A 112085-nucleotide genomic window follows, 5' to 3' on the forward strand; every position below is an offset into this window, starting at 1 on the left:
TCGCAGTCGGACGAACGCGGCGGACGCGGTGTTGGTCTTCACGTACGGTGCTCGCAAGGCGGACCGATTGCTCGCCCAGGGCCTTGCCATGACGCCTAACGTTTGAGGTAACGCGCGGCCGCCGGCGGAGCGCCAGGGCCGCGAGGCACATGATGTGCCTGGGTGCCTCGCGGCCCTGGCGCGTAGCTGGTGGACGTCGCGTTGACCGAAGGGTTAGGCCTCATTTTTCTGAAGAGAACTGGTGGAGGAAGTGAATTGCCATGCCAACAAAGCCGACGAGAACGGCGAGGCCGGCGATGACGATGCCGCTCCGTTGATGAAGGAATACAGCAATGAGCCAGCCAAGAGATGCAAGAATGAACGCCCCGAGCATGATTTTCAACCCGATGAGCTTCTGCGCTTGTACAGGAGGAAGCAAATTCGCAATACGGCTATACGTCAGTGACGCGATCCACAACGCAAGGATTCCGATCGTGACTCCGACAACTGGAGGAACGATCGGCCTTTCAAAGAGCTCAGGGCGGGCGACGGGCAGCGATAGACCAATGAGCCCCGTCCACACAACGAAGAGAACACGCAGCGCTACGCGGACGGAAGATTTCATCTTTGGTCTTTAACGGTGTACGCCCGAATCGTAACGCCGGAGGCGGGGGCGTGAGGCCTAACGTTTGAGGTAACGCGCGGCCGCCAGCGGAGCGCCAGGGCCGCGAGGCAGATGATATGCCTGAGAGCCTCGCGGCCCTGGCGCGTAGCTGGTGGACGTCGCGTTGACCGAAGGGTTAGGCCTCGGACGCGTGGTGACCGTGAACACCGCGAGCACCTGAAGGACGGCGTGGCGGGGACGCTGAAGATGCCAGGGGCGACCGATGCGCTTTGTTTGATGCTCGGTGAGCATTGACGCGCCTGATGCCAGAGCCATGCAGTGTGTTCTGGTCTTGTTGACCTTGGAGCGTAGGATCCTGAACGGCCACCGCTCCTCATTGGGTTCTTCGACGTGCTCAGGCCTTGCGCCGACCGTACAGCCCGATGCAGGCCCTGACTCGGCTTTCGTTGCCAGAGCCGATGCGCAACCGGTGTTCGGCCGTTCCTCTGGTGGCTGATGCGATGGCGGCCGAGTGCGTGTGGTGCTTCTGGCAGCGCTACGAGCCGTGGAGGACGTGTTGACCCGAGGCCTAACGTTTGAGGTAACGCGCGGCCGCCAGCGGAGCGCCAGGGCCGCGAGGCAGATGATATGCCTGGGTGCCTCGCGGCCCTGGCGCGTAGCTGGTGGACGTCGCGTTGACCGAAGGGTTAGGCCTCGCTGCCCTCGCAGGCCGACGACACGAGAACACAGGGCTTGACGCGGGTGATGCAGCCTGGTGCTCTGCCGCCAACCGGTGAGGAACTCGCCAAGGCGCCGACGCGAGAATTGACGCCCAGTTCATGCAGGCTCAACTTCGTCTGGATGCATGGCCTCCAACCAGATAGTGAATCCGGTGTTCGGGTCGCTGCATTCGACCTCGTATCCAACGGTCGGGTGTGAATAGACTCCGACGATAGTGCCGACATCACCAATTCTTGGATGTCTCTGATGAACTGGTGGATCGAATGCGAAACGGTCTTCGTGAAGTGCCTTGACTCGAACCGTGTCGTACTGACGAAAAGCTCCAAGCATGACGCGAGGCCTAACGTGATATCGACATCAACAAGACGTTGATGCCAATGGCCGGAACCGGCGACGTACGGCTGGATCCTGCAATAAGCGTCATTGCGGGTTTACCCTTGAATTGGGACACGATGACGCAGGATTCGAAGGTTTCTGGCCACCAGGTGAGGCACCAACCAGTATTTCTCCTTGGGCCGCCATGTTGCTTTGCAGGCCAGCAGCAACGCGCGAGTGCGCTTGTCCATGGGTGGAATGCGCACCGCGATAACTGTACGCTGACGCGACGCAACTGGAGTGCTCTCGACCAGAAGCTCAACGGTCGTATGTCGGACCGCCCCGTCTGTACTGAGTCGATGACGAACGCACACAAGATCCTTCCCGTAGCGTCGCGCAAGGCGCTTGGCCCCGTCCTGATCTGGCGCGTAGGTTTTGGCTACGCGCAGGCGGGAGAGTTGGATTTCTGTCTTTTCCACGTCGGCAATTCTCCGGTGGCTAGAGAGGCGATTCGTCGTACCGCCGTACCGTCTTCAATCAGAGTTCTGCGTCCTTGTCCCATTTTGCACCGAGCGCCCTGGCCGTCGCTTGCAGTTCGTTCTCCAGGCGGCCGATGCGTACGGCGAAGATCCGGCGGTCGACGCCGGGGCCGGTGACCGGCGCTTCGTCGACGATCAACTCGACGGTGGTGTAACGGCGCAAGCCCGTCGCGTCGTGACGATAACGGACGCACAGCAGCGCAGCGCCATAGCGCCTGCTGAGCTTGATCGTGCCCGCCTGCGGCGGCCACAGTGTCTTGACGACCCGGGTACCGCGGCTCTTGCGGCGGCGCTGCGTCGATGCATGGTTTGACGGCGGCATGCCTTGTCCTCCCTTTCGTGGGGCCTCCGCTTGCGGGCGGGGCGCTCTCTTGATACTGTATATATGTACAGCAATCGATGTGGAAAGGCAAGTCAGGCATGTCATCGTCGTCGCCTTCGGCCGAGGCTTCCGGCCCGCGTTTGCTCGACACCTTGCGCGAGCAGGTTCGTTATATGCACTACAGCCTGCGCACCGAGGAGGCCTATGTCCACTGGGTGCGCGCCTTCATCCATTTCCATGGAAGGCGCCATCCGTCCGAGCTGTCGGCCGCCGAGGTCGAGTCCTTCCTGACGTGGCTCGCGGCCGAGCGTCAGGTGGCGCCGTCGACGCATCATCAGGCGCTGTCGGCGCTGCTGTTCCTGTACCAGAAGGTATTGCGCCTGGACCTGCCGTGGCTGAGCGACATCGGCCGCCCGAAGTACGTCCGCCGGTTGCCGGTCGTGCTGTCGCGCGACGAGGTCGCTCGCCTGCTGGCGGCGATGGATCGCCAGCCCGAGCCGCATGGCCTGCTGGCGCGCCTGCTTTACGGCACCGGCCTGCGCCTGATGGAAGGCCTGCGCCTGCGCGTCAAGGACATCGAGTTCGAGCGCCAGGCGCTGATCGTTCGCGAAGGCAAAGGCGCCAAGGATCGGGTCGTCATGCTGCCGTCTTCGCTGGAGGATGCGCTGCGCGGGCAACTGGCCCACGTGCATCGTGTCTGGTCCGCCGACCGGGCCGCAGGGCTCGGCGGGGTGCAATTGCCGCATGCCCTCGCGCGCAAGTACCCCCGCGCGCCTGAGGGCTGGGCCTGGTTCTGGCTCTTTCCCCAGGCCGAGCCTTCGCTCGATCCCCGCGGCGCCGGCCTGCGCCGCCATCACGTGCTGGACCAGACTTTCCAGCGTGCCTTCCGGCGCGGCCTGGCCGCCGCACGCATTGCCAAGCCGGCCACGCCGCACACCCTGCGCCATTCCTTCGCCACCCATCTGCTGCAGGCCGGCTACGACATCCGTACCGTGCAGGAACTGCTCGGCCATGCCGATGTCAGCACGACGATGATCTACACCCATGTGCTGAAGCTGGGCGGTGGCGCGGTGCGCAGCCCGCTCGACCGGCTCGGTGATCCGCCCGTGGATGGAATGACGACAACACCCCGTCCGCAGTCGCCCTTGCCGGACACGCTGCCGCCCTCCACCGCCCGTTTCGCCCGCGAGCCCGAACCGTGCTACCGCATCTCCCCCGCTACGCCGAACTGCACTGCCGCAGCAATTTCAGCTTTCTGAGCGGCGCGTCGCATCCGGAAGAGCTGATCGCGGCCGCTCGTGACCGGCGTTATTCAGCGCTGGCCATCACCGACGAGTGCTCCTTCGCCGGCGTCGTGCGCGCGCATGTCGAAGCGCTTCAACAGCAAGAACAACAGCAACAACAACAACAACAATCCGATCAGCCACCGCAGCCGAGCCTGAAGCTGATCATCGGCGCCGAGATGCGTCTCGATGCCTCGCCGGCGCCGTCATCATCCCCCGCGGAACTGCGCCCGCTGGAGCTCGACCCGCTCGATCCGCTCGAGCTGCCCCCCGCTGCGCCGCCCGCTGCCGGCATGCGCCTGGTGCTGCTGGTGCAGTCGCACCGCGGCTACGTGAACCTGTCGCGCTGGATCAGCATTGCGCGCTGCCGCGCCGCCAAAGGCACCTACCAGGCCCATGCCAGCGACCTGGAGGGCCGGATCCCCTCGGCGCCGTTCCTCGCCGGCCTGCCGGGCTGCCTCGCGCTGCTGGTGCTCGACGGTACGCTGGATTTCGCGACGCAGTACGCGCAGGCCTGCTGGCTGCGCAACTGGTTCGGCGGCGATCGCGCATGGCTGGCGGTGTCGCAGCTGCGCCGCGTGCACGATCGGCGCCTGGTGCGCCTGGCGCGCCGGCTGGCGGCAGCCACCGGTCTGGGCATCGTCGCCACCGGCGACGTGACGATGCACTCACGCTCGCGCAAGCCGCTGCTCGATGTGCTGACCGCGACGCGTCTGAAGCAGACGGTCGCCGATTGCGGCGACGCGCTGGCGCCGAATGCCGAGCGTTATCTGCGTTCGCGCCAGCGCCTGGCCGCGCTCTATCCCGCCGAATGGATGGAGGCCGCGGCGGCGCTCGCCGAGCGCTGCAATTTTTCGCTCGCGGAATTGCGCTACCAATACCCGCGCGAAATCGTGCCCGATGGCGAGACGCCGGCGACCTGGCTGCGCGAGCTGACCGAGCGCGGTCTGCGCGAGCGCTTCCCCGACGGCCCGTCGACCGACGTGCGCGCGACGATCGAGAAAGAGCTCGAATTGATCGGCCGGCTGCAATACGAGGCCTATTTCCTGACGATCGCCGACATCGTTCATTGGGCGCGTTCGCAAGGCATCCTGTGCCAGGGCCGCGGCAGTGCGGCCAATTCACTGGTCTGCTATTGCCTGAGGGTGACGGAGGTCGACCCGCGCCGCGCCACGCTGCTGTTCGAACGTTTCGTCAGCGCCGAGCGCAACGAGCCGCCGGACATCGATGTCGATTTCGAGCACCAGCGCCGGGAGGAGGTGATCCAGTACATCTACAGGAAATACGGCCGCCACCGTGCGGCATTGACCGCGGTGGTCATCAGTTACCGGCCACGTTCGGCGCTGCGCGATGTCGGCCGTGCGCTGGGTTTCGATCTCGACCGCATCGCCGCGGTGTCGAAGGGCCAGCATTGGTTCGACGGCCGCCACATCGCGCCCGAGCGCCTGCGCGAGAACGGCATCGATCCGGATTCCGCGCTGTGCCGCCATTGGATGGCCATCACGCGCGAATTGATCGGCTTTCCGCGCCACCTGAGCCAGCATCCCGGCGGTTTCCTGATCGCGCGCGACGAGATCGCGCAGGTCGTGCCGATCGAGAACGCGACGATGGAAAACCGCACGGTGATCCAGTGGGACAAGGACGACCTCGACAGCCTGCGCCTGCTGAAGGTCGACATTCTCGCGCTCGGCATGCTCAGCGCGATCCGCCGCGCGATGGCCTTCGTCGAGCACAAGACCGGCCGGCCGCACGAGATCGCCACGCTGATGAACGAGGCCGACGATCCGGTGGTCTACGACATGCTGTGTCGCGGCGACAGCGTCGGCGTCTTCCAGGTCGAGAGCCGCGCGCAGATGAGCATGCTGCCGCGCCTGAAGCCGCGCTGTTATTACGACCTGGTGATCGAGGTGGCGATCGTGCGCCCCGGGCCGATCCAGGGCGGCATGGTCCATCCCTTCCTGCGCCGGCGCAACGGCGAGGAGCCCGCCGACATTCCGCGCCCTGAATTGCTGCCGGCGCTCGGGCGCACGAAAGGCGTGCCGATCTTTCAGGAGCAGGTGATGCAGATCGCGATGATCGCCGCCGAATTCACCGCCGGCGAAGCCGATCAATTGCGCCGCGCGATGGCGGCCTGGAAGCGCAAGGGTGGGCTCGGGCCGTTCTACGAGCGTCTGGTCGAGCGCATGGTCCACCGCGGCTACGAGCTCGAGTTTGCCGAGCGCATCTTCAAGCAGATCGAGGGCTTCGGCGAATACGGATTCCCGGAAAGCCATGCGGCCAGTTTTGCATTGCTGGTCTATGTCAGCGCGTGGCTCAAGTGCCACCATCCCGATGCGTTCCTCGCCGCGTTGCTCAATAGTCAGCCGATGGGCTTTTATGCGCCGGCGCAATTGGTGCGCGATGCGCGCGAGCATGGTGTCGAAGTGCGGCCGGTCGACGTGCTGCGCAGCGAATGGGACAGCGTGCTGGAGATCGCGGCCCCGTCCCCTGGCGAATCGCGGCCGCTGCTGCAGCCGGTGCGGCTGGGCTTGAGCCGGCTGACGGGTTTTCGCGAGCAGGATGCGCTGCGCCTCGTCGCTGCGCGGGCCGAAGGACCGTTCGCCGGCGTCGAGGACCTGGCACGCCGCGCGGCGCTCGACGAGCATGCGCTGCGGCTGCTGGCGCAGGGTGATGCGCTGGGCGGGCTGCTCGCGGCAGCGGCCGCCGGCCATCGCCACCAGGCCGCCTGGGCCGTGCGCGGCATCGACACCCACGCCACCGCGCTGCTGCAATCGACGCGTACGCTGGAAGAGGCGGCGCGGCTGGCCGCGCCTTCGCTGGGCGAAGACGTCGTGGCCGACTACCAGGCCACCCGACTGTCGCTGAAAGCCCATCCGGTGGCGCTGCTGCGCGAGCAGCTGGCCGCCTTCAAGGTGCAGCCGGCGGCGGTGCTGAAGTTTTACCGCCACGGCCAGCTGGCGCGCGCGTCGGGCCTGGTGACGCACCGCCAGCGGCCCGAGACCGCGAAGGGCGTGATCTTCGTGACGCTGGAGGACGACACCGGCGCCGTCAACGTGATCGTCTGGCCGGCGGTGGCCGAAGCGCAGCGCCAGGCCTTGCTCGCGTCGCGGCTGTTGACGGTGTATGGCGTCTGGCAGCGTGAGGGCGAGGTGCGCCACCTGGTCGCGCAGCGCCTGGTCGATCATTCCGCGCTGCTCAATGGCCTGGAGATCCGCAGCCGCGATTTCCATTGATCCGCCTGCGGCCGAGCGGCTCGGCACCCCGGCTCGGCGCGCACAATCCGCGCATGGCCCGTCCCGCCATGCCGGCCGACCCCGACCCCGCCGATGACCGCTTCGACAGCGACGGCGGCCTGCGTTGGCGCCCGGCCGCCGGCCGCGCCGAGCAACTGATGATCCTGCTGTCCGGCAGCGACATGCCGGCTGCGGCATGGCTGCCGCTGGCGCAGGTGCTGCGCCAGGCCTTCCCGCAGGCGGTCTTGATGGCGGCGGCTGTCGAATCCGGCGCGGATGTCGCCGCCGCCGTGCCGATCATCGAGGACGCCGCGCTGGCTCGCCTGCAGGACTGGGTGCATGCCGCGCAGCGCGACAGCGGCGTCGGTCCGGCCGCCACCGCATTGGTCGGCGTCTCGGTCGGTGCGATGCTGGCACTCGAGCTTGTCGGCCGCGAAGACGGCATCGCCGGCCGCGTGCTCGCCTTCGGTGGCCGCTACGCGCGTCTGCCCGAAGCCGCGCCGCGTTTCACGACGATCCACCTGTTCCACGGTGCCGACGATGCGGTCGTGCCGGTCGCGTTTGCCCGAGCCGCCATCGAGCGCCTCGGCGCGCTGCACGGCGACGCGACGATCGACATCGCCGGCGCCACCGGCCATGGCCTCGCGCCGGTGCTGGTCGACTGCGCGCTGAATCGCCTGCGCAGCCACATCCCGCACCGCACCTGGGCCGCCGCGCTCGGCGGCGCACCGCCCGGGCGCATCGACGACGATCGTTGAACCCGCTCCGCTCTAGCGGATGGCGGCCTTCGCCAGGCCCGCGCGGCACTCGATGCTGCCGACCAGCCGCTGGTACTGGCCCGAGCTGCGCAATTGCGCCAGTCCGCGGTTGAAGCGCTGCATCCGCGCCGCGCTGTCGGGCAGGCGCTTCGACAGCATCAGGTGCGTGGTGAAGACCTCGGTGATCAGCTTCGGGTTGGCGGCGATGCGCGGCCAGTCCTCGGGCTTGAAGTGCTGCTCGAGCAGGTAGCAGGCGACGTTGCGGTCCAGCGGCACGACGTCGACGCGGCCGGCCACCAGCATGCGCAGCAGCGACAGGTCGTCGGGCACCCAGTCGACGCGCAGCGCGCCGCTGGCGGCCAGCGCATGGAATTCCGGCGTGTAGGTGTAGGTGCGCACGCCGCCGATGCGCAAGGGTGCCAGCGCATCGAGCCGCTGCCAGTCCAGCGCCACCCCGGCGCGGTGCAGCAGCACCCATTGTTCGGTCAATACGTTGTCCGACAGCAGGAAGTCCTGTTCGCGGTCCGGGCGCCGGCCCCAGTGCGCCGTGCCGTGGTAGCGGCCGGTGCGCGCTTCTTCCTGTGCACGGCCCCAGGGCAGGAAGGTGTACGCGACCTCGACGCCCACGCGCTCGAAGGCCGCCCGGATGACCGCCAGCGCGATGCCCTGGTCGGGCCGGCTGGCGGTGGCATAGGGCGGCAACTCGCCGGTGGCGATGCGCAGGCGCTCGGCCGCGGCGGGCAGCGCCACGACCTGCCATACCGCGGCCGCTGCCACGAGGACTTGTCGCAGAAGCCGGTGGGGGCCACGCATGGTCTGCCGATCATAGGTCGCTGCGTACACTTCAGAAATGATCAGCCCCCAACTCACTTCGTTCGCGGCCCCCAAGGGGCGCTCAGTGCCCTACGGGCGGCCGGGCGAGCACTGATGCTGTTTCTGATCTCGCCGGCGAAGACGCTGGACTATCACACGCCCGTCGCGCCGCGCCTGGCGAAGGCGGCCACCGAGCCGCTCTACACCGGCCGCGCGGCCGAGCTGATCCGCCGCCTGAAGCCGCTGAAGACGGCCCAGGTCGCCGCGCTGATGGACTTGTCCGACGAGCTCGCCGCGCTGAATGTCGGACGCTATGCCGTCTGGTCGCCGACGGCCGACGAGCACAACAGCCGCCCGGCCGCCTGGGCCTTCGATGGCGATGTCTACGACGGGCTGCAGGCGAAGACGCTGCGACCGTCGGACTGGACCTGGGCGCAGGACCACCTGGTGATCCTGTCGGGCCTGTACGGCGTGCTGCGGCCGCTCGACCGCCTGCAGCCCTACCGCCTCGAGATGGGCACGCGGCTGCCGACGTCGCGCGGCAAGGACCTGTACGAGTACTGGGGCGACGCCATCGCCGAGCATCTGAACCAGCGCCTGGCGACGGCCGGGGCCCAGGGCGGCAGCGCGGCGGCGCGCGCGCCGGTGGTCGTCAACCTCGCGTCGCAGGAATACTTCCGTGCCGCCGGCCGGCCGGCGCTGAAGGCGCGGGTCGTCGAGTGCGTGTTCGAGGACTGGAAGGACGGCCGCTACAAGATCATCAGCTTCTTCGCCAAGCGCGCCCGCGGGCTGATGGCGCGCTGGTGCATCCAGGAGCGGGTGGCCAGCGTGGCGAAGCTGCGGCGCTTCGAAGACCAGGGTTATGCGCTCGCCGACGACGCATCGAGCGCCGACCGGCTGGTGTTTCGACGGCGACTGGATTGATCACGATTCATTGCGCGAGAATTCCGCAATCAGGAGCCCGCCGGGCCGCCCCAAGGGCGAATACCGGAGGGTGCAGCCCGAAGGTTGACAAGTGAGTACTTCGCAGGCCATCACGCCCGAATTGCGGCAATGGATCATCGAGCAGGCCAAGGCCGGCTGCCAGCCGGAAGCGGTGCTGCAATCGATGCGCGCGAGCGGCTGGGACGAGGCGGTGGCGGTCGAGGCGCTCGAGCAGACGCTGAGCCAGTTCCTTGCCGATCGGGCCCAGGCCGCCGTGCTGCCGCCACCGGTCAAGGTGCCCGATGCCGACCTGCAAGGGTCACCGAGCCGCGTCTGGGCGGGGGATCGCGAGGTCGAGATCCTGGTCGCGATGCAGAACCCGCGCGTCGTGCTGTTCGGTGGGCTGCTGTCGGACGAGGATTGCGACGAGCTGATCGCAGCCGCCGGCCCGCGCATGTCGCGCTCGGAGACCGTCGTCAATGCGACCGGCGGCAGCGAGGTGCATGACTCGCGCACCAGCCGCGGCATGTTCTTCGGCCGCGGCGAGAACGCCGTCTGCACGCGCGTCGAGCAGCGCATCGCCACGCTGCTGCGCTGGCCGGTGATCAATGGCGAGGGCCTGCAGGTGCTGCATTACGCGCCGGGGGCCGAGTACAAGCCGCACTACGACTATTTCGACCCGGCGCAGCCCGGCATGGCCACCGTGCTCAAGCGCGGCGGCCAGCGCGTAGGCACCCTGGTGATGTACCTGAACTCGCCGACCAAGGGCGGCGCGACGGTCTTTCCCGATGTCGGCCTGGAGGTCGCGCCGATCAAGGGCAACGGCGTCTTCTTCAGTTACGACCGCGCCCACCCGGTGACCAAGACGCTGCATGGCGGCGCCCCGGTCGTCGAGGGCGAGAAGTGGGTCGCGACGAAGTGGCTCAGGGAAGGCGAGTTCATCTAGAACTCGCCTTGGCGCAGATCAGCGCTTCGGCTGCGTCAGGCGGGGGCCCGGGCGCGGACCGGCCGGACGCGCGCCTTCGCGGCGGTCGTCGGTGCGGCGGCCGCTCGGCTGGCCGTGCGGCGCGGGTTGCGTCGCATGGCCGGCGCCGACGCGGTCATGGCGCGGCGCCTGCGCGCGTTGCGCATTGGCCGGCGGGTTGCCATCACGGCGCGGTTCGCCACGCGGATCGCGCGGCTTGGCCGCCGGCGCGTGGCCGCCGCCGCGCGCGCCATCACGGCCGCCATCACGGCCGCCATCACGCCGCGGCTCGGCCGGGCGGCCACCGCCATGGCGCTGGTGCGAGCCACCGCCGCCGCCACCGGCATTGCGCCGCGTGCCGCCGACGCCGATCGTCATGCGCCCGAGCACGATCGGCTCGGCCTTCTCGCCGGCCGGCGGCTCGAAGCCGGGCACCGTCTCGCGCGGGATGCTGCGCTTGATCAGCTTCTCGATGTCGCGCAGGAAGATGTCCTCGTCGACGCAGACCAGCGAGATCGCCTCGCCCTGCGCGCCGGCGCGGCCGGTGCGGCCGATGCGGTGCACGTAGTCCTCGGGGATGTTCGGCAGCTCGAAGTTGACGACGTGCGGCAGCTGGTCGATGTCGATGCCGCGCGCGGCGATGTCGGTGGCCACCAGCACCTGCAGGTCGCCGGTCTTGAACTCGGCCAGCGCCTTGGTGCGCGCACCCTGGCTCTTGTTGCCGTGGATCGCCATCGCGCTGATCTCTTCCTTGTTCAGGAATTCGGCCAGCCGGTTCGCGCCATGCTTCATGCGGGTGAAGACCAGCACCTGGTGCCAGTCGCCCTCGCGGATCAGGTGCGCCAGCAGCTCCTTCTTGCGCTCGCGGCCGACCGGGTGCACCTTCTGCGCGATGGTGTCGGCGGTGGCATTGCGGCGCGCCACCTCGATCAGCGCCGGGGCGTTCAGCAGGCGGTCGGCCAGCGCCTTGATCTCGTCGCTGAAGGTGGCCGAGAACAGCAGGCTCTGCTTCTTCTGCGGCAGGATCGCCAGCACCTTCTTGATGTCGTGGATGAAGCCCATGTCGAGCATGCGATCGGCTTCGTCGAGCACGAAGATCTGCACGTTCGACAGGTCCAGCGTGCCTTGCTGGTGGTGGTCGAGCAGGCGGCCCGGCGTGGCGACGAGGATGTCGATGCCGCGCCGCAGCTTGTCCACCTGCGGCTGCATGCCGACGCCGCCGAACATGACCATCGAGGTCAGCGGCAGGTGCTTGCCGTAGGTGCGCACGCTTTCTTCGACCTGCGCGGCGAGCTCGCGCGTGGGGGTCAGGATCAGCGCGCGGATCGCGACGCGGCCCTTGGCATCACGCAGCGGCTTGGCGGCCGCCAGGCGGTGCAGCAGCGGCAGCGTGAAGCCGGCGGTCTTGCCGGTGCCGGTCTGCGCGCCGGCCATCAGGTCGCCGCCTTGCAGCACGGCGGGAATCGCCTGGACCTGGATCGGGGTGGGGGTGTCGTAGCCCTGCTCGCGCACGGCGCGCAGGATCGGCTCGGCGAGGCCGAGTTCGTTGAAGTTCATTCGGAGTGTGGCCCCGGGGTGGTGGGGCAAACTGCATCGGCCTGCTGCTGCCGGTCTTGCACGGCGGCACCAGTCGGGTAGGCCCAAGGGGGTGAGCGGGGTCGGAAACGACTGCGGCAGCGTGACTGGTGGCGCTGCCGCAAGTGGGCATTGTACCGGTCGCTCCCATCAAGTCGCCCCTGCAGCGGGCCGATAACCGTGCGAACCATGCCCGCAACTTCGCTGTTCGGTGCGCTGGCCCTGGCCTGGCGGCGCGAATTCAATGTCTACACGGCCTGTGACCGTGACTCGGCGGAGCTGCGCGCGCGCCATCTGAACAGCGTCACCCGGCTGACGCCGCTGATGGTGCTGGCCAACGTCGGCAACGCGGCGATCGTCGCGCTGGCCTTCGACGGCGTGCCGCTGCTGCATCGCATGGTGTGGCTGTCCGTCCTGCTGGCGCTGTGCGGCATCGGCCTGCGCGCCTGGTGGCGCCGCCGCGACAAGGCGGCGACCAGCGTCTCGCCGCGGGCGGCCCGGCACGCGACGATCGGCGCCGCGTTGCTCGGCATCGTCTGGGGCGGCATCGCGGTGGCCTGGTTCCCGGGCGCCTCGCCGCCGCAGCAGCTGCTGCTGACCGGCCTGATCCTGGGCACGATGTGCGGCGGCGCGTTCGCGCTGGCGCCGCTGCCGATGGCCGCGCTGGCGCAACTCGGCACGCTGAGCCTCGGCTCGTCGATCGCGCTGCTGCGCGACCACGGCCCGGCCACGCTGTACCTGATGCTGCTGCTGCTGCTGTACGTCGCGGTGCTGGCGATCAGCGTGCTGGCCACCGCCCGCGTCTTCACCGCCCGGCTGCGCTCGGAACGCGAGGCGTCGCGCCAGGGTCACCTGATCGGCCTGCTGCTGCGCGACTTCGAGGAACATTCGGCCGACGTGCTGTGGGAATGCGGCGCCGGCGGGCTGCTGACGCACGTCTCGCCGCGCCTGTCCGCGGCGCTCGGCAGCAGTGCCGCCGAGCTGCAGGGCGGCACCTTGCTCGATGCGCTGGCCAGCCGCCGCGCGACCAACGAAGCCGACAGCCACCTCGCTGCGCTGCGCACCTCGCTGAACCTCGGCCAGGCCTTTCGCGATCTGGTCGTGCCGGTGCAGACGGCGAGCAACGGGCTGCGCTGGTGGTCGTTCTCGGCCAAGCCGCTGGTCGACGAGCTTGGACACCACGCCGGCTGGCGCGGCGTGATCTCCGATGTCACGCAGGCACGCGAAACGCATCGGCGCCTGGCCTACCTGGCGCATTTCGACTCACTGACCGGCCTGGCCAATCGCCTCGAGCTGCGCGAGCAGCTGGCGCGCGCCATGGAGGTCTCGGCGGCGCCCGATGCGCCGCCGCTGCGCACCGCGCTGATGTGCCTGGACGTCGACCACTTCAAGTCGATCAACGACACGCTCGGCCATGCCGCGGGCGACGCGGTGCTGGCCGAGGTCGGGCGCCGGCTGCAGTCCTGCCTGCGCCAGGCCGACCTGGCCGCGCGCCTGGGCGGCGATGAATTCGCGCTGGTGATCACCGACGTGCGCTCCGACGACGAGGTGGCCGCGCTCGCGCGCCGCCTGGTGCAGGTGCTGTGCCAGCCCTGCGAGGTGGCCGGGCGCCAGGTGGCGCTGGGCACCAGCATCGGCGTGGCGATCGCGCCCGACCATGGCCGCACGCTCGACGAGCTGATGGGCAACGCCGACCTGGCCTTGTACGCGGCGAAAGAGGCCGGCCGCGCCCGTTTCGAAATCTTCGTGCCGCGGCTGGGCGACCGCCGGCGCCGCCGCGTGGCGATCGAGCAGGCGCTGCGCGGTGCGCTCTCGCGCAGCGAGATGCACCTGCACTGGCAGCCGCGCGTCGACGTGTCGCGCTGGGAAGTGGTTGGCGCCGAGGTGCTGCTGCGCTGGCAGCATCCGGAGCTCGGCCGCATCAACCCGGACGAATTCATCGGCATCGCCGAGGACGCGGGGCTGATTGCCGAGATCGGGCTGTGGGTGCTGCAGCGCGCCTGCGCGCACGCGGTGCAGATGCCGCCGCACCTGCTGGTCTCGGTCAATGTCTCGCCGGCGCAGCTGCAGCGCGAGGACTTCGCGGCGCTGGCGCTGCGGGCGATCGAGCGCTCCGGGCTGCCGCCGCAGCGCCTGGAGCTCGAGGTCACCGAATCGCTGTTCATGGACGAGACCTCGGCGCAGGCGCTGGCCAACCTGCACGCGCTGCGCAACGTCGGCGTGCGCATCGCGCTGGACGACTTCGGCACCGGCTATTCGTCGCTGGCCTACCTGCGCCGCTTCCCGTTCGACACGCTGAAGATCGACCGCGCCTTCGTGCGCGAGCTGATGACGCGGCACGACGCGCGGGCGATCGTGCGCACGATCCTCGAGCTGGCCAAGACGCTGGGCATGGAGACGATCGCCGAGGGCGTCGAGGAGCCGGCGCAGCTGGATGTCCTGCGCGAGGCCGGCTGCGGCTCGATCCAGGGCTTCATGGTCGCGCGGCCGATGCCGCGCGGCGATTTCCTGCGCCTGATGAAGAACTGGACGACGCCCGGGACGGCCTACATGGGCCTGGATCTCGACATCGACAGCGAACGCAGCCGCGACGCGGCCTGAGCCGTCATCGGCGCGGCCGTTGAACGCGGCGACAATACGCGTTTCGCCTTTCGCTTCCTCGCGACCTCACACACGCCATGGCCCAGTACGTCTTCACCATGAACCGCGTCGGCAAGATCGTGCCGCCGAAGCGCCAGATCCTGAAGGACATCTCGCTGTCCTTCTTCCCGGGGGCCAAGATCGGCGTGCTCGGCCTCAACGGCTCGGGCAAGTCGACGCTGCTGAAGATCATGGCCGGCCTCGACAAGGACATCGAGGGCGAAGCGCAGGCGATGCCGGACCTGAAGATCGGCTACCTGCCGCAGGAGCCGCAGCTGAACCCGGCGCAGACCGTGCGCCAGGCGGTCGAGGAAGGCATCGGCGGCGCGCTGGCCGCGCAGAAGCGCCTCGAAGAGGTGTACGCCGCCTACGGCGAGCCCGATGCCGACTTCGACAAGCTGGCCGCCGAGCAGGCCGATCTCGAGGCGATCATCGCGGCCTCCGGCGGCGAGAACACCGACCACGTGATGGAGATCGCCGCCGACGCGCTGCAGCTGCCGCCGTGGGACGCGACGATCGGCCCGCTGTCGGGCGGCGAGAAGCGCCGCGTCGCGCTGTGCCGGCTGCTGCTCTCGAAGCCGGACATGCTGCTGCTCGACGAGCCGACCAACCACCTGGACGCCGAGTCGGTCGACTGGCTCGAGCAGTTCCTCAAGCGCTTTCCCGGCACCGTGGTCGCGATCACCCACGATCGCTACTTCCTCGACAACGCGGCCGAGTGGATCCTCGAGCTCGACCGCGGCCGCGGCATTCCGTACAAGGGCAACTACTCGCTCTGGCTGGACCAGAAAGAGCAGCGCCTGGAGCAGGAACAGCGCACCGAGGACGCCCGCACCAAGGCGATGAAGGCCGAGCTGGAGTGGGTGCGCAAGAACGCCAAGGGCCGCCAGGCCAAGAGCAAGGCGCGCCTGGCGCGCTTCGAGGAGCTGAGCGACGTCGACTACCAGAAGCGCAACGAGACCAACGAGATCTTCATCCCGGTCGGCGAGCGCCTGGGCAACGAGGTGATCGAGTTCAAGGGCGTCTCGAAGAGCTTCGGCGACCGGCTGCTGATCGACAACCTGAGCTTCAAGGTGCCGGCCGGCGCGATCGTCGGCATCATCGGCCCGAACGGTGCCGGCAAGTCGACCATCTTCCGCATGATCCAGGGCGTCGAGCAGCCCGATTCGGGCGAGGTGGCGATCGGCAAGACCGCGCGCCTGGCCTTCGTCGACCAGAGCCGCGAGAGCCTGGCGGCCAACAAGACGGTGTGGGAAGACGTCTCCGGCGGCCTCGACAACATCATCGTCGGCAAGTTCGTGATGCCCTCGCGCGCCTACATCGGCCGCTTCAACTTCAAGGGCAACGACCAGCAGAAGCTGGTCGGCTCGCTGTCGGGCGGTGAACGCGGCCGCCTGCACCTGGCCAAGACGCTGGCGCAGGGCGGCAACGTGCTGCTGCTCGACGAACCGTCGAACGACCTCGACGTCGAGACGCTGCGCGCGCTCGAAGACGCGCTGCTCGAGTTCGCCGGGTCGGTGATGGTGATCAGCCACGACCGCTGGTTCCTCGACCGCATCGCCACGCACATCCTGGCCTGCGAGGGCGACTCGCAGTGGTTCTTCTTCGACGGCAACTACCAGGAGTACGAAGCCGAGAAGAAGAAGCGCCTCGGCGAAGAAGGCGCCAAGCCGCATCGCCTGCGTTTCAAGGCGCTGAAGTAAGCGGCATTGAAAGAGACGTGACCGGCGGTTGCGCAGGTCACGCCGAGTCACAAACAGCGCTGTCGCACCGGCAACCGCCCCGCGACACTGCCGCGGCGGAGAAGCCGCGAGCGAGGCGTTGATGGGACACAACAAGGGACGGCGCGTGCCGAGGCACGCGCTGGTGGCGGTGTTGACCGCCGCATTGCTGGCCGCTTGCGGCGGCGGAACGTCGGACGAGGGCGCGCCGGCCGCAGCCGCAGCCGCTGACGACGGCGATCAACGGCGCAGCGCGCTGGCGGTCGCCGACCCTAAGGCCACCGAGCTCGATGCGGTGCGGCTGGCCAACCAGGCCAGCTTCGGCCCGACGCAGACGATGCTCGCCGACATCCGCACCAAAGGCACCGCGGTCTGGGTGCGCGACCAGCTGCTGCAGAACAGCTCGCGCTACGCGCTCGGCGGCGGCGACGCGGTGCACAAGAATGTCGGCGGCACCTTCTTTTGCGACACCGCGGCGCAGTCCGGCAACCCGAACTGCTGGCGCGACTGGTTCTCCGCGCAACCGCTCGTGTGGGACTTCTACCGCAACGCGACGACCAAGCCCGACCAGCTGCGCCAGCGCGTCGCCTTCGCGCTGCAGCAGATCGCGGTGGTCAGCGAGCTCGAGGTCAGCGGCACCTACGGCCTGCGCAACTACCACAACGCGCTGCTGGCCAACGCCTTCGGCAATTACCGCGACGTGCTGAAGAAGGTGATCCTGTCGCCGGTGATGGGCGACTACCTCGACCAGGTCAACAACGACAAGACGGCACCCAACGAGAACTTCGCGCGCGAGCTGCTGCAGCTGTTCTCGCTCGGCCCCTGCCTGCTGCAGCGCAACGGGCAGCTCAGCGGCGGCAGCTGCATGCCGACCTACGACAACCAGAAGGTGCGCGAGTACGCCTTCGCGCTGACCGGCTGGACCTATCCCGCCGGCGGCAGCACCGCCTGGGGCTGCTGGCCGCAGGGCGCCAACTGCACCTACTACGGCGGCGACATGGTCGCCGCGCCGCTGCTGCGCAACACCGCTGCGCGGCAGCTGCTGTCGGGCGGCACGGTGCCCGCGGGCGCCACCGCGCCGCAGGCGCTCGAGGCGGTGCTCGACAGCCTGATCAACCATCCGAACATCGCGCCCTTCGTCGGCCAGCGGCTGATCCAGCATCTGGTGATGAGCAACCCGTCGCCGGGCTATGTCGACCGCGTCGCGCAGGCCTTCATCGCCGGGCGCTTCGTCTCGACCGGGATCACCTTCGGCACCGGGCGCCGCGGCGACCTGGCGGCCACGGTCGCCGCGGTGCTGCTCGATGCCGAGGCGCGCGACGAAGCCGTCGCCGCGCGCCGCGGCGGGGCGCTGCGGCCGCCGGCGCTGCTGTTCACCGGCGTGCTGCGTGCGCTCGGCGGCAAGACCGACGGCGAGCCCTTCGGCTGGTGGTGGGGCGAGGTGCTGCGCCAGCACCTGTTCCGCCCGCCGTCGGTGTTCAACTTCTATCCGCCGAACTATCCGGTCGCCGGCACCGCGCTGGTCGGCCCCGAATACGGCATCCACAATGCCAACGCCGCATTGGAGCGGCTGAATTACCTGACCTACCTGCTCGAGTGGGGCGGCTCGGCGCCGGTTGCCAGCGTCCCCGGCGCCACCGGCACCTCGGTGAGCCTGAACAGCTGGACCGCGCAGGCCGACAATCCGGCGACGCTGGTCGACAGCCTGTCGCTGCGCGCGCTCGGCCGCCCGCTGGCCGCGGGGCCGCGCACGCAGGTGATCAACGCCGTCTCGTGGTGGACCGCGCAGACCGGCGGCGCGACCTGGCGCACGCAGCGCGTGCGCGCCGCGGCCTGGCTCGTCTTCGCCTCCCCCGACTACCAGGTGCAACGCTGATGAAACCCACTCCTTTCACGCGCCGTGACTGGTTGAAGTCCGGCGCCGCCCTGCTCGCCGGCGGCACGCTGTTCGGCTCCGGCCTGCGCAACGCGCAGGCGGCCGACTACAAGGCCCTCGTCTGCATCTTCCTGTACGGCGGCAATGACGGCATGAACATGGTCGTGCCGACCGACGGCGCGCGCTACGGCCAGTACGCCGCGGTGCGCGGCGGGCTGGCGATTCCGGCCGGGCAGCTGGTGGCCCTGGGCAGCAGCGGCTACGGCCTGCACCCGTCACTCGCTGCGCTGGCGCCGCATTTCAGCCAGGGCACGCTGGCGCCGGTGTTCAACGTCGGCCCGCTCTATGCACCGCTGAACAAGGCGCAGTACCGCGCCGAGCCGGAAGGCTCGCCGCTGATCCCCGACAACCTGTTCTCGCACTCGGACCAGCAGATCCTGTGGGAATGCGGCAGCACCGATGCGCAGAGCCGCACCGGTTGGGGTGGCCGCGCGTCGGCCGCGCTGGCCACCGCGAACCCGGTGATCTCGGTCGGCGGCAACGGCCATTTCGGCGTCGAGGACCTGCGCGTGCCGCTGGTGCTGCCCGAACCGGGCGCCACCTTCGGCGCCTACGGCCTGCGGCCCCAGGACACCTGGACGCCCTATGCGCTGCGCAAGCAGGCGGTCGCCGCGCTCTATGCCCAGGCCCAGCCGGTCGACCTGGCCACGTCCTTTGCCAGTCAGCAGCTCGGCGCCTTCGCAATGTCCGAGCGTCTGGCCGCGCTGATCGCCTCGGTGCCGGGCGACGCGCAGGCCAACCCGGTGATCGACGCCGCGTTCGCGCCGCTGATCCAGGGCCAGAGCCTGAAGACGCCGATCGCCGAGCAGCTGTACCAGGTCGCCAAGCTGGTGCTCGGCCGCGCGACGGTGCAGGGCGACCGGCAGATCTTCTTCGCGCAGATGGGCGGCTTCGACACGCACCGCGACCAGATCGACGGCGGCAACCCGACCGGCGGCGTGCACGCGATCCTGCTGCGCCAGCTCGGCGATGCGCTGGCGGCCTTCCAGACCGCGATGATGAATCTCGGCCTCGGGCAACAGGTCACCAGCTTCACGCAGGCCGACTTCGGCCGCACCTTCGCGCCGAACGCCAGCGCCGGCACCGACCATGCCTGGGGCAACCACCAGCTGGTGATCGGCGGCGCCGTGCGCGGCGGCCGCACGCACGGCGTGTATCCGACGCTGGCGCTCGGCGGGCCCGACGATGTCGGCGTCGACAGCTGGGAGCGGCAGGGCCGCTGGATCCCGACCGCCGGCGTCGACCAGTACGCGGCGACGCTGCTGCGCTGGTTCGGCGCCACCGAGGCGCAGCTCGACGGCGTGTTGCCGAACCTCGTCAATTTCGGCAGTCAGCGCTCGCTCGGCTTCCTGTAGCGCCAGGCGGCCCGGCCCGCTGCGTGCGGGCGGCGGGCCTTGAAGGGGAACCTGGACACCGGTTCGGCGGTCCACGGAAGTGTCTGCCCTCGTGCGGCGGGCCGGCGGCCGGCCGTGCGGGCCCACGCTTGCCCTTCGAACACCCATGACCGCAGCCTCTCGCTCGTCCCGTCATCCCCTGACGCCCCTGACACCGTTCACGGGCCCCGCCGTGCTCGCCCTGCTGGCGGCGTGTGCCACCCCGCCACCCGCCGCGGCACCGGCCGCACCGGCCACGGTCGCCGTGGCGGCGACGCCGCCGGCCGCGGCATCGGGTCCGGCAGCCGCGGCATCGGGCCCGGCGGCGGCCGCCTCCGGCCCGGCCGCCCGGCCGCCGGGCGCCGCGGCTGCACCGTCGCCCGGCCAACCGCCGGCCTTCGCGACGGTGATCCGTGACGCCAAGCGCAGCGAGGGCCTGTTCGTGGTCTGGCGCAAGGACGAGAAGGTCTGGTTCGAGCTGAAGCCGGCGGACTTCGACAAGCCCTTCTTCCTGTCGCCCAAGCTCGCCTCGGGCATCGGCGAGGCGTCGATCTTCGGCGGCACGATGGCGCGGCCGCAGGTGGTCGAATTCCGCCGGCTGCACAACCTGGTGCAGCTGCTGGCGCTGAACACCGCCTACATCGCCAAGCCGGCGACGCCCGAGGCGCGGGCGCTGGCCGCGTCGTATTCGCCGAGCCTCTTGGCCAGCACGGCGGTGGCCAGCCTGCCGCATCCGCAGCGCGGCACCGTGCTCGTCGATGCCAGCGCGCTGTTCGTGGCCGACCTGCTGCAGATCGCGCCGCAGCTGCAGCGCAGCTACCGCCAGGGTTATGGCTTCGATGCGCGCAACTCGGGCGTCACGACGGTGCGCGGCAAGCCCGACATGCTGGTGCTCGAGGTGACCAGCCATTTCGCGACCGCCGTGATCGCCGTGCCGACGCCGGGCACCCCGCCGGGGCCGTCGCCAACCGCTCCGCGCACGCTGCCCGACGCGCGCAGCATGTTCGTCAATGTGCACTATTCGCTCGCCAAGCTGCCCGAGCAGGTGATGCCCGCGCGTGCCGCCGACCCGCGCATCGGCCACTTCGTGCACCTGCAGCACGATTTCGGCGACGACCTGGCGCGCACGCCGAAGCTGCGCCACGTCGCGCGCTGGCGGCTCGAGAAGAAGGACCCGGCGGCGGCGCTGTCCGAGCCCGTGAAGCCGATCACCTACTGGATCGATCGCACCGTGCCGGTCAAGTACCGCGGCGCGATCAGCGAAGGCATCCTCGAGTGGAACAAGGCCTTCGAGCGCATCGGTTTCAAGGACGCCGTGGTCGTCAAGGTGCAGCCCGACGACGCCGACTTCGACACGCTGGACTTCGGTGTCGCCTCGGTGCGCTGGATGGTCAACGCGAGCCCGTCCTTCGGCGCGATCGGACCGCGCCACGTCGATCCGCGCTCCGGCGAGATCCTGGATGCCGACATCGCGTTCGAGAGCCTGTCGTCGCGCAACGTGCGCAGCTACCGCTCGCGCATCTTGGGCGGCAGCGATGCCGGGGCCACCCAGGCGGCCTGGGCCGAACTGCTGCAGGTCGGCCGGCCGGCGGGGGCCGCGGCGGCGGCGCAGGGTCACGCCGCTGCGCTTGCGCAGGGGCTTGGACATCCGCATGATGCGCTGTGCCAGCACGCGACTTTCGGCGCCGAGCAGCTGGCCTACGGCCTCGACGTGCTCGCCGCGCAGGGCGAGCTCGAGCCCGACAGCCCCGAGGCCGAGGCCTTCGTGCTGGCCTTCCTGAAGGACACCGCGATGCACGAGGTCGGCCACACGCTCGGCCTGCGCCACAACTTCCGCGCCTCGCGCATCTACACCGAGGCGCAGCTGGCCGATCCCGAGTTCACGCGCGCGAACGGCTTGACCGGCTCGGTGATGGAGTACCCGGCGATCAACCTGCCGCGCCCGGGCGAGCGCCGCGCGGCGCCGTTCCAGACCACGCTCGGCCCCTACGACTACTGGGCGATCGAATACGCCTACAAGCCGCTCGGCGCCACCGACGAGGCCGCCGAGCTCAAGCGCATCGCCGCGCGCAATGCCGAGCCCGAGCTGGCCTTCGGCACCGACGAAGACCATTTCTTCGGCATCGACCCCGATTCGCTGCAGTCGGACCTCGGCCGCGAGCCGCTGGCCTTCGCGCGCAAGCGCTTCGAGATCGCGCAGGACCTGTTCCGCCGCCAGGAGCGCCGCACGCTGTCGCCGGACGAGGACTACGGTGCGCTGCGGCGCGCGCTGCGCTTCGCGGTGATCGACGCCGGCCGCGCCGCGGGCACGGTGCTGCGCCAGGTCGGCGGCGTGCGCACGCTGCGCGACTTTCCGAACAGCGGCCGCGACCCGCTGCAGCCGGTGCCGCCGGCCGAGCAGCGGGCGGCGATGGCGCTGCTGTCGCGCCATGTTCTGGCGGCCGACAGCCTGGTCATCTCGCCGGCCCTGCAGCGCCGCCTGGCACCGGACTACCTGGAGCGCGGCGACTCGGTGCTGTTCGGCGACGACGAGGTGCCGACCGACTACCCGCTGGCGCAGGCGCTGCACGAGATGCGGCGCGCCGTGCTGACGCAGCTGATGAGCGACGCTCTGGCGGTGCGCGTGCTCGACAGCGAAGCCAAGGCCGCGCGGCCGGCCGAGGCCTTCCCGCTGACCGAGCTGTACAAGCGGCTCGAGAACGACGTCTGGAGCGAGCTCGGCGGCAAGGGCGACATCCCGGCGCCGCGCCGCGAGCTGCAGCGCGAGCACCTGAACCGGCTGGCCGCGGCGCTGCTGCGGCCCGGCGGCGGCCTGCGCGCCGACGCGCGCAGCCTGTGGCGCTCGCAGGCGCAGGGGCTGCTGCCGCGGCTGGAGGCGGCGACCCGACGACCCGAGCTGAGCGAAGCCGCGCGCGTGCATCTGAAGGACAGCGCGGACACACTGCGCGCCGCCCTGGCCGCACCGCTGCAGCGCGCGGGGGTCTGAGCTGGAGGGTCAGTTCGGCAGGCCGAACGCGTAGAGCTTGTTATTCGGCGTGCCGAAGCCGAGGTTGCTGTAGCCCGAGCCCCAGAACAGCATGCCGCCTGAAATCGCGGCACCGGACAGGCACGAGCCGCCGCTCGCGAAGCTCCACAGCACGGCGCCGGTGGCGGCATTCAGCGCGTACATGTGCCCCGCGGCATCGAGCGAACAGCCGTACACGACCCCGTTGGCCGACGACACCGGGCCGGACGGGCCGCCGCCGGCACCGGCGCCCGGCAAGGGGTCGGCCGTCTGCCACAGGATCTGGCCGGTCGTTGCGTCGAGCGCACTCCAGCCGCCGCGCGTCGTCGATGGGCCACCGAGCGGCGTCCACGAAATCGCGTTGCTGTTCGGATTCGCCGTGTAGACCCGCGTGCCGTCGACCGCCGAGCCCCACTGCAGGCCGCCGGCCGTGCCACCGGGGCCGGTCTGCGTCACCCACACGACGGCGCCGGTGTCCGGGTTCAGCGCCCAGTATTGGCCGCTCTTCTGGCCCGCTCCGACCAGCTCGAGCGGCTTGCCCTTGCCGGCCTTGGCCTTGAACAGCGCCGGCGCCTGGCCGAAGTCGTAGTCCGGGCCGGCCGGCTCGGGGCAGTTGCTGCCGTCGCCGACGAACGGGATGCAGTCGACCGTCCAGGCATCGTAGGGGATCGCTCGCGTGGCCCAGCGGATCGCGCCGGTCCTCATGTCCAGCGCGAGGATGCTGTCGAAATGGTCATCGGCGGGCAGGCAGGCCGCCTTGGCGACCGGGTCGGTGCCGGCGGCCGAGACGCAATCGAGCACCGCTTGCGGCACCGTGTAGTTGTTGCCCGTCGCGACGTAGATCTGGCCTCGTTTCGGATCGATCGCCGGCGAGCTGCCCCAGATCGCATTGCCGGTGTAGCCGGCCGGCACGGCCGGCACCGTGTGCGTCTTCCACAGCACCTGGCCGTTGGCGAGGTTCAGCGCCAGCATGCTGCCGCGGAACGACAGCTGGTAGCCGGGCACGAAGGCCGCGAGCGCCTCCTCGAGCGAGGCGACGCCGACGTACACCCGGCCGTCGTGCACCGTGGCCGACTGCGTGATGATCGCCGCGGGATGCGGGTCGGCCGTCGTGTTCCACAGCAGCGCACCGGTGCGCTTGTCGAAGGCCAGCACCCGGCCGCCAGGCCCGCCGCCGAACAGGATCGAGCCCTGCGTGCCGACGATGACCTTGCCTTCGGCCACGGCCGGCGTGGCGCGGGCCTTGTCGTTCGGCACGCCGGTGAGCGACGGGATGTGCGCGGTCCACCGGAGCTGGCCGTTGCGCTTGTCGACGGCGTACAGGAACCCGGCCCAGTCCGGCACGTACACGGTGTCGCCGTCGACCGCCGGGGTGGCCGACACGTCGCCCGCGGTGGTCAACGACCATTTGACGACCAGGCTGCCGACGTTCGACGGCCCCAGCTTGTGCTCATGGGCCTGGTGGCGGGTGTTCTCGCGGTCACCGCCGGAGAAGTTCCACTGCTGGCCTTCGGCCGCGAACGTGGCGTGCGGCATCAGCGCCGCGCCGACCGACAGCATCGCCGCGCAGGCGGCCACCGGCAGCCGGGCTGCCCTCGAACGGATGATCATCGTCCTCGCTCCCGCGGACGTTGGGCGTCCGCCTTGGCGCGGGGCGGCAAGCGCACAGCCCGCATGTGCTCGCCATCGTTGGCCGCCGGCCGATCGGGCCAGCGCGAGGGCGACAAAGGCCGGCGGATGTGACCTGGATGCTCCAGCGCGCGATACAGGGGTAAACCCGTGCCGATCATCGTTGCGCCTGTCGCTCGCGACCCGCCGAGCGTCGTTCGTCGCAATCACTCGGCCCGCGGCTTGGACACCGCCGGGCGGGCGGTTATCGTGCCGCCCAAGATGGCTTCGATTCCCCCTTCCTCCTCGACAGCGCCGCCGGGCTGGTCCGCGTCGCTGCGCACGCTCAGCGCGACCAAGGTCGCCTGGGCGCTCGGCTTCGCGGTCACCGTCGCGGCGCTGCTCAATCCGATCTTTGCGCCGCCGTTTCCGGTGCTGCTCGGGCGCACGATCTTCGTCGCGCTGGTGCTGCTGCTGGCCTTCACGCTGGCCGGCAACTGGCAGCGCCGCTGGCTGCCGCGCTGGTTCGCGCAGACGCTGGCGGTGGTGCTGGCGGCGCCGCTGGCGACGCTGGGCGTCTACCTGGTGTCGACCGGCGGCGACTTCGCGGCGATCCTGAGCCACCCGGGCCGCGTCGCCGGCTTCCTGTGGATCGCCGGCTGCGCGTTGTTCATTGGCCTGGTGCTGGCCACCGGCGCGATGGTGCGCGAGCGCGAGGCGCAATCGCACTCGCTGCAGCTGAAGTTCGAGCTCGAGCGGGCCCAGCTCGAGAAGCAGGCGCTCGACGCCCGGCTCGCGCTGCTGACGGCGCAGATCGAGCCGCATTTCCTGTTCAACACGCTGGCCAATGTGCAGGCGCTGGTCGAAACCGGCTCGCCGCGCGCCGCCGAGGTGTTGAAGAGCCTGATCGCCTACCTGCGCGCGGCGCTGCCGAAGCTGCACGAGGCCGGCCTGCCGACGCTGGCCAACGAGCTGCAGCTGGTGCGTGCGTACCTCGAGCTGATGCACCTGCGCATGCCGGATCGGCTGCAGTTTTCGGTCGACGTGCCGGCCGGCCTGCACGCCGAGCGGTTCCCGGCGATGGCCTTGCTGACGTTGGTCGAGAACGCCGTGCGCCACGGCGTCGATCCCAGCGAGGAGGGCGGCCGCATCGACGTCGGCGGCGCGCGCGCGGCCGACGGCGGCTGGCGGCTCTGGGTGGCTGACAGCGGCGTCGGGCTGACCGAGAATGCCGCGCCGGGCACCGGCTTGGCCAACCTGCGCGCGCGGCTGCAAGGCGTGTTCGGCGCCGGCGCGGTGCTCGAATTGAGCGAGCAGCCGCCCCACGGCGTGCGGGCCGAGATCGTCATTCCGCCGGCCGCCGTCCCGCCGAAGGCTTGAGCCATGACCGCCATGACCGCCATCACCGCACTGATCGCCGACGACGAACCGCTGCTGCGCGACCACCTGCAGGCGCACCTGGCGCGGCTGTGGCCCGAGCTGCAGATCGTCGGCCAGGCGCGCAATGGCCGCGAGGCGGTCGAGCTGTTCGAGCGCGAGCAGCCGCAGATCGTCTTCCTCGACGTGCACATGCCCGGCATGAACGGCATCGAGGCAGCGCGGGCGATCGCCCGGCGTGCGATGACCGTCTTCGTCACCGCCTACGAGCAGTACGCGGTGCAGGCCTTCGAACAAGGCGCGATCGACTACCTGATCAAGCCCTTCGACGAGGCGCGGCTGACCGACACGATCGGCCGCCTGCAGCAGCGGCTGCAGCAGCCCGCTGCCGCGGCGGCGCCGGGGGGCGACGACGGCGACCCCGGCGACCGCCTCGAAGCGGTGCTCGACCGGCTCGCCGCGCAGTTGCGTCACCAGGCCAGCGGCAAGCCCTGGCTGCAGTGGATCAAGGCCTCGGTCGGCAGCGCGGTGCGGCTGATCCCGGTCGAGCAGATCGCCTACCTGCGCTCGGACGAGAAGTACACGCTGGTGGTCTGGGAAGGCGGCGAGGCGCTGATCCGCAAGCCGATCCGCGAGCTGGTCGACGAGCTCGACCCCGAGCAGTTCGTGCAGGTGCACCGCTCGGTGATCGTCAACCTGCGCCAGGTCGCGCAGATCACCCGTGGCGCCAACGAAACCGCCGACGTGCACCTGAAGGGCCGCACCGAGACGCTGCCGGTCAGCCGCAGCTACCTGCACCTGTTCCGGCAGATGTGAGGGCAGGCGGTCTCAGCGACCGTCGCGCCACCCCACGTCACAACCCGCGCCGCCCACAGGCGCTGGCTGCCGCTTCAGCGGCAGGAGTTGGCGGGCATCAGGGTTCACCAGGGACTGGCCAGGGTCGGGAAAGCTTAACTGGCTGTAAAGCCGGCCGATATTCCATCGATCGGGCTGGCCTACCGCTGCCCAGAATCCTCGCCAAAGCTGTCTGACCCTGTCTGGAGACAAACGCATGCTGTCAAAAATCTCCGCCTCCATCGGCCGACGCCTGGCGTTCGGGTTCGGCGCCTTGATCGTCCTGCTCGTCCTGGTGGCGAGCTTTGCGGCCGTCACGACGCAGCGCCTGGGCGAACAAGTGCGCCAGATCGTCGAGGTGAACAACGAACGCTCGGCCACCGCGTACCGCATGCTGGACAACATGAACGCCATGGCGATCCAGGCGCGTTCGATCACGTTGCTGACGGATGCGAAGGAGATCGAGGCGGAATTGAAGCTGTTCGACAAATCGAAGGCCGAATACCTGAAGCAGGAGAAGGCGCTGATCACGCTGATGGCCGATGCCGACGCGACGTCGCGCAAGTTGAGTGACGAGATCACCGCCGCCGCCGCGAAGACCATCCCGCTGATCGCCCACGCCGCCAAGCAGGGCCAGGAAGGCGCCAACATCGACGCCACGATGACGCTGACGCTGCAGGTGCGGCCGGCCGAGATCGTCTGGCGCAAGAAGGTCGACGAGCTGATCACGCTGCAAGCCAGCCAGAACGCCGAGAGCTCGACCGCGGCGACCGTCGGCACGCGCCGCGCGGTGGTCATCGAAGCGGTGCTGGTCGCCGTGGCGATCGTCATCGGCGTGCTGGTCGCCTGGCGCATCACGCGCAGCATCAAGCGCCCGATCGAGCGCGCCGTGCAGGTCGCCGAACGCATCGCCGAAGGCGACCTGGCCAGCACCGTCGAGCAAGGCGGCCGCGACGAGATCGGCCGCCTGTTGCAAGCCATCGCCGCGATGCAGGGTCGCCTGCGCGGCCTGGTCGGCGAGATCCGCCAGACCGCCGATTCCATCCAGGTGGCCAGCGCCGAAGTGGCCACCGGCAATCAGGACCTGAGCCAGCGCACCGAGCAGGCCGCGAGCAATCTGCAGCAGACTGCCAGCTCGATGGAACAGCTCACCGGCACCGTGCGCCAGAGCGCCGATGCCGCGTCGCAGGCCAATCAATTGGCCGCCTCGGCGGCCGAAGTCGCTCAGCGCGGCGGCCAGGTGGTGTCGCAGGTCGTCAAGACCATGGATGCGATCAATACCAGCTCGAAGAAGATCGCCGACATCATCGGCACGATCGACGGCATCGCGTTCCAGACCAACATCCTGGCGCTGAACGCGGCGGTCGAAGCCGCGCGTGCCGGCGAACAGGGCCGCGGCTTCGCGGTCGTCGCCGGCGAGGTGCGTTCGCTGGCCCAGCGTTCGGCCGAAGCGGCGCGCGAGATCAAGGCGCTGATCGGCAACTCGGTCGACAAGGTCGAGACCGGCAGCCGCCTGGTCAGCGACGCCGGCTCGACGATGAACGAGATCGTCGCCAGCGTGCAGCGCGTGACCGACATCATCGGCGAGATCACTGCCGCGTCGAGCGAGCAGAGCGGTGGCCTGTCGCAGATCAACGGCGCGGTGACGCAGCTCGACCAGATGACGCAGCAGAACGCCGCGCTGGTCGAGGAGTCCGCCGCCGCCGCCGAGAGCCTGCGCGAGCAGGCCGGCCGCCTCTCCGGGCTCGTCGCCACCTTCAACCTGGGTGATGGCGCTGCCACTGCGGCGAAGGCGCCGCCGGCGGTTTCCGTCGCGCCGGTCGCCACGGCCAAGAAGCCGGTGGTCGTCGCCGCGCCGAAGAAGTCGACACCGGTCGCGCCGAAGGCCGCCGCCCAACCCGCAGCGACGACGGTTGCGGCCGCCGCGCCGCCGGCGAAGGCCCCCGCGGCCGCGGCCTCGGCCGCCCCCACCGACGAGTGGGAATCCTTCTGAATCCGACCGGAGCCGCCTCGTGAAACTGCTCAACCGCTTTTCGATCCGCGCGCGCTTCAACGTCATGATCGGCATCGTCACCGCCTCGCTGGTGGTGGCGGCGGCGGTCAACGCCGTCAGTGACCGCGCCAGCCGGCAGGACTCGGTGCAGGTGTTCGAGCAATCGAACGCCGCGCTGCTCGATGCCGGCGAGCTGCGCGAATCGATGGCCCAGATGCGCCGGCTCGAAGCCAGCATCATGGCCGTCGGCACCTCCAACGCGCTCGAGGTCGAGCGCTTCGGCAAGGAGTGGGAAGTCGCGGTGAAGGCCTCCAAGGCGGTCGCCGAGCGCATCGCCAAGGCCAGCTCGGCCACCGACGAGGTGCGCGCGATGACCGCCAACCATGCCAAGCTCGTCGGCGAGTACGCCGCGGTGATCCAGCCGCTGGCCGCGCAGCTCAAGGGCGCGCAGATCGACGGCGTCGTCGCGCTGGCCTATGCGGCCAAGGCCGAGGGCACCGTGAAGGCCATGGTCGCCAACGTCGACGCGCTGACCAAGGCGCAGCTCGTCCGAGTCGAAGCCATCCGCCAGCATGCCGACCAGCGCGCAGCGATCGCCGATGCGGTCAAGCTGTCGCTGATGGGCATGACGCTGGCGCTGTTCCTGCCGCTGGCCTGGCTGACTTCGCGCGCGGTGTGCAAGCCGCTCGACCGCGTCGTGCACATCGCCGAGCGCATCGCTGAAGGGGATCTGGGCAGCACCGTCGAACAGGGCGGCACCGGTGAGATCGGCCGCCTGCTGCAGGCCATCGCCGGCATGCAGGACCGCTTGCGCGGGTTGGTCGGCGAGATCCGGCACACCGCAGACTCGATCCAGGTGGCGAGCACCGAAGTCGCCACCGGCAACCACGACCTGAGCCAGCGCACCGAACAGGCTGCGAGCAATCTGCAGCAGACCGCCAGCTCGATGGAACAGCTCACCGGCACCGTGCGCCAGAGCGCCGAAGCCGCATCGCAGGCCAACCAGCTCGCCGCGTCGGCCGCCGAAGTGGCGCAGCGCGGCGGCCATGTGGTGTCGCAGGTCGTCAAGACCATGGACGCGATCAATGCCAGCTCGAAGAAGATCGCCGACATCATCGGCACCATCGACGGCATCGCGTTCCAGACCAACATCCTGGCGCTGAACGCCGCGGTCGAAGCGGCGCGTGCCGGCGAACAGGGCCGCGGCTTCGCGGTCGTCGCCGGCGAGGTGCGTTCGCTGGCCCAGCGTTCGGCCGAAGCCGCGCGCGAGATCAAGGCGCTGATCGGCAACTCGGTCGACAAGGTCGAGACCGGCAGCCGGCTGGTCAGCGACGCCGGCTCGACGATGAACGAGATCGTCGCCAGCGTGCAGCGCGTGACCGACATCATCGGCGAGATCACCGCGGCGTCGAGCGAGCAGAGCTCGGGGCTGTCGCAGATCAACGGCGCGGTGACGCAGCTCGACCAGATGACGCAGCAGAACGCCGCGCTGGTCGAAGAATCGGCTGCCGCCGCCGAGAGCCTGCGCGAGCAGGCCGGGCGCCTCGCCGGGCTCGTCGCCACCTTCCGTCTCAAGGGCGAGGCCCAGGCGGCTTAACGCGTTATCCACACGTCCACATCAGGAGTACAGCGTGGCGCTCAATCTTTCAATCGTCGGCCGCCTGCGGGTCATGGCCGGCCTGGTCACCGTCGCGGTGCTGTCGGTCGCGACCTACACCGGCTATGCCTACTACAACGCGTCGGTCGACCAGCGCCTGAGCACGACCCGCGCGGTGGTCGAGCAGTCGCAGGCCATCGCCAAGAAGTTCCACGAGGAAGAGAAGGCCGGCAAGCTGCCGGCGGCCGAGGCCCAGGCCAAGGCGATCGCCGAGATCATGGCGATCCGCTACGAGGGCAAGGAATACGTCTGGATCAACGACATGGCGCCCAAGATGGTGGCGCACCCGATCAAGCCGGAAATGAACGGCACCGACCTGTCCGGCTTCAAGGACCCGAACGGCAAGCACCTGTTCGTCGAGTTCGTCGAGATGGTCAAGAAGAACGGCTCGGGTCACGTGGACTACCTGTGGCCGAAGCCGGGCAGCAAGGACCCGGAGCCGAAGCGCTCCTACGTCGCGAGCTTCGCGCCCTGGGGCTGGGTCGTCGGCTCGGGCGTCTACATCGACGAAGTGCGCGGCGCGGCGGTGCGCTTCGCGGCGGTCAACATGGGCGTCGGCCTGGCGCTGTCGATCGGCGTGTTCGCCTTCGTGCAGGTGCTGGCCGGGTCGCTCAAGCGCCGGCTGCAGCTGGTCGAGCAGGGCCTGGAGGCGATCGCCGCGGGCAACCTGGCGGTGCAGATCGAGGGCGGTTCGAGCGACGAGATCGGCCGCCTGATCGGCGCGGTGCAGCGCACCCGCGACGGGCTCGCGCGCACGGTCACGCAGGTGCGGCAGTCGGCCGAGAGCATCCAGGTGGCGAGCAGCGAAGTGGCCACCGGCAACGCCGACCTGAGCCAGCGCACCGAGCAGACCGCCGGCAACCTGCAGAAGGCCGCCAGCTCGATGGAAGAGCTGACCGCCACCGTCAGCCAGACGGCCGAATCGGCGCGCACCGCGAACCAGCTCGCCAGCTCGGCAGCCGAGGTCGCGCAGCGCGGCGGCCAGGTCGTCTCGCAGGTCGTCGCGACGATGGACGAGATCAATACCAGCTCGAAGAAGATCGCCGACATCATCGGCACGATCGACGGCATCGCGTTCCAGACCAACATCCTGGCGCTGAACGCGGCGGTCGAAGCGGCGCGTGCCGGCGAGCAGGGCCGCGGCTTCGCGGTCGTCGCCGGCGAGGTGCGCTCGCTGGCTCAGCGCAGCGCGGAAGCGGCGCGCGAGATCAAGAGCCTGATCAGCTCCAGCGTCGAGAAGGTCGGCGAGGGCAGCCGCCTGGTCGGCGACGCCGGCAGCACGATGGGCGAGATCGTCGCCAGCGTGCAGCGCGTGTCCGACATCATCGGCGAGATCACCAACGCCACGCGCGAGCAGAGCCAGGGCCTGGGCCAGGTCAACGGCGCGGTCGTGCAGCTGGACCAGATGACGCAGCAGAACGCCGCGCTGGTCGAGCAGAGCGCCGCGGCCGCCGAAAGCCTGAAGGGCCAGGCGGTGAACCTGGCCGGCGTCGTCTCGACGTTCCGCCTGACCGCTTGACCGCCTGATCAGACCGGAGCGGTGCGCCGCTCCAGCCAGGCCAACGCCTCGCCGCTCACTTTGGGCGCGAGGCGTTCGCGCACCATCGCGTGGTAGCCGTTCAGCCACGCGATCTCGTCGGCGCGCAGCAGGCTCAGCTCGATGCAACGCGCATCGATCGGGCACAGCGTCAGCGTCTCGAACTCCAGCATCTCGCCGAAGGCGCCGTTCTCCGGCGTGTCGACCGGCGCGTTCAGCACCAGGTTCTCGATGCGCACACCCCACTGGCCCGGGCGGTACAGCCCCGGCTCGTTCGACGTGATCATGCCGGGCTCCATCGCCATCGTGGCTTCGGGCACCGCCTTGCTGATGCTCTGCGGGCCTTCGTGCACGTTGAGGAAGTAGCCGACACCGTGACCGGTGCCGTGGCCGTAGTCCAGGCCCTCGGCCCACAGCGGCGCGCGGGCGATGGCATCGAGCATCGGGCTCAGCGTGCCGCGCGGGAAGCGCACGCGTGACAGCGCCATCATCGCCTTCAACACCAGCGTGAAGTCGCGCTTCTGCGCGGCGCTCGGCTCGCCGATCGGCCAGACGCGGGTGATGTCGGTGGTGCCGCCGAGGTACTGGCCGCCGGAGTCGATCAGCAGCAGGCCGCTGCCCTCGAGCCAGGCGTAGGACTCGGGTGTCGCGCGGTAGTGCGGCAGCGCGCCGTTGGCATTGAAGCCGGCGATCGTCGAGAAGCTCAGGCCCTTGAAGCCGGGGCGCCTGGCGCGCTCGGCCGACAGGTGTTCGTCGATGATCAGTTCGCTGATGCGCTCGCCGCGTTCCAGCGCGGCCTCGAACCAGGCGTAGAAGTGGCACATCGCGGCGCCGTCCTCTTCCATCGCGGCGCGGATGAACCCGGCTTCGGCGGCACCCTTGCGGCTCTTGAACAGCGTGCTCGGGTTGATCGCCTCGATCACGCGCACGCCGGCCGCCACCTGCTCGCGAAAGCCCAACGTGATGCGGCGCGGGTCGACCAGCAGCGTGCTGCCGGCCGGCAGCGCGGCGAGCGCGGCAGCGGCCGCGCCGTAGTCGGCCAGCGTGATGCCATCGGCCTGCAGCTGCGCGGCGAGCGCGGCGGGCACCTTGCCGGCGCCGACGTACAGCGTCGCGCGCGTGGCGTCGATCAGCAGGTGGGCCAGGAAGACCGGGTTGTAGTCGACGTCGCCGCCGCGCAGGTTGGTGATCCAGGCGATGTCGTCGACGGTCGAGACGAAGTGGTGGCTGGCGCCGTGGCGGGCGACCGCTTCGCGCACGCGGGCCAGGCGCGCGCTGCGCGGCTCGACGGCCTCGGGCGCGGCATGGGCGTAGACGGTGGCCGCCGGCAGCCCGGGCCGGTCTGGCCAGACGTCGGCGAGCACGTCGAGGTTCGTGCGCAGCACGACGCCGGCGCCATCGAGCGCCGCACGCAGCGCCTGCGCGGCCGCCAGGCCGAGCACCTGGCCGTCGGCCACCACCTGCGCGCCGCGCGGTGTTTCACGGGCCAGCCAGTCGATGTGGTGCGTGGCGGCGCCGGTGGGGATCTTCACCAGTGCAATGCCACTGCCTTCGAGCTCACGCTCGGCCTGCACCCAGTAGCGGCTGTCGGCGAACAGCGCAGCTTGGGTCCTCGTGATCACCAGCGTGCCCATCGAGCCGGTGAAGCCCGACAGCCATTCGCGCCCCTGCCAGCGCCCGGGCAGGTACTCCGACAGGTGCGGATCGGCCGAGGGCACCAGCACCGCATGGGCGCCGTGGTGGGCGAGGGCTTCGCGCACACGCTCGACGCGTTCACGCACGGGGGAGATTCGGGTGTCCATGGTCAGGCTCCGTTGAGGCCGCGGCATCCGGGTGGGATGCCGGGCGAAAGACAAATTCTAGGAGGGTGAGGGGGTCGCGGGCGCCTTCGGCTTGTCCGGCTGCGCGACCACCCGCGCATGCCGCGCGAAGGTCCAGTAGCTCCAGGCCCAGTCGATCAGCACGACCAGCCGGTTGCGGAAACCGATCAGGAAATAGATGTGCGCGAAGAGCCAGAACAGCCAGGCCGGGTAGCCCGAGAAGCGCACGCGGCCAACGACGGGCGCTTCGAGCTGCACCACCGCCGCGTTGCGGCCCAGCGTCGACAGCGAGCCGTAGTCGGCGTACTTGAAGGGCCGCGTCGGCTCGCCGCGCAGCCGGCGCAGGATGTTCGCGGCCGCCAGCTTGCCCATCTGCTTGGCGGCCGGGCTGACGCCGGGCACCGGCTTCGGGCCCTGCTTCGTCGGCGACGTCGCCGCGGCCAGGTCGCCGATGACCTGGATCTCCGGGTGGCCGGCCAGCGACAGGTCGGGCTGCACGCTGACGCGGCCGGCGCGGTCCAGCGTCGCGCCGGCGCTCGCGGCGAGCGCCTTGCCCAGCGGCGACGCGGCGACACCCGCGGCCCACAGCACCGTGCGCGCCGGCAGGCGCTTTTGTTCGCCGCCTTCGCGGTAGTCGACGCCCTCGGCATCGATGCCGGTGACCTGGCAGCCGGTGTGCAGCTCGACACCGAGCTTGCGCAGCTGCTTCGCGGCGCTTTCCGACAGCCGCTCGTCGAAGGCACCGAGCACACGCGGCCCGCCTTCCATCAGCACGATGCGCGCCTGCCGCGAGTCGATGCGGCGGAACTCGTCCGGCAAGGTGTGGCGGGCGATCTCGGCCAGTGCGCCGGCAAGCTCGACGCCGGTAGGCCCGCCGCCGATGATGACGAAGTTGAGGCAGGCGCTGCGCTCGACATCGCTCGACGTGCGCTCGGCCTGCTCGAAGGCGCCGATGATGCGCGAGCGGATCGCGAAGGCATCGGTCAGCGTCTTCAGCCCGGGCGCGAACGCGGCCCAGTGGTCGTTGCCGAAGTAGCTGTGCGTCGCACCGGCGGCGACGATCAGCGCGTCGTAGCCGAGCAGGCTGCCGTCGTCGAGCTGCAGCGTCTTTTGCGCGGCATCGATGGTGGTGACCTCGGCGCGCAGGATCGTCAGCCGGCCGGTGCGCGTCTCGCGGCGCAGGATGTGGCGGATCGGACCGGCGACTGCCGGGGCCGCAACGTCGGCGGTGGCGACCTGGTAGAGCAGCGGCTGAAAGAGGTGGTGGTTGGTGCGGTCGATCAGGATCACTTCGACGGCCTCGCTGCGTGCCAGCGCGCGCACTGCCTCCAGGCCACCGAATCCGCACCCGATCACGCAGACGCGGGTGGTTGTCATGGCGCGCAAGCATATCTGGTGGTCACGGCTATCCTTCGCGCACGATGAGACTGCTGCTGGTGGAAGACGACCGCATGATCGGCGACAGCCTGCGCCAGGCGCTGAAGCTCGAGGGCCATGCGGTCGATTGGGTCTATGACCTGGCGGCAGCGCGCGCGTCGCTCGCCAGCGAGCATTTCGACCTCGTGCTGCTGGACCTCGGCCTGCCGGTCTCGGCCGGCGCCGCGCCGCAGCCGGCCAGCGGGCTGTCGCTGCTGAACGAGCTGCGCGGCCGCGGCGATGCGACGCCGGTGATCGTGCTGACCGCGCGCGATGCCACCAGCGATCGCGTTGCCGGCCTCGACGCCGGCGCAGACGACTACCTCGTCAAGCCCTTCGAGCTCGACGAGCTGAGCGCACGCATGCGCGCGGTCGCGCGGCGGCATGCCGGCCGCGCCGAGCCGGCGCTCGAGCACGCCGGCGTGCGGCTCGATCCCGCGACGCGCCGCGTCACGAAGGACGGCCAGCCGGTGCTGCTGTCGGCGCGTGAATACGCGGTGCTCGAGGCGCTGATGCAGCGGCCGGGCGCGGTGCTGTCGCGGGCGCAGCTGGAGGACCGGCTGTACGGCTGGGGCGAGGCGGTCGAGAGCAACGCGGTGTCGGTTTACGTGCACCAGCTGCGCAAGAAGCTGGGTGCGGAGTTCATTCAGAGCATGCGCGGCGTCGGCTACTTCCTCGCGGCCTCGTGAAACTCGCACCCACTTCGATCCGCGCGCGCCTGCTGCTGTCGCTGCTGGTTGCGCTGGCACTCGCGATCTGTCTCGTCGGGGTCATCAGCTACCGCAACGTGCTCGAGGAGACCGAGGCGCTGTTCGACTACCAGTTGCGGCAGATGGCCTTGTCGCTGCGCGACCAGGGCGAGATCGCCGGCGGCGACGCCGCGGCGCTCCAGGACGAGGACCTCGACTTCGTGATCCAGATCTGGCATGTCGACGGGCGCAGCGTGTATGCCTCGCGCAAGCACCGCGCGCTGCCGTCGCGCACGGTGCTCGGCTTCGCCGACATCGCGGTCGACGGCCAGGCCTGGCGCAGCTTCGGTGTGGCGGCGCGCGACCGCGTGATCCAGGTCGCGCAGCCGGTGCGCATCCGCCAGCGCCTGGCGGCCAATGCTGCGCTGCGCAGCGTGCTGCCGCTGGTGGCAGTGACGCCGCTGCTGGCGGCCGCGCTGTGGTGGCTGATCGCCCATTCGCTGCAGCCCTTGTCGCGGCTGGCGAAAGACGTGCGCGGCCAGGCGGCCGAGCGCCTGGCGCCGGTCAACGCGAACGGGCTGCCCGACGAGGTCGAGCCGCTGGTGGTCGCGCTGAACGGCCTGCTCGAGCGCCTGGGCCAGGCCTTCGACAGCCAGCGCGCCTTCGTCGCCGATGCGGCGCACGAGTTGCGCTCGCCGCTGACGGCGCTGAAGCTGCAGGCGCAGCTGGTGCGCCGCGCGCCCGACGAGGCGGCGCGCCATGCGGCGCTCGACGCGCTGGTCGCCGGTGTCGACCGTGCGACGCGGCTGGTCGAGCAGTTGCTGACGCTCGCGCGCCAGGAACAGCCGGCCGAGCAGCAGACGGTGGTGCTGGCGCCGCTGGCGCGCCAGGTGCTGGCCGACCTGGGACCGCAGGCGCAGGCGCGCGGCAGCACCTTGCAGCTCGACGCCGACGAGCAGGCGGCCGTGCGTGGCGACGCGGCCTCGCTGGCAGTGCTGCTGCGCAACCTGGTCGACAACGCGTTGCGCTACGCGCCGGCCGGCGGTGAGGTGCGCGTCGAGCTGAAGCGGGAAGGGCGCGGCGTGCTGTTGCGGGTCGACGATTCGGGCCCCGGCATCCCGGAGGCCGAACGCGAGCGGGTGTTCGAGCGCTTCGTGCGCGGCAGCAGCGCGTCAGCCGAGAGCGGCAGCGGGCTCGGGCTGGCGATCGTGCGCTCGATCGCCGGGCGGCACGGGGCGCGACTGCAGCTGGCGCAGGCACCGCTCGGCGGCTTGCGCGTCGAGCTGACGTTTGCGCAGGCCTGATCAGCTGGCGAAGAGGGGCCCGACCCGCCGCGCCGCCTCGCGCAGCGCCGCGGCGTCGTAGCCGGCATATCCGAACAGCCAGCCGCGCCGCGGCGATTGGATCGCATAGGCCGACAGCGGCGCCAGCAGCACGCCGGCTTCGCGGGCCTTGCCAGACAGCGCGGCGTCGTTGCGGCGGCCGCTCACTTCATGAGCTATGTGCATGCCCTGCTCGCTGGCTTCGAGCTTCACCGCGCCGCGGGTGGCCTTGGCCAGCGCATCGATCAGCAGCGCCTGCCGCTGTGGATACAGCTCACGCATGCGGCGCAGGTGCCGCAGCAGGTGGCCATCGGTGATGAAGCGCGCCAGCTGCCATTGCAGCTCGCCGGGGCTGTGGCGGTCGCACAGCGCCTTGGCGCTGGCGAAGGCGTTGGCCAGCCCCGGCGGCAGCACGATGAAGCCCAGCCGCAGGCCAGGGTGCAGCGACTTCGAGAACGTGCCGACGTAGAGCACCCGTTCCGCCCGCGCCAGCCCGGCCAGCGGCGGGATGCGGTGCGCGCCGTACTGGAACTCGCCGTCGTAGTCGTCCTCGACGATCCAGGCATCGCGTGCACGCGCCCAGTCGAGCAGCGCGATGCGGCGCTCCAGGCTCATGCGCACGCCGAGCGGGAACTGGTGCGTCGGCGTGACGACCGCCATGCGCGCGGCCGGCCAGTCGCGCGCGCCGGCGGCGATGTCCAGTCCTTCATCGTCGACGGCGACGGGCCGCGCCTGGGCGCCGTGGCCGATCAGGCAGGCGCGGATGCCGGGGTAGCCGGGGTCCTCCACCAGCACCTCGTCGCCCTCGTCGAGCAGCAGCCGGCCGATCAGGTCGATCGCCTGCTGCGAGCCGGAGCACACCAGCACTTGGTGCCCATCGCAGCGCAGCCCGCGTGAGAACAGCAGCCACTGCGCGATGGCCTCGCGCAGCGCGGGCAGGCCGGCGGGATCGAGGTATTGCGAGGTCAGCAGACGTTCGGCCGGGGTGAGCTGGCGCGCGAGGCGGTCCCACACGGCGTGGGGAAAGGCGGCCACCTCCGGCGCGCCGATGCGAAACGGCGCCGCGGCGACCAGCGGCGGCCGCCAGCGCAGGGCGGTGTCGGCGATCGCGCGGCCGCGCTTCGACAGTGCGGTCTCATCGAGCGAACGCGCCGGCGCCGCCGAGCGCAGCGCCGCCAGGCTGGGCGCGACGTAGCTGCCGTCACCGACCCGTGCCTGCACGTAGCCCTCGGCACGCAGCCGCTCCAGCGCCCACAGCACCGTGTTGCGCGCGACGCCCAGCGCCCGCGCATGCTCGCGCGACGGCGGCAGCCGCGTGCCGGCACTCAGCGTGCCCTGCTCGATCGCCTGGCGCAGCTGCTGGTAGACGCGCAGCCGCAGCGGCGGCGCCGGGACATTGGTTCCATCGGCCATGCGAGATTGGCTCCTTGCGCCGCAGCATATCCGGCTAGTCTTCAGGAACCAATCCCCGGACCCCTCGAGCATGAGCGAATACACCGCCCGAATCACCTGGCAGCGCCAGGACCAGCCCTTCGTCGACCGGCGCTACAGCCGGCGCCACGCCTGGACCTTCGACGGCGGCGCGGTCGTGCCCGGCTCGTCGTCGCCGCATTCGGTGCGCGTGCCGCTGTCCGATCCGGCGGCGGTCGATCCGGAGGAGGCCTTCGTCGCCGCGCTGTCGAGCTGCCACATGCTGTGGTTCCTCGACCTCGCCGCGCAGGCCGGCTGGGTCGTCGATCACTACGACGACGACGCCATCGGCGTGATGGCCCGCAATGCGCAGGGCAAGCTGGCGATGACCCGCGTCACGCTGCGCCCGCGCGTGCGCTTCGCCGGCGAGCGCCGGCCCGATCGCGCCGAACATGAGCGGCTGCACCATGCGGCGCACGACGCGTGCTACCTCGCGAGCTCGGTGACCGCCGAGCTGTCGTGCCAACCGATGATCGTCGAGTGAGGGCTGGGATGTACTTGCAGAAGCAGTTCGAAGAGAGGCGGCCGGAGGTGCTGCATCAGTTGCTCGCCGCACACCCGTTCGGCCTGCTGGTGCGGCAGGGGCCGGCCGGGCTGGTCGCCGATGCATTGCCGTGGCTGATCGAGCCCGGGCCGACGCCGGCCGGCACGCTGGTCGGCCATGTCGCGCGCGCCAATCCGCTGTGGCGTGAGCTGGCTGATGGCGACCAGGTGCTGGTGGTCTTCCAGGGCCCGCAGGCCTACGTCAGCCCGGGCTGGTATCCGTCGAAGGCCGAGCACGGCAAGGTGGTGCCGACCTGGAACTACGCGATGGTGCAGGCGCGGGGCCGGGTGCAGATTCACGACGACCCGGCGGCAGTGCGCGCGATCGTCGAGCGGCTGAGCGCCCGCCACGAGGGCGGCCGGCCGCGGCCGTGGACGCTGGACGACGCGCCGCCCGACTTCATGGACTCGCTGCTGCAGATGATCGTCGGCGTGCGCATCCCGCTGGACTCGCTCACCGGCAAATTCAAGCTGAGCCAGAACCGCGCGGCGTCCGATCGCGCCGGCGTGCGCGACGGGCTGGTCGCCGACGGCGGCGACGAGCGGCGCGCGATGGTCGACTGGATGGAGCGGCTCGAATCGTGATGCCGCTCGAGATCTCGCCATTCACCGCAGCCGACCGCGCCGGCTGGGAGCCGCTGGCGCGTGGCTACAAGGCCTTCTACCGCACCGAGCACACCGATGCGCAGTACGAGGCGACCTGGCAGCGCCTGCTCGCCGGCACGCAGCTGATCGGCCTGGCTGCGCGGCGCGACGGCCGGATGCTCGGCATCGCCCATGCGTTCTTCCATCCGACGGTGTGGGCCTCGGACGCGCTCTACCTGCAGGACCTGTTCGTCGACGAAGCGGCGCGCGGGCAGGGCATCGCCGCCGCGCTGATCGAGGTGCTGGCCGGACGCGCCCGCGCGGCGAATGTCTCGCGCTACTACTGGAACACGCACCACGAGAACGCCCGCGCCCGAGCGCTCTACGACCGCGTCGCGCGCTGGCACGGCTTCATCCGCTACGACGTCGCGCTGAATGCGGGTTAGGCGCGCATGAGCGATCTGCCACGCGCTGCAGCAGATCACCCGCGGCGGCCGGTGATGCCGTGCGCCATCAGCGTGGCCAGCAGCGGGATCAGCGCCAACAGGTGCACCTCGATCAGCAGCCAGCGGCGAACGCGTTTCAGCGCATCGGCCGGCGGCGTGAAGCCGGCATCGGCGCGCGCGGCCTTGGCCCACTGGATGAAGCGCAGCGTCGGCGGGATCGACAGCAGGCCGACCAGCACGAAGAGGCCGAACTTGGCGTGGAAGACCGGGTTCGACAGGTAGTAGGCGCTGCCCTTCAGGCCGAAGAAGATGCGCAGCGCGCCGGTGGCCAGCGTGGCGACGGCGAAGGCCGCGTACGTGGCATCGATGCGCTGCAGCCGCAGCAGCGCATCGGCGCGCAGGTTCGGCCGCGCCAGCAGCAGCTCGGCGACCAGCAGGCTGGCAGTGCCGATCAGCGCGACGAAGTGGGCATAGGCCAGCAGGCTGTCGAAGAGCAGGGCGTTCATGACGATGAATGTCCTCGGGGGGTCGGGATGGCGCTGCAGTCTGCCACCGGCGCGGCGGGCTGGCCTTCAATGCAGCGCCGGCACACGCAGGCGGTGCCGCGCTGCTCGGCCGGCAGGCGCGCGATCAGGGCGGCCGGGATGCGCACACCGGTGCACCAGCACGGCGTGTCGAAGCTGCCGCAGGCGGCCGGCGCGCAGCCGTTCGAGCCGCCGCACAGCGGGCAGCGCGTGTGGGGCAGTGGGATGGCGGCAGGCGGATTCATCGCCGCAGTATCGGCGTGACGCGCCTCTCTCGCCCCGCACGAGAAAGGGCTTGACCTAGAGTGCGCTCTAGCATTTCCAATCGCCGCCGGAGCAGTGATGAACGACGACCACCCCGCCCTGCACATCGGCGAGCTTGCCCGCCGCACCGGCCGCACGGTGCATGCGATCCGCTGGTACGAGACGCAGGGCCTGGTGCCCGGCGTGCAGCGCGATGGCGGCGGCCGCCGCATCTACCACGAGCGCCATGTCGGCTGGCTCGAGCTGATGGAGCGGCTGCGCCGCACCGGCATGTCGATCGCCGAGATGCGGCGTACACCACGCTGGTGCAGCAGGGCCGCGCGACGCTGGCCGAGCGCGAGGCGATGCTGCGCGCGCACCGCGAACGCGTGGAACGCACGATCGCCGAGTGGGGCGATGCGCTGGAACTGCTCGACGAGAAGATCCATTTCTACGGGCAGTGGATGGCGACCGGGAAGCGTCCGCCGTTGCCGGAACCTCAGCCTTCCCGACGACGGAGCAAACCATGACCACCAGCAGCGACAACAAGCAGTTGATGCAGCGCATCTTCGACGCCCTGGCCGAGGGCGACGGCCGGCCCTTCGTCGATGCGATGGACGACGACTTCACCTGGGTCATTCCCGGCCAGGCGACCTGGTCCGGCCGCTGGGAAGGCAAGCAGGCGGTGCGGCGCGAGCTGCTGCGCCCGCTCTTCGCCCGCTTCGCCAGCACCTACACGAACCGCGCACTGCGCTTCATCGCCGAGGACGACCACGTCGTCGTCGAATGCCGCGGCGACGTGATGACGCACGGCGGCCAGGCCTACCGCAACACCTACTGCTACGTCTGCCGGCTGGCCGACGGGCGGCTGAAGGAACTGACCGAATACATGGACACCGAGCACGCCGCGCAGGTGCTGGGCGCACCGACGACCGCCTGAGCCCGCCGGGCCGCCCCCAGGGCGAATCCGAAAGGCGCGCCCCGAAGGTCCTGCGTTGACGTGCGGCGCTTGCCGTTTGCCGCGCAGCGCGTACGCTTTGGGTTCGTGATCAACGCTGACCCGGGCGCATGAACGCTGCCGTCCTCCGCCGCCGCCTGTTGGCCGCCGCGCTGCTGGTGTCGTCCGTTGCCGGACCGGCGGCCGCGCAGGCGCCGCTGCTGTTCGTGATGGACCCGTTCCCGCCGTTCGCGCTGGTCGACAACGGCATGCCCGGCGGGCCGATGGCCGAGATGATCCAGGCCGCGTGCGCCGTGCTGAAGCGCGATTGCACGCTGAAGCAGTTCCCATGGCGGCGCGCGCTCGAGATGGTCGAACGCGGCGAGGCCGACGGCATCTTTCCGCTCGCCAACCTGCCCGAGCGGGCGCAGCAGTTCCAGCTGATGCCGCCGCTGATCGTCTCCGGCTACGGCATCTTCGTGCCCGAGGCCTCGCCGCTGCAGCAGTACACGAAGCCGGCCGACCTCGACGGTTACACCGTCGGCGCCTACGGGCCGTCGGCCGCGACGCTGGTGCTCGACAGCCTGGCGGCGTCGGCGCCCGGCATCAAGACGGTCGTCGAGATCGACAACATCCGCGTGCTGCGCATGCTCAGCGGCCTGCGCTATGGCCCGCGCAGCGCGGCGCTGCTGAACCACGACGTCGGCAACCACCTGCTGCGCTCGGAAGGCATCGCGGGCGTGCGGCTGGCCGGCAAGGTGCGGCGCATCGAGTACTGCATCGGCCTGTCGCGCTCGAAGTTCGGGTCGAAGGAAGCGGCGGATTTCGCGGCCGTGTTCCAGCGCCTGATCGAGGGCGGCCAGATCCGGGCGATTGCCACGAAGTACGGCGTGACGGCACCGGAACGGTGACCATCGGCCAGGCCGGGGCCCGCCTCGCCGCCGCACAATGCCCGCGACCCCGACTTCGTTTTCAGCTTCGCCATGTTTGCGTCTGTCCTCGCGCTTCGACGTGCCGCGCTGGTCGCGTTGCTGGGCCTGCTCGCGGCCTGCGGAGGTGGCGGCGGCAGCAGCGCGCCGCCCGAGCCGGAGCCCGAAGAGCCGATCGTCGAGACCGTCGGTCCGGGGCAGTTCAAGTCGGCGGCGCAACTGCGGGTGATCTCCAGCGCCGAGATGGCGCAGGCGATCAACGCCGCCGGCACGCGCGCGCCGGCGCTCAGCCCGAGGTACGCGGTCACGGCGTGGAGGCTGACCTACCTGACGCGCGACGTCGCCGGGCGCGAGATCCTCGCGTCGGCGCTCATCGGCGTGCCGGTCAAGCCGGCGGGCCAGCGCAGCCCGGTGCTCGCCTACCAGCACGGCACGCTGTTCCGCGACCGCGAGGCGCCGAGCAACAACGCCGTGCCGGCCGAGCCGGCGCTGCTGATGGCCTCGCTCGGCTACATCGTCGTGGCCGCTGACTACGTGGGTTATGGTGCATCGAAGGGCGCGCCGCATCCCTACCTGCTGTCGGCGCCGTCCGCTTCGGCCGTGGTCGACCTGATCACGGCGGCCAAGTACTGGCGCCAGAAGAACCGCGTGCTCGACAACAGGCAGCTCTTCCTCGCCGGCTATTCGGAGGGCGGCTACGTCACGATGGCCACGCACCGCGCGCTGCAGTCCTCGGCCAGCCCGCATCTGGCGAACCTGGTGGCCGTCGTGCCCGGCGCCGGGCCGTACAGCGTCAAGGTCACGCTCGACTCGCTGCTCGAGCTGGTGCGTGCGGAGAACCCGCTGCTGGCCGCGCTGATCCGCCCCGGCGCGCTGAAGAACATGAGTGCCGCCGCGCGCCTTCAGCTGCGCAACGAGCTGTTGGACCACCTGCTGCCTGACGATGCCGATGTCAGCTTCGACGCCACCTTCCTCGACAACTTCCTCGGTGACGAGACGGCGGAGATCGAGCGCGTCAGCAACGTGCACGACTGGAAACCGGCGCTGCCGCCGAAGCTCTACCACGGCCGCGACGACCGCACCGTGCCGTATCCGGCGAGCACGCGCACGGTGGCGGCGATGCAGGCGCAGGGCGCCACCGGCGTCACGCTGACCGATTGCGGCGCGGTGCCCGCCGGCCACCTGGAATGCGTGGTGCCGTACTGGAGCTTCATGCTGAGTCAGCTTGCCGGCGCGGCGCGGGATCTCTAGCCGCCGGGTTTAACCCCGCCCGGCGCGGCCGGCCGTGCAAGCAGCATCGACCTTCACCGGAGCCGCCATGCCGACCCGCCGCCGCCTGCTCGCCACGACCCTCGCCACGTCTGCCGCCGCGGCACTGATGCTGCTCGGCAGCGCCTGCCAGAGCGCCGGATCGACCGCCGCACCTACGACCGCGACACCCGGCGCCACGCTGACGCCGTACCGCAGCGAAGCCGAGCTCGGCGCCGCGCTCGAGCGCTGGCGCACCGAAGCCGCGAAGCTGCAGGCCGAGCGCCGGCGCGACGGTCCTCCGCTGGCGCTGTCGTTGCAGTCGCAGTCTCAGATGGCCGCCCCGGCCGCGCCCGCAGCGGCGGCCAAGAGCGCCGACGCGGCCACCGCCGGCGCCGCGGCCGAGTCGATCACCAACGTGCAGACGGCAGGCGTCGACGAAGGCGGCATCGTCAAGCGCGCCGGCGACCACCTGGTCATCCTGCGCCGCGGCCGCCTCTTCACGGTCAAGGTCGGCGGCGACGCACTGCAGCCGGTGGCGATGGTCGACGCCTTCGCACCCGGCAGCGACCCGCGCGGCGCCTGGTACGACGAGCTGCTGATCGCCGGCTCGACGGTGGTGGTGGTCGGCTACAGCTACAACCGCGGCGGCACCGAGATCAGCCTGTTCGAGCTCGACGGCGCCGGCGCACTGGCCTACCGCGCCACCTACCACCTGCGCAGCTTCGACTACTACTCGTCGCGCAACTACGCCAGCCGGCTGATCGGCCGCAAGCTGGTGTTCTACAGCCCGACCTTGCTGCAGCCGGGAGGGCCGTCGCCGCTGCAGCTGATGCCGGGCTTCCGGCGCTGGCAACATGAGCGCCCCCAGGCGGCGCAAACGCCGCCGCCGCCCCCCAAGGGGGTTGAGTCAAGTGGCAAAGCCACATTGACTCAGGACCTGCCGCCGGACTTCGAACGCATCCTGCCGGCCACGCGGATCTACCGCACCGACGACGATTTCGACCCCGCGCAGCCGCTCGCGCTGCACACGGTGACCTCGTGCGACCTCGCACAGCAGCCGCTGCGCTGCGAATCGAGCGCCGTGCTCGGGCCGGCCGGGCGGGTGTTCTACGTCTCGCAGGGCTCGGTGTATGTCTGGACCGCGCCGCCGCGGCGCCGCTTCCCGATGCCGCCTGCCCAACGGCCGGTCGAGCCGGCGCCGGAACGGCCGCTGTCGGCGGTCTTCCGCATCCCGCTCGACGGCACCGCGCCGACCGGGCTGAAGACGGCTGGCGTGCCGATCGACCAGATGTCGTTCCTGGAGGACGGCCAGGGCCGCCTGAACGTGCTGCTGCGCGCTTCCGGCAGCGGCGAAGGCATGTGGGGCAGCGAGACCACGCCCGGCGCGCTCGCGCTGCTGCGCGTGCCGCTCGCCGCCTTCGGCGATGGCCGTGGGGCCGCGCAGCGCGAGCACTACCGCGTGCTGCCGGCCGCGGCCGGCGGCGCGCTGCAGAACCGCTTCGTCGGCGACTGGCTGCTGTGGGGCGGCAGCGGCGGGGCCTCCGCCTGGGCGCTGCGTTATGCCGACGCTGGCGCGCCGACCGCGCTGACGCCCGGCCACGGCGTCGAGCGCATCGAGGCGATGGGCGACAACGCGGTGCTGGTCGGCCAGGCCGGCGCCGACCTGCATTTCACGAGCATTCGCCTCGGCCGCGGCACCGCGACACCGGTCGCGCGCCACGTGCAGCCCGGCGCGCGCCAGGGCGAGACGCGCACGCACGGCTTCTTCTACCGCCCCACCGGCATCGAGGAGGGCCTGCTCGGCCTGCCGCTGCTGCAGTCGGGCAGCGGCCAGCGCGGCGTCTTTGCCGGTGCGCAGGGCTCGGCGAGCGTGCTGTACCTGCGCCAGCGCGAGCTCGGCTGGCAGCCGCTCGGCGCGTTGAGCGCGCGCCCGGGCGATGCCCGCGACGACGGCTGCCGCGCTTCCTGCGTCGACTGGTACGGCAATGCGCGGCCAATCTTCCTCGGCGACCGGGTGTTCGCGCTGATGGGCTACGAGCTCGTCGAAGGCCAGCTCGCCGGCCGCGGCGCGAACGAGCGCATCGACGAACGCCGGCGCGCCAGCTTTGCGCCCGGCGCGCGGGAAGCGCAAGGCCGCTATTCGCCGTTCAACTGAAGGCGCGACGCCAGGGCATCCTTAATCCTCGCCTCATCCAGCGCTAACGAACCGTTCACCCGCGCGCACCAGACTCGGCGCCATCAACAACCTTCGGCCCTCACGTCTGGAGCGACAAGCATGAACAAGACCTTCAAGCCCCTGGCCTGGAGCCTGCTCGGCGGCGGCCTGGCCCTGGTGACCAGCGCCGGCGCGCTCGACCTGCCGTGGTCCAAGAGCAAAGACAAGCCGGCCACGCAGCCGACGCCCATCGCCGCCGCGGCGCAGCTGGCGCCCGCGCCGGCGCTGCCGCCCGGCAGCGCGCCGAACTACCGCGCGATCGTCCAGACGTACGGCCCGGCGGTCGTCGGCGTGACGGTCGAGGGCCTGCGCAAGACCGGCGCCGAGGATGGCTCGCCGATGGCGCAGGACCCGATGCAGCGCTTCTTCCGCGGCCTGCCCGGCTGGCGTGGTATGCCCGACGCGCAGCAGCCCTTCAAGGGCCAGGGCTCGGGCTTCGTCGTCAGCGACGACGGCCTGATCCTGACCAACGCCCACGTCGTGCGCGATGCGAAGGAAGTGACGGTGCGGCTGGCCGACCGGCGCGAGTTCTCGGCCAAGGTGCTGGGGTCCGATGCGCGCACCGACATCGCAGTGCTGCGCATCCAGGCCAAGGGCCTGCCGACGGTGCGCCTGGGCGATCCGAAATCGCTGATGGTCGGTGACCACGTGCTGGCGATCGGCGCGCCCTACGGCCTGGAGCAGACGGCCACCTCGGGCATCGTCAGCGCCAAGGGCCGCTCACTGCCGGGGGATGCCTTCGTGCCCTTCATCCAGACCGACGCCGCGGTGAACCCGGGCAACTCGGGCGGTCCGCTGTTCGATGGCGCCGGCAACGTGATCGGCATCAACTCGCAGATCTATTCGCGCACCGGCGGCTTCCAGGGCGTGAGCTTCGCGATCCCGATCGACGTCGCGCTGAAGGTGCGCGACCAGATCGTCGCCACCGGCAAGGCGCAGCATGCGCGGCTGGGTGTCTCGGTGCAGGACCTGAACCAGCCGCTGGCCGAGTCCTTCGGCCTGAAGCGCCCCGACGGCGCGCTGGTCGCCGGCGTCGAGCCGAAGAGCCCGGCCGCGGCGGCGGGCCTGAAGTCCGGCGACGTGATCCTGCAGATCGACGGCGAGCCGGTCAGCCAGGCCGGCAACGTCTCGAGCCGGATCGGTCTGTCGCAGCCCGGCCAGAAGGTCAAGTTGAAGCTCTGGCGCGAGCAGGCCGAGCGCGACGTCGAGGTCACGCTCGGCGCCGCCCGCGGCGAGCCTGAAGTGGCTGCTGCCGCCGCCGCCGGCGAGGGCTCCAAGCTCGGCCTGGCGCTGCGCCCGCTGACGCGCGAGGAGCGCCAGCAGTCGCAGCTCGAGCAAGGCCTGGTCGTGCAGGGCGCGCAAGGCGCCGCCGCCCGGGCCGGCCTGGAGCAGGGCGACGTCGTGCTGGCAATCAACGGCAAGCCGGTGAATTCGATCGACGACGTGCGGCGCGTGCTCGACAGCAAGCCGAAGAACGTGGCGCTGCTGGTGTGGCGCGAAGGCGACCGCTTGTTCGTGCCGGTGCCGTTGGGCTAACGGCCCAAGGCAGCGGCGCCTCCGGCGGTGCGCTACGGAACCGGCGCCTCCGGCGGCGAGCTACGGAACCGGCGCCTCCGGCGGCGAGCTACGGAACCGGCGCCTCCGGCGGCGCCGGGGGCAGCCGGATCTCGAACACCGCGCCGCCGCCGTCGGCGTTTCGGGCGCGGATCGAGCCGCGGTGGGCGGCCAGCACCTTGCGGCAGATCGCCAGGCCCAGCCCGGTGCCGCCGGAGCCGTCCTTGGTGCGCGACGACTGCACGAAGGGCGCGAAGATGGATTCGAGCTCGTCCGGCGGGATGCCGGGCCCGCGGTCGCGCACGCAGACCAGGCAGCCGCCTTCGGGCGGCACGCACCACGCCAGCTCGATCGCGGTGCCCGCCGGTGCGAAGCGCAGCGCGTTGGCGATGACGTTGCGCAGCACCTGCTGCAGCCGGAACGCATCGGCCTCGACCGGCAGCGCCACCGGCGTGGCCGGCATCACGAAGCGCAGGCCGCGCTCGACGGCCATCGGCGCAAGCTCCTGCACCACCTCGCGCAGCGCCGGCTCGATGTCGGCGCGCTGCAGGCGGATCGCGCCGACGGTCGAGTCGAGCCGCGACAGGTCGAGCAGGTTGTTGACCAGCATCAGCATGCGATGCCCGCCGTGCACGATGTCCTCGAACATGCGCTGCAGCATCGGCTGCGAGCCCGAGCGGCGCAGCCCGAGCTCGGCGAAGCCGAGGATGGTCTGCAGCGGCGTGCGCAGCTCGTGGCTGATGTTGGCGAGGAATTCGCTCTTCGCATCGTTGGCGCGCTCGGCCGCTTCCTTGGCCTCGCGCACGCGGCGCTCGGCTTCGCGGAACTCGGTGACATCGAGCACGCTGGTGATGACGCCGGCCACCGCGCCGGCCGGGTCGGTGAACGGCGCGATGCGGATCATCACGTCGCGCGCCTGGCCAGCCCGGTCCGGCACCGGACCTTCGTAGACCACCAGCTGGCCCGAAGCCAGCGCCTCGCGCTCGCGCACCGCGTAGCGTTCGGCGCGCTCCGGCGGCAGCACCTCCTCGAGGCGCCGGCCGGCGACCTGCTCCGACGTCAGCCCGGTGAAATCGCTCCATGCGCGGTTGACGCGCTGGTAGCGGCCGTCGATGCCGCGCACGACCATCGGCACCGGGCTGACCTCGAACAGCCGGTCGGTGAAGGCGTGCTGGGCAGCCACGGTGCCGCGCGCCTGCACCAGGTCGGCGCTCGCCGCTTCGTGGCCGCGCAGGCTGCGCCAGGCGAGCACGCCGACCGCGCCGATCACGCCCAGCATCGCCACGCAGACCGCCGCCGCCGCGCGCGCCAGCTCGGCCCACTGGTCGTCGACGCGCTGCTGCGGCGTTTCGGCCAGCACCAGCAGCGGATGTTTGCGCGCGCTGCGGAAGGCGCTGTAGGCCGCTGCGCCGTCGAGCCCCGGCCCGTTGAAGCTGCCGGCCTCGCGCCCCGGCAGGAAGCTGCTGAAGATGCGGTGCTGCGGCTGCACGCTGCCGGGCTCGGCGCGGATGCGCTCGGTGGCGGCGATCAGCCGGCCGTCGTAGCCGAGCAGCGCCGCCGCGAAGGGTTGATTGCCGAGGATCAGCGAATACTGGTTCTCGAAATAACTTGTATTCAGTGCGGCCACGAGCATCCGGTTGCCCTGCGGCAACGGCCGCAGCAGCGGCAGCAGCCCCGGCGAGGCGGGACCGGCGTAGCGCAGCGTCGACCAGTCGCGGCCGCGCTGCAGCGGCCCCAGCGTGGGCAGCGGGCTGCCCGGTGCGGCCCAGTCGCGCAGCGGCAGCCGGTGGCCGAGGTTCTCCGGCTGCGAGCTCGCCAGCACGCGGCCCTGCGCGTCGACCAGGCTGATGCTGCGCAGGAAGGGCTGGCCGCGCAGCGCGTCGGCGAGCAGCGGCGCCAGGCGTGCGGCCTCGGCGGCATCGACCGTGCCATTGCCGCCGCCGGGGCTGTCGATCGCCTGCGCCAGCGCCTGCAGCGTCAGCTCGGTGGCGTCGAGCGTGCGGTTGGCCTGGTCCTCGAGCACGCGGGCGTAGAGCTCGGCGCGATCGAGCGCGGCCTGCTCGAAGCCGTGGCGCTGATAGGCGACGAAGGCCGCGGCCGCGCCGATCAGCAGCAGCGCGAGCAGCGCGCCGGCCCACGGCACGTAGCGGCTGCGCAGCCAGCGCGGGAGTGCGCCGGCGCTGGGCAGCGGCGCGACATCGGCGTGCTGCATCGGCTCAGTCGGCGCTGGGTGAGCGGGGGGCTGACATCGTCAGCGCTCGACGATCACGGCCAGCCCGTGGCGTGCGGCGATCGCCGCCAGCCGCCCGTCGCGCCGGATGCGCTCGACGAAGGCATCCGCGGCCTGCAGCCATTCGGCATCGCCGGGCTTCAGCGCGTAGGCGTAGGGCAGCGGGTGCACCGGCTCGGGCGGCGTGATCAGGCGCGCCCAGTCGGCCTGGTCGAGCAGGCGGCGGCTGTACGGGTAGTCGGTCATGAAGACGTCGACCCGCCCGGCCTCGAGCTCCTGCTCGCGCGACTGCGGCGGCCGCACCACCACCAGCTGTGCCTGCTTGAGCCGCGTCGCCATCACCGGCTCCATGAAGGTGCCGGCCTGCACGGCCACCTTGACCCCATCGCGGTCGATGTCGTCCCAGGTCTTCAGCCGGCGCTGGCTGCGCGTGGTGATCGCGACGATGCCGCTGCGCAGGTAGGGGCGGGTGAAGGCGAGCTTCTCGGCGCGCACCGGCAGCACCGCGACGGCGTGCATCGCGATGTCGCAGCGCTCGGCGAGCAGATCGTCGACCAGCGCTCCGAACGACGAATCGACGTAGCTCAGGCCCAAGCCCAGCTCGCGCGCGAACTCGGCCGACAGGTCGATGTCCAGCCCGCTCAGCCGGCCGGTGCGCGGATTGCGCCAGGTGATGCCGTAGTAGTCGGGCCAGATGCACACCCGCACGAGGCCGCGGGCGCGCAGGCGGTTGAAGACGTCGCCGGCCTGCGCCGGAGCGGCCGGCCACAGCAGCGCGGCGCCGAGCAAGGCGGCAGCCAGCAGCAGCGAAAGAAGAGGGCGCGCGGGCATCTGCGCCCGAGTGTCACACGCCGGCGCTGCACGGCCAGCGCAACCGTCGTGCGCTGCCGAGTGTCAAAGTGCCGTGCGCAGCGTCCAGATTTCCGGGAACAGCACGACGTCGAGCATCTGGCGCAGGTAGCCGACGCCGCTGGTGCCGCCGGTGCCGCGCTTGTCGCCGATGATGCGCTGCACCGTCGTCAGGTGGCGGAAGCGCCACAGCCGGAAGGCGTCCTCGAGGTCGGTCAGCTCCTCGCCGAGCTGGTACAGCTCCCAGTGCTGCTGCGGCGCGCGGTAGGCGACCAGCCAGGCGGCCTCGACCTCGGGGCTCGCGACATAGGGCTGCGTCCAGTCGCGCTCGGTGTGGCTGGCCGGCACCGGCAGGCCGCGGCGCGCCAGCAGCCGCAGCGATTCGTCGTACAGCGAGGGCGCGCGCCACGCCGCGTCGACCTGCGCGAGCAGCTCGGGCCGGTGCGCATGGGGCTTGAGCAGCTCGGCCTGCTTGTTGCCGAGCAGGAACTCGATGCAGCGGTACTGGTAGCTCTGGAAGCCCGACGAGCGCGCCAGGTAGGGCCGGATCGCGCTGTACTCCGGCGGCGTCATCGTCGCCAGCACGTCCCAGGCATGCACCAGCTGTTCCATGATGCGCGAGACGCGGGCCAGCATCTTGAACGCCGAGCCGAGCTGGTCGGCGGCCACCGCGGCGATCGCCGCGCGCAGCTCGTGCAGCATCAGCTTCATCCACAGCTCGCTGGTCTGGTGCTGCACGATGAACAGCATCTCGTCGTGGTGCGGCGAGCGCGGATGCTGGGCGCTGAGCAGTGCGTCGAGGCCGAGGTAGTCGCCGTAGCTCATGTCGCCCGAAAAATCGAGCTGGGCGCCATGCGGATGCTCGGCCGTGGTGGCCGCCGTCGTTGCCGGCGCGGCACCGTACCCGAAAGGGCAGCTCGGCGTATCACTCATGTCACCGCTCCACGCCGATGGAAACGCTCGTCGCGCCACTCGCCGCTGTCGAGCACCTGCACCAGGTGCTCGACCGCGTCCCAGACGTCGACGAAGCGCGTGTACAGCGGCGTGACGCCGAAGCGCAGGATGTCGGGCAGGCCGTCCTTCGGATCGCCGGCGCGGAAGTCACCGACCACGCCGCGCGCGATCAGTGCCTGCACGATGGCGTAGCCGCCTTCGTCTCTGCCGAGGCAGACCTGGCTGCCGCGCAACGCCTCCTCGCGCGGCGACACCACTGACAGACCGTGGCCGGCGCAGCGCGCGTCGACCAGGTCGATGAACAAACGTGTCAGCGCCAGCGACTTGGCGCGGATCGCCGCCATGCCGCCGAACGGCTCGGCCGAGAGCAGCGTATCGACGCCGCACTCCAGCGCCGCCAGCGACAGCACCGGCGGCGTGCCGCACAGATAACGTGATATGCCGGCGGCCGGCTCGTAGCCCGGCACGAAGGTGAACGGCGCCGCATGGCCGATCCAGCCCGACAGCGGCTGCACGAAGCGGTCGACGTGGCGCGGGTGCACCCAGGCGAAGGCCGGTGCGCCGGGGCCGCCGTTCAAGTACTTGTAGCCGCAGCCGACCGCGAAGTCGGCGCCGTCGCGGTGCAGATTCACCTCGACCGCGCCGGCCGAGTGGCACAGGTCCCACACCGCCAGCGCGCCGGCGGTGTGCGCCGCCGCCGACAGCGCCGCCATGTCGTGCATGCGGCCCGTGCGGTAGTTGACGTGCGTCAGCATCAGCAGCGCCGTCGTCTCGTCCAGCGCGGCCGGGATCTGCTCGGGCGCCGTCACCAGCTTCAGCGTGCAGCCGTGCTCGCGCGCCAGCGTCTCGGCGATGTACAGGTCGGTCGGAAAGTTGCTGCGCTCGCTGACGATCACGCTGCGGCCGGGATGGTCCTCGCGCTGCAGCTTCAGCGCGGCGCTCAGCACCTTGAACAGGTTCACCGAGGTCGAATCCGCGGCCACCAACTCGCCCGGGCGGGCGCCGACCAGCCGGGCGATCTTGTCGCCGATGCGGCCCGGCAGCTCCATCCAGCCGGCCGAGTTCCAGCTGCCGATCAGGCCCTGGCCCCATTCTTCGGCAACCACCTGTTGCACGCGCGCAGCGGTGGCGCGCGGCAGCACGCCGAGTGAATTGCCGTCGAGGTAGATCGTGCCGTCGGGCAGCGCGAACTGCGCGCGCAGCGGCGCCAGCGCATCGTCGGCATCGCGCTGCAGCGCCTGCTGCCGCGAGGTGAAATGGGTCATCGTCAGAGTTCCCGCAGGATGGCGCGCACCGGCGAAGCGTCGGCGGTGAGCAGTTTCAAGGGCAGGGCGATCAGTTCGTAGTCGCCTTCGGCAACCTCGTCGAGCACCAGGTTCTCGAGCACGCGCAGGTCGCGGCGGCGGATCACCTGGTGGCTGTCCAGCGTCTTGCTGTTGGCCGGGTCGATGCTTGCGGTGTCGATGCCGATCAGTCGCACGCCGGCATCGGCCAGGCGCTCGACCAGCTCGGGCGAATACGCCGCCAGCGCCGGATCCCAGCCGGCCGGCGCGCGCGTGTAAGTGCGCACCAGCACGCGTGGCGGCAGGCCGATGCCCATCGCATGCGCGACGTGGCGCGGCTCGATCAGCGGGCCGCAGTCGATGGCGTGGATGACGCGGCAGATGCCGAGGTAGGGCGAGAGGTCGACGGCGCCGATCGGCAAGCCGGCGCTGTCGTAGTGCAGCGGCGCATCGGCATGCGCGCCGGTGTGCGGCGACAGCGTCAGCCGGCTGACGTTGACCGGGCAGCCCGGGCCGATGACGGCGCCCCAAGCCTGCTCGAACGGCGCATCGCCCGGAAAGACCGGCGAGCCCGCGTCCACCGGCGGCGAGATGTCCCACAAGCGTTTCATCGCCGCGATGATAGGCGGCGGCGATTTGATTGACAACTAAAGTATTGCCAAGGGTTGCAGCCGGTTGCAGCGGTATCAGCGCGGCAGCGAAGGCAGCGGCGGCAGCCCGTGCCAGGCGCGCGCCTGGGTGCAGGCGTCGTCGCCGATTCCGTGCGGCGCGCGGGCGCCGAACTCGCGGCACGGCCCCGGCCGCCACTCGTAGATGCCGCAGTGGGCCTGCACGCCGACGGTGCCGACCAGCGCGGCGCAGCGCGGCCGCGCATGGTCGGTGCCGCGCAAGCGCATCAGCCCGGCCACCAGCGGCACGGCCAGGCTGTCCGGCACGCAGCCGCCTTCACTCTGCAGCTCTTCCTGCGCAAAATCGACGCGGTAGCTGGCGCAACAGGCGCCGCAGCGGATGCAGGGGTTGTCGCTCATCGGAGGAGGGGGATCGGTGGTCACGTCGGCCGGGTACTCGGGCACGCCATTGTGGAAGAAGCTGGGTCTGGCGGCCGGGCAGCGGGTCTGCCTGATCGGCGTGCCTGCGGACTATTCGACGTTGATCGACGGCGCGCCGATGCCGCTGCAATTCGTCGGCAAGCCGGGCGCGGCGGTCGACCTGGTGCACCTGTTCGTCGAGCAGCGCGCCCCGCTCGCGAAGCAGCTCGCGACGCTGCGCGAAGCGCTGGGCCCGGCCGCGGTGCTGTGGATCTCGTGGCCGAAGAAGGCATCGAAGCGCCCGACCGACATCACCGAGGACGTGATCCGCGCCGAAGCCCTGCCGCTGGGCTGGGTCGACGTGAAGGTCTGCGCCGTCGACGCCACCTGGTCGGGGCTGAAGCTGGTCGTGCGCAAGGCGCTGCGCTGACGCGGCGCGTGCCGGGCAGCGCGCTACTGCGCCACCATCTCGACGCGCCGGTTCTTCGCGCGGCCGGCCTCGTCGGCATTGCTGGCCATCGGCGCAAAGCTCGCCGCGCCCTGCGCCGACAGCCGGCGTGTCTCGATGCCATGCTGCGCGACCAGCGCGGCGGCCACGGCCTCGGCGCGGCGCCGCGACAGCGCCAGGTTGGCGTCGAACTCGCCCTGGTTGTCGGTGTGGCCGACGATGAAGACGCGCAGCGCGGCCTCGGCCCTCAGCGCCTGCGCCATCGCCTCGAGCTGGGCCTTCGATTCGGGCTTGACGTCGGCCTTGCCGGTGTCGAAATGCAGGCCGTGCAGCACCGCCTTGCCCTGGGCCTTCAGGCCCTGCTGCAGCTGTTGCGCCGAGACGGTGACGTTGCCGCCTTCCATCGCCGCCGACTCGGCGACGACGAGCGACACCGTCGCGGCGTTCCACACCGAATCCGGCTCGGCGATCCACACCACCACGCCCATCTCGCCGCGCTCGGTCCGCCGCGACGCGCTGAGAAAGTGCGCGCGGTTCAGGCTCGAACTGCCCGAGGGATTGATCCGGTTCTTCGCCCATGGGCGCGGGTCGATCAGCTCGCGCCGATAGGATTCCAGGTGAAACGCGTTGCAGCGTGCCGCGGAATCGCAGGCGTACAGCGGCGAGAACCCGGCCTGCTGCAGCGCCGCCTGGTAGCTGCGCAGGATCTCCAGCGGCGTGGCCGCCGGCGGCGCGACATAGTAGTAGGCGTTGACGCGTCCTTCAACCGTTATCGACTTCTCGAACTGCAGCTGGCCGTTGTTGATCAGCTTGCTCGGGCCGGCCGGCAGCCGCGCGCTGGCGAAACGTTCGTTCGCCGCGCTGACCAGCACCGCGCCCTTGAAGCGGCTGATCGTCGGATCATCCTGCGCGCCGGGCAGCTCCACCGGCGTGCTCGCCGCGAATGCGCCGCAGCACAGCGCGGCGCCGGCAAGGAAGTAAAGGGTCTGTCGCATCGTGCGCCGAGGATAGGCGTCGCTTCCTGGCCGCCGAGGCGTCGTGCTAGGGATGGTGTGCTGCAGAACGTGACGTTCAAGCGCGCACCACGGTGACCGTGCAGTCCGACTCCGCGACCACCTGCGACGACACGCTGCCGAGGTAGCGCCGCAGCCCCGACGCGCCGCGCGCGCCCATCACGATGTGGTCGACCTGGTTGCGGCGCGCGAACTCGACGATCGCCGCCGCCGCGTCGGGCGCTTCGAGCACGTGGAAGGTCAGGCGGCCCTCGTCGCCCTCGAGCAGCTTGCCCAGCGGCCGCGCCCAGTGCTTCAGTCCGACCAGCTGCTTGACGTGGTGGCTGCGGCCCTCGCCGTCGACCAGCTCGTCCATGCCGATGCGTGCGGTCTTCATCACGCCGACGCAGGCCAGCCGCGCGCCGGGCTCGGTCTGCACCAGGCGCTGCACCGTCTCGCGCAGGCGTTCGAGCAGCTCGTCGCTGGCGCCTTCGATGTCGACCGCGGCGACGATGATCGGGCTCTTCGCCAGCAGCTCGCTGGACTTGGCGCGCGACTCGACCGGCTCGGCACCGAGTGCGACGAACCAGCGCTTGAAGGTCTTCAGCGCGCCGCTGCGCTCGAGGCGCTCGGCGCGCTTGGTCAGCACCACCTGCGTCGGGTTCTGCAGGTCGAGCGCGAGCTGCGCAGCGCTCTGCGTGCGGCGTTCGGGCTTCACTTCGAGGCAGCGCAGGATCAGCTCCTGCAGCCAGGGCGGGCAGTCGGCGCGCAGCGCGCGCGGCGGGATCGGGTCGCGCCACAAGCGGCGGCGCAGGCCGCGCACGCTGTCGGGCGAGCCGAACGGGCGCTCGCCGGTCGTCAGGTGGTAGAGCATCACGCCGAGCGCGAACAGGTCGCTGCGCGGGTCGTTGCGCACGAACTGGATCTGCTCGGGCGACATGTACGGGCCGGTGCCCATCGGCAGCATGAACTCTTCGTCGAGCAGGTCCGGCAGGTGGTCGTGGCGCGACAGGCCGAAGTCGACCAGCACCGCGGTGCCGTCCGGGCGGAACAGGATGTTGCTCGGCTTCAGGTCGAGGTGCACCAGGTGCTGGCGATGCAGCTCGTGCACCGCGGTGGCGACGCGCGAGCCGATCTCGATCACCTCGTCCAGCGGCAGCGGCGCGGCATCGAGCCGGGGCTTGAGCGACGCACCCTCGATGCGCTCCATCACGATGTAGGGCTGGCGCGTGAAGTCGCCCTTGGCGATGAACTTCGGCACGTGCGGACCGGCCAGCACCGGCATGATCATCTGCTCGACCTCGAAGCCGACGATGGTCGCCGGATCCTCGCCGCCCTTGATGCGCGGCACCTTCATCACCAGCGGCAGCCGCGAGTCGCCGGCATGGTTGACCTCGCTGACGCTCCAGATGTGCGCCATGCCGCCGGTGTGCAGCTTCTGCTCGAGCCGGAAGCGATCGATCACCTGGCCGGGCTCGAGCAGCATCGGCGCGGCCAGCCCGCTGCCGCCGGCGCGGCCGGCGAAGCCGAGCGTCACCGGCTCGCTGCTGTCGGCGGTGCCGCTGCTACTGGCCATCTTCGAGGCGGCTCGCCAGGCGCTGCGGCAGGTCGGCGGCGCGGATCTTCGCGCCGGCCGCCTCGTGGTCGTAGGGCACGCGGTGGTAGGTGATGCTGTGCTCGGCGTCGTCGAAGATCGCGTACGCCGCGGCGGGGTTGCCGTCGCGCGGCTGGCCGGCCGAGCCGGGGATGATCAGCCACTGGCGGTGCGGCGGCACCGGGATCGCGACGCCCGGCGTCGGCACGAAATCGCCGCACTTGCCGACGCTCGACAGGTGGTAGAGCTTGGGCTCGTGCATGTGGCCGCAGAAGGTGTAGCGGCAGCGCGTGGCATGCAGGCTGCGCACGGCGTCGGTGCGGCCGACGATGTACTCCCACTCCGACGGTGCCCAGGCGTTGGCATGCACATAGAGCCGGTCACCCTGCTGCTGCTGCAGTGGCAGCGACGCGAGGAAATCGATCTGCGCCGCATCGAGCTGGTTGCGGGTCCATTCGACGACCCGGCGCGGCTCGGGCCGCATCGTCGCCGTCGGGCCGAGCACGACGGCCCGGTCGTGGTTGCCCTGCACCGCCAGCGCGCCGCCGCGCACCAGCGCGCGCACCTCGTCGACGACCCAGCCCGGATCGGCGCCGTAGCCGACGAAGTCGCCGAGCAGCACATAGGCTTGCGCGCCGTGCGCGTGCGCGTGCTCGAGCACGGCCTCGACGGCCTCGCGGTTGGCATGCAGGTCGGACAACAGCGCAGTTTTCATGGCCTGCCCGGCGCGCCGGGGAATGTCAGCCGATGCGGCCCAGCAGAAGGTACTCCATCAGCGCCTTCTGCACATGCATGCGGTTCTCGGCCTCGTCCCAGACCACGGATTGCGGCCCGTCGATGACCTCGGCGCTGACTTCCTCGCCGCGGTGCGCCGGCAGGCAGTGCATGAACACCGCGTCACCTTGCGCCAGCGACATCATTTGCGTGTCGACGCACCAGTCGGCGAAGGCCTTGCTGCGGGTTTCGCCCTCGGCCTCGTAGCCCATGCTGGTCCAGACGTCGGTGGTCACCAGGTGTGCGCCTTCGCAGGCGGCGAACGGGCTCTTGAAGACCTTCAGGCAGTCGGGGTTCGACACGCCGGCGGCCACCGGGTCGAGCTCGAAGCCGCTGGGCGTGCTGACGTGCAGCGTGAAGCCGAGGATGTCGGCCGCCTGCAGCCAGGTGTTGGCCATGTTGTTGCCGTCGCCGACCCAGGCCACCGTCTTGCCGCGAATGTCCCCGCGATGCTCGATGAAGGTGAACAGGTCTGCCAGGATCTGGCACGGGTGGAACTCGTTGGTCAGCCCGTTGATCACCGGCACCCGCGAATGCGCGGCGAAGGCCTCGATCTTGGTCTGCTCGTAGGTGCGGATCATCACCAGGTCGACCATGCGGCTGATGACGCGCGCGGTGTCCTCGATCGGCTCGGCTCGGCCGAGCTGCGTGCCGCTGCTGGTCAGGTTCACGACAGAGCCGCCCATCTGGTACATGCCGGCCTCGAAGCTGACGCGGGTGCGCGTGCTGGCCTTCTCGAAGATCATCGCCAGCGTGCGGTCGGCCAGCGGCGTGTAGCGCTCGTAGTTCTTGAAGCGCGTCTTGATGACCGCGCTGCGCCGGAACAGGTACTCGTACTCCTCGGCCCTGAAATCCTTGAACTGCAGGTAGTGCTTCATCAGGCTGTTTCCCGGCTTCATGCGGGGGACTTCAGGAAGTCCCGCACCAGCGGGACCAGGCGCTTGACGATCTGATCGGCGTCGTCGGCGGACAGCACCAGCGCCGGCAGCAGCCGGATCACGCTGTCGGCGGTGACACTGATCAGCAGGCCCGCCTCCTTCGCCGCGCGGCCGAGCAACTCGTTGCACGGGCGGTCGAGCTGCACGCCGAGCATCAGGCCCTGGCCGCGGATCTCGATGAAGCCGGGCAGGTCTTGCAGCCCAGTGGTCAGGCCGGCCTTGATGCGCTCGCCCATCGCCGCGGCATTCGCCAGCAGACCGTCCTCTTCCATGATGCGCAGCGTCTCGACGCCGGCGCGCATCGCCAGCGGGTTGCCGCCGAAGGTGGTGCCGTGGTTGCCGGGGCCGAGCACGTCCTTCGCGCGCGGGCCGGCGACGATCGCGCCGATCGGCACGCCCGAGCCCAGGCCCTTGGCCAGCGGCATCACGTCCGGCACGATGCCGGCCCACTGGTGCGCGAACCACTTGCCGGTGCGGCCGATGCCGCACTGCACTTCGTCGAGCATCAGCAGCCAGTCGTTGTCGTCGCACACCGCGCGCAGCTCGCGCAGCGTATCGACGCGCGTCGGGTTGATGCCGCCTTCGCCCTGGATGGTCTCGAGGAACACGGCGACGACGTTCTTGTTGGTGCGCGCGACCTCGCGCACCTTCTCGATGTCGTTCAGCGGCAAGCGCACGAAGCCTTCGACCAGCGGCTCGAAGCCCTTCTGGATCTTCGGATTGCCGGTCGCCGACAGCGTGGCGATCGAGCGGCCGTGGAAGGCCTTGTCGTAGACGATGATCTCGGGCCGCTCGATGCCCTTGTCATGGCCGAACTTGCGCGCAATCTTCAGCGCGCCTTCGTTGGCCTCGAGGCCGCTGTTGCAGAAGAACGCGGCCGACAGGCCCGAGAGCCCGCACAGCTTGGCGGCCAACGCCTCCTGCAGCGGCGCCTGGTAGTAGTTCGAGCAATGGATCAGCCTGGCGACCTGGTCCTGCAGCGCCGGCACCAGCTTCGGGTGCGCATGGCCCAGCGTATTGACAGCGATGCCGGCCAGTGCGTCGAGGTATTCGCGGCCCTCGGTATCCCAGACGCGACAGCCTCGGCCGTGCGACAGCGCGAACGGCAGTCGGGCATAGGTGTTCATCAGGTGCGAGGTCATCGACGCGGCTCCATCGGGTGCGGTGAGGTGGAATGAAGAAGGCCGGCGATCGTCCCCGAAGGGCAAAACGCCGGCCTGCTGGGGTGTCGATTCTAAACAGCGGCCTTTTGCGCTCGCGCGTCGCGTGAACGATGCGGCGGCCTGGTCAGGATGCGCATGCTGCGGCGCAGCACATCCGCGGCACAATACGCGTTTTGCCCGCACGGGCCGCCCTTGCAGTAACCCGCGTCCCGCATGTCCGCTCCGGCTCCCCCCAAGCGCGAACTCTTCATCCAGGGCATCACCCGCAGCGGTCGGGCCTTTCGTCCCAGCGACTGGGCCGAGCGCCTGGCTGGCGCCTTGTCGAGCTTTCGCCCCGGTGGCGTGCAGCGCGGGCCCGCAGCGCACATCGGCTATTCGCCGTACTGCGTGCCACGCATCATCGACGGCGTGAAATGCGTGATCGTCAACGAGGCGCTGCGCGGCATCGAGCCGATGGCCTGGGACTTCGTGATGAACTTCGCCCGCGACAACGAGCTGCAGGTGATCGAGGCCTGCCTGCTGCCGGACGTGGCGCCATCACCCGGTCCACGCCCGGAATGACAAAGGCCCGCTTGCGCGGGCCTTGTCTGCTCATCCGGAAGTTGACTCAGGCAGCTGCTGCAGACAGCGCCTTGATCTTGGCGGCCAGGCGGCTCTTGTGGCGCGCGGCCTTGTTCTTGTGGAAGATGCCCTTGTCGGCGACCGAATCGATCACCGGCTGGGCGGCCTTGAAGAGGTCGGCCGGAGCGGCCTTGTCGCCACCGGCGAGGGCCTTGTCGAGGGCCTTCTGCACGTTCTTGATGACGGTGCGGAAGTGCGAACGCAGCGAAGTGTTCTGCGCGTTGAGCTTGACGTCCTGGCGGGCGCGCTTGCGGCCCGAAGCGAGGCGGACGGTTTTCTTTTTGGCTTTGGAGGAGGTTGCCATATTGCGTGTGGCCAAGTATTCGGCCCGGATGAGCAAAGACCGCGAGTATAGCATTGCGGCCCTCGGCGTCCATGCCAGCAGCCCCACGCGATGAACCTCTTCAAGGCCGCCTTCTCGATCTCCGCCTTCACGCTGCTGTCGCGCATCACCGGATTGGTGCGCGATGCGGTCAACGCGGCGCTGTTCGGCACCTCGGCGACGATGGATGCGTTCTGGATCGCCTTTCGCATCCCGAACCTGCTGCGGCGGCTGTTCGCCGAAGGGGCGTTCTCGCAGGCCTTCGTGCCGCTGCTGGCCGCCACCCGCGCCGAGCACGGCGATGCGCCCACCAAGGCCTTGATCGACGCCGTCGCGACGGTGATGGCCTGGGCGCTGCTGCTCACCTGCGCGCTCGGCATCGTCGCCGCGCCGGTGCTGGTCTGGCTGCTGGCTTCGGGCTTCGACCCCGCGACGACCGACGCCGCGGTGCTGATGACGCGCTGGATGTTCCCGTACATCGGCTGCATGTCGATGGTCGCGCTGGCCTCGGGGGTGCTGAACACCTGGCGGCGGTTCGCGGTGCCGGCCTTCACGCCGGTGCTGCTGAACCTGTCGATGATCGCCGCCGCGTGGTGGCTGGTACCGGTGTTCGAGCGGCGCGGCATCGAGCCGGTGTATGCGCTCGCCGCCGGCGTGATGATCGGCGGCGTGCTGCAGCTTGCGCTGCAGGTGCCGGCGCTCTTGCGCATCGCGGCGCTGCCGCGCATCGGCCTGAGCGGGTCGGGGCTGCGTGCCGCCTGGGCGCATCCGGGGGTCACCCAGATCCTCGGCAAGATGGGGCCGGCGGTGCTCGGCGTGTCGGTCGCGCAGCTGTCGCTGATGATCAACTCGCAGATCGCCTCCTGGCTCGGCGCCGGCGCGGTGTCGACGCTGGTGTACGCCGACCGGCTGATGGAGCTGCCCACCGCGCTGCTGGGCGTGGCGTTCGGCGTCGTGTTGACGCCCCAGCTGTCGTCGGCGCAGGCGAAGCAGGACTGGGACGGATATTCCGGCCTGCTCGACTGGGGCCTGCGCATGGTGCTGCTGCTGGCGCTGCCCTGCGCTGCGGCGCTGCTGGTCTTCGCCGAGCCGCTGGTCGCGACGCTGTTCCACCGCGGCGCCTTCGACGCGAAAGCAGTGCAACTGACGTCGTTCGCGGTGATGGGCTATGGCATCGGCCTGCTCGGGCTGGTTGGCGTCAAGATCGCCGCGCCGGGCTACTACGCGCGCCAGGACATGAAGACGCCGATGCGCATCGGCATCGCGGTGATGCTGCTGACGCAGGTTTTCAATGCGCTGCTCGTGCCGTGGCTCGGCGTCGCCGCGCTGGCGCTGTCGATCGGGCTGGCCGCCACCGTCAACGCCGGCTGGCTGCTGCACGGGCTGCATCGCCAGCGGCTGTGGCGCCCGACGGCCGGCTGGCTCGCTTTCGCGCTGCGCGTGCTGCTGGCCAGCACGCTGATGGGCGCCGGCCTGGCCGTCGCCGCCCGCCGCATCGACTGGGTCGCGCTCGGCGCGCACGAGCTGCAGCGCGCCGGCGCGATGGCGCTGGCCATCGGGATCGCAGTGCTCGTCTACTTCGCGGTGTTGACGCTCAGCGGCATGAAACTGCGCGAACTGCTGCGCCGGCGCGTCTAGACTCGGCCTGATGAAGCACCTGCCGCTGCAGGCGCCGACGGCGCTGGAGTATTTCGCCGCGCTGGTCGCCGAGGACGACGGCTTCGCGCTGCTGGAAGCGGCCATCGCCATCGCGCAGGACGAATACCCGCAGCTCGATCCGCAATCGGTGCTGGCCGAGATCGACGGGTTGGCCGCGCGGCTGAAGCGCCGGCTGGCCGCCGATGCGCCGCCGATGCAGCGGCTGCGCGCGCTGAACCACTTCTTCTTCGAGGAGCTGGGCTTCGCCGGCAACATCAACGACTACTACGACCGCCGCAACAGCTACCTCAACGATGTGCTGCAGACGCGGCGCGGCATCCCGATCACGCTGGCGCTGCTGTTCGCCGAGCTGGCCTCGCAGGTCGGCCTGACGGCCAAGGGCATCTCCTTTCCGGGGCACTTCCTCGTCAAGCTGCGCATGCCGCAGGGCGAGGTGGTGATCGACGCCTTCAGCGGCCGCTCGCTGTCGCGCGAGGACCTCGACGAGCGCCTCGCGCCGTACCGCAAGCGCCACGGCCTGGTCGGCGACTTCGACACGCCGCTGGGCCTGTTCCTGCAGGCGGCGGCGCCGCGCGACGTCGTCTCGCGCATGCTGCGCAACCTGAAGGAGATCCACCGCAGCAGCGCCGACTGGCCGCGGCTACTGGCAGTGCAGCAGCGCCTGGTGCTGCTGCTGCCCGGGGCGATCGACGAGCGGCGTGACCGCGGGCTGGCGTGGGCCGAGCTGGGCCGGGCCGACGGAGCCATCGAAGACCTCGAGGCCTATCTGCAGCAGCGCCCGGATGCCGACGACGCCGCCGAGCTGCGCGAGCAGCTGCTCGCGCTGCGCCGCGCCGGCCGGCCACGGCTCCATTGAGGCCGTCCGGGGGCGCCGCGGTCGGCTCTTACAATGCGAAATTACGCCCGAAACAGGGCGATCCGCCGCCGGTGAGCATCGGCGGCCTCCGATCACGATGAACCTCACCGCTGCCCAACGACAGACGCTGACCTGGCTCGCGCTCGCCGCCGGCGGCGCACTGCTGCTGTGGCTGCTGGCGCCGGTGCTGACGCCCTTCGTCGTCGGCGCGGTGCTGGCCTACGTGCTGCATCCGGCGGTGGAGAAGCTGGCCGCGCGCCGCGTGCCGCGCGTGGTGGCTGTGTTGCTGGTCGAGGTGCTGACGCTGCTGCTGGCACTCGCGCTGATGCTGCTGCTGGTGCCGGTGCTGCTCAAGGAGCTGCCGCTGCTGAAAGCACAGATTCCGCCGCTGCTCGACCGGCTCGACCAGACGCTGGCGCCCTGGCTCGCGCAGTTCGGCATCCAGGTCAACCTCGATGTCGCGAGCCTGAAGGCCTGGCTGGCGCGCGTGCTCGACGCCAACATGGAAGACTGGCTGTCGACCGCCTTGAGCTCGGCGCGGCTCGGCGGCAGTGTGCTGCTGTCGTTGATCGGCAATGCGGTGCTGGTGCCGGTGGTGCTGTTCTACCTGCTGCTCGACTGGCCGCGCCTGGTGCAGCAGGCGCAGCAGCTGGTGCCGCCGAGCATGCGCGCGACTGCACTCGGCTTCCTCGACGAATGCGACACGATGCTCGGCCAGTACCTGCGCGGGCAGCTGGTCGTGATGGGCGTGCTCGCGGTGTACTACTCGGCGGCGCTGGCGATTGCGCGTTTCGACCTCGCGCTGCCGCTGGGCGTCTTCACTGGGCTCGCGGTGGCGATTCCCTATGTCGGCTTCGGCCTCGGCCTGCTGCTGGCGCTGTTGGCCGCACTGCTGCAGTTCGGCAGCATCGCGGGTGTGCTGGCGGTGGCCGCGGTCTATGGCATCGGACAGCTGCTCGAGAGCTTCGTGCTGACGCCGCGCCTGGTCGGCGAGCGCATCGGGCTGTCGCCGCTGGCGGTGATCTTCGCGCTGATGGCGTTCGGCCAGCTGTTCGGCTTCGTCGGCGTGCTGGTCGCGCTGCCGGCCAGCGCGGTTGCCGCCGTCGCGCTGCGCCGCATGCGCGACACCTACCTCGCGAGCCGGCTGTACCAAGGTCAAGGCTGACGCCGGGCGCATGAAGCAGATTCCGCTGGCCCTCGTGCCGCCGCCGTCGGGGGGCTTCGAATCCCTGCTGCAAGGCCCGAATGCCGCCGCCGTTCAGCACCTGCGCTCGCTGGTGATGCCGGCGGCGCCGATCTACCTGTGGGGCGACAGCGGCACCGGCAAGACGCGGCTGCTGCGCGCGCTCGCCGCCGAGCGCCAGCGCGAGGGCGAGCGCATCGGCTGGTTCGATGCGCAGGATCCGCTGCCGTGGACGCTGGACGAAGGCTGGTCGCTGGTGGTGGTCGACGGTTGCGAGGCGCTCGATGCCGAGCGCCAGCAGGCGGCGTTCGCGCTCTTCGTCGAAGCGGGCAGCCATGGCGTGCAATGGGCCGCCGCCGGCCGCCTGCCGCCGATCGATCTGCCCTTGCGCGACGACCTGCGCACGCGCCTCGGCTGGGGCCACGTCTTCGCGCTGCAGGCGCTGGCCGAAGGCGAGACCCGCGCCGCGCTGCGCCGCGAGGCCGACCGCCGCGGCATCCTGCTGTCGGACGACGTGATGGACTACCTGCTGACGCGCTTCCAGCGCGACCTGAAGCACCTGATGCAGCTGCTCGACCGGCTCGACGAGTTCGCGCTCGCCGAGCACCGCGCCATCACCGTGCCGCTGTTGAAGAAGATGCTCGCGGAACAGGCATGAGACAGCCATGAAACTCGCGCTCTTCGACCTCGACGGCACCTTGATCGAGAAGGACTCCGACCACGCGTTCTGCGAGTTCCTGATCGCCCTCGGCTGGGTCAATGCGGACGAGTTCCACCGCCGCAACAATCAGTTCTTCAAGCAGTACCAGGCCGGCTGTCTGGACATCGACGCGTACATCGATTTCGCGACCGCGCCCTGGCGCTGGCGCCCGGCCGCCGAGCAGCAGGCGACGATGCAGCGCTTCATGGCCGAGGTGATGCAGCCGCAGCTGCTGCCCGCGGCGCACGCGCTGGTGCGCGCGCACCAGGATGCCGGCGACCGCGTGGCGATCGTCACTGCGACCAACGAATTCATCACCCGCCCGATCGCCGATGCCTTCGGCGTGCCCGAGCTGATCGCCGTCAAGCTGCAGCGTGATGCGCTGGGCGCGGTGACCGGCCGCATCGACGGCATCCCCTCCTTCCGCGAAGGCAAGATCGCCCGCGTCGATCACTGGCTGGCCGCACAAGGCGCCTGCTGGGCCGACTTCGAGCAGACGATCTTCTACAGCGATTCGACCAACGACCTGCCGCTGCTGGAACGCGCCAGCGAACCGGTGGCCACCAATCCCAGCCCGGCGCTCGAAGCGATCGCCCGCGAGCGCGGCTGGCGCATCCTGAGGCTCTTCGAATGATCAAGCGTCTGATCGACAAGTTGCTCGGCAAGCCGGCCAAGCCCGCCGTGCCACCCGCACCCCCGGTGCCGCGCATTCCGCTCGGCGAGCGCGTCGAAACGCCGGCCAGCGTGCACGGCATCGACCCCGCGCTGCTCGACGAGCGCGCGGTCAAGGTCGTGCACACCCTGAAGGAGGCCGGGCACGAGGCCTACGTCGTCGGCGGTGCGGTGCGCGACCTGCTGGTCGGCCGGCGGCCGAAGGACTTCGACGTCGCGACCAACGCGACGCCCGAGCAGGTCAAGGCGCTGTTCCGCCGGGCCTTCATCATCGGACGCCGCTTCCGACTCGTGCACGTGATCTTCGGGCGCGGGCGCGACCACGAGGTGATCGAGGTGTCGACCTTCCGCGCCTACCTCGATTCCAGCGAAGCGACGCAGGTCGAGGGCAACGAGCGCACGAGCAAGGCCGAGCTCGTCGGCTCGGCGCATGCGGTCGATGCATCGGGCCGCGTGCTGCGCGACAACGTCTGGGGCCCGCAGATCGAGGACGCGGCGCGCCGCGACTTCACGATCAACGCGATGTACTACGACCCCGAGACGCAGATCGTCGTCGACTACCACGGTGGCCTGGGCGACGTGAAGCAGCGCGCGCTGCGCCTGATCGGCGACCCCGCGACGCGTTACCGCGAGGACCCGGTGCGCATCATTCGCGCGGTGCGTTTCGCGGCCAAGCTGGGCTTCGCGCTCGAGCCGGGCACCGCCGCGCCCGTCAAGACGCTGGCGCCGCTGCTGGCCAACGTGCCGCTGTCGCGCATGTTCGACGAGATGGTCAAGTTGCTGCAGACCGGCCACGCGCTGGCCAGCGTCGCGTCGCTGAAGGAGCATGGCTTGAGCCGTGGCGTGTTCCCGGTGCTCGACGTCGTCTTCGACGATGCCCGCACGCCGCAGGAGCAGGCCTTCATCCGCCAGGCGCTGGCCGACACCGATCGCCGTGTCGGCGAGGGCAAGGCGGTGGCGCCGAGCTTCCTGCTGGCCTGCCTGCTGTGGCATGAAGTGCTGGCCGGCTGGAAGCAGCGCCGCAGTGCCGGCGAGCACCTGATTCCGGCGTTGCAGCAATCGATCGACGCCGCGTTCGACGCGCGCATCGGCGACATCTCCGGCCGCGGCAAGCTGGGCGCCGACATGCGCGAGATCTGGATGATGCAGCCGCGCTTTGAGCGCCGGCAGGCGAACACCGCGTTCGCGCTGATCGAGCAGCCGCGCTTCCGCGCCGGCTTCGACTTCCTGCGCCTGCGCGCCGATGTCGGCGAAGCGCCGGCCGAGCTCGCCGACTGGTGGGAAGACTTCTCGCTCGGCACCGACGAGGAGCGCGAAGCCTTGCTGGTCGCCGCGCGCGAGGCCAGCCGCGGCGCGCCGCGCCGCGTGCCAGCGCCCAAGCGCGCGGCGGATGCGGCGCCCGCGGGCGAGCAGGGCGCGGGCGACGACGCGGTGGCGGTCGAGACGACGCCCGAGGGCGGCGACGCGCCCGCCCGCAAGCGCCGGCGCCGGCGCCGCAAGCCGGGCGGCGCGGCCGGTGGCGAGGCCGCCGGGTCGAACGCTGCCGCGGAGTCGCCACCGGCCGGCGAATGAACGCACCGCCGCCGGTGCGCGCCTACGTCGGCATCGGTGCGAACCTGGGCGACGCACTCGCGACCGTGCGCTCGGCCTTCGAACGCCTGCGGCCGTTCGGCGCGATGCGCCGTTCATCGCTGTACCGCTCGGCGCCGGTCGACGCCGGCGGGCCGGACTTCTTCAATGCGGTGGCCGAGCTGCAGCCGGCGCTCGATGCGAGCGCACTGCTGGCCGCGCTGCAATCGATCGAAGCCGACTTCGGCCGCCAGCGACCCTACCGCAACGCACCCCGAACGCTGGACCTCGACCTGCTGTTGTACGGTGACCTGGCGCTGCAGACACCCACGCTGACGCTGCCGCATCCGCGCCTGCACCTGCGCGCCTTCGTGCTGCAGCCGCTGCTCGAGCTGCAACCGGCGCTCGCAGCGCCCGGCCTCGGGCCGCTGCACGCCCACCTCGCCGCCACGGCGGACCAGCCGATCGACCGCCTCGCCGACTGAGCGCCTCGCCGACTGAGCCGGGCGGGCGCGACCGCCCGCCTACAATCGCCGCCCGTGACGAATCGGTGACGATTCGATGACAGTGCGGCCCGTTCGCGGCCGCCCCCCTGGAGACCCCCGATGTTGTTCGGCAAGCTGCTGCCGCGCGAAGGCAATTTCTTCGAGTTGTTCAACGAGCACGGCAAGCACATTGCCGAAGGCGCACGCGCGTTCACGTCGATGGTCCAGTACTACAACGACCCCACGCTGCGCCAGAAGTATGCCGCCGACGTCGACGCCGCCGAGAAGCAGGCCGACCGCATCACCGCCGAAGTCAACCGGCTGTTGCACAAGACCTTCATCACGCCGCTCGACCGCGAACAGATCCGCGACCTGATCAACAAGATGGACGACATCCTCGACCTGCTGCAGGACTCGTCGGAGGTGATGTCGCTGTACGACCTGCAGACCGTCAGCGAGGACGTGCTGCGCCTGTCCGACATCTCTGCCAAGTGCTGCGAACGTGTGCAGCACGCGGTGAGCCTGCTGCCCAAGCTCAGCCAGCCGAGCGTGACCGAAGCGGCGCTGAAGACCTGCGAGGAGATCGATCGCCTCGAATCCGATGCCGACCGCGTGATGCGCTCGGCGATGAGCCGGCTCTTCCGCGACAACATCGACGTGCGCGAGCTGATCAAGCTGAAGGCCGTCTACGAGCACCTGGAGTCGATCTCCGACCGCTGCGAGGACGTCGCCAACATCATCGAGGGCATCGTCCTCGAGAACTCCTGATCCCGGTCGCCGGGTCCGCGCATGCAAACCCTCCAGATCGGCTTCTGGGTCGTGGCGATGCTCGTGCTGCTGGCACTGGCCTTCGACTTCATGAACGGCTTCCACGACGCGGCGAATTCGATCGCCACCGTCGTGTCCACCGGCGTGCTGAAGCCGCAGCAGGCGGTGCTGTTCGCCGCCTTCTTCAACGTCGTCGCGATCGCGGTGTTCCAGCTGAAGGTCGCGGCGACGATCGGCAAGGGCATCGTCGAGCCGGGGGTCGTCGACCACTACGTCGTCTTCGGAGCGCTGGTCGGTGCGATCACCTGGAACATCATCACCTGGTGGTACGGCATCCCGTCGAGCTCGTCGCATGCGCTGATCGGCGGCATCGTCGGCGCAGTGATCGCCAAGGCCGGCGCCGGCAAGCTGCTGGGCGCCGGCATCCTGAAGACGGTGGCCTTCATCTTCGTTTCGCCGCTGCTGGGCTTCCTGCTCGGCTCGCTGATGATGGTGCTGGTGGCCTGGGTCTGCCGGCGCACGTCGCCTTTGAAGGTCGACCGCTGGTTCCGGCGCCTGCAGCTGGTCTCGGCCGGTGCCTATTCGCTCGGCCACGGCGGCAATGACGCGCAGAAGACCATCGGCATCATCTGGCTGCTGCTGATCGCCGCCGGCATGCTCGGTGCCGAGGAGAAGCTCCCGCCGACCTGGGTCATCGTCACCTGCTACCTGGCCATCGGCCTGGGCACGATGTTCGGCGGCTGGCGCATCGTCAAGACCATGGGCCAGAAGATCACCAAGCTGAAACCCGTCGGCGGCTTCTGCGCCGAGACGGGCGGGGCGCTGACGCTGTTCATTGCCACCGGCCTGGGCATCCCGGTGTCGACGACGCACACCATCACCGGCGCGATCGTCGGCGTCGGCTCGGTGCGCAACGCGTCGGCGGTGCGCTGGGGCGTGGCCGGCAACATCGTCTGGGCCTGGATCTTCACGATCCCCGCGTCGGCCTTCGTCGCGGCGGTGGCCTACTGGGTCAGCTTGTCGCTGTTCTGATCGGCCGATCGATCGCGTTCTGCCTGCCACTCGAAGAACTTCTGGCCCCCGAAGGCGATCGTGCCCATCAGCACCGCGCCACCGAGCAGCAGCGCGGCAACCACGGCGATCACCGTGGCCCAGCCGCTCGGGCGCGCGGGCTGGCCGGGATTGAAACGCGCCTGCCACTGCTCGTCCGGCGTCAGTCCGATGACGATGGCCGCGAGCATCGCCTGGCTGATCATCAGTCCGAACACCGGGATCAGCAGCCACGCCAGCTGATCGTCCTGGCCCAGGTTGCGCATGCGCAGCACGCCGGCCAGGCCGAGCAGCGTCGGCCACGGATGCAGCCAGGCCCAGAGGTCGGCCTTGCCATGCAGGTAGAAGCGGTGCGCGCCCAGGCTGCCGGCGATCAGCGCGAGCCAGGTCGCGATGGTCTTCGAGCGGTAGCTCATTCGTCGTCGGCCGGCGCCGGCTCGGTCGTGGTGCACGGGCGGACAGGCAGCGAGGCTTGGGCAGAGGGCATCGGAAGGCGCCGCGGCACGGCATCTGGAGCTTCAATGCGGAAAGTTTATAATGCTCGGTTTTCGGCGCTGGCCGGTGGAGCACACCGGCGTATCTACGGTGCTGGAAGCTGTGTCGGGAATCGCCAAATTCATCGCGTTCCCGGCGACTCAGATCGGTTCGGCCTCGTCGTGTCTCCTGGGCTGTCCTGTCGCCAACGATTTTTCGGAAGATCAACATGGTCGTTATTCGACTTGCTCGTGGCGGCGCCAAGAAGCGCCCGTTCTACAACATCGTCGTCGCTGATTCGCGTGAGCGTCGCGACGGCCGCTTCATCGAGCGCGTGGGTTTCTACAACCCGATGGCTGCCGGCGGCGAGCAGCCGCTGCGCGTCGCGCTCGACCGCGTGACCTACTGGAAGGGTGTCGGCGCTCAGCTGTCGCCCACCGTCAAGCGCCTGGTGGTCGATGCCGCCAAGGCCCAGACCGCGCCCGCCGCGCCCGCGGCCTGAGTGTCGGTCAACCCGCGGCGCCGCTCGTGACGATGCCGGCCCCGGGTGCGGGTGACGAACCCGCGTTTCCCGACGACGCGATCGAGGTCGGTCGCATCGTCGGTGCCTTCGGCATCAAGGGCTGGATCCGCGTCCACCCCTTTTCCTCGGACCCGAAGGCGCTGTTCTCCTCCCGCCGCTGGTTTCTGCGCGCGCCCGAGGGCCCCGGCCCGAAGGCTGCCGCGCTGCCGTCGCTGCTGCGCATCACCCAGTCGAAAGAGCAGGGCGATGCGGTGGTCGCCGCGGCACAGGAGGTGCCCGACCGCAACGCGGCCGAGGCCCTGAAGGGCGCACGCATCTTCATCGGCCGCTCGAGCTTCCCGACCGCCGGCGACGGCGAGTACTACTGGATCGACCTGATCGGGCTGGCGGTGATCAATCGCCAGGGCGAACTGCTCGGCACCGTCAGCGACCTGCTCGACACCGGCGTGCACAGCGTGCTGCGCGTGCGCCGGCCGGAGGCCGCGCCGGGCGCAGCGCCCGACGAGAGCGAGCGGCTGATCCCCTTCGTTGGTGCCTACGTCGACGACGTGAACCTCGCCGAGCGCCGCATCACGGTCGACTGGGGCCTGGACTACTGAATCCGGGACCGCGCCGCCATGCGCTTCGACGTCATCACGCTGTTTCCCGAGCTGTTCGGCCCGCACCTGACGCAGGGCATCACGCGCCGTGCGTTCGAAACGGCGCAGGTCGACGTGCGGCTGTGGCCGCTGCGCGATTTCGCCGAAGACGCCTATCGCCGTGTCGACGACCGGCCTTACGGTGGTGGCCCCGGCATGGTGATGCTGGTCGAGCCGCTGGAGCGGGCGCTTGCGGCCGCACGCGCCGACCGCGGCGGCGCGGACGTGCCGGTCGTGCACTTCACGCCGACCGGCCTGCCGATCACGCAGGCGCGCATCGAGGCGCTGGGCGCCGGCGACGGCGCGGTGCTGCTGTGCGGCCGCTACGAGGGCATCGACCAGCGCTTCATCGACCGCCACGTCACGCTGGAACTGAGCCTCGGCGACTTCGTGCTGTCCGGCGGCGAGCTGCCGGCGCTGGCCTTGCTCGATGCCGTCGCGCGCTTGCAGCCCGGCGTGTTGAACACGCCGTCGCACGAGCAGGACAGTTTTTCGGATGGCCTGCTCGACTGCCCGCACTACAGCCGGCCCGAGCTGCTGCAGACGCCCGACGGTCCGGTCGCGGTGCCGCCGGTGCTGCTGTCGGGCCACCATGCCGAGATCGCACGCTGGCGCCGCGAACGCCAGCTCGAGCTGACGGCGCGCCGCCGGCCCGATCTGATCGAGGCGGCGCGCGCCGCCGGGCGGCTCTCCGCGCGGGACGAAGCGGTGCTGCGCGCGCTCGAATTCTGAGCAGGCTATAATCGCCGGCTTTTCGATCCTCTGCCGGGCCCTATTTCAGGAAGCGCCGCCATGATCGCTCCAGGAGAAACGCGTGGATCTGATCCGCACCCTCGAACAGGAAGAGATTGCTCGCCTGAACAAGAGCATCCCGACCTTCGCCCCCGGCGATACCGTGATCGTCAACGTCAACGTGGTCGAAGGCACCCGCAAGCGCGTGCAGGCCTATGAAGGCGTGGTGATCGCCAAGCGCAACCGGGGGCTGAATTCCAGCTTCATCGTGCGCAAGATTTCCAGCGGCGAAGGCGTCGAACGCACGTTCCAGCTCTACAGCCCGCTGATCGCATCGATCGACGTCAAGCGCCGCGGCGACGTCCGCCGCGCCAAGCTGTACTACCTGCGCCAGCGCTCGGGCAAGTCGGCGCGGATCAAGGAAAAGCTCGCCTGAGCGAAGCTCAGGCAGGCGCCGCCAGGCGCCCGTTGCGCGCAGCGCAACGAGGAGCGGACGCGCGAAGCGCAGAAGCTGGCCTTGCCAGGGCCTCCAGCGAAGCCGCCCCTCGGGGCGGCTTGTGCTTTGTGGCGCCGCTATTCTCCCAACGATGACTCCCGTCCCTCGCATCATCGACCCACACGCGATCCCGGTCGCCGGCATCGACGACCACCTGCCGCCGGTGGCCTCCGAATGGCTCGTGCCGCCGGCCTTGCGCCGGCGTTTCGAGGCGCCGCCGGTGTGGACGCCGGAGATCCCCGGCGACGGTCGCCACTTCGTCGAACGCGCGCCGCGCGCCGCTTCCGTGCTGGTGCCGCTGGTGATGCGCGACGATGGCCTGCACGTGCTGCTGACGCAGCGCACCGCGCACCTGCGCGACCATGCCGGCCAGATCAGTTTTCCCGGCGGCGCGGTCGAGGCGCACGATGAAGACGCCGTCGCCACTGCGTTGCGCGAGACCGAGGAGGAGATCGGCCTGGCGCGTTCGCACATCGAGGTCATCGGTTCGCTGCCGCACTACACCACGGTGACCAGCTACGTCGTCACGCCGGTGGTCGCACTGGTGCAGCCCGGCTTCTCGCTGGCGCTCGACAGCTTCGAGGTTGCCGAGGCGTTCGAGGTCCCGCTCGACTTCCTGATGACGCCCGCGAACCATCGCCGCCACCAGGTCGAGATCGCCGGCCAGCAGCGCCAGTTCCTGTCGATGCCGTGGCGGGGCTACTTCATCTGGGGCGCGACCGCAGCGATGCTGCGCAACTTCTACCGCTTCCTTTCTGCCTGACCGAAACGAGCCGCTGGTTATCATCCCCGCCGATGAGTTTCTTCGCGGTCCTGTTTGCCCTGGTGATCGAGCAGCTGAAACCGCTGCCGCGCGACAACTGGGTGCACCACACGCTGGTGTCCTGGGTCAGCTGGACCGGGCGCAACTTCGACGCCGGGCGCGAGCACCATGCCTGGGTCGTCTGGTGCGTCTCGGTGTTGACGCCGGGGCTGGCGTTGTCGGCGCTGTACCTGGGCCTGAGCCACTACAGCGCCGTGCTCGCGCTGGTGTTCGACGTGGTCGTGCTGTACCTGACGCTCGGCTTCCGCCAGTTCAGCCACTACTTCACCGACATCCGCGATGCGCTCGAACGCGGCGACGAGATCGAGGCGCGGCGGCTGCTCGCGCAATGGCGCCACCTCGATGCGAGCGAGCTGCCGCGCACCGAGCTGATGCGCCACGTGATCGAGCATGCGCTGCTCGCAGCCCACCGCCATGTGTTCGGCGTCTTCTTCTGGTTCGTGCTGCTGTCGACGCTCGGCCTGGGGCCGCTCGGCGCGGTGCTGTACCGCATGGCCGAGTTCGCGAGCCGCTACTGGACCTACCCGAGCAAGGCGCTCGGCGCGCCGGCGAACGAGCGGCTGATGAAGGTCTCGCAGCGCATGTTCGCGCTGATCGACCACATCCCGGCGCGCCTGACGGCGTTCGGCTTCGCGGTCGTCGGCAACTTCGAGGAAGCGATCAACAACTGGCGCCGCGATGCCGCGCTGTGGCGGCACGTCAACGAGGGCGTGATCCTCGCGGCGGCGGCCGGTGCGGTGGGCGTGCAGCTCGGCGGCGATGCGGCGCCGGGTGTCACACCGGAGCGCTCGCGCACCTTCGAGGCCGGGCCGACCGACACGCCCGGCGCCGAAGGCTCCACGGGCGGCGCACCGCCGCAGCTGGGGCACCTGCGCAGCGTCGTCGGGCTGGTCTGGCGCTCGGTCGTGCTGTGGATGCTGCTGGTCGCGCTGCTGACGCTGGCGAACCTGGTGGGCTGAGGCCGCGCTCAATACCGCGTCGCCGACAGCTCCTCGTGCAGCTCCTGGTAGATGCGGTAGCGCGACGGACTGATCTCGCCGCGCTCGAGTGCCTCGCGCACGCCGCAGCCGGGCTCGTGCAGGTGGCTGCAGTTGTAGAAGCGGCACGCGCCGGCGTGCTTGCGCAGGTCCGGCATGTGCTGCGTCAGCGCGGCGGCGTCGAGCTGCCGCAGGCCGAAGTTCTGGAAGCCGGGTGAATCGATCAGCGCGCTGGAGCGCGCCGGGTCGAGCCAGTACCAGGTGGTGGTGGTGGTCGTGTGGCGGCCGGTGTTCAGGGCCTGCGAGATCTCGCCGACCTGCGCCGCGGCGCTCGGCACCATGCGGTTGATCATCGTGCTCTTGCCCATGCCGCTGGGGCCCAGCACCAGCGTCGCCCGTCCGGCCAGCAGGGGGGTCAGCACGGCGATCGCTGCCGCGCCGTCGGCCTTCAGCGACACCTCGTGCACGGCCACGCCCATGGCGCGATAGGGCGCGAGGCGTTCGCGCGCCGCGCCGGCGCCGGGCAGATCGACCTTGTTCAGCACGATCACTGCCGGGATGCCGGCCGTGTCGGCGGCGATCAGCGCGCGCGTGAGCTGGGTCTCGGCATACATCGGCTCGACGGCCACCAGCACCATCAACTGGTCGAGGTTGGCGGCGAAGGACTTGCTGCGCACCTCGTCCTGGCGGAACAACAGGTTGCGGCGTTCGGCGATGCGCTCGATCACCCCTTCGTCGCCCGCGCGCTGCCATTCGACGCGATCGCCGACGACGCAATCGCTCTTCTTGCCGCGCGTGTGGCAGCGAGTGCGCACGCCGCCCTCGGCCTCGACCATGACATGCCGGCCATGGGCGCCGACCACCAGGCCCGTGGCCGCCGCGCCGCCGGTCATGCGCCCGTCTTCAGCAAGGCGTCGACCTTCGCCGCGCAGATGAAGTCGTTGATCGAGATGCCGTTGACCGAGTGGGTGTTGAAGCGCACCGTGCAGTGGCCGTAGCTGAGCGCGAGGTCCGGATGGTGGTCCTCGGCATTGGCGATCCACGCCAACGCATTGACGAAGCCCATCGTGCGGTGGAAATCGGGAAAGCCGTAGCGCTTCTCGATCGAGCCGTCGGCCAGGCGCCAGCCGTCGACCATCGCCAGGTGGCGGGTGATCTCCTCCGGCGTCATCGCCGGATGGCCTTCCAGCGGCTGGCAGTGGCGCTTCGTCAGGTCTGTGCTCATGGTGATCAATGGGGTTGCAGGCTCAAGGCCGCCAGCCGTTCGCCGGCCGGCGGATGCGAATAGTAGAAGCGCGCGTACAGCGGGTCCGGCGTCAGCGTCGACGCGTTGTCCTCGTGCAGCTTGATCAGGGCGCTGGCCAGGTCGTTGCCGCTGGCCTGCGCACAGGCGTAGGCATCGGCCTCGAACTCGTGGCGGCGCGACAGCCGCGCCATCCACGGGGCCGCGAAGAAGCCGAACACCGGCACCGCAATCATGAACAGCAGCAGCGCCAGCGCGTTGTTCGGCACCCCCAGGTTCGGCTGCACGCCCAGCCCGGTGTAGAAGGCCGGCTGGTTCGCCAGCCAGCCCAGCAGCGCGAGGCCGGCGCCGCTCGCCAGCAGCACCGCGCCGATGCGCTTGGCCACGTGCTTGTGCTTGAAGTGGCCGAGCTCGTGCGCCAGCACCGCCTCGACCTCGCCGGGCGACAGCTTGGCCAGCAGCGTGTCGAAGAACACGACGCGCTTGGCGGCGCCGAGACCGGTGAAGTAGGCGTTGCCGTGCGCCGAGCGGCGGCTGCCGTCCATCACGAACAAGCCCTTGGCCGCGAAGCCGCAGCGCTTCATCAGCGCCTGCACGCGGCCGATCAGCGACTCGTCTGTCAGCGGCTCGAACTTGTTGAACAGCGGCGCGATGACGGTCGGGTACAGCACCATCACCGCGAGGTTGAACGCGACCCAGGCGCCCCAGGCCCACAACCACCACCAGCGGCCGGCGGTCGCCATGATCCACAGGATCAGCGCGGCGATCGGCAGGCCGATCAGCGCGCTGACCACCAGGCCCTTGAGCACGTCGCTGGCGAACAGCGCCGGCGTGGTGCGGTTGAAGCCGAACTGCTGCTCGATGCGGAAGGTGCTCCACAGGTCGAACGGCAACTCGAGCAGGCCGCCGATCAGCGCGAAGCTGACCAGCAGCGCCAGTTGGTAGGCCATGTCGCCCCAGGCCGGTTGCACGGTCTGCAGCAGCCAGTGGTTCAGCAGCTGCAGCCCGCCGAGCAGGGTCCAGCCGAGCAGCACCGTGCTGCCGAAAGCGGTGGCCAGGATGCCGAAGCGGCCCTTGGCGAGCGTGTAGTCGGCGGCGCGTTGGTGCGCCTGCAGCGACACGCTGCGGCTGAACGCCGGCGGGACGGCGTGGCGGTGGGCGGCGACGTGGCGCATCTGCCGCGTTGCGAGCCACAGCTTGACGGCCATCGACAGCACCAGCGCGGCCGCGAACACGATCGTGAGCAGGTTCGAGGACATATGGGGCGGGAGTTTATTCGCCGCTGCGACGCCCCGGTGGTGGTGCGCCGGCTGCGACAATCCCGCCATGGACATGCCCGAACAAGCTCCCGCGCCCGCCACGGCCCTCGCCTCCAGCGAGCAGAACCTGGTCTGGATCGACCTCGAGATGACCGGCCTGTACCCGGCCACCGATCGCATCATCGAGATCGCCGTCGTCGTCACCGATCCACAACTGACGGTGCGCATCGAAGGCCCGGTGTTCGCGATCCACCAGAGCGACGAGACGCTCGACGCGATGGATGCCTGGAACAAGGGCACGCATGGGCGCAGCGGGCTGGTCGACCGCGTCAAGGCCTCGGTGGTCGACGAAGCGGTGGCCGAGGCGCAGGTGATCGCCTGGCTGAAGCAGTACGTGCCCGCCGGCAAGAGCCCGATGTGCGGCAACTCGATCTGCCAGGACCGGCGCTTTCTCGCCAACTACATGCCGGCGCTGGAAACCTTCTTCCACTACCGCAACCTCGACGTCAGCACGCTGAAGGAGCTGGCGCGGCGCTGGAAGCCCTCGGCGCTCGAGGGCTTCAAGAAGGCGCAGTCGCACACCGCGCTCGCCGACATCCACGAGTCGATCGACGAGCTCGTGCACTACCGCCAGCACCTGCTGGCGGTGTGAGCGTCAGGCTGCGGCGGCCGGCCGCGGCACGCGCGGCTGGCGCGTGCGCCGAACCGAGCGCCACGCACCGATCAGCGCACGGATCTCGTCGTCCGGCCGTGCCGGCAGCTTGCGGTACTCCGAGCAGTCGCTCTTGCGCGTCAGCAGGTGGTGATTGATCAGCTCGCGGCGCAGCGTCACGTGGTCGCCGAAGGCGTTGGCGGCCTTCAGGATCTCGTTGACTTCCCGCTCGGTGTAGACCCGCTGGCTGTCGAACAGCGTCCACAGCACCCACATCGCCAGCTTCTGCACGCTGAACTTGTTCGGCCAGCGAATCAGGCGGCCGCGCGAGTCGAACTGCATCAGCGCCTTGCGGGCGTTGTCGCTCAAGGGCAGCGGTGGTGGCTGGTCCTCTTCAGCCAGCGGCAGCGCAGGCAGCGTGCGCGAGGCCTGCATCGCCTGGAAGTTGCGATGCCCCAACGCGCGGGCGATCAGGTTCAGCACCTCGACGTGGCCCGGCGGCTCGGCGGCACCTTCGGCATGGCGGGTCTTCAGCGATTGGCCGAGCGCACGCGCGAATTGCGACGCATCGGGCACGATGAAAGAGAGCGGCAAACGGCTCATGGCAGTCCTTCCGCGTGACACCTTCGGGCCCGGCTTCGGGCGCTGGGGGTTGCCGTCTTCCAGCATCGGCGCACGCGTGAGTGACGCATGAGGCTGTGCTTGGGTCTCGATGATCGAGGGCAGGTTTAGCTCGCGAGGTTGTCGCGCGGCAACGCCTGGGTGAACTGCCGACCAGGGCGCGATTGTAGTGCGCCGGGTTGCGCTACGCTGCCCCGATGAACAACTGCAACGCAGCGCCGAACGTTCCGCAGATCCGGCTCTACCAGCAATGGCTCGAGCAGCAGCGCGGGTTGCGCTTCGACAGCTACGACGCGTTGTGGCGCTGGTCGGTGACCGAGCCGGATGCGTTCTGGCAATCGCTGTGGGACCACGACGGCTTTGAATCGCCGACGCCGCACGCGGCGGCGCTGGCCGATGCGCGCATGCCGGGCGCGGTCTGGTTTCCGGGCGCGCAGGTCAACTTCGCGCGCCGCATCTGGCGCCATGTCGCGGCCGCCGAAGCGGCCGGCCAGCCGGCGATCGTCGCCGACAACGAGCGCGGCGAGGCGCGCGAGCTCGGCTGGCGCGAGCTGCAGCGCCAGGTCGCCGCGCTGGCGCTGGCGCTGCGATCACAGGGCGTGCAGCGCGGCGATCGCGTCGCGGCCTACCTGCCGAACCGGCCGGAAACGGTGGTGGCGCTGCTGGCCTGCGCCAGCATCGGCGCGGTGTGGAGCATGTGTGCGCCGGACATGGGCACGCAGGCGGTGATCGACCGCTTCCGCCAGATCACGCCGAAGCTGCTGATCGCCGCCGATGGCGTGCACTACGCCGGCAAGGCGCTCGACCGCAGCGCGGTGGTCGCGGCGCTGCGTGCGGCGCTGCCGAGCGTGCAATCGCTGCTGCTGCTGCGCACGCCGCAGGCCGCGCAGCCACTGAGCGCCGAGCTGTCGCTCACCGATGTGCTGGCGCGCGACGATGCGCAGACGTCGGCATTCGAGCCCGAATGGCTGCCCTTCGACCATCCGCTGTGGATCGTCTACTCCAGCGGCACCACCGGCCTGCCGAAGGCGCTGGTGCATGGCCACGGCGGCGTGCTGATGATGATGGCCGCGGCGGTCAAGACCAACGACCAGGGGCCGAGCTACGGCGCCAACAACTTCGGCGAGCGCTTCCACTGGTACAGCTCGACCGGCTGGGTGATGTGGAACTGCCTGGTCGGCGGCCTGCAGCACGGCACGACGATCTGCCTCTACGACGGCAGCCCCAGCGGCTCGAAGGAGCAGCCCGACTGGGGCGTGCTGTGGCGCTTCGCGGCGAAGCACCGCATCACCTACTTCGGCGCCGGTGCGGCCTGGTTCGCCGGCTGCGTCAAGGCCGGGCTCGACCTGGCCGCCTGCGGCGAGCTGAGCCGCATCCGCGCGCTCGGCTCGACCGGCTCGCCGCTGGCCGAGGACGTGCAGCGCGCGCTGTCGGCGCAGTTCGCAGGCCTGGGCACGCCCGACATCTGGTGGAACAACATCTCCGGCGGCACCGACTTCTGCGCCGCGGTGATCGGCGGCCACCGTGAGCTGCCGCAGCAGCCCGGCCGCATGCAATGCCGCCAGCTCGGCTGCGCGGTCGAGGCCTGGAATCAGCGCGGCGAGCCGGTCACCGGCGAAGTCGGCGAGCTGGTGCTGACCCGGCCGCTGCCGTCGATGCCGCTGTATTTCTGGGGCGACGCTCAGAATGAGCGTTACCAGTCGAGTTATTTCGACGTCTTCCCCGGTGTCTGGCGCCATGGCGACTGGCTCGCGATCGGCGCCGACGGCAGCTGCGTGATCTACGGCCGCAGCGACGCGACGATCAACCGCCACGGCCTGCGCATGGGCACCAGCGAGATCTACGCGGCGGTCGAGGCGCTGCCCGAGGTGCTCGACTCGATGGTCATCGACCTCGAGGTGCTCGGCCGGCCGAGCTGGCTCGGCCTGTTCGTCGTGCTGCGCGAAGGCCACATCCTCGACGCCGCGCTGCGCGGCCGCATCGAGGGCGCGATCAAGGCCGCGCTGTCACCGCGCTTCGTGCCCGATGCGATCCTGCAGGCGCCGGAGATCCCGCGCACGCTGACCGGCAAGAAGCAGGAGGTGCCGATGAAGAAGCTCTTCCTCGGCCAGCCGCTCGACCAGGTGGTCAATCGCGACGCGATGGCCAACCCGCAATGCCTGGCCTGGTACGCGGCTCAGGCCTCGAGCAGCTCCACTTCGAACAGCAGCGTCGCGTTCGGCGGGATCACGCCGCCGGCGCCGCGCGCGCCGTAGCCCAGGTCGGCCGGGATCTGCAGCAGCCGCGTGCCGCCGACCTTCATGCCCTGCACGCCCTCGTCCCAGCCGCGGATCACCATGCCGGCGCCGAGATCGAATTCGAAGGGGTCGTTGCGGTCCTTGCTCGAATCGAACTTGGCGCCGCGGCCGTTCGGCTTGGCCGGATCGAGCAGCCAGCCGGTGTAGTGCACGCGCACGGTGGTGCCGGCGCGGGCTTCGGTGCCGGTGCCCGGCGTGGTGTCTTCGTACTGCAGGCCGGAAGCGGTGGTGATCATGGTCGTGCTGCGCCGTCGCGGCGCTGTATCGGTGGACGGGGGCCGCATCATGCCACCCAGCGCGCGCGCCAGGCCGGCACCGCGGCCGCCAGCCATTGCGAGACGTCACCGGCCTCGATCGGCGGCAGCCCGAGCGTGCTGGCCGCCGCCTGCAGCGCGCCGAGCGGATCGCTGGCATCGAAGGCGGAAGCGCCGTTCTGCTTCGACAGCTTGCGACCGTCGGCGCCGAGCACCAGCGGCGTGTGCAGGTAGCGCGGCACGTCGAGACCGAGCAGGCGCTGCAGGTGGATCTGGCGCGCGGTGTTGTCGGCCAGGTCCTCGCCGCGCACGACGTCGGTGATGCCCTGCCAGCCGTCGTCGACGATCACCGCGAGCTGGTAGGCCCACAAGCCGTCGGCGCGGTGGATCACGAAATCGCCGACCTCGCGTGCGACGTTCTGATGCTGCTTGCCCAGGCGCCGGTCGGTCCAGCTGATCACGGCCTCGGTGCCGCCGCAGACCGTCAGCACGCGCGTGGCGCGCGGCTGCTTGCCGTCCAGGCCGCCGCGGCAGGTGCCGGGGTAGACGCGCTCCTCGAAGCGCTCGTGCAGGATGCCCAGCTGCACCATCGCTTCCTCGATCGCCCGCCGCGTGCAGCCGCAGGCGTAGGTCACGCCGAGCTTGCCCAGGTGTTCGAGCGCCTCGCGGTAGGCCGCACCACGGCTCGACTGGTAGATCGGCGCTTCGTCGGGCAACAGGCCGCAGATCGCCAGCTGGCCGAGGATCACCTCATCGGCCCCGGGCACGCAGCGCGGCGTGTCGACGTCCTCGATGCGCAGCAGCCAGCGGCCGCCGTGGGCCCGCGCATCGAGCCAGCTGGCCAGCGCCGCGACCAGCGAGCCCGGATGCAGCGGGCCGGTCGGCGAGGGCGCGAAGCGTCCGACGTAGGGCCTGGCCATGGGCGGTGGGCGCCTTCAGTCGACCGAAGGCTGGCCTTGATGGCGCTCGAGCAGTGCACGGCGTGTCGCCGGGCTCTTCAGCTGCTCGAGGAACCATTGCAGCGCGAGGCCCTGTGGGGCCTGGCGCGGCTGCGGCGTCGCGCTGCTGCGCCAGGCATAGCCCAGCCGCACCGGCGCATTGATGCGGCCGACCGGCCGGACCACCAGCCGGCCGGCGCGGATGTGCTCGCGCGCCAGCGGCTCGGGCACGAAGCCGCAGCCCAGGCAGCGCAGCAGCGCATCGATCTTGGCCTGCATCGAGGCGACAGTGAGCACGTCCTGCCCGGGCAGCAGGTTGACCGTGCGCGGCGACATCCGTTGCGCCGAATCGGCGACCGCCACCGCGCGGTGCGGCAGCAGCTGGTCGTCGCTGATCGGGTCGGTCGAAGCGGCCAGCGCATGGTGCGGCGCGACGCAGAAGACGAAGGGAATCTCGCCGAGCGGCTGCTGTTCGATGCCGGCGTGCGGCGGCAGGTCGCGGCCGACGCCGATCGCCAGGTCGGCCTGGCCGCTGATCAGTGCTTCCCACAGCCCGGCCATCACCTCGGTGCGCAGCCGCAGCCGCGTGCCGGGCGAGCCCTGGCCGTCGGGGCGCAGCGCGTAGAAGGCCTCGACCAGCTCGAGCAGCGTCTGGCGCGAGACCACGCCGTCGACCGCGATCGTCAACTCCGATTCCCAACCGGTCGAGACGCGCTTGACGCGGTTGGCCACGGCGTCCATCTCGGCCAGCAGGCGGCGGCCTTCGCTGAGCAGCTCCTGCCCGGCCGCGGTCAACCGGGCCTGGCGCGAGCGGCGGTCGAACAGCAGCACGTCGAGCGCGTCCTCGAGCTGCCGTACGCTGTAGGTCAGCGCCGAGGGCACGCGCCCCAGCTCGCGCGCCGCTGCCGCGAAGCTGCCGCTGCGCGCGATGGTGTCCATCATCTGCAGGGCATCGGGCGTCAGGGCATTGCGGCGCGGCTGGGTCATCGGCGAGTGACGAGGCGGGGTGCTTCATCTTATTTGAACGCCCGTTTCAAGCGTCCAGGCGCCGGCGTGGCTCTCGCGGTGGGACCATGACCGCCAACGAAAGGACTTCACGATGATCACGCTGCGCCGTTCCGAGGACCGCGGCCATGCCGACCACGGCTGGCTCAACAGCTTTCACAGCTTCTCGTTCGCCGACTACCACGACCCCGCGCACATGGGCTTCGGCAATCTGCGCGTGATCAACGAGGACCGGATCGCGCCGGGCACCGGCTTCGGCACCCATGCGCACCGCGACATGGAGATCGTCAGCTACGTGCTCGAAGGCGCCCTCGCGCACAAGGACAGCCTCGGCAACGGCGCGGCCATCGTGCCTGGCGAAGTGCAGCGCATGAGCGCCGGCACCGGCGTGCGCCACAGCGAGTTCAACCACGCGCAGGACGCGACGACGCACTTCCTGCAGATCTGGCTGCTGCCGCACACGGCCGGCATCGCCCCCGGCTACGAGCAGAAGGCCTTCAGCGCGGCCGACAAGCGCGGGCAGCTGCGCCTGGTCGCGTCGCCCGACGGCCGCGAGGGTTCGGTGACGGTGCATGCCGACGCCTCCATCCGCGCCGGCCTGTTCGATGGCGCCGAGCGCGCCGCGCTGGCGCTCGATCCGTCGCGGCTGGCCTATGCCTACGTCGCCCGCGGCAGCGTCGAGCTGAACGGCCAGCGGCTGCACACCGGCGATGCGGCGGCGCTGCGCGGCGAATCGACGCTCGAGCTGGCGAACGGGCAGGGCGCGGAGGTGCTGGTGTTCGACCTGGCACCCTGACGCGAAGGCAGGGATCGTCGCGGCGGCCGCCGCGACAATCCCCGCATGGACATCCTGCTGAAACCCTTCACGCTGCTGCCCGCGCTCGACTGGGTGGCGATGCTGCTGTTCTTCGGCAGCTGGGTCGCCTATGCGCTGTTCGCGAAGCGCCGTGCCGCGGTGCAGCCGACGGTGCTGGCGACGACCAACCGCTGGCGCTGGCACTGGATGCTGCAGGCCACCAAGCGCGAGAACCGCATCGTCGATTCGGCAGTGCTGCAGAGCCTGTCGGCGAGCCCGCAGTTCTTCGCGTCGACGACGATCCTGATCATCGGTGGCCTGCTCGCCGTGCTCGGCACCACCGACAAGGCCAGCGAGCTGGTGCGCGAGATCCCGTTCGCCGCGCGCACCTCCGTGCTGGTCTTCGACCTGAAGCTGGTGCTGCTGACCGGCATCTTCGTGCACGCCTTCTTCCGCTTCACCTGGAGCCTGCGGCAGTACAGCTTCGGCGCGATCCTCGTCGCCGCGATTCCCGACACCAAGCAGATTGCCACCGACGAGGAACGCGTCGCCTTCGCCGATCGCGCAGGCCGCGTGATGGGGCTGGCCGCCGAGACCTTCAACGACGGGCTGCGCGCGTACTACCTCTCCTTCGCCGTGGTCGGCTGGTTCTTCTCGCCCTGGGCCTTCATCCTCGGCACGCTGGGGGTGCTGGCGGTGCTCTACCGGCGCGAATTCCAGTCCGAGGTGCTGGGCGCGCTGCGCCAGGGGCTGACGTGAAGGCGGCGACGTGACGCTGCTTACAGCTCGTAGCCTGTAGCAAACATTGCGCGCGCACAGTCGCGGACCTCGAATGCGCGGGGGCGACGATGAGCGAGCAGCGCGAGGAACCGGCGGTCGACGAAGCGGAGCTGCCGTTTCGTCTCGGTGCCGCCGCTGCGGCGACCCTGATGCTCGCCGCCTGCGGTGGTGGCGGTGGTGGCGGCAGCAACGAACCGCTGCCGGGCACCGGCGGCGAGACGCCGACCACGCCCGCGGTTCCCCCGTCGCGCCGCGACGCCGCGCGTTTCTTGAGCCAGGCCAGCTTCGGCCCGCGCTCCATCGAAGAGGTCGAGAGCCTGCGGGCGATGGGCTACGAGCGCTGGCTGCACGAGCAGTTCAACGCCCCGACGGCGAGCCACGTCGCCTACCTCGAGGAGCAGCGCACGCGCGACGAGCACGGCAAGGTGCGCGACGAGATGAGCTACGAGGCGGTGTGGCAGCAGTGGCTGTTCGGCACCGACGTGCTGCGCGCCCGCGTCGCCTGGGCCTGGCTGCAGATCTTCGTGATCTCGAACGTCGCGCCGGACCTGCGGCCGCATGCGATGAGCAGCTACCTCGACATGCTCAACCGCCATGCCTTCGGCAACTACCGCACGCTGCTCGAGGACGCCACGCTGCACCCGGCGATGGGCTACTACCTGAACATGCTCGGCTCGGCGAAAGAGGATCCGAAGAAGGGCACGCATCCGAACGAGAACTACGCGCGCGAGGTGCTGCAGCTGTTTTCGATCGGCCTCGCGAAGCTGAACCCCGACGGCTCGACGCAGCTCGATGCCGACGGCAAGGCGATCCCGACCTACGACGAGCGCGTCGTCAAGGGTTTCGCGAAGGCCTTCAGCGGCTTCAGCCACGGCGGGCTCGACACGGCGAATCCGAAGGTCTTCTACAGCCACGACGACAACGTCGAGGCGCTGTGGGTGACCCCGATGCAGGCTTGGGCCGCCTACCACGACGACGGCGAGAAGATCCTGCTCGACGGGCGCATGCTGCCGCCGGCCCAGGGCCCGCAGCGCGACCTGAAGGACGCGCTCGACAGCATCTTCAACCATCCGAACGTCGGGCCGTTCATCGGGCGGCAGCTGATCCAGCGGCTGGTCACCAGCAATCCCAGTCCGGCCTACATCCAGCGGATCGCCGCGGTGTTTGCCAACAACGGGCAGGGCATCCGCGGCGACCTGCGTGCCGTCGTGCGCGCGATCCTGCTCGATGCGGAAGCGCGCGGCGACGATGCGGCCACGCGCCCGCGCTTCGGCAAGCAGCGCGAACCGGTGCTGCGCTTCGCGATGTTCCTGCGCGCGCTCGGTGCAAAGAGTGCAAACGGCCGTAACTCGATCCACTACCTCGACGGCGCCGACGACGCGCTCGGCCAGAGCCCCCTGCTCGCGCCGTCGGTCTTCAATTTCTATTCGCCCAATTTCCGGCCCGCCGGGCCGCTGGCGGCCGGCGGCATGGTCGCGCCGGAATTCCAGATCACCAGCGAGACCACCGTCGTCGGCTCGCTGAACTTCTTCGCCGCGTTCTTCCGCCGCGGCGGCTATGGCAGCGGCGATTCGAAGCTGATGCTCGACTTCGCGCCGCTCGTGCCGCTGGCCGACGGGACCGGCGCCGCGCTGATCGAGCGCCTCGACCTGCTGTTCTTCGACCTGCAGATGAGTGCCAGCACGCGCAGCCGGCTCTCGACCCTGATCGCTGCGCTGCCCGGCACCAACGCCGACAAGCGGCTGCAGCGCGTGAAGGCGGCGCTGACCGTCGTTGCGCTGTCGCCCGACCACGTGATCCAGAAATGAGGAGCCCCGCGATGATCCAGCGCCGCACCGTGCTGCAGGCGGCCGCGCTCGCGGCGGCGACCCCGTTCGCACCGCTGTCGGTGCTGGCGCAGACCACCGGCGGCAGCGGCTACCGCGCGCTGGTGTGCCTGTTCATGTTCGGCGGCAACGATGCCAACAACCTGCTGGTGCCGACCGACGACACGCGCTACGGCCAGTACCAGCGTGCACGGCCGAACCTGGCCCTATCACGCAATGCGCTCGTCCCGTTGGCGCCCGGCGGCACGCCCAACGGCTACGGCCTGCATCCGGCGATGGCGCCGATGAAGCCGCTGTTCGATGCGGGCCAGGCGGCGCTGGTCGCCAATGTCGGCCCGCTGATGGCGCCGACCACCAAGCAGCAGATGCAGTCGCGTTCGGTGCCGCTGCCGATCAACCTCTATTCGCACAGCGACCAGCAGGCGGCCTGGCAGAGCGCGCTGGTCGATGCGCCGGCGCGCAACGGCTGGGGCGGCCGCCTGCTGGAGCGCCTGGTCGCCAGCGGCACACAGAATCGCGGCTACTGCGCGGTCAGCGTCGCCGGCGGCAACCTGTGGGAAACCGGCGACCGCGGCCTGTCGCCGTACCGCGTGTCGTCCAGCGGCGACTTCGGCTTCGACTTCTACGATCCGGCCGGCACCGATGCGCTGTCGGTGGCGATCAACGGCGTGCTCGGCGAGGCGCGCAGCGACCCGTTCGAGCAGACCTGGCTGAACCTGATGGGGCGTTCGATCGAGAACCAGCGTGTGCTGAGCGGCGCACTCGACGCCGCGGCACTCACGACGACGTTTCCGAACACCGGCCTCGGTCGCCAGCTGCAGATGGCGGCGCGGCTGATCGGCGCGCGCGGCGCGCTGGGTTTGTCGCGGCAGTGCTTCTTCGCCAGCATCGGCGGCTTCGACACGCACGGCGACGACCAGCTGCAGCGCCAGAACGAGTTGCTCGGGGAGATCGCCGGCGCCGTCGCCGCTTTCCATGCGGCGACGGTCGAGCTCGGCGTCGCGCGCGAGGTGACGCTCTTCACCGGCAGCGACTTCGGCCGCACCTTCGCGTCGAACGGCGCCGGCAGCGACCACGGCTGGGGCGCGCACCAGTGGGCGGTCGGCGGCGCGGTGCGCGGCGGGCGCATCGTCGGCCGCTTCCAGGAGCTGGCCATCGGCGGGCCCGACGATGTCGGCCAGGGCGTGTGGATTCCGAGCGTCGCGCTCGACCAATTGGGCGGCGAGCTGGCGCGCTGGTTCGGCGCTGATACGGCGCTGATCGACGAGGTGTTCCCGCGGCTGCGTTACTTCGATCGCGAGCTCGGGTTGATGAACTTCGCTTGACTCACGGCGCGAGGCCGAGAAACGCCTTGACCGGCGCGACCGTCGCCGCCGGATCTTCCTCGTGCGGCACATGGCCCAGCGTTTCGAACACCACGAGGCGGCTGCCGGCGATGTCTTTCGCGAAACGCTGCGCGACTGCCGGCGGGATCAGCCGGTCGCGTTGGCCCCACAGGATCAGCGTCGGCAGCGTCAGCGTCGCGATGCGGGCTTCGTCGGGGGTTTGTCCGACGAGCTGCATGCGTTCGGCCAGCGCACGCCGGTTGCCCTCGCGCAGCGCCATCTCGAAATAGCGGTCGACGAGGGTGTCGGTCACCTTGGCCGGGTCGCCGTAGACGTCGTGCAGGCTGCTGACGACCACGGCACGCGGCATCAACCACTCGCTGAGCGTGCCGAAGCCGGGCAGGCGCGCGATCCGGAACCCCAGCGGCACGGATTGAGACGCAAAGGAGTGACCGCTGGCATCGACCAGCACCAGCCGCTCGACCCGCTGCGGCGCGGCGGCGGCGACCTGCCACGCGACCTCGCCGCCGAGCGAGTTGCCGCCGACCACGAAGCGCTGCACGCCGAGCCGGTCGAGCACGTCGAGCACGAAGCGCGCGTATTCGCGGCCGGTGTAAGGCCGGCCGGCATATGCGCCCGCGAAGGGGCCTGTCAAGCCGAAAGCCGGCAGGTCGAGCGTGATCACGCGGCGCTGGCCGCGCAGCGCGCGCACCCAGCCCTCCCAGGTGTGCAGGCTGGCCGAGGTGCCATGCAGCAGCACGATCGGCGCCCCGTCCGCGCGCGGACCTTCGTCGCGGTAGTGCACCAGCTGGCCCTGCAGGTCGAGGAATTCCGACGGCGGCGGCGCCCAGCGGTGCACCAGCGATTCGACGCTGCGCGGCGGCGCGCGCAGCAGCGGCACCGCCAGCGCCGTCAGCATCAGCAGCAGGCCGACGATGCGCAGCGCGGCCGTCGCCATGCGGTTCAGGCGGTGAGCGCGGTGTCGAGTGCCACGCGTTCGTCGAACACGAAGCAGCGACCGCGCCAGCCGGGTGCGGCGCCAGCGGTTTCCTCGAAGTACTTGAGGATGCCGCCTTCGAGCTGGTAGCTGTGCTCGAGGCCCATCGCCTGCATCACCAGCGCGGCCTTCTCGCAGCGGATGCCGCCGGTGCAGTAGCTGACGACGGTGTGGCCGGCGAGCCGCTCGCGCTGCGCCGCGAGCGCCGCCGGAAAGTCGCTGAACTTCTGCAGCCGCCAGTCGAGCGCGTCGTCGAAGGCGCCGGCGTCGACCTCGAAGCCGTTGCGCGTGTCGAGCATCAGCAGCGGCCGGCCGGCATCGTCGTGGCCTTGGGCTATCCAGCGCGCCAGCGTCGCCGCCTCGACGGCCGGTGCGCGGCTGGCGGCCGGGCGCACGGCCGGCATGTCCATGCGGATGATCTCGCGCTTGACCTTGACCTTCAGCCGCTTGAACGGCTGCGTTTCGCTGAAGCTGCGCTTGGCCTCGAGGCCGGCGAAGCGCGCGTCTTCGCGCAGGGCATCGAGCCAGGCGTCGAGCGCGTCGGGCGGGCCGGCGAGAAAGAGGTTGATGCCTTCCTCGGCCAGCAGCACCGTGCCCTTCAATCCGCGCGCCTGCGCGGCGTCGAACAGCCGGTCGCGCAGCGCGGCCAGTTCGTCGAGCTGGACGAAGCGGTAGGTGGAGACATTGAGGATCGGCACGCCGCGATTCTAGGAAACCCGCTCCCTACAATCTGCGGATGCCTTTTGTCCACCTGCGCACCCACACCGAATACTCCGTCGTCGACGGCACCTTGCGCATCGACGATGCCGCCGCCGCGGCGCGCGCGGACAGCCAGGCGGCGCTGGCGATCACCGACCTGTCGAACCTCTTCGGCGCGGTCAAGTTCTACAAGGCCTGCCGGGGCAAGGGCGTCAAGCCGATCATCGGCGCCGACATCTTCGTCGAACCCGATCCGGCGCTCGGCGGCGACAAGCAGCCCAGCCGCCTGCTGCTGCTGGGGCAGGACCGGCAGGGTTACCTGAACCTGTGCGAGCTGCTGGCGCGCGGCTGGGTCGACAACGCGCAGCGCGCGCAGGCGTGGATCAAGTGGGAGTGGCTGGCCGAGCTGGGCGGCGGGCTGATCGCGCTGTCCGGCGCCGATCTCGGCGTCATCGGCGCGGCCTTGCTGGCAGGTGACACGGCGCGTGCGGCGACGGCTGCGAAACGCCTGGCCGAGCTCTTTCCCGGCCGCTTCTACATCGAGCTGCAGCGCGCCGGCCTCGCGACGCACGAGGCGCACGTGCGCGCCGCCGTGCCGCTGGCCGCCGAGCTCGGCCTGCCGGTCGTCGCGACGCACCCGGTGCAGTTCGCGACGCCCGACGATTTCGATGCGCACGAGGCGCGCATCTGCGTCGCCGAGGGCGAGACGCTGGGCAATGCCAAGCGCATCAAGCGCTTCTCGCGCGAGCAGTACTTCAAGACCCAGGCGCAGATCGAGGCGCTGTTCGCCGACGTGCCGTCGGCGCTGGCCAACAGCGTGCAGATTGCGCGCCGCTGCAACCTGCAGCTGGCGATGGGCAAGAACTACCTGCCGGACTTCCCGACGCCGCTCGAGAACGGCGTGCCGATGCCGATGGACGCGTACTTCAGGCGTTTGAGCTTCGAGGGCCTGGAGGAGCGGCTGGCGGTGCTGTTCCCCGATCCGGCGCGGCGCGAGGCGGTGCGGCCGGAATACGTCGAGCGGCTGGAGTTCGAGATCCGGACCATCCTGAAGATGGGCTTCCCCGGCTACTTCCTGATCGTGGCGGACTTCATCAACTGGGCCAAGACCAACGGCTGCCCGGTCGGCCCGGGCCGCGGCTCGGGCGCCGGCTCGCTGGTGGCCTATGCGCTGAAGATCACCGACCTCGACCCGCTGCAGTACAAGCTGCTGTTCGAGCGTTTCCTGAACCCCGAGCGCGTGTCGATGCCCGACTTCGACATCGATTTCTGCCAGGGCAACCGCGACCGGGTGATCGACTACGTCAAGAACAAGTACGGCCGCGAGGCGGTGAGCCAGATAGCAACCTTTGGCACGATGGCGGCGAAGGCCGCCCTGCGTGACGTGGGTCGTGTGCTGGGCATGGGCTATGGCCATGTCGACTCGATCGCCAAGCTGATTCCCGCGCCTCCAGGGAAATCGGTGACCCTCGCGAAGGTCCCCGAGACCCCCGACGGCAGCATCATCTACGCCCGCAAGGAAGCGCCCGAGCTCGAGCAGCGCGAGGCCGCCGACGAGGAGGTCGCCGAGCTGCTGAGCCTGGCCACGCGCGTCGAAGGCATCGTGCGCAACATCGGCATGCACGCCGGGGGCGTGCTGATCGCGCCGGGCAAGATCACCGACTTCTGCCCGCTCTACCAGCAGCCGGGCAGCGACTCGGCCGTGAGCCAGTACGACAAGGACGACGTCGAGGCGATCGGCCTGGTGAAGTTCGACTTCCTGGGCCTGGCGACGCTGACGATCCTGGAGCTGGCGAAGGACTTCATCGTCGCGCGCCATCCCGAGCGCCGCGACTTCAGCTTCGAGACCATTGCGCTCGACGACCCGCGCGTCTACAAGCTGTTCTCCGAAGGCCTGACCGAGAGCGTGTTCCAGTTCGAGTCCCGCGGCATGCAGGGCATGCTGCGCGACGCGAAGCCGAGCCGGCTCGAGGACCTGATCGCGCTGAACGCGCTGTACCGGCCCGGGCCGATGGACCTGATCCCGAGCTTCGTCGCGCGCAAGCACGGGCGCGAGAAGGTCGAGTACCCGCATCCGCTGCTCGAGGACGTGCTCGCCGAGACCTACGGGATCATGGTCTACCAGGAGCAGGTGATGCAGGCCGCGCAGGTGCTCGGCGGCTACTCGCTCGGCGGCGCCGACCTGCTGCGCCGCGCGATGGGCAAGAAGAAGCCCGAGGAGATGGCCCAGCACCGCGAGATCTTCCGCAGCGGTGCGAAGGACAAGGGCATCGCCGAGCAGACCGCCGACGAGGTCTTCGACCTGATGGAGAAGTTCGCAGGCTACGGCTTCAACAAGAGCCATGCCGCCGCGTACTCGCTGCTCGCGTACCACACCGGCTGGCTGAAGGTGCACCACCCGGCCGAGTTCTACGCGGCCAACATGACGATCGAAATGGACAACACCGACAAGCTGAAGGTGTTGCTCAACGACGCGAAGCTGTTCAACGTGGCCTTCGAGCCGCCCGACGTCAACCGCGGCGTCTGGCGCTTCGAGCCGGTCACCGACAAGCTGGTCCGGTACGGCCTGGGCGCCGTCAAGGGCACCGGCCAGGGGGCGATCGAGGCGATCGTCGAGGCGCGTGAGGCTGAAGGGCTCTTCCGCAGCTTCTTCGACTTCTGCGGCCGCGTCGACCGCAAGCGCGTCAACAAGCGCGTCGTCGAAGCGCTGATCAAGGCCGGCGCCTTCGATGCGCTTCAACCCGACCGGGCGAGCCTGCTCGCCTCCGTCGGCCTGGCCTTCGAATGGGCCGACACGCAGGTGGTCAACGCGTCGCAGGGCGGGCTGTTCGACGACCTGGGCGACGTGCACGGCTCGTCGACGCAGGAGCCGCCGCTGCAGCCGGGCGAGGACTGGAGCATCCGCGAGCGCCTGACGCTGGAGAAGTCCGCGCTCGGCTTCTACCTTAGCGGCCACCTGTTCGACCAGAGCGAAACCGAGGTCCGCCGCTTCTGCAAGCGCCGCATCGCCGACTTGGTCGACAGCCGCGACCCGCAACTGCTGGCCGGCATCGTCGGCGAGCTGCGCTTCGTCAACGGCCAGCGCGGCCGCGTCGCGATCTTCAAGCTCGACGACAAGAGCGAGTCGATCGAGGCCGTCGCCAACGACGAGCTGATCGAGGCCAACAAGGACCTGCTGAAGGAGGACGAGCTGCTGATCGTGCAGGGCAAGGTGCAGCCCGACCGCTTCTCCGGCGGCCTGCGGCTGAACGTCAACCAGGTCTGGAGTCTGGCGGCTGCGCGGGCGCGTTTCGGCCGCTACCTGCAGGTGGCGATCAACGGTGCGCTCGATGGCGAGGTGCGTCCGCTGACCGATCTGCTGCGCGACTGGCCACCGAAGCGCGAGGCCACCGAGCAGGGTGACCTGGTGCAGGGCCTCGGCGTGCGGCTGGCGATCCGCCGCCCGACGGCGAGCGCCGAGCTCGACCTCGGCGACGACGGCCGCTTCTGGCCCAGCGACGAGGCGCTGCAGCGCTGGCAGGCGCTGGCCGCCGGCGGCCAGGCGGCCATCGTCTACGAGGCCTGAGAACTTCCTCACGGCCTTCGCAATGGCTTACGCGGCGACGGCATGTTCGCCGACAACCCGGCCCGGCAGGCTGCCGTTGAAATAGTCGTCGACGACCCCCTCGGTCGAGGAGCCCGCCATGAAGAACATCAGCGCGACACTGCTCGCGATCGCCGCAACGCTTGCCGCACTCAGCGGCACGGCCCAAGCCGCCGACGTCGGCGTATCGATCAACATCAGCCAGCCCGGTGTCTACGGCCGCATCGACATCGGCCGTTTCCCGCAGCCCGCCGTCGTGGTGGCGCAGCCGGTGCTGATCGCGCCGCAGCCGGTGGTCGTGCACCAGCCGGTGCAGCCGGTGTACCTGTGGGTGCCGCCGGGCCATCGCAAGAACTGGCGCCATCACTGCCGGGCCTACGGCGCCTGCGGTGTGCCGGTCTACTTCGTGCAGGACGGTTGGTACCAGCAGCACGTGATGGTGCACAGCGACAAGCACCACAAGGGCAAGGGCCACGGCCATGGCCATGGCCACGGCAAGAACAAGCACGATTGAAGCTCCGCCCCGCCGCTCCCCGGGCAACTCCGTAGCCAGGTGAGCGCAACCATGGCGACAGAATGTCGCCATGTACGAAACGCCCATCACCGGCCTGGTGCTCACCGGTGGCGGTGCGCGCGCGGCCTACCAGGTCGGTGTGCTGGGCGCACTGGCCAGGCTGCGGCGCGAGTCCGGCACCGACCTGCACCGCAACCCTTTTGCGGTCATCTGCGGCACCTCCGCCGGCGCGATCAATGGCGCCGCGCTGGCCTGCCAGGCCGATCGCTTCGATGCCGCCGTTGAGGTGCTGACGCGCGTCTGGCGCGAGTTCCACGCCGAGCAGGTCTACCGTGCCGATTCGCTGGGCGTGATTCGCAGCGGCGCGCAGTGGCTGACGATGCTGTCGATCGGCTGGGTGCTCGCGCGCTGGCGCCGCGCGCGGCCGCGCTCGATGCTGGACAACGGGCCGCTCGGCGAGCTGCTCGCCCGCACCGTGCAGTTCGACCGGCTGCCGGCGCTGCTCGGCGCGCGCCACCTGCAGGCCCTGGCGATCACCGCGTCGAGCTACTCGAGCGGCGAGCACGTCACCTTCTACCAGTCGGCCAGCGAGGTCGAGCCGTGGACACGCTCGCAGCGCGTCGCGGTGCCGGCGCGCATGGACCACGCGCACCTGCTGGCGTCGTCGGCGATCCCCTTCGTCTTCCCGGCGGCCGAGCTGCCGCGCGACGGCCAGCGCGAGTGGTTCGGCGATGGCTCGATGCGCCAGACCGCGCCGATCTCGCCGGCGATCCACCTCGGCGCGCAGCGGCTGGTGGTGATCGGCGCCGGCCGCATGCACGAGCCGCCGGGCCGGCAGGTGCAGAACAACGGCTACCCGTCGCTGGCGCAGATCGCCGGCCACGCGCTGTCGGGCATCTTTCTCGACGCGCTGATGCTCGACGTCGAGCGCATGGAGCGCGTCAACCGCACGCTCGCGCTGCTGCCCGAATCGGCGCGGCTGAAGACGCCGCTGCGCACGCTGCAGGCGCTGGTGATCGCGCCGTCGCAGCGGCTCGACGACATCGCCACGCGCCACCAGGCCAGCCTGCCGGCCCCCGTGCGCGCGCTGCTGCGCGGGGTCGGCGTCAGCGGCTCGGGCCAGGATGCGCGCGGTGCGGCGCTGGCCAGCTACCTGCTGTTCGAGTCCTCGTACACCCGCGAGCTGATGGCGCTGGGCATGGCCGACGTGATGGCGCGGCGCGACGAGGTGCTGAGCTTCTTCGGCTGGCAGCCGGTCGCTGCTGCGCGCGAAGCCGCGCCGACCGCCACCAGCTAACGCCCATTCGGCGCGTCATCGGCGCGCCGCAAGGCGACCACCAGGTTCGGCGCCAGCGCCTGCGCATCCCAGTGGTACGCAAAGGCCACGACGCGCTCGATCAGCCGCTGCGCTCCGGCGCGCAGCAGGCGTTTCGGGTTGCGCGCCGTGCGGTACCACGGCATCTCGCCATGGCAGGCGATGGCCAGTCCGCTGGCGCTGGCGATCTGGCGGAACTTCGACAGGCCCAGCGTCGTCACGTGGGTCAGGTCGCCGTGCTGAAAGATGCGGCCGAACGGCGATTCGCCGTTGGGCACGCGGCACAACAACACGCCGCCCGGCCGCAGCATCGCGGCGAGCGTCTGGAACAGCGGGATCAGCGCGGCCTGTTCGATGTGCTCGAACACGTCGAAGGCGGCGATCAGGTCGAAGCGCCGGTCGGCGCCGAGCGCGGCGATCGACGCATGGCTTTCGATGCCGGCCGCGGCGGCGCGCTGGCGCAGCTCGTCCTGCATCTCGATGCCGACGACCCGCGCGCCGCGCGCGCGTGCGAAGCCGAGGAAGCTGCCGTTGCCGAAGCCGATCTCGAGCACATCGGCGATCGGTGCCGGATGGCAGCGCGCCAGGTGCCAGGCGAAGTAGCGTGCATCACCGCGCGAACACTGGCCGAAGCGCGCCGCGTCCCATTGTTTCCACGCGGTGTAGTCGGCCAGTTCCTGCGTCGGTGTGCTCATGGTTCAACTCGTCGGATGCGTTTCGCCGCCATCGATGCGCTCGATCACGCGCCGGTACTTGTCGACGATCGTCGCCCAGTCGTAGCGCTCGGCGACGTAGCGCCGTCCGTGCTGCGCCTGCTCGGCGCGCTGTGCGGGCGCCTGCGCGAGCAGCTGTGCGACCGCCGCGGCGAAGCCTGCGTAGTCATCGTAGGTCGCGCCGACGCCGCTGTCGCGCACATGCTGGCGCAGCACCTCGCTGCCGCGGTTGACGATCACCGGGCAGCCCTGGGCCAGGCTCTCCAGCAGCACCAGCGACAGGCTCTCGTGCCTTGACGGCACGACCAGCGCCGCGGCGTGGGCGATCAGCTGATCACGTTCGGCGTCGCTGACGAAGCCGGTCAGCACGATGTGCGGATGGTCGGGCCGCGCCATCACCAGCTTGCCGCAGACCACCAGCTGCAGCGGTTCGGGCGTCTGCTCGGCGAGCCGGGCGAAGTGCCGGAACAGCTCGTCGCAACCCTTGCTCGCATCGACGCGGCCGACGTAGATCAGGTAGCGGCCGCGGATGCCGTGGCGCGCCGCGGTCTGCATCCAGCGCGCGTGATGCGCCGCGTCGTCGCTCGCCTCGGCGGGCGCCGGCAGTTCGATACCGACGCCGCAGACCTCGCCCGGCGCCAGATCGTCGCCGTAGAGCTGCTGCGCGACCACGCGTTCGGCGGCGGTGTTGTACATGATCCAGGCCGGCGCGCGGAACACGCGATGGAAGTGCGGCAGCACCATCGTCTTCTCGTCGTGCAGCGTCGGCACCAGGATGCTGCGCGTGGGCGCGACCAGCACGCCGAGTGCCGCGGGATGGAAGCGCGCGGTCATGAAGATCAGCGCCGCGTAGTCGGCGGCATGGCGCTCGAGGTGCGCGATCAGCCCGTCCATCGTCGGACCCTGCGCCCGCAGGTACTCGAGGCCATCGCTCGTATCGTCGCCGCGCGGCTGCGCCACCGCAGCCAGCCCGAGCAGCGGCAGCCAGCGCCGCAACTTGAAGCGCAGCTTGTGGCGCAGCGGCATCGTGCGGCGCCGGCCGCGCGAGCGCGGCGGATGGTCGAAGCGCAGCACGCGGCAGCCGTCGAGCGCCTCCTCGCCGGCCGGGAAGTGCGGGTGCCAATGCCGGTAGTCGAGCGCGCGCGAGGTCAGCACGTCGATGTCGTAGTGTGGCCGCAGCGCCTGCGCCAGCAGCCGCGCATGCAGCTCGGCGCCGCCGTTGACCTCGCGCCCGTAGCGCTGCACGACGATCGCGATGCGCTTCATGCCGGGTCGTCCGCGAGCAGGCGCCGGTACAGCGCGATGTACGACAGCGCGCAGCGCGACCACGAAAACTGCCGCGCGTGGGCGATGACGGCGTCGGCCCGGCCCGGCGCCTGGTGCGCGGCGAGGCCGGCTTCGATGCGCGCGCGCATCTGCGGGCCATCGAAGGTGTCGAAGTAGAACGCAAGCTCGCCGCCGACCTCGGGCAGCGAGGTCAGCCGCGACAGGAACACCGGCTTGCCGAAGTGCATCGCCTCGATCGGCGGCAGGCCGAAGCCTTCGGCCAGCGACGGGAACAGAAAGCCCATGCAGTGCGCATAGAGCCAGGCCTTCTCGGCTTCGCCGATGTCGAGCAGCAGCGTCACGTTGTGCAGCCCGCGCTCGGCGATCGAGCGCCGCACGGTCGCGGTGTAGTCGCTGGCAGCGCCGGCCAGCACCAGCGGCTGCTCGGGCCACGCCGCGGCCAGGTCGAGCAGCGCCGTGATGTTCTTCGTCGGTGCCAGCCGGCTAACGTGCAAGAGGAACGGCCGAGCGGCGATCTCGCCGATGCCGGCCGGCGGGGTCTGCGGCGCGCCGCTCAGATCGGTGGCGCCGTTGTGGATCACCTGCGGCGCCACCCGCAGCGACGGCAGCTCGCGCGCGAGGTCGCCGGCGACGTACTGCGTGATCGCCACCACCGCATCGGCGGCGGCGAGCCGGCGCGCCAGCCGCGCACGATAGCCCTCGAGCTTGCCGCCGCGCTTGGTGTGCAGGAAGTTCAGGTCGTGCACGGTCTCGACGCGCCGCCGCGTGCCCAGCGGCGCGCGCAGCCGGTTGTGCTGGTGCAGCGTGTGCCACAGCGCGAAGCCGGTCGTGCGCAGGTGGGCGGCGCGCTGCAGCGTGTGGGTCGCGAGGTAGCCGACCTGCGCGCCGAAGAGGCCGTGGAACTCGTGCGGCAGGTGAAAGTGCAGCGCAATGCAATCGCGCTCGCGCAGCTCGTCGGCACGTGCGGCCAGGGCGCCGCACAGCTGGCGCGAGAACTCGCCGAGGCCGTCGTTCCAGTGGCGGATGCGGCCGAGCCCGATGCCGACGTGGCGCAGCGCGGCGGCGCGGGTGGTCATCCGGCGCGGCTGTCGGCGGCGGCCGCTTCCGGCAGCGGGCGCTCGCCCGCAGCCAGCTGCGCCTGCGCGCGCTCGATCACCTCGTCGACGGCCGGCCACTCGGGCCAGCGGCGCACGATCTGCACCGTCGGTCCCCAGGGCGCCCACTGCTCGGGCTTGGTCGGGCCGAGCACGCTGAGCACCGGTGCGCCGACGGCCGCGGCGAGGTGCGCCGGCCCGGTGTCGTTCGACACCACCAGCGCCGCGCGCCGCAGCAGCCCGCCGTAGGCCGCGAGGTCGACGCCGGCGAGCAGCTTCACGCCCGGGAACTGGGTCGTGATGATCTGGTCCTCGCCCGGCCCGGGGCAGGCGACGACCTCGTGTCCGCAGCGCAGCAGTGCGTGCGAGAACTGTGCGAATGCGGGCCAGGTCTTCTGCTGGTCCTCGAACAGCCCGCCGGCGAACGGGCAGATGACGATGAAGCCAGGCCGCACCTGCGCGCGCGCCAGCACCTCGTCGGCACGCTGCTGGTCCGACGGCCGCGTCGCGAGATCGATCGCCGGCGGCGGGGCGGCGCTGGTGCGCAGGAAGCGGCAGGCGAGCTCCCAGTAGCTGGTCAATGCGTGGCCGCCATAGCGCAGCGGCTCGCTGCGCGCGAGCAGCAGGCCACGCGCCTCCTGCCGGTAGCCGACGGCCTTCAGCCCGGCCAGGCGCATCTCGAGCGCGCTGGAGAACGACGTGGGCAGCACCAGGCCGTTCTCGCGCCGATCGAAGCCGGCATCGCGGGCCACGGCGTCGTCGTGCAGGCGGCGCAGCTGGGCGACGCGTTCCTTCAACGGCTTCGGCCGTGCATGCACCGACCAGGCTTCGCCGGCCAGCAGCGGCGCGGCCCAGCGCTCGCCGACCAATTGCAGCTCGTAGCCGTGCGACTGCAGCTGGCGCAGCGCCGGCACGCCGAGGACCACGTCTCCCACCCAGTTGCGCAGGCGAACGATGAGCGGGCGGGGCGTCATGCTTTGAAGAGGGGCGGCGACCGCGCCGCCGCTTCGGGCGCACGCAAGGACAAGGATAATTCCGGGTCCGCATTCTGCCATTCGACCCATGAGCCCAACGCCACCCCTTCCGCGCGCCGCCGAGGTGATCGCGCTGCACGACGGCCTGCTCGCCCGCGCCGACTGGCCGCGCGAGGAACCGCCCCCGCGCGACGATGCGCTGTGGCACTGGATGCAGGCCAACCACCGCTTCAACTGCCGGCTGTGGGCCGAGGAAGACCTGGCGCGCCGCACGCAGGTGGCCGACAGCGAGATCGCCGCCAACAAGCGCGCGATCGACGGCTTCAACCAGGCCCGCAACGACGCGACCGAGCGCGTCGACGAGCTGCTGCTGATCGCGCTCGGCCTGGTCGATGCCGCATCGGCGCGCACCGATGCGCCGGTGTCGACGGTGCCGGCCGGCGCGCGGCTGAACAGCGAGACCGCCGGCAGCATGATCGACCGCCTGTCGATCATGGCGCTGAAGGTGCACGCGATGCGCGCCCAGACCGAGCGGCAGGACGTCGACGCCGAGCACATCGCCGCCAGCCGCGTCAAGCTGGCGCGGCTCGAGCAGCAGCGCAGCGACCTCGGCAGCTGCCTCGATGCCCTGCTCGTCGATGCCGCCGCCGGACACGCGTACTTCAAGGTTTATCGCCAGTTCAAGATGTACAACGACCCGCGCTTCAATCCCGCGCTGGTCGCGGAACGCAGCGCCGGCCGGTGAAGATCCTGATCGTCAAGACCTCGTCGATGGGCGACGTGGTCCATGCGCTGCCGGCGGTCAGCGACATCCGCCGGCTGCGCCCCGGCGTGGTGGTCGACTGGCTGGTCGAGGCGCCGTTCGCCGCGATCCCGCGCCTGCATCCTGCCGTGCGGCGCGTGCTGCCCTTGTCGTGGCGCAAATGGCGCAAGTCGCTGCTGCAGCGCGAGACCCGCGCGGCGATGACCCGCCTGCGCGACGAGCTGCGCAGCGAGACCTACGACCTGGTGCTCGACCTGCAGGGCCTGCTGAAGAGCGTGATGTGGGGCCTGCAGGCGCGCGGGCCGCTGGTCGGCTACGACCGCGCCAGCATCCGCGAGCCGATGGCGGCGCTGTGCTACCAGCGCACGGCCGCCGTGTCGCGCGAGCTGCATGCCGTCGAACGCTGCCGGCGGCTGACCGCGGCGCACCTGGGCTATCCGCTGCCGGCCGAGCGGCCGGTCTTCGGCATCCAGGCGCCGCCGCCCGGCGAGTGGCGCGCGCCGGTGCTCGGCGCGGTGCTGATTCCCTGCGCGAGCCGGCCCGAGAAGCTGTGGCCCGAAGCGCACTGGATCGCGATCGGACAGCGCCTCGTGCAGGCCAGGCTGAAGCCGGTCGTGCTGTGGGGCAGCGACGAGGAGCGTGCGCGCGCCGAGCGCATCGCCGCCGGCTGCGACGGACTGGTGCCGCCCTTCCTGAGCGTCAGCGAGACCGCCGCGGTGCTCGGCCAGGCGCGCCAGATCGTCGGCCTCGACACCGGTTTCTCGCACCTCGGTGCCGCCTTCGGTGCGCCGACGATCGGCATCTATTGCGACCACGCACCCGGCCTGGCCGGCATCACCGGACCGGGTCGCGTCGCCAGCCTCGGCGCCAAGGGCGAGGTGCCTTCGCTCGAGGCCGTGCAGGCGCAACTCGAGCAACATCTCACGCCGCTGCGGCGGTAGGAAGCCTGCCCCCAGCTCACTTCGTTCGCGGCCCCCGAGGGGCGCTCCGCCGGCTTGGGAGCGGCCCGGCGCCGGCGGAGTCGTCCCCCGGATCGCGGGGTCCCCCCCTGAAATCGACCCCACGTGCCGAACGCGCGGTGCAACACTGGCGCCGGACGACAGTTGTACGTCGTCAAGCGGAGAAACCCGATGCGCCTGACCCGACTCGCCACCGCCCTGCTGCTGTGTGCCGGCAGCATTGCCGCCAGCGCGGCTCCCATCACGCTGACCGGCACCGTGCGCGACTTTGCCGCCGACGGCGCGAACTTCGAAGGGCCGATCATCGGCTTGCACAGCGGGCTCGTCGGCTCGACGCTGGCCGGCCCGTCGCCGACGCTGACCGCCTTCGGTTCGACGCTGATCAGCAGCGCCGGCGCGGGCGGCTTTCCGCTCTGGTACACGAAGGCCAGCGACTCGATGCCGCTGAGCCTGACGCTGACCGAGAAGGTCGGCAGCCCCGGCATCTACGAGTTCACGGACACCACGTTCTTCCCGATCGACGGCATGCTGCTGAACACCGGCGTTCCGGGCACCAACTTCCACTTCACCTACGCGATCGCCGCGACCTTCGACTACGCGCCGGGCACCGGCCAGGTCTTCAGCTTCACCGGGGACGACGACGTCTGGGTCTACTTCGACAAGATGCTCGGCATCGACTTAGGCGGCGTGCACGGCGCGGCGTCTGCCACGGTCGACCTCGATACGCTGTTCGGCCCCGGCAAGGCAGCCGGCACCTACAGCTTCGACTTCTTCTTCGCCGAGCGGCACACCTCGGCCTCGACGCTGCACATCGAGACATCGCTGGTGCTGGCGCCGCCGCCCCCGCCCGGCGTGCCCGAGCCGGGTGGCTTCGCCCTCGCGGCGACGGCACTCGCCGCGCTGGCCTGGTCGCAGCGCCGGCGCCTGCCGGGCCAGCGCTGAGCAGCGCTAGAGCTCTTCGATCCGCTGCGGCGGGAAGCTGTCCCAGCTGAGGCAGCCCGGGCACTGCCAGAAGTGCCGCTGCGCCTCGAAGCCGCAGGCGGCACAGCGGTAGCGCTGCAGCGGCCGCGCGGCGCGCGCGACGGCATCACGCACGCTCTGGCGCGCGAATTCGGGCCAGCTGGCGCGCGGCGTGTCGAGCAGCTCGAGCGCGGCGGACAGGCTCGGCTGGCCGCGCAGCAGCTCGAGCAGCTGCGGTGCCGCGCCGGGCGGGATGCCTTCCAGCGTCGCCAGTGCGCGCAGCAGGTCGATGCTCGGCAGGCGTTCGTAGAGCTGCTTGAGCACCTGTGCCGCGGCAGCGTTCTGGCCGCTGGCTTGCGCGAAGGCGACGAACTCGTGCGCCAGCCGGGCGAACGACTCCGGCGCGCGCTGGCGCAACTCGGCCCAGGCGGCCATCGCTTCGTCGTGGCGGCCTTGGCGCGCCAGGCGCTGCGCGCGCAGCAGCAGCGGGCGCGGCGCGTGTGGTGCCGCCTCGCCGGCCTTGGCGAGCGCGCTCTCGGCACCGGCGGCGTCGCCGCGGTCATCGGCTTCGACGGCCAGCTCGCACTGGTAATGCGCGATGCGGGTGGCGAACGAGCCGGTGCCGCTCTTTTCGAGGTGCGCCGCCACGTCGACCGCGGCGCGCCAGTCGCGCGAGCGCTCGTACAGGCCGAGCCGCGCCAGCCGCGCCTCGGTGTCGAAGGGCGTGCCTTCGAGCGCTTGGAAAGCTTCTTCGGCGCGGTCGAAGAGGCCGGCCTTCATGAAGTCGTGCGCCAGTGCATGCTGCGCGCGTTCGCGCTCGGCGGCGGCCAGATCGGCACGCTGCAGCAGGTGCTGGTGCACGCGCACCGCGCGCTCGAACTCGCCGCGGCGGCGGAACAGGTTGCCCAGCGCGAAGTGCAGCTCGCTGGTGTCGGGGTCGGCCTGCACCGCCTCGATGAAGGCATCGATCGCCTTGTCGGGCTGCTCATTGAGCAGCAGGTTCAGGCCCTTGAAGTAGGCCTTCGGCGCTTCCCGGTCAGTGCGCTTCCATTGCCGCAGGTCGAAGCGCGAGGCGATCCAGCCGAGCGCGAAGGCGACGGGCAGGCCGATCAGCAGCCACTGCCAGAAATCGAAGCCTTCCACTAGAGCCCTTCGCGCGGCGGATGCTCGGGACCGAACTCGGACGGCGTCACGGTGATCGGGTCGGCCGCCGGCTTGGGCGGCGGCGCGGGTGGCGGCGCGGCGCGGCGCGCGACGCGGCGGTGCTTCCACCAGGCCGGCACCATCGCCAGCACGCCGAGCGCGGCGCCGCCGGCGAAGGCAGCCAGCACGATGATCACCATCGGCGCGCGCCATTGCGCGCCGAAGAACCAGTGCACGACGGCCTGCTGTTCGTTGTTCAGCGCGAACGCGAACAGCGTGAAGAAGAGGAAGGCCCGCAGGGCCCAGACAAGAATGCGCATCGCCGCGCGATTCTACGAAGCGGGCCCATGAAAAAGGGACCCGTGTGGGTCCCTCGAAACAGTCTTGACGCCGCGCGCGCCGGCTAACGCGCCACCGGCTCGTCATCGAGCACCGGCAGCCGGTCGTCGACCGACTCGCGCAGCGCCTTGCCGGGCTTGAAGTGCGGCACCAGCTTCTCGGGAATCGTCACCTTCTCGCCGCTGCGCGGATTGCGTCCGACGCGCGGCGGGCGGCGATTGATCGAGAAGCTGCCGAAACCGCGGATCTCGATGCGGTGGCCACGCGCCAGCGCATCGGTCATCGCATCGAGGATCGTCTTGACCGCGAACTCGGTGTCGCGTTGCGTCAGCTGGCCGAAGCGTTCGGCCAGCTTGGCCACGAGATCGGATCGGGTCATGTCGGTGTCGGCTCGCCTTTTCGCTCGGTCTGTCGATTACTCGCGGTCGTTCAGCTTGGCGCGCAGCAGGGCGCCCAGGCTGGTCGTGCCGGCGGTCTCGCGCTCGTTGCTCTGCGCCAGGCGCTGCATCGCTTCCTGCTGGTCGACGGCGTCCTTGGCCTTGATCGACAACTGGATCGAACGCGCCTTGCGGTCGACGTTGACGATCATCACGTTGACGTCGTCGCCTTCCTTCAGCACGTTGCGGGCGTCTTCGACGCGGTCGCGGCCGATTTCGGAAGCACGCAGGTAGCCCGTGACGTCGTCGGACAGCTGGATCTCGGCACCGCGCGGGTCGACCGACTTGACCTTGCCGTTGACCAGCGCGCCGCGGTCGTTGACCGAGGTGTAGTTGGCGAACGGGTCACCGTCGAGCTGCTTGATGCCCAGCGAGATGCGCTCGCGCTCGACATCGATGCCCAGCACCACGGCCTCGACTTCCTGGCCCTTCTTGTAGTTGCGCACCGCCTGCTCGCCGGCTTCGTGCCAGGACAGGTCGGACAGGTGCACCAGGCCGTCGATGCCGGCCGACAGGCCGACGAAGACGCCGAAGTCGGTGATCGACTTGATCGGGCCCTTGACCTTGTCGCCGCGCTTGACGTTGGACGAGAACTCTTCCCACGGATTGGCCTTGCACTGCTTCATGCCCAGGCTGATGCGGCGCTTGTCCTCGTCGATCTCGAGCACCATGACCTCGACCTCGTCGCCGAGCGAGACCACCTTGGCCGGGGCGACGTTCTTGTTGGTCCAGTCCATTTCGGAGACGTGCACCAGGCCTTCGATGCCGGGTTCGATCTCGACGAACGCGCCGTAGTCGGCGATGTTGGTGACCTTGCCGAACAGGCGCGTGCCGCTCGGGTAGCGGCGCGACACGCCGTGCCACGGGTCGTCGCCCAGCTGCTTGATGCCCAGCGAGACGCGGTTCTTCTCGGCGTCGAACTTCAGCACCTTGGCCGTCAGCTCCTGGCCGACCGTCACCACTTCGCTCGGGTGACGGACACGGCGCCAGGCCATGTCGGTGATGTGCAGCAGGCCGTCGATGCCGCCCAGGTCGACGAACGCACCGTACTCGGTGATGTTCTTGACCACGCCGTGCACGATCGCGCCTTCGGTCAGCGTCTCGAGCAGCTTGGCGCGCTCTTCGCCCATCGAAGCCTCGACGACGGCACGGCGCGACAACACGACGTTGTTGCGCTTGCGGTCGAGCTTGATGACCTTGAACTCCATCGTCTTGCCTTCGTACGGCGTCAGGTCCTTGACCGGACGGGTATCGATCAGCGAGCCCGGGAGGAAGGCGCGGATGCCGTTGACCAGGACGGTCAGGCCGCCCTTGACCTTGCCGGAGACGGTGCCGGTGACGAAGTCGCCCGACTCGAGCGCGTTCTCCAGCGACAGCCACGAGGCCAGGCGCTTGGCCTTGTCACGCGACAGGATGGTGTCGCCGTAGCCGTTCTCGATGGCGTCGATGGCCACCGAGACGAAGTCGCCGACCTGGACTTCGACTTCGCCCTGGTCGTTCTTGAATTCTTCGATCGGAACGTAAGCCTCGCTCTTGAGGCCGGCGTTCACCACCACGTAGTTGTAGTCGATGCGCACGACCTCGGCGGAGATGACCTCCCCGGCGCGCATATCGCTTTTCTGCAGCGATTCTTCGAAGAGGGCGGCAAAGCTTTCCATGCCGCTGGACGTGGTGGCAGTTTGGGTTTGGGACATGTGGATTTCCTTGGTGCCGGCGGAACCCAAGGGGTGGTGTAGAGCCGGCGGGGTGAGTGCAGCGCAGGGCTGCGGGTTGGTTGACGATGTCGCCGCGCTCGAGGGATCGTCTGTCGACGAAAGGCGGGAAGCGCGACGGGTTGCGGCTTGGCCGATTCGACTCGAAATTCGAATCCCCGTTCAGCCGAACGGGTTGCGCTCAGCCCACCAGGCCAGGACCCGATCGACCGACTGATCGATCGTCAGGCCCGAGTTGTCGAGCAAGAGCGCGTCTTCGGCCGGCTTCAAAGGCGCCACGCTGCGGTTCTTGTCGCGTGCGTCGCGGGCTTCGAGGTCGGCCCAAAGGTCGGCGATGCTAGCCGAAATTCCCTTAGAAATCAATTGCTTATGCCGCCGCTCCGCACGCTGCGCGGGGCTGGCGGTCAGAAACACCTTGAGCGGCGCGGCCGGGAAGATCACGGTGCCCATGTCGCGCCCGTCGGCGACCAGGCCCGGCAGCTTGCGAAACGACAGTTGCAGGGCGTTGAGCGCCGAGCGCACGGCCGGCAGCGCGGCGATCTTCGAGGCCATCGCGCCGACGGCTTCGAAACGCAGCTCGGTGGCGACGTCGGCGCCCTCGAGCAGCACGCGCTCGCCATCGAAGCGCAGCTGCAGGCTGCTGGCCACGCGCGCCAGCGCCGCCTCGTCGCCGGCGTCGACACCCTGGCGCATCGCCGCGAGCGCGGTGGCGCGGTAGAGCATGCCCGAGTCGAGCTGGTGCCAGCCGAGCCGCGCGGCCACCGCGGCAGCCAGCGTGCCCTTGCCGGAGGCCGTCGGGCCGTCGATCGTGATCACCGGGATCGATTCAGGCATCGTCGCGGCGACCGAGAACAGCGCCTCGAAGTAGTCAGGGAAGGTCTTCGCGACGCACTTCGGATCGAGGATGCGGATCGGCAGCGCGGCGGGGTTGAAGGCCGCCAGCGACAGGCACATCGCGATGCGGTGGTCGTCGTAGGTGTGGATCGGCGCGGTGGTCCACGTCGACGGCGGCGTCACCGCGATCCAGTCCGGCCCTTCGTCCACCGTCGCGCCGAGCTTGCGCAACTCCGCCACCATCGCCGCGATGCGGTCGGTCTCCTTGACGCGCCAGCTGGCGATGTTGGTCAGCCGGGTCGTGCCCTCGGCGTACAGCGCCATCACCGCCAGCGTCATCGCCGCGTCGGGGATGTGGTTGCAGTCGAGCGTGATCGCCTTCAGGGGCCACGCACCGCGGCGGATCTCCAGGTGACCCGGCCCGCCGATGACCTGTGCGCCCATCGAACGCGCAGCGTCGACGAAGCGGATATCGCCCTGGATCGAGTCGAGGCCGACACCGTCGATGCGCAGCGGGCTCCGGATGCCGGCGATCGCGCCCAAGGCGATGAAGTACGACGCCGACGAGGCATCGGCTTCGACGTGGACATCGCCGGGCGAGCGGTAGCGGCTGCCCCCGGGGATCGTGAAACGCGCGAAGCCGTCGCGTTCGACGGCGATGCCGAAGCGCTGCAGCAGGTTCAGCGTGATCTCGACATAGGGCTTGCTGATCAGCTCGCCGTCGACGGCGATGGTCACCGGGCCGCTGCCGCTGGCCAGCGGCAGCGCGAGCAGCAGCGCGGTCAGGAACTGGCTCGACACGTCGCCGCGCACGCGAATCGGCTGCTGCGTGCGCAGCGCGCCGCCGGCATCGCCCGACAGCCGCAGCGGCGGATAGCCGTCGTTGCCGACGTAATCGATGCGGCAGCCGAGCTGGCGCAGCGCGTCGACCAGGTCGCCGATCGGCCGTTCGTGCATGCGCGCGACGCCGGACAGCTCGAACGATCCGCCCTGCAGCGCCGCAAGCACCGCCAGCGCCGCGGCGAGCGGGCGCATCGCGGTGCCGGCATTGCCGAGGAAGAGCGCGGCCTCGTGCACCGTCAGCTGCCCGCCGATGCCGTCGACGCGCAGGCTGCCGTTCTCTTCAGGCGTTATGGTGCAACCCAGCGTGCGCAGCGCCGCGAGCATCACCTGCGTGTCGTCGGAGTCCAGCAGGTCGTGCAGCCGCGTGGTGCCTTCGCTCAGGCCGGCCAGCAGCAGCAGGCGATTGGAGATGCTCTTCGAGCCGGGCAGGCGCACGCGGCCGGCGGCCTCGCGCAGCGGCGGCAGATCGAGGAAGGGGAGGTCGTACATGGGCTCGGGATCGAAAGGCCGGCGCGCCGCGGCCGGTTGCTGCTACTTGGCGGAGGGGCCGCGCCCGCCGCCGATCTGCCAGTTGCTGCGGCCGTCGGCCGCTCCGCGGATCAGGTCTTCGAGCGCCTGCGCATTGCCGGCCTTGATGACGTGCTCGATCGCATCGAGCGAATGGCGGAAGCGCGCGGTCTGCTTCAGCACTTCCTCGCGGTTGGCGAGCAGGATGTCGCGCCAGACCGACGGATCGCTGGCGGCGATGCGCGTGAAATCGCGAAAGCCCGGGCCGGCGAGCGACAGGAAATCGCGGCCCGCGGGCTGGTTGACGATCGCCGAGAAGTACGCGAAGGCCAGCAGGTGCGGCAGGTGGCTGACCGCGGCGAAGGCCGCGTCATGGTTCTCCGCCGACATCTTCAGCACCTGCGCGCCGATCTTCGACCAGACGTCGGTCGCCTTCTGCACCAGCACCGGGTCGGTCTGGGGCAGCGGCGTCAGGATCACCTGGCGGCCGCTGTACAGCGAGGCATCGGCATGCTGCACGCCGGCGCTTTCCTTGCCGGCGATCGGATGCGCCGGCACGAAGGCGCCGATGCGCTCCTTCAGCACCCGGCGCGCGGTGTCGACGACGTCGCGCTTGGTCGAGCCGACGTCCATGAACAGCACGCCCGGCTCGACCAGGTGGCGGATCGCCTTGAAGGTCGCTTCGGTGGCCGCGACCGGCACCGCGAGCAGCACGATGTCGGAGCCGGAAACCGCCAGCAGCGCCGACTCGGCCGCGTCGTCGATCACGCCGAGGCGCTTGGCCAGCTCCGTCGTCGAGGGCGACTTGCTGTAGCCGATCACGCGCCGCACCAGTCCCGCGCGCTTCAACGCGAGCGCGAACGAGCCGCCCATCAGGCCGCATCCGATGACGCCGAGCTGGTTGAACATCGCTGCGTGGGTCCTCTGCCTGGTCAATGCACGTCGATCGGGTAGGTGCCGAGCACCTTGAAGAAGGCGCAGGCCTCGCGCAGCGCGCGCAGCGCGGTGCCCACGCGCGGATCGTCCGGATGGCCTTCGATGTCGATGTAGAAGTAGTACTCCCACTGGCCCGAGCGCGCTGGGCGCGACTCGAAGCGCGTCATCGAGACGCTGTGCACCTTCAGCGGCACCAGCATGTCGTGCACCGCGCCGGGCTTGTTGTCGACCGAGACGATCAGGCTGGTGCAATCGTGGCCCGAGGGTTTGGGCTGCGGGTGGCGGTCGGGGTGCGTGATGATCGCGAAGCGGGTGCGGTTGTGCGCGTCGTCCTGGATCGCCGGCGCGACGATGTGCAGGCCGAATTCGGTCGCTGCGCGCGGGCTGGCGATCGCCGCCATCGACGCATCGAGCGACGCGAGGCGCGCGCCCTCGGCATTGCTCGACGCCGGCCGGCGCTCGACGTCGGGCAGGTGGTGGCTGAGCCAGTCGTGGCATTGCGCCAGCGCCTGCGGATGCGCGCAGACGGTCTTGATGCTGGCCAGCGTGTTGTCGCGGCGCAGGAGGTTGTGCCGCACGATCAGGCTGGTCTCGCCGATGATGAACAGCGGCGTGCTCAGGAACAGGTCGAGCGAGCGCGCGACGACGCCCTCGGTCGAGTTCTCGACCGGCACGACGCCGAAGTCGGCGGCGCCGGCGGTCGTCGCGCGGAACACCTCGTCGAAGCTGGCACAGGGCACGCGCACGATCGAGCTGCCGAAGAAGCCGAGCGCGGCCTCCTCGCTGAAGGTGCCGGCCGGGCCGAGGTAGGCGACGCGCGTGGGCGTCTCGAGCGCGCGGCAGGCCGACATCACCTCGCGCCAGATCGGCGCGACGCTCTCGTTCTGCAGCGGGCCGGTGTTGACGGCCTTCAGGCCGTCGATCACCTGCGCCTCGCGCTCGGGGCGGAAGACCACCGAGCCTTCACGTTTCTTGAGATCACCGACTTCCAGCGCGAGCTGCGCGCGCCGGTTCAGCAGCGCCAGCAGGTCGCGGTCGAGCGCGTCGATGCGCTCGCGCAGCACCAGCAGCTCGGGTTGCGCGGCGGGGGGGGAGGTGGGTTCAGCCATGGCGGCGGGCGAAGTCCTGCAGGTGATCGACGAGCGCCTGGACGCCTTCGAGCGGCATCGCGTTGTAGATCGACGCGCGCATGCCGCCGACGCTCTTGTGGCCCTTCAGCTGCAGCAAGCCGCGCTCCTTCGCCGCGGCGAGGAAGGCCTCGTTCAGCGACTCGTCGCGCAGGAAGAAGGGCACGTTCATGCGCGAGCGCGCGTCTTTCGCGACGCGGTTGACGTAGAAGCCGCCCGAGCCGTCGAGCGCGTCGTACAGCAGCGCCGACTTCTCGACGTTGCGTGCCTCGAGCGCCGCGACACCACCCTCCGCGGCGATCCATTCGAAGACCAGCCCGGCGATGTAGATCGCGTAGGTCGGCGGCGTGTTGAACATCGACCGGTTCTCGGCGACGAGCTGGTAGTCGAAGGCCGACGGGCAGGCAGGCAGCGCACGGCCGAGCAGGTCCTCGCGCACGATGACCACGGTGAGCCCGGCCGGCCCGATGTTCTTCTGCGCGCCCGCGAAGGCCAGGCCGACCTTCGGCCAGTCGATCGGGCGCGACAGGATGTGCGACGAGCAGTCGATCACCAGCGGCGCGTCGCTGCCCAGCGCCTTGAGGTCCGGCAGCGTCTGGAACTCGACGCCGTGGATGGTTTCGTTGCTGCACAGGTGCAGGTACTGCGCGTCAGGACGCGGCTGCCAGCTCGCCGGCGGCGGCAGCGACGTGTGGCCGTCGGCCTCGTTGCTGGCGACGACGCGCACGTCCGCGTAGCGCCGTGCTTCCTTGGCTGACTTCTGCGACCACGCGCCGGTGACCACGACATCGACCGCGCCGGCGCGCGACAGGTTCAGCGGCACGATGGCGTTCTCGGCCAGGCCGCCGCCCTGCATGAACAGGATCCTGAACTGCGGCGGCACCGCGAGCAGCGCGCGCAGGTCGCGCTCCGCCTTCTCGGCGATCGAGGTGAATTCGCGGCCGCGGTGGCTCATCTCCATCACGCTCATGCCGCTGCCCTGCCAGTCGAGCATCTCCTCGGCCGCGCGGCGCAGCACGGCTTCGGGCAGCAGCGCCGGGCCGGGGGCGAAATTGAACGGGCGGCGCGCGAGGCTCATCGATCGCGGCTCACTTCTTCGGCGCCGAGGCCTTCGGCGCGGCATTCGAGGCCGACTTCGCAGTCACCGGCACGCCGGCATCGCTGAGCCGTTTCGCGACCGCCTGCTCCAGCGACTTCAGCTTCGGCTCGAGCAGCGGCCGGGTCTCGCCCATCACCTTCTGCGTCAGGCCCTGGTTCATCTCGGCGGCGAGCTGCTGGAACTTGCGGTTGACCGGCGACTCGAGCCAGGCGATCAGCGTCTTCAGCTCGTCCTCGCTGAACTTCTCCTCGAGCGCGCTGCCGATGGTCGCCGGCGCCTGCTTGAGCGTCTGTTCGCGCAGCAGCGGGGCGGCTTCGTCGTAGAACTTGCGCACCTCGCCCTGCACCTCCTTGCCGACCGCCTCGCGCTTGTCCGGCGCGACGCGCATGACCGCCTGGCCGGCCATCTGCAGCACCTGGTTGCTCATCTGCCCGGCGAGCGTGTTGCCGAGGTTCTCGAGCCCCGGACGCTGCAGCTGCAGGATCTTTTGCACCAGCTCCTTCTTGGCCGGAGAGACGGGGGTGCCTTGGGCGGCGCACAGGCCGGTGGCGGCGGCCAGCGCGGCCGTCGCGATCAATCGCATCAGTGTCATGGGGCTCAAGGGGTCGGGGGTGTGGAATCGGCATCGCCTTCGGCGTCGCCGACGGCGTCGTTGGCATCGTTCTCGACGATGCGCTGCAGGCCGGACAACTGCGAGCCGTCGTCGAGCGCGATCAGCGTCACGCCCTGCGTCGCGCGGCCGAGCTCGCGGATTTCGGAGACCCGCGTGCGTACCAGCACGCCGCGGTCGGTGATCAGCATGATCTCGTCGGTCGGCCGCACCAGCGTCGCGGCGACGACCTTGCCGTTGCGCTCGCTCTGCTGGATCGCGATCATGCCCTTGGTGCCGCGGCCATGGCGCGTGTACTCGACGATCGAGGTGCGCTTGCCGTAGCCGTTCTCGGTGGCCGTCAGCACGCTCTGTGTCTCGTCCTCGGCGACCAGCATCGCGATCACGTGCTGGCCGTCATCGAGCATCATGCCGCGCACGCCGCGTGCGTTGCGGCCCATCGGCCGCACGTCGTCCTCGTCGAAGCGCACTGCCTTGCCGCCGTCGGAGAACAGCATCACGTCGTGCTTGCCGTCGGTCAGCGCGGCACCGATCAGGTAGTCGCCGGCGTCGAGGTCGACCGCGATGATGCCGGCCTTGCGCGGGTTGCTGAATTCGTCGAGCGAGGTCTTCTTCACCGTGCCGAGCGCGGTGCCCATGAAGATGTAGTGATCGGCCGGGAAGGTGCGGAACTCGCCGGTCAGCGGCAGCACGACGGTGATCTTCTCGTCGGCCTGCAGCGGGAACATGTTGACGATCGGCTTGCCGCGCGAGTTGCGCGAGCCCTGCGGCACCTCCCAGACCTTCAGCCAATAGACGCGGCCCCGGTTGCTGAAGCAGAGGATCCAGTCGTGCGTGTTGGCGATGAAGAGCTGGTCGATCCAGTCGTCTTCCTTGGTCTGCGTCGCCTGCTTGCCGCGGCCGCCGCGCTTTTGCGCGCGGTACTCGGTCAGCGGCTGGCTCTTGATGTAGCCGGTGTGGCTGAGCGTCACGACCATGTCGGTCGGGGTGATCAGGTCCTCGGTGCCGAGCTCCTGCACGTTGTGCTCGATCACGCTGCGGCGCACGGCCAGCTTGGTGGTGCCGAACTCGGCTTTCAGCGCGGTCAGCTCCTCGGCGATGATCGTCGTCACGCGTTCGGGCTTGGCGAGGATGTCCAGCAGGTCGGAGATCTCCGCCATGACCTCCTT

The 112085-nt window shown here is 70.3% G+C and carries 102 protein-coding genes and 1 pseudogene (1 of these 103 running past the window's edge); 56 read left to right on the forward strand and 47 right to left on the reverse strand.

Annotated elements, in window-relative coordinates; all coding sequences use genetic code 11:
* Window positions 1-220: 220 nt before the first annotated feature.
* The 3 genes from HLB44_RS12670 to HLB44_RS12680 form a co-directional block, all read right to left on the reverse strand.
* Complete coding sequence (locus HLB44_RS12670; protein ID WP_173122976.1) at window positions 221-604, reverse strand: hypothetical protein; 384 nt, start codon at window positions 602-604, stop codon at window positions 221-223.
* An 816-nt stretch (window positions 605-1420) separates the two neighbouring features.
* Entirely contained in the window at window positions 1421-1654 is a 234-nt protein-coding gene (locus HLB44_RS38350) for a DUF4926 domain-containing protein (protein ID WP_173122977.1), read from the reverse strand.
* 522 nt (window positions 1655-2176) lie between these two features.
* On the reverse strand, window positions 2177-2500 hold the full coding sequence (locus HLB44_RS12680) for a hypothetical protein (RefSeq protein WP_173122978.1): 324 nt from the start codon (window positions 2498-2500) through the stop codon (window positions 2177-2179).
* Window positions 2501-2598: 98 nt separating this feature from the next.
* Here HLB44_RS12680 and HLB44_RS12685 point away from each other — a divergent pair, with 98 nt between their 5' ends.
* From HLB44_RS12685 to HLB44_RS12695, 3 genes are read left to right on the forward strand one after another with little or no spacing between them, the layout of a single operon-like run.
* On the forward strand, window positions 2599-3759 hold the full coding sequence (locus tag HLB44_RS12685) for an integron integrase (protein WP_173122979.1): 1161 nt from the start codon (window positions 2599-2601) through the stop codon (window positions 3757-3759).
* On the forward strand, window positions 3699-7016 hold the full coding sequence (locus tag HLB44_RS12690; protein ID WP_173122980.1) for an error-prone DNA polymerase: 3318 nt from the start codon (window positions 3699-3701) through the stop codon (window positions 7014-7016). The genes HLB44_RS12685 and HLB44_RS12690 overlap by 61 nt, the downstream gene beginning before the upstream one ends.
* 53 nt (window positions 7017-7069) lie before the next feature.
* Window positions 7070-7774 (forward strand): dienelactone hydrolase family protein, encoded by a 705-nt coding sequence (locus HLB44_RS12695; protein WP_246312245.1) that lies wholly within the window; start codon window positions 7070-7072, stop codon window positions 7772-7774.
* Between the two features lie 12 nt (window positions 7775-7786).
* Here HLB44_RS12695 and HLB44_RS12700 read toward each other — a convergent pair whose 3' ends face one another.
* On the reverse strand, window positions 7787-8551 hold the full coding sequence (locus HLB44_RS12700; RefSeq protein ID WP_173122981.1) for a transporter substrate-binding domain-containing protein: 765 nt from the start codon (window positions 8549-8551) through the stop codon (window positions 7787-7789).
* 150 nt (window positions 8552-8701) lie between these two features.
* Here HLB44_RS12700 and yaaA point away from each other — a divergent pair, with 150 nt between their 5' ends.
* Complete coding sequence (gene yaaA, locus HLB44_RS12705; protein ID WP_173122982.1) at window positions 8702-9511, forward strand: peroxide stress protein YaaA; 810 nt, start codon at window positions 8702-8704, stop codon at window positions 9509-9511.
* 91 nt (window positions 9512-9602) lie between these two features.
* Entirely contained in the window at window positions 9603-10457 is an 855-nt protein-coding gene (locus HLB44_RS12710; protein ID WP_343051309.1) for a 2OG-Fe(II) oxygenase, read from the forward strand.
* A gap of 18 nt (window positions 10458-10475) precedes the next feature.
* Here the strand turns inward: HLB44_RS12710 and HLB44_RS12715 are convergent, their stop codons facing one another.
* Window positions 10476-12032, reverse strand: a complete 1557-nt coding sequence (locus HLB44_RS12715) for a DEAD/DEAH box helicase (RefSeq protein ID WP_173122983.1) — start codon at window positions 12030-12032, stop codon at window positions 10476-10478.
* 207 nt (window positions 12033-12239) lie between these two features.
* On the opposite strand from HLB44_RS12715, the gene HLB44_RS12720 reads away from it, so the two are divergent.
* The 5 genes from HLB44_RS12720 to HLB44_RS12740 all read left to right on the forward strand — a co-directional run bounded on the left by HLB44_RS12720 (window position 12240) and on the right by HLB44_RS12740 (window position 22706).
* A complete protein-coding gene (locus HLB44_RS12720; RefSeq protein ID WP_173122984.1) occupies window positions 12240-14651 on the forward strand; it encodes a putative bifunctional diguanylate cyclase/phosphodiesterase in 2412 nt (803 codons plus the stop codon).
* A 77-nt stretch (window positions 14652-14728) separates the two neighbouring features.
* A complete protein-coding gene (ettA, locus tag HLB44_RS12725; protein WP_173122985.1) occupies window positions 14729-16393 on the forward strand; it encodes an energy-dependent translational throttle protein EttA in 1665 nt (554 codons plus the stop codon).
* A 121-nt stretch (window positions 16394-16514) separates the two neighbouring features.
* Window positions 16515-18287 (forward strand): DUF1800 domain-containing protein, encoded by a 1773-nt coding sequence (locus HLB44_RS12730; protein ID WP_173122987.1) that lies wholly within the window; start codon window positions 16515-16517, stop codon window positions 18285-18287.
* Window positions 18287-19702: a DUF1501 domain-containing protein gene (locus HLB44_RS12735; protein ID WP_173122988.1), complete on the forward strand. Its 1416-nt coding sequence runs from the start codon at window positions 18287-18289 to the stop codon at window positions 19700-19702. The genes HLB44_RS12730 and HLB44_RS12735 overlap by 1 nt, the downstream gene beginning before the upstream one ends.
* Before the next feature lie 211 nt (window positions 19703-19913).
* A complete protein-coding gene (locus tag HLB44_RS12740) occupies window positions 19914-22706 on the forward strand; it encodes a zinc-dependent metalloprotease (RefSeq protein ID WP_343051310.1) in 2793 nt (930 codons plus the stop codon).
* 9 nt (window positions 22707-22715) lie between these two features.
* Here the strand turns inward: HLB44_RS12740 and HLB44_RS12745 are convergent, their stop codons facing one another.
* Window positions 22716-24335, reverse strand: coding sequence for an outer membrane protein assembly factor BamB family protein (locus HLB44_RS12745; protein WP_217283652.1), 1620 nt, complete (start codon window positions 24333-24335; stop codon window positions 22716-22718).
* A 279-nt stretch (window positions 24336-24614) separates the two neighbouring features.
* Between HLB44_RS12745 and HLB44_RS12750 the strand changes: the two genes are divergently transcribed.
* From HLB44_RS12750 to HLB44_RS37860, 5 genes are all read left to right on the forward strand, one after another.
* Entirely contained in the window at window positions 24615-25712 is a 1098-nt protein-coding gene (locus HLB44_RS12750) for a sensor histidine kinase (RefSeq protein ID WP_173122990.1), read from the forward strand.
* A 3-nt stretch (window positions 25713-25715) separates the two neighbouring features.
* Entirely contained in the window at window positions 25716-26525 is an 810-nt protein-coding gene (locus HLB44_RS12755; RefSeq protein WP_343051311.1) for a LytR/AlgR family response regulator transcription factor, read from the forward strand.
* A 235-nt stretch (window positions 26526-26760) separates the two neighbouring features.
* Window positions 26761-28536 (forward strand): methyl-accepting chemotaxis protein, encoded by a 1776-nt coding sequence (locus HLB44_RS12760; RefSeq protein WP_173122991.1) that lies wholly within the window; start codon window positions 26761-26763, stop codon window positions 28534-28536.
* 19 nt (window positions 28537-28555) lie between these two features.
* On the forward strand, window positions 28556-30133 hold the full coding sequence (locus tag HLB44_RS37855; RefSeq protein WP_343051312.1) for a methyl-accepting chemotaxis protein: 1578 nt from the start codon (window positions 28556-28558) through the stop codon (window positions 30131-30133).
* 34 nt (window positions 30134-30167) lie between these two features.
* The gene (locus HLB44_RS37860) at window positions 30168-31712 is read left to right on the forward strand and encodes a methyl-accepting chemotaxis protein (RefSeq protein ID WP_343051313.1); all 1545 of its coding nucleotides are present in this window, start codon (window positions 30168-30170) and stop codon (window positions 31710-31712) included.
* 8 nt (window positions 31713-31720) lie between these two features.
* Here the strand turns inward: HLB44_RS37860 and HLB44_RS12775 are convergent, their stop codons facing one another.
* Window positions 31721-33532 (reverse strand): aminopeptidase family protein P, encoded by a 1812-nt coding sequence (locus HLB44_RS12775; protein ID WP_173122993.1) that lies wholly within the window; start codon window positions 33530-33532, stop codon window positions 31721-31723.
* A 57-nt stretch (window positions 33533-33589) separates the two neighbouring features.
* Window positions 33590-34927 (reverse strand): NAD(P)/FAD-dependent oxidoreductase, encoded by a 1338-nt coding sequence (locus tag HLB44_RS12780; RefSeq protein WP_173122995.1) that lies wholly within the window; start codon window positions 34925-34927, stop codon window positions 33590-33592.
* Window positions 34928-34971: 44 nt separating this feature from the next.
* On the opposite strand from HLB44_RS12780, the gene HLB44_RS12785 reads away from it, so the two are divergent.
* Window positions 34972-35655, forward strand: a complete 684-nt coding sequence (locus HLB44_RS12785) for a response regulator transcription factor (RefSeq protein WP_173122997.1) — start codon at window positions 34972-34974, stop codon at window positions 35653-35655.
* On the forward strand, window positions 35652-36959 hold the full coding sequence (locus tag HLB44_RS12790; RefSeq protein ID WP_173122999.1) for an ATP-binding protein: 1308 nt from the start codon (window positions 35652-35654) through the stop codon (window positions 36957-36959). Before HLB44_RS12785 ends, HLB44_RS12790 begins: the two co-directional genes overlap by 4 nt.
* Here HLB44_RS12790 and pdxR read toward each other — a convergent pair whose 3' ends face one another.
* Window positions 36960-38390, reverse strand: a complete 1431-nt coding sequence (pdxR, locus tag HLB44_RS12795) for a MocR-like pyridoxine biosynthesis transcription factor PdxR (RefSeq protein ID WP_173123001.1) — start codon at window positions 38388-38390, stop codon at window positions 36960-36962.
* A 70-nt stretch (window positions 38391-38460) separates the two neighbouring features.
* Between pdxR and HLB44_RS12800 the strand changes: the two genes are divergently transcribed.
* The 3 genes from HLB44_RS12800 to HLB44_RS12810 are packed head-to-tail and all read left to right on the forward strand — an operon-like array spanning window position 38461 to window position 40021.
* On the forward strand, window positions 38461-38931 hold the full coding sequence (locus tag HLB44_RS12800; RefSeq protein ID WP_173123003.1) for an OsmC family protein: 471 nt from the start codon (window positions 38461-38463) through the stop codon (window positions 38929-38931).
* An 8-nt stretch (window positions 38932-38939) separates the two neighbouring features.
* Window positions 38940-39575 (forward strand): FMN-binding negative transcriptional regulator, encoded by a 636-nt coding sequence (locus HLB44_RS12805; protein WP_173123005.1) that lies wholly within the window; start codon window positions 38940-38942, stop codon window positions 39573-39575.
* Window positions 39575-40021, forward strand: coding sequence for a GNAT family N-acetyltransferase (locus HLB44_RS12810; RefSeq protein WP_173123007.1), 447 nt, complete (start codon window positions 39575-39577; stop codon window positions 40019-40021). The genes HLB44_RS12805 and HLB44_RS12810 overlap by 1 nt, the downstream gene beginning before the upstream one ends.
* A gap of 35 nt (window positions 40022-40056) precedes the next feature.
* On the opposite strand, the gene HLB44_RS12815 is transcribed toward HLB44_RS12810, so the two are convergent.
* Both HLB44_RS12815 and HLB44_RS12820 read right to left on the reverse strand, forming a co-directional pair.
* Window positions 40057-40527, reverse strand: a complete 471-nt coding sequence (locus tag HLB44_RS12815; RefSeq protein ID WP_246312247.1) for a DUF2214 family protein — start codon at window positions 40525-40527, stop codon at window positions 40057-40059.
* Complete coding sequence (locus HLB44_RS12820) at window positions 40524-40790, reverse strand: cysteine-rich CWC family protein (RefSeq protein ID WP_173123009.1); 267 nt, start codon at window positions 40788-40790, stop codon at window positions 40524-40526. Before HLB44_RS12820 ends, HLB44_RS12815 begins: the two co-directional genes overlap by 4 nt.
* 97 nt (window positions 40791-40887) lie before the next feature.
* Between HLB44_RS12820 and HLB44_RS38355 the strand changes: the two are divergent.
* The 7 genes and pseudogenes from HLB44_RS38355 to HLB44_RS12850 all read left to right on the forward strand — a co-directional run.
* Window positions 40888-41043 (forward strand): annotated as a pseudogene (locus HLB44_RS38355) (MerR family DNA-binding transcriptional regulator); the annotation flags it as partial.
* 71 nt (window positions 41044-41114) lie between these two features.
* Window positions 41115-41318: a MerR family transcriptional regulator gene (locus HLB44_RS38360; protein WP_425500804.1), complete on the forward strand. Its 204-nt coding sequence runs from the start codon at window positions 41115-41117 to the stop codon at window positions 41316-41318.
* On the forward strand, window positions 41315-41728 hold the full coding sequence (locus HLB44_RS12830) for a nuclear transport factor 2 family protein (RefSeq protein ID WP_173123011.1): 414 nt from the start codon (window positions 41315-41317) through the stop codon (window positions 41726-41728). The genes HLB44_RS38360 and HLB44_RS12830 overlap by 4 nt, the downstream gene beginning before the upstream one ends.
* Before the next feature lie 128 nt (window positions 41729-41856).
* A complete protein-coding gene (locus HLB44_RS12835; RefSeq protein ID WP_173123013.1) occupies window positions 41857-42636 on the forward strand; it encodes a substrate-binding periplasmic protein in 780 nt (259 codons plus the stop codon).
* A gap of 72 nt (window positions 42637-42708) precedes the next feature.
* A complete protein-coding gene (locus HLB44_RS12840) occupies window positions 42709-43905 on the forward strand; it encodes an alpha/beta hydrolase family protein (RefSeq protein ID WP_173123015.1) in 1197 nt (398 codons plus the stop codon).
* A 67-nt stretch (window positions 43906-43972) separates the two neighbouring features.
* Window positions 43973-46060: a beta-propeller domain-containing protein gene (locus tag HLB44_RS12845; protein ID WP_217283653.1), complete on the forward strand. Its 2088-nt coding sequence runs from the start codon at window positions 43973-43975 to the stop codon at window positions 46058-46060.
* Window positions 46061-46180: 120 nt separating this feature from the next.
* Window positions 46181-47656: a Do family serine endopeptidase gene (locus HLB44_RS12850; protein ID WP_173123017.1), complete on the forward strand. Its 1476-nt coding sequence runs from the start codon at window positions 46181-46183 to the stop codon at window positions 47654-47656.
* A gap of 88 nt (window positions 47657-47744) precedes the next feature.
* On the opposite strand, the gene HLB44_RS12855 is transcribed toward HLB44_RS12850, so the two are convergent.
* The 6 genes from HLB44_RS12855 to HLB44_RS12880 form a co-directional block, all read right to left on the reverse strand.
* Window positions 47745-49886 (reverse strand): sensor histidine kinase, encoded by a 2142-nt coding sequence (locus HLB44_RS12855; RefSeq protein WP_173123019.1) that lies wholly within the window; start codon window positions 49884-49886, stop codon window positions 47745-47747.
* Window positions 49887-49925: 39 nt separating this feature from the next.
* Complete coding sequence (locus HLB44_RS12860) at window positions 49926-50735, reverse strand: ABC transporter substrate-binding protein (protein WP_173123021.1); 810 nt, start codon at window positions 50733-50735, stop codon at window positions 49926-49928.
* A 63-nt stretch (window positions 50736-50798) separates the two neighbouring features.
* Window positions 50799-51686 (reverse strand): tryptophan 2,3-dioxygenase, encoded by an 888-nt coding sequence (gene kynA / locus HLB44_RS12865; RefSeq protein WP_173123023.1) that lies wholly within the window; start codon window positions 51684-51686, stop codon window positions 50799-50801.
* Window positions 51683-52972 carry a kynureninase gene (gene kynU / locus HLB44_RS12870; RefSeq protein ID WP_173123025.1) on the reverse strand — a complete coding sequence of 430 codons (1290 nt, stop codon included), beginning with the start codon at window positions 52970-52972 and terminating at the stop codon, window positions 51683-51685. The genes kynA and kynU overlap by 4 nt, the downstream gene beginning before the upstream one ends.
* A 2-nt stretch (window positions 52973-52974) precedes the next feature.
* A complete protein-coding gene (kynB, locus tag HLB44_RS12875; protein ID WP_173123027.1) occupies window positions 52975-53601 on the reverse strand; it encodes an arylformamidase in 627 nt (208 codons plus the stop codon).
* Between the two features lie 75 nt (window positions 53602-53676).
* Entirely contained in the window at window positions 53677-54018 is a 342-nt protein-coding gene (locus HLB44_RS12880; RefSeq protein ID WP_173123029.1) for a YkgJ family cysteine cluster protein, read from the reverse strand.
* 16 nt (window positions 54019-54034) lie between these two features.
* Between HLB44_RS12880 and HLB44_RS12885 the strand changes: the two genes are divergently transcribed.
* On the forward strand, window positions 54035-54448 hold the full coding sequence (locus HLB44_RS12885) for a DUF3052 domain-containing protein (protein WP_343051314.1): 414 nt from the start codon (window positions 54035-54037) through the stop codon (window positions 54446-54448).
* A 23-nt stretch (window positions 54449-54471) separates the two neighbouring features.
* Here HLB44_RS12885 and HLB44_RS12890 read toward each other — a convergent pair whose 3' ends face one another.
* From HLB44_RS12890 to HLB44_RS12910, 5 genes are all read right to left on the reverse strand, one after another.
* Window positions 54472-55461 (reverse strand): OmpA family protein, encoded by a 990-nt coding sequence (locus tag HLB44_RS12890; protein WP_173123033.1) that lies wholly within the window; start codon window positions 55459-55461, stop codon window positions 54472-54474.
* 76 nt (window positions 55462-55537) lie between these two features.
* Entirely contained in the window at window positions 55538-57034 is a 1497-nt protein-coding gene (locus HLB44_RS12895; protein WP_173123035.1) for a protein kinase domain-containing protein, read from the reverse strand.
* Window positions 57024-57767: a metallophosphoesterase family protein gene (locus tag HLB44_RS12900; RefSeq protein WP_173123037.1), complete on the reverse strand. Its 744-nt coding sequence runs from the start codon at window positions 57765-57767 to the stop codon at window positions 57024-57026. Before HLB44_RS12900 ends, HLB44_RS12895 begins: the two co-directional genes overlap by 11 nt.
* A gap of 25 nt (window positions 57768-57792) precedes the next feature.
* Window positions 57793-58725, reverse strand: coding sequence for an ornithine carbamoyltransferase (gene argF, locus HLB44_RS12905; protein WP_173123039.1), 933 nt, complete (start codon window positions 58723-58725; stop codon window positions 57793-57795).
* Complete coding sequence (locus tag HLB44_RS12910) at window positions 58722-59906, reverse strand: aspartate aminotransferase family protein (RefSeq protein ID WP_246312248.1); 1185 nt, start codon at window positions 59904-59906, stop codon at window positions 58722-58724. The genes argF and HLB44_RS12910 overlap by 4 nt, the downstream gene beginning before the upstream one ends.
* Before the next feature lie 234 nt (window positions 59907-60140).
* Here HLB44_RS12910 and HLB44_RS12915 point away from each other — a divergent pair, with 234 nt between their 5' ends.
* Entirely contained in the window at window positions 60141-60488 is a 348-nt protein-coding gene (locus tag HLB44_RS12915) for a DUF3579 domain-containing protein (RefSeq protein WP_173123041.1), read from the forward strand.
* A gap of 46 nt (window positions 60489-60534) precedes the next feature.
* On the opposite strand, the gene rpsT is transcribed toward HLB44_RS12915, so the two are convergent.
* The gene (rpsT, locus tag HLB44_RS12920) at window positions 60535-60852 is read right to left on the reverse strand and encodes a 30S ribosomal protein S20 (protein WP_173124221.1); all 318 of its coding nucleotides are present in this window, start codon (window positions 60850-60852) and stop codon (window positions 60535-60537) included.
* A gap of 90 nt (window positions 60853-60942) precedes the next feature.
* On the opposite strand from rpsT, the gene murJ reads away from it, so the two are divergent.
* From murJ to HLB44_RS12965, 9 genes are all read left to right on the forward strand, one after another.
* The gene (murJ, locus tag HLB44_RS12925) at window positions 60943-62508 is read left to right on the forward strand and encodes a murein biosynthesis integral membrane protein MurJ (protein ID WP_173123043.1); all 1566 of its coding nucleotides are present in this window, start codon (window positions 60943-60945) and stop codon (window positions 62506-62508) included.
* Window positions 62509-62518: 10 nt separating this feature from the next.
* Entirely contained in the window at window positions 62519-63385 is an 867-nt protein-coding gene (locus HLB44_RS12930; RefSeq protein WP_173123045.1) for a SirB1 family protein, read from the forward strand.
* A 97-nt stretch (window positions 63386-63482) separates the two neighbouring features.
* Window positions 63483-64550: an AI-2E family transporter gene (locus HLB44_RS12935; RefSeq protein ID WP_173123047.1), complete on the forward strand. Its 1068-nt coding sequence runs from the start codon at window positions 63483-63485 to the stop codon at window positions 64548-64550.
* 10 nt (window positions 64551-64560) lie between these two features.
* A complete protein-coding gene (gene hda, locus HLB44_RS12940) occupies window positions 64561-65226 on the forward strand; it encodes a DnaA regulatory inactivator Hda (RefSeq protein WP_173123049.1) in 666 nt (221 codons plus the stop codon).
* 7 nt (window positions 65227-65233) lie between these two features.
* Window positions 65234-65902, forward strand: a complete 669-nt coding sequence (locus tag HLB44_RS12945) for a histidinol-phosphatase (protein ID WP_173123052.1) — start codon at window positions 65234-65236, stop codon at window positions 65900-65902.
* Window positions 65899-67512, forward strand: coding sequence for a polynucleotide adenylyltransferase PcnB (pcnB, locus tag HLB44_RS12950; protein ID WP_173123054.1), 1614 nt, complete (start codon window positions 65899-65901; stop codon window positions 67510-67512). Before HLB44_RS12945 ends, pcnB begins: the two co-directional genes overlap by 4 nt.
* Window positions 67509-67994, forward strand: coding sequence for a 2-amino-4-hydroxy-6-hydroxymethyldihydropteridine diphosphokinase (folK, locus tag HLB44_RS12955; protein WP_173123056.1), 486 nt, complete (start codon window positions 67509-67511; stop codon window positions 67992-67994). The genes pcnB and folK overlap by 4 nt, the downstream gene beginning before the upstream one ends.
* A 120-nt stretch (window positions 67995-68114) precedes the next feature.
* Window positions 68115-68762, forward strand: coding sequence for a DUF47 domain-containing protein (locus tag HLB44_RS12960; protein ID WP_173123058.1), 648 nt, complete (start codon window positions 68115-68117; stop codon window positions 68760-68762).
* Window positions 68763-68783: 21 nt separating this feature from the next.
* Window positions 68784-69794: an inorganic phosphate transporter gene (locus HLB44_RS12965; protein WP_173123060.1), complete on the forward strand. Its 1011-nt coding sequence runs from the start codon at window positions 68784-68786 to the stop codon at window positions 69792-69794.
* Here the strand turns inward: HLB44_RS12965 and HLB44_RS12970 are convergent.
* The gene (locus HLB44_RS12970; protein WP_173123062.1) at window positions 69767-70228 is read right to left on the reverse strand and encodes a TM2 domain-containing protein; all 462 of its coding nucleotides are present in this window, start codon (window positions 70226-70228) and stop codon (window positions 69767-69769) included. The two genes, HLB44_RS12965 and HLB44_RS12970, sit on opposite strands and share 28 nt — an antisense overlap.
* 287 nt (window positions 70229-70515) lie before the next feature.
* Here HLB44_RS12970 and rpsP point away from each other — a divergent pair, with 287 nt between their 5' ends.
* From rpsP to HLB44_RS13000, 6 genes are all read left to right on the forward strand, one after another.
* On the forward strand, window positions 70516-70788 hold the full coding sequence (rpsP, locus tag HLB44_RS12975) for a 30S ribosomal protein S16 (RefSeq protein WP_173123064.1): 273 nt from the start codon (window positions 70516-70518) through the stop codon (window positions 70786-70788).
* Between the two features lie 32 nt (window positions 70789-70820).
* Entirely contained in the window at window positions 70821-71408 is a 588-nt protein-coding gene (gene rimM, locus HLB44_RS12980; protein WP_173124223.1) for a ribosome maturation factor RimM, read from the forward strand.
* An 18-nt stretch (window positions 71409-71426) separates the two neighbouring features.
* Complete coding sequence (gene trmD, locus HLB44_RS12985) at window positions 71427-72179, forward strand: tRNA (guanosine(37)-N1)-methyltransferase TrmD (RefSeq protein ID WP_173123066.1); 753 nt, start codon at window positions 71427-71429, stop codon at window positions 72177-72179.
* An 82-nt stretch (window positions 72180-72261) separates the two neighbouring features.
* On the forward strand, window positions 72262-72615 hold the full coding sequence (rplS, locus tag HLB44_RS12990; RefSeq protein WP_173123068.1) for a 50S ribosomal protein L19: 354 nt from the start codon (window positions 72262-72264) through the stop codon (window positions 72613-72615).
* A gap of 151 nt (window positions 72616-72766) precedes the next feature.
* Window positions 72767-73438 carry a CoA pyrophosphatase gene (locus tag HLB44_RS12995; RefSeq protein ID WP_173123070.1) on the forward strand — a complete coding sequence of 224 codons (672 nt, stop codon included), beginning with the start codon at window positions 72767-72769 and terminating at the stop codon, window positions 73436-73438.
* A gap of 32 nt (window positions 73439-73470) precedes the next feature.
* Window positions 73471-74457, forward strand: a complete 987-nt coding sequence (locus HLB44_RS13000) for a CobD/CbiB family protein (protein ID WP_173123072.1) — start codon at window positions 73471-73473, stop codon at window positions 74455-74457.
* 8 nt (window positions 74458-74465) lie between these two features.
* Here HLB44_RS13000 and rsgA read toward each other — a convergent pair whose 3' ends face one another.
* Genes rsgA through HLB44_RS13015 form a run of 3 tightly spaced genes read right to left on the reverse strand, consistent with a single transcriptional unit; the run spans window position 74466 to window position 76977 of the window.
* Complete coding sequence (rsgA, locus tag HLB44_RS13005; RefSeq protein WP_173123074.1) at window positions 74466-75368, reverse strand: ribosome small subunit-dependent GTPase A; 903 nt, start codon at window positions 75366-75368, stop codon at window positions 74466-74468.
* Complete coding sequence (locus HLB44_RS13010) at window positions 75365-75700, reverse strand: 4a-hydroxytetrahydrobiopterin dehydratase (RefSeq protein ID WP_173123076.1); 336 nt, start codon at window positions 75698-75700, stop codon at window positions 75365-75367. The genes rsgA and HLB44_RS13010 overlap by 4 nt, the downstream gene beginning before the upstream one ends.
* Before the next feature lie 5 nt (window positions 75701-75705).
* On the reverse strand, window positions 75706-76977 hold the full coding sequence (locus HLB44_RS13015; protein WP_173123078.1) for a M48 family metallopeptidase: 1272 nt from the start codon (window positions 76975-76977) through the stop codon (window positions 75706-75708).
* 67 nt (window positions 76978-77044) lie between these two features.
* Between HLB44_RS13015 and orn the strand changes: the two genes are divergently transcribed.
* A complete protein-coding gene (gene orn, locus HLB44_RS13020) occupies window positions 77045-77629 on the forward strand; it encodes an oligoribonuclease (protein ID WP_425500805.1) in 585 nt (194 codons plus the stop codon).
* Between the two features lie 3 nt (window positions 77630-77632).
* Here orn and HLB44_RS13025 read toward each other — a convergent pair whose 3' ends face one another.
* Window positions 77633-78232, reverse strand: a complete 600-nt coding sequence (locus HLB44_RS13025) for a DUF2087 domain-containing protein (protein WP_173123080.1) — start codon at window positions 78230-78232, stop codon at window positions 77633-77635.
* A gap of 215 nt (window positions 78233-78447) precedes the next feature.
* Here HLB44_RS13025 and HLB44_RS13030 point away from each other — a divergent pair, with 215 nt between their 5' ends.
* Window positions 78448-80505, forward strand: a complete 2058-nt coding sequence (locus HLB44_RS13030; protein WP_173123082.1) for an acetoacetate--CoA ligase — start codon at window positions 78448-78450, stop codon at window positions 80503-80505.
* Here HLB44_RS13030 and HLB44_RS13035 read toward each other — a convergent pair.
* From HLB44_RS13035 to HLB44_RS13045, 3 genes are read right to left on the reverse strand one after another with little or no spacing between them, the layout of a single operon-like run.
* Window positions 80427-80783 (reverse strand): FKBP-type peptidyl-prolyl cis-trans isomerase, encoded by a 357-nt coding sequence (locus HLB44_RS13035; protein WP_173123084.1) that lies wholly within the window; start codon window positions 80781-80783, stop codon window positions 80427-80429. The two genes, HLB44_RS13030 and HLB44_RS13035, sit on opposite strands and share 79 nt — an antisense overlap.
* Before the next feature lie 47 nt (window positions 80784-80830).
* Window positions 80831-81721, reverse strand: coding sequence for a tRNA glutamyl-Q(34) synthetase GluQRS (gluQRS, locus tag HLB44_RS13040; protein WP_173123086.1), 891 nt, complete (start codon window positions 81719-81721; stop codon window positions 80831-80833).
* Between the two features lie 15 nt (window positions 81722-81736).
* Entirely contained in the window at window positions 81737-82726 is a 990-nt protein-coding gene (locus tag HLB44_RS13045) for a LysR substrate-binding domain-containing protein (RefSeq protein WP_173123088.1), read from the reverse strand.
* A gap of 112 nt (window positions 82727-82838) precedes the next feature.
* Here HLB44_RS13045 and HLB44_RS13050 point away from each other — a divergent pair, with 112 nt between their 5' ends.
* The 4 genes from HLB44_RS13050 (at window position 82839) to HLB44_RS13065 (ending at window position 87471) form a co-directional block, all read left to right on the forward strand.
* On the forward strand, window positions 82839-83540 hold the full coding sequence (locus HLB44_RS13050) for a pirin family protein (protein ID WP_173123090.1): 702 nt from the start codon (window positions 82839-82841) through the stop codon (window positions 83538-83540).
* 45 nt (window positions 83541-83585) lie between these two features.
* Window positions 83586-84299, forward strand: a complete 714-nt coding sequence (locus HLB44_RS13055; protein WP_173123092.1) for a DUF599 domain-containing protein — start codon at window positions 83586-83588, stop codon at window positions 84297-84299.
* 89 nt (window positions 84300-84388) lie between these two features.
* On the forward strand, window positions 84389-86128 hold the full coding sequence (locus HLB44_RS13060; protein ID WP_173123094.1) for a DUF1800 domain-containing protein: 1740 nt from the start codon (window positions 84389-84391) through the stop codon (window positions 86126-86128).
* Window positions 86129-86139: 11 nt separating this feature from the next.
* Window positions 86140-87471, forward strand: coding sequence for a DUF1501 domain-containing protein (locus tag HLB44_RS13065; RefSeq protein WP_173123096.1), 1332 nt, complete (start codon window positions 86140-86142; stop codon window positions 87469-87471).
* 1 nt (window position 87472) lies between these two features.
* Here the strand turns inward: HLB44_RS13065 and HLB44_RS13070 are convergent, their stop codons facing one another.
* Window positions 87473-88429 (reverse strand): alpha/beta fold hydrolase, encoded by a 957-nt coding sequence (locus HLB44_RS13070; RefSeq protein WP_173123098.1) that lies wholly within the window; start codon window positions 88427-88429, stop codon window positions 87473-87475.
* A 5-nt stretch (window positions 88430-88434) separates the two neighbouring features.
* Window positions 88435-89166: a sulfurtransferase gene (locus HLB44_RS13075; RefSeq protein ID WP_173123100.1), complete on the reverse strand. Its 732-nt coding sequence runs from the start codon at window positions 89164-89166 to the stop codon at window positions 88435-88437.
* Between the two features lie 38 nt (window positions 89167-89204).
* Here HLB44_RS13075 and dnaE point away from each other — a divergent pair, with 38 nt between their 5' ends.
* The 3 genes from dnaE to HLB44_RS13090 all read left to right on the forward strand — a co-directional run bounded on the left by dnaE (window position 89205) and on the right by HLB44_RS13090 (window position 94561).
* Window positions 89205-92732, forward strand: coding sequence for a DNA polymerase III subunit alpha (gene dnaE, locus HLB44_RS13080; RefSeq protein WP_173123103.1), 3528 nt, complete (start codon window positions 89205-89207; stop codon window positions 92730-92732).
* Between the two features lie 118 nt (window positions 92733-92850).
* A complete protein-coding gene (locus HLB44_RS13085; protein WP_173123105.1) occupies window positions 92851-93264 on the forward strand; it encodes a hypothetical protein in 414 nt (137 codons plus the stop codon).
* Window positions 93265-93334: 70 nt separating this feature from the next.
* On the forward strand, window positions 93335-94561 hold the full coding sequence (locus HLB44_RS13090) for a patatin-like phospholipase family protein (RefSeq protein ID WP_173123107.1): 1227 nt from the start codon (window positions 93335-93337) through the stop codon (window positions 94559-94561).
* Here HLB44_RS13090 and HLB44_RS13095 read toward each other — a convergent pair.
* The 4 genes from HLB44_RS13095 to HLB44_RS13110 are packed head-to-tail and all read right to left on the reverse strand — an operon-like array spanning window position 94558 to window position 98647.
* The gene (locus HLB44_RS13095) at window positions 94558-95274 is read right to left on the reverse strand and encodes a class I SAM-dependent methyltransferase (protein ID WP_173123109.1); all 717 of its coding nucleotides are present in this window, start codon (window positions 95272-95274) and stop codon (window positions 94558-94560) included. The two genes, HLB44_RS13090 and HLB44_RS13095, sit on opposite strands and share 4 nt — an antisense overlap.
* 3 nt (window positions 95275-95277) lie before the next feature.
* Window positions 95278-96558, reverse strand: coding sequence for a glycosyltransferase (locus HLB44_RS13100; RefSeq protein ID WP_173123111.1), 1281 nt, complete (start codon window positions 96556-96558; stop codon window positions 95278-95280).
* Entirely contained in the window at window positions 96555-97655 is a 1101-nt protein-coding gene (locus tag HLB44_RS13105) for a glycosyltransferase family 4 protein (RefSeq protein ID WP_173123113.1), read from the reverse strand. The genes HLB44_RS13100 and HLB44_RS13105 overlap by 4 nt, the downstream gene beginning before the upstream one ends.
* The gene (locus tag HLB44_RS13110; RefSeq protein ID WP_173123115.1) at window positions 97652-98647 is read right to left on the reverse strand and encodes a glycosyltransferase family 9 protein; all 996 of its coding nucleotides are present in this window, start codon (window positions 98645-98647) and stop codon (window positions 97652-97654) included. The genes HLB44_RS13105 and HLB44_RS13110 overlap by 4 nt, the downstream gene beginning before the upstream one ends.
* Window positions 98648-98735: 88 nt before the next feature.
* On the opposite strand from HLB44_RS13110, the gene HLB44_RS13115 reads away from it, so the two are divergent.
* The 3 genes from HLB44_RS13115 (at window position 98736) to HLB44_RS13125 (ending at window position 101311) form a co-directional block, all read left to right on the forward strand.
* Window positions 98736-99392 carry a DUF4254 domain-containing protein gene (locus tag HLB44_RS13115; protein ID WP_173123117.1) on the forward strand — a complete coding sequence of 219 codons (657 nt, stop codon included), beginning with the start codon at window positions 98736-98738 and terminating at the stop codon, window positions 99390-99392.
* On the forward strand, window positions 99389-100351 hold the full coding sequence (gene waaC, locus HLB44_RS13120; protein WP_173123119.1) for a lipopolysaccharide heptosyltransferase I: 963 nt from the start codon (window positions 99389-99391) through the stop codon (window positions 100349-100351). The genes HLB44_RS13115 and waaC overlap by 4 nt, the downstream gene beginning before the upstream one ends.
* A gap of 189 nt (window positions 100352-100540) precedes the next feature.
* Complete coding sequence (locus HLB44_RS13125; RefSeq protein ID WP_173123121.1) at window positions 100541-101311, forward strand: fibro-slime domain-containing protein; 771 nt, start codon at window positions 100541-100543, stop codon at window positions 101309-101311.
* Between the two features lie 6 nt (window positions 101312-101317).
* Here the strand turns inward: HLB44_RS13125 and lapB are convergent, their stop codons facing one another.
* The 10 genes from lapB to gyrA all read right to left on the reverse strand — a co-directional run.
* Complete coding sequence (gene lapB, locus HLB44_RS13130) at window positions 101318-102472, reverse strand: lipopolysaccharide assembly protein LapB (RefSeq protein ID WP_173123123.1); 1155 nt, start codon at window positions 102470-102472, stop codon at window positions 101318-101320.
* A complete protein-coding gene (locus HLB44_RS13135) occupies window positions 102472-102792 on the reverse strand; it encodes a lipopolysaccharide assembly protein LapA domain-containing protein (protein ID WP_173123125.1) in 321 nt (106 codons plus the stop codon). The genes lapB and HLB44_RS13135 overlap by 1 nt, the downstream gene beginning before the upstream one ends.
* 83 nt (window positions 102793-102875) lie before the next feature.
* Complete coding sequence (locus HLB44_RS13140; RefSeq protein WP_173123127.1) at window positions 102876-103190, reverse strand: integration host factor subunit beta; 315 nt, start codon at window positions 103188-103190, stop codon at window positions 102876-102878.
* Between the two features lie 36 nt (window positions 103191-103226).
* Window positions 103227-104942, reverse strand: a complete 1716-nt coding sequence (rpsA, locus tag HLB44_RS13145; RefSeq protein ID WP_173123129.1) for a 30S ribosomal protein S1 — start codon at window positions 104940-104942, stop codon at window positions 103227-103229.
* A gap of 180 nt (window positions 104943-105122) precedes the next feature.
* Window positions 105123-107126: a bifunctional 3-phosphoshikimate 1-carboxyvinyltransferase/cytidylate kinase gene (locus tag HLB44_RS13150; protein ID WP_173123131.1), complete on the reverse strand. Its 2004-nt coding sequence runs from the start codon at window positions 107124-107126 to the stop codon at window positions 105123-105125.
* Between the two features lie 42 nt (window positions 107127-107168).
* On the reverse strand, window positions 107169-108053 hold the full coding sequence (locus HLB44_RS13155) for a prephenate dehydrogenase (protein ID WP_173123133.1): 885 nt from the start codon (window positions 108051-108053) through the stop codon (window positions 107169-107171).
* 23 nt (window positions 108054-108076) lie between these two features.
* On the reverse strand, window positions 108077-109189 hold the full coding sequence (gene pheA / locus HLB44_RS13160; protein ID WP_173123135.1) for a prephenate dehydratase: 1113 nt from the start codon (window positions 109187-109189) through the stop codon (window positions 108077-108079).
* Entirely contained in the window at window positions 109182-110285 is a 1104-nt protein-coding gene (serC, locus tag HLB44_RS13165; RefSeq protein ID WP_173123137.1) for a 3-phosphoserine/phosphohydroxythreonine transaminase, read from the reverse strand. The genes pheA and serC overlap by 8 nt, the downstream gene beginning before the upstream one ends.
* Before the next feature lie 10 nt (window positions 110286-110295).
* On the reverse strand, window positions 110296-110898 hold the full coding sequence (locus HLB44_RS13170) for a DUF2059 domain-containing protein (RefSeq protein WP_246312249.1): 603 nt from the start codon (window positions 110896-110898) through the stop codon (window positions 110296-110298).
* A 5-nt stretch (window positions 110899-110903) separates the two neighbouring features.
* On the reverse strand, window positions 110904-112085 hold the final stretch of the coding sequence (gene gyrA, locus HLB44_RS13175; protein WP_173123138.1) for a DNA gyrase subunit A. The gene runs 1455 nt beyond the window's last position; 1182 of the gene's 2637 nt are visible here — the last part of the coding sequence; its start codon lies off the right edge, out of view — the gene reads right to left on this strand; the stop codon is at window positions 110904-110906.

It is taken from the genome of Pseudaquabacterium terrae (assembly GCF_013266755.1).
Lineage (GTDB): Bacteria > Pseudomonadota > Gammaproteobacteria > Burkholderiales > Burkholderiaceae_C > Pseudaquabacterium > Pseudaquabacterium terrae.

Coding starts and splice junctions, on each gene's coding strand:
- HLB44_RS12670 (WP_173122976.1), bottom strand. CDS start 604: ATGAAATCTTCCGTCCGCGTAGCGCTGCGTGTTCTCTTCGTTGTGTGG.
- HLB44_RS38350 (WP_173122977.1), bottom strand. CDS start 1,654: ATGCTTGGAGCTTTTCGTCAGTACGACACGGTTCGAGTCAAGGCACTT.
- HLB44_RS12680 (WP_173122978.1), bottom strand. CDS start 2,500: ATGCCGCCGTCAAACCATGCATCGACGCAGCGCCGCCGCAAGAGCCGC.
- HLB44_RS12685 (WP_173122979.1), top strand. CDS start 2,599: ATGTCATCGTCGTCGCCTTCGGCCGAGGCTTCCGGCCCGCGTTTGCTC.
- HLB44_RS12695 (WP_246312245.1), top strand. CDS start 7,070: ATGGCCCGTCCCGCCATGCCGGCCGACCCCGACCCCGCCGATGACCGC.
- yaaA (WP_173122982.1), top strand. CDS start 8,702: ATGCTGTTTCTGATCTCGCCGGCGAAGACGCTGGACTATCACACGCCC.
- HLB44_RS12715 (WP_173122983.1), bottom strand. CDS start 12,032: ATGAACTTCAACGAACTCGGCCTCGCCGAGCCGATCCTGCGCGCCGTG.
- HLB44_RS12720 (WP_173122984.1), top strand. CDS start 12,240: ATGCCCGCAACTTCGCTGTTCGGTGCGCTGGCCCTGGCCTGGCGGCGC.
- ettA (WP_173122985.1), top strand. CDS start 14,729: ATGGCCCAGTACGTCTTCACCATGAACCGCGTCGGCAAGATCGTGCCG.
- HLB44_RS12730 (WP_173122987.1), top strand. CDS start 16,515: ATGGGACACAACAAGGGACGGCGCGTGCCGAGGCACGCGCTGGTGGCG.
- HLB44_RS12735 (WP_173122988.1), top strand. CDS start 18,287: ATGAAACCCACTCCTTTCACGCGCCGTGACTGGTTGAAGTCCGGCGCC.
- HLB44_RS12745 (WP_217283652.1), bottom strand. CDS start 24,335: ATGATCATCCGTTCGAGGGCAGCCCGGCTGCCGGTGGCCGCCTGCGCG.
- HLB44_RS12750 (WP_173122990.1), top strand. CDS start 24,615: ATGGCTTCGATTCCCCCTTCCTCCTCGACAGCGCCGCCGGGCTGGTCC.
- HLB44_RS12755 (WP_343051311.1), top strand. CDS start 25,716: ATGACCGCCATGACCGCCATCACCGCACTGATCGCCGACGACGAACCG.
- HLB44_RS12760 (WP_173122991.1), top strand. CDS start 26,761: ATGCTGTCAAAAATCTCCGCCTCCATCGGCCGACGCCTGGCGTTCGGG.
- HLB44_RS12775 (WP_173122993.1), bottom strand. CDS start 33,532: ATGGACACCCGAATCTCCCCCGTGCGTGAACGCGTCGAGCGTGTGCGC.
- HLB44_RS12780 (WP_173122995.1), bottom strand. CDS start 34,927: ATGACAACCACCCGCGTCTGCGTGATCGGGTGCGGATTCGGTGGCCTG.
- HLB44_RS12785 (WP_173122997.1), top strand. CDS start 34,972: ATGAGACTGCTGCTGGTGGAAGACGACCGCATGATCGGCGACAGCCTG.
- pdxR (WP_173123001.1), bottom strand. CDS start 38,390: ATGGCCGATGGAACCAATGTCCCGGCGCCGCCGCTGCGGCTGCGCGTC.
- HLB44_RS12800 (WP_173123003.1), top strand. CDS start 38,461: ATGAGCGAATACACCGCCCGAATCACCTGGCAGCGCCAGGACCAGCCC.
- HLB44_RS12805 (WP_173123005.1), top strand. CDS start 38,940: ATGTACTTGCAGAAGCAGTTCGAAGAGAGGCGGCCGGAGGTGCTGCAT.
- HLB44_RS12810 (WP_173123007.1), top strand. CDS start 39,575: ATGCCGCTCGAGATCTCGCCATTCACCGCAGCCGACCGCGCCGGCTGG.
- HLB44_RS12815 (WP_246312247.1), bottom strand. CDS start 40,527: ATGAACGCCCTGCTCTTCGACAGCCTGCTGGCCTATGCCCACTTCGTC.
- HLB44_RS12820 (WP_173123009.1), bottom strand. CDS start 40,790: ATGAATCCGCCTGCCGCCATCCCACTGCCCCACACGCGCTGCCCGCTG.
- HLB44_RS12830 (WP_173123011.1), top strand. CDS start 41,315: ATGACCACCAGCAGCGACAACAAGCAGTTGATGCAGCGCATCTTCGAC.
- HLB44_RS12835 (WP_173123013.1), top strand. CDS start 41,857: ATGAACGCTGCCGTCCTCCGCCGCCGCCTGTTGGCCGCCGCGCTGCTG.
- HLB44_RS12840 (WP_173123015.1), top strand. CDS start 42,709: ATGTTTGCGTCTGTCCTCGCGCTTCGACGTGCCGCGCTGGTCGCGTTG.
- HLB44_RS12845 (WP_217283653.1), top strand. CDS start 43,973: ATGCCGACCCGCCGCCGCCTGCTCGCCACGACCCTCGCCACGTCTGCC.
- HLB44_RS12850 (WP_173123017.1), top strand. CDS start 46,181: ATGAACAAGACCTTCAAGCCCCTGGCCTGGAGCCTGCTCGGCGGCGGC.
- HLB44_RS12855 (WP_173123019.1), bottom strand. CDS start 49,886: ATGCAGCACGCCGATGTCGCGCCGCTGCCCAGCGCCGGCGCACTCCCG.
- HLB44_RS12860 (WP_173123021.1), bottom strand. CDS start 50,735: ATGCCCGCGCGCCCTCTTCTTTCGCTGCTGCTGGCTGCCGCCTTGCTC.
- kynA (WP_173123023.1), bottom strand. CDS start 51,686: ATGAGTGATACGCCGAGCTGCCCTTTCGGGTACGGTGCCGCGCCGGCA.
- kynU (WP_173123025.1), bottom strand. CDS start 52,972: ATGACCCATTTCACCTCGCGGCAGCAGGCGCTGCAGCGCGATGCCGAC.
- kynB (WP_173123027.1), bottom strand. CDS start 53,601: ATGAAACGCTTGTGGGACATCTCGCCGCCGGTGGACGCGGGCTCGCCG.
- HLB44_RS12880 (WP_173123029.1), bottom strand. CDS start 54,018: ATGAGCGACAACCCCTGCATCCGCTGCGGCGCCTGTTGCGCCAGCTAC.
- HLB44_RS12890 (WP_173123033.1), bottom strand. CDS start 55,461: ATGCGACAGACCCTTTACTTCCTTGCCGGCGCCGCGCTGTGCTGCGGC.
- HLB44_RS12895 (WP_173123035.1), bottom strand. CDS start 57,034: ATGGCCAGTAGCAGCGGCACCGCCGACAGCAGCGAGCCGGTGACGCTC.
- HLB44_RS12900 (WP_173123037.1), bottom strand. CDS start 57,767: ATGAAAACTGCGCTGTTGTCCGACCTGCATGCCAACCGCGAGGCCGTC.
- argF (WP_173123039.1), bottom strand. CDS start 58,725: ATGAAGCCGGGAAACAGCCTGATGAAGCACTACCTGCAGTTCAAGGAT.
- HLB44_RS12910 (WP_246312248.1), bottom strand. CDS start 59,906: ATGACCTCGCACCTGATGAACACCTATGCCCGACTGCCGTTCGCGCTG.
- HLB44_RS12915 (WP_173123041.1), top strand. CDS start 60,141: ATGTCCGCTCCGGCTCCCCCCAAGCGCGAACTCTTCATCCAGGGCATC.
- rpsT (WP_173124221.1), bottom strand. CDS start 60,852: ATGGCAACCTCCTCCAAAGCCAAAAAGAAAACCGTCCGCCTCGCTTCG.
- murJ (WP_173123043.1), top strand. CDS start 60,943: ATGAACCTCTTCAAGGCCGCCTTCTCGATCTCCGCCTTCACGCTGCTG.
- HLB44_RS12930 (WP_173123045.1), top strand. CDS start 62,519: ATGAAGCACCTGCCGCTGCAGGCGCCGACGGCGCTGGAGTATTTCGCC.
- HLB44_RS12935 (WP_173123047.1), top strand. CDS start 63,483: ATGAACCTCACCGCTGCCCAACGACAGACGCTGACCTGGCTCGCGCTC.
- hda (WP_173123049.1), top strand. CDS start 64,561: ATGAAGCAGATTCCGCTGGCCCTCGTGCCGCCGCCGTCGGGGGGCTTC.
- HLB44_RS12945 (WP_173123052.1), top strand. CDS start 65,234: ATGAAACTCGCGCTCTTCGACCTCGACGGCACCTTGATCGAGAAGGAC.
- pcnB (WP_173123054.1), top strand. CDS start 65,899: ATGATCAAGCGTCTGATCGACAAGTTGCTCGGCAAGCCGGCCAAGCCC.
- folK (WP_173123056.1), top strand. CDS start 67,509: ATGAACGCACCGCCGCCGGTGCGCGCCTACGTCGGCATCGGTGCGAAC.
- HLB44_RS12960 (WP_173123058.1), top strand. CDS start 68,115: ATGTTGTTCGGCAAGCTGCTGCCGCGCGAAGGCAATTTCTTCGAGTTG.
- HLB44_RS12965 (WP_173123060.1), top strand. CDS start 68,784: ATGCAAACCCTCCAGATCGGCTTCTGGGTCGTGGCGATGCTCGTGCTG.
- HLB44_RS12970 (WP_173123062.1), bottom strand. CDS start 70,228: ATGAGCTACCGCTCGAAGACCATCGCGACCTGGCTCGCGCTGATCGCC.
- rpsP (WP_173123064.1), top strand. CDS start 70,516: ATGGTCGTTATTCGACTTGCTCGTGGCGGCGCCAAGAAGCGCCCGTTC.
- rimM (WP_173124223.1), top strand. CDS start 70,821: ATGCCGGCCCCGGGTGCGGGTGACGAACCCGCGTTTCCCGACGACGCG.
- trmD (WP_173123066.1), top strand. CDS start 71,427: ATGCGCTTCGACGTCATCACGCTGTTTCCCGAGCTGTTCGGCCCGCAC.
- HLB44_RS12995 (WP_173123070.1), top strand. CDS start 72,767: ATGACTCCCGTCCCTCGCATCATCGACCCACACGCGATCCCGGTCGCC.
- HLB44_RS13000 (WP_173123072.1), top strand. CDS start 73,471: ATGAGTTTCTTCGCGGTCCTGTTTGCCCTGGTGATCGAGCAGCTGAAA.
- rsgA (WP_173123074.1), bottom strand. CDS start 75,368: ATGACCGGCGGCGCGGCGGCCACGGGCCTGGTGGTCGGCGCCCATGGC.
- HLB44_RS13010 (WP_173123076.1), bottom strand. CDS start 75,700: ATGAGCACAGACCTGACGAAGCGCCACTGCCAGCCGCTGGAAGGCCAT.
- HLB44_RS13015 (WP_173123078.1), bottom strand. CDS start 76,977: ATGTCCTCGAACCTGCTCACGATCGTGTTCGCGGCCGCGCTGGTGCTG.
- orn (WP_425500805.1), top strand. CDS start 77,045: ATGGACATGCCCGAACAAGCTCCCGCGCCCGCCACGGCCCTCGCCTCC.
- HLB44_RS13025 (WP_173123080.1), bottom strand. CDS start 78,232: ATGAGCCGTTTGCCGCTCTCTTTCATCGTGCCCGATGCGTCGCAATTC.
- HLB44_RS13030 (WP_173123082.1), top strand. CDS start 78,448: ATGAACAACTGCAACGCAGCGCCGAACGTTCCGCAGATCCGGCTCTAC.
- HLB44_RS13035 (WP_173123084.1), bottom strand. CDS start 80,783: ATGATCACCACCGCTTCCGGCCTGCAGTACGAAGACACCACGCCGGGC.
- gluQRS (WP_173123086.1), bottom strand. CDS start 81,721: ATGGCCAGGCCCTACGTCGGACGCTTCGCGCCCTCGCCGACCGGCCCG.
- HLB44_RS13045 (WP_173123088.1), bottom strand. CDS start 82,726: ATGACCCAGCCGCGCCGCAATGCCCTGACGCCCGATGCCCTGCAGATG.
- HLB44_RS13050 (WP_173123090.1), top strand. CDS start 82,839: ATGATCACGCTGCGCCGTTCCGAGGACCGCGGCCATGCCGACCACGGC.
- HLB44_RS13055 (WP_173123092.1), top strand. CDS start 83,586: ATGGACATCCTGCTGAAACCCTTCACGCTGCTGCCCGCGCTCGACTGG.
- HLB44_RS13060 (WP_173123094.1), top strand. CDS start 84,389: ATGAGCGAGCAGCGCGAGGAACCGGCGGTCGACGAAGCGGAGCTGCCG.
- HLB44_RS13065 (WP_173123096.1), top strand. CDS start 86,140: ATGATCCAGCGCCGCACCGTGCTGCAGGCGGCCGCGCTCGCGGCGGCG.
- HLB44_RS13070 (WP_173123098.1), bottom strand. CDS start 88,429: ATGGCGACGGCCGCGCTGCGCATCGTCGGCCTGCTGCTGATGCTGACG.
- dnaE (WP_173123103.1), top strand. CDS start 89,205: ATGCCTTTTGTCCACCTGCGCACCCACACCGAATACTCCGTCGTCGAC.
- HLB44_RS13085 (WP_173123105.1), top strand. CDS start 92,851: ATGAAGAACATCAGCGCGACACTGCTCGCGATCGCCGCAACGCTTGCC.
- HLB44_RS13090 (WP_173123107.1), top strand. CDS start 93,335: ATGTACGAAACGCCCATCACCGGCCTGGTGCTCACCGGTGGCGGTGCG.
- HLB44_RS13095 (WP_173123109.1), bottom strand. CDS start 95,274: ATGAGCACACCGACGCAGGAACTGGCCGACTACACCGCGTGGAAACAA.
- HLB44_RS13100 (WP_173123111.1), bottom strand. CDS start 96,558: ATGAAGCGCATCGCGATCGTCGTGCAGCGCTACGGGCGCGAGGTCAAC.
- HLB44_RS13105 (WP_173123113.1), bottom strand. CDS start 97,655: ATGACCACCCGCGCCGCCGCGCTGCGCCACGTCGGCATCGGGCTCGGC.
- HLB44_RS13110 (WP_173123115.1), bottom strand. CDS start 98,647: ATGACGCCCCGCCCGCTCATCGTTCGCCTGCGCAACTGGGTGGGAGAC.
- HLB44_RS13115 (WP_173123117.1), top strand. CDS start 98,736: ATGAGCCCAACGCCACCCCTTCCGCGCGCCGCCGAGGTGATCGCGCTG.
- HLB44_RS13125 (WP_173123121.1), top strand. CDS start 100,541: ATGCGCCTGACCCGACTCGCCACCGCCCTGCTGCTGTGTGCCGGCAGC.
- HLB44_RS13135 (WP_173123125.1), bottom strand. CDS start 102,792: ATGCGCATTCTTGTCTGGGCCCTGCGGGCCTTCCTCTTCTTCACGCTG.
- HLB44_RS13140 (WP_173123127.1), bottom strand. CDS start 103,190: ATGACCCGATCCGATCTCGTGGCCAAGCTGGCCGAACGCTTCGGCCAG.
- rpsA (WP_173123129.1), bottom strand. CDS start 104,942: ATGTCCCAAACCCAAACTGCCACCACGTCCAGCGGCATGGAAAGCTTT.
- HLB44_RS13150 (WP_173123131.1), bottom strand. CDS start 107,126: ATGTACGACCTCCCCTTCCTCGATCTGCCGCCGCTGCGCGAGGCCGCC.
- HLB44_RS13155 (WP_173123133.1), bottom strand. CDS start 108,053: ATGTTCAACCAGCTCGGCGTCATCGGATGCGGCCTGATGGGCGGCTCG.
- pheA (WP_173123135.1), bottom strand. CDS start 109,189: ATGGCTGAACCCACCTCCCCCCCCGCCGCGCAACCCGAGCTGCTGGTG.
- serC (WP_173123137.1), bottom strand. CDS start 110,285: ATGAGCCTCGCGCGCCGCCCGTTCAATTTCGCCCCCGGCCCGGCGCTG.
- HLB44_RS13170 (WP_246312249.1), bottom strand. CDS start 110,898: ATGACACTGATGCGATTGATCGCGACGGCCGCGCTGGCCGCCGCCACC.